The organism is Caballeronia catudaia, assembly GCF_001544755.2.
Lineage (GTDB): Bacteria > Pseudomonadota > Gammaproteobacteria > Burkholderiales > Burkholderiaceae > Caballeronia > Caballeronia catudaia.
In genome coordinates this window covers 1-101,531 of record NZ_FCOF02000022.1, presented here as the reverse complement: position 1 = coordinate 101,531, position 101,531 = coordinate 1, and the positions used below count along the sequence as shown (strand labels likewise).

General features: G+C 60.2%; 77 protein-coding genes, 1 tRNA gene and 15 pseudogenes. 32 read left to right on the top strand and 61 right to left on the bottom strand.

Features of this window, described 5'->3' with window-relative positions; genetic code table 11:
* From AWB75_RS22480 to AWB75_RS22470, 3 genes and pseudogenes are all read right to left on the bottom strand, one after another.
* Positions 1-403, bottom strand: a pseudogene (locus tag AWB75_RS22480) (transposase); the annotation flags it as partial.
* Positions 404-576: 173 nt separating this feature from the next.
* Positions 577-1,635 carry an amidase family protein gene (locus AWB75_RS22475; RefSeq protein ID WP_235012198.1) on the bottom strand — a complete coding sequence of 353 codons (1,059 nt, stop codon included), beginning with the start codon at positions 1,633-1,635 and terminating at the stop codon, positions 577-579.
* Positions 1,636-2,498: 863 nt separating this feature from the next.
* Positions 2,499-3,158 carry an HD domain-containing protein gene (locus AWB75_RS22470; protein WP_087086745.1) on the bottom strand — a complete coding sequence of 220 codons (660 nt, stop codon included), beginning with the start codon at positions 3,156-3,158 and terminating at the stop codon, positions 2,499-2,501.
* A 180-nt stretch (positions 3,159-3,338) separates the two neighbouring features.
* Between AWB75_RS22470 and pdxR the strand changes: the two genes are divergently transcribed.
* The 3 genes from pdxR to AWB75_RS22455 all read left to right on the top strand — a co-directional run bounded on the left by pdxR (position 3,339) and on the right by AWB75_RS22455 (position 5,758).
* On the top strand, positions 3,339-4,748 hold the full coding sequence (gene pdxR / locus AWB75_RS22465) for a MocR-like pyridoxine biosynthesis transcription factor PdxR (RefSeq protein ID WP_061126244.1): 1,410 nt from the start codon (positions 3,339-3,341) through the stop codon (positions 4,746-4,748).
* A gap of 114 nt (positions 4,749-4,862) precedes the next feature.
* Positions 4,863-5,279 carry a cupin domain-containing protein gene (locus AWB75_RS22460; protein WP_061126243.1) on the top strand — a complete coding sequence of 139 codons (417 nt, stop codon included), beginning with the start codon at positions 4,863-4,865 and terminating at the stop codon, positions 5,277-5,279.
* A 23-nt stretch (positions 5,280-5,302) separates the two neighbouring features.
* On the top strand, positions 5,303-5,758 hold the full coding sequence (locus AWB75_RS22455) for a carboxymuconolactone decarboxylase family protein (protein ID WP_061126242.1): 456 nt from the start codon (positions 5,303-5,305) through the stop codon (positions 5,756-5,758).
* A gap of 490 nt (positions 5,759-6,248) precedes the next feature.
* Here the strand turns inward: AWB75_RS22455 and AWB75_RS38650 are convergent, their stop codons facing one another.
* On the bottom strand, positions 6,249-6,425 hold the full coding sequence (locus tag AWB75_RS38650) for a hypothetical protein (RefSeq protein WP_235012197.1): 177 nt from the start codon (positions 6,423-6,425) through the stop codon (positions 6,249-6,251).
* Between the two features lie 142 nt (positions 6,426-6,567).
* Here AWB75_RS38650 and AWB75_RS39490 point away from each other — a divergent pair.
* Positions 6,568-6,750, top strand: a pseudogene (locus tag AWB75_RS39490) (CHAD domain-containing protein); the annotation flags it as partial.
* Positions 6,751-6,922: 172 nt separating this feature from the next.
* Here the strand turns inward: AWB75_RS39490 and AWB75_RS22440 are convergent.
* From AWB75_RS22440 to AWB75_RS22415, 7 genes and pseudogenes are all read right to left on the bottom strand, one after another.
* Entirely contained in the window at positions 6,923-8,086 is a 1,164-nt protein-coding gene (locus AWB75_RS22440; protein ID WP_061126241.1) for a low temperature requirement protein A, read from the bottom strand.
* An 887-nt stretch (positions 8,087-8,973) separates the two neighbouring features.
* A pseudogene (locus AWB75_RS22435) lies at positions 8,974-9,537 on the bottom strand (DUF1345 domain-containing protein).
* Positions 9,538-9,720: 183 nt separating this feature from the next.
* Positions 9,721-9,810: pseudogene (locus tag AWB75_RS36705) on the bottom strand (IS6 family transposase); the annotation flags it as partial.
* A gap of 287 nt (positions 9,811-10,097) precedes the next feature.
* Positions 10,098-10,184 (bottom strand): annotated as a pseudogene (locus AWB75_RS38170) (IS6 family transposase); the annotation flags it as partial.
* 222 nt (positions 10,185-10,406) lie between these two features.
* Positions 10,407-11,378, bottom strand: a complete 972-nt coding sequence (locus AWB75_RS22425; RefSeq protein ID WP_061126240.1) for an LLM class oxidoreductase — start codon at positions 11,376-11,378, stop codon at positions 10,407-10,409.
* A gap of 614 nt (positions 11,379-11,992) precedes the next feature.
* Positions 11,993-12,673 (bottom strand): annotated as a pseudogene (locus tag AWB75_RS22420) (IS30 family transposase); the annotation flags it as partial.
* Positions 12,674-12,743: 70 nt separating this feature from the next.
* Positions 12,744-13,439 (bottom strand): annotated as a pseudogene (locus AWB75_RS22415) (transposase); the annotation flags it as partial.
* 544 nt (positions 13,440-13,983) lie between these two features.
* Here AWB75_RS22415 and AWB75_RS22410 point away from each other — a divergent pair.
* On the top strand, positions 13,984-14,439 hold the full coding sequence (locus AWB75_RS22410; RefSeq protein ID WP_061126238.1) for a hypothetical protein: 456 nt from the start codon (positions 13,984-13,986) through the stop codon (positions 14,437-14,439).
* Positions 14,440-14,572: 133 nt separating this feature from the next.
* Here AWB75_RS22410 and AWB75_RS22405 read toward each other — a convergent pair.
* From AWB75_RS22405 to AWB75_RS22390, 4 genes are all read right to left on the bottom strand, one after another.
* A tRNA-Lys gene (locus AWB75_RS22405) sits at positions 14,573-14,645 on the bottom strand.
* 49 nt (positions 14,646-14,694) lie between these two features.
* Positions 14,695-15,261, bottom strand: coding sequence for an Hsp20/alpha crystallin family protein (locus AWB75_RS22400; protein ID WP_061126253.1), 567 nt, complete (start codon positions 15,259-15,261; stop codon positions 14,695-14,697).
* Between the two features lie 221 nt (positions 15,262-15,482).
* Complete coding sequence (locus tag AWB75_RS22395; protein WP_061126237.1) at positions 15,483-15,890, bottom strand: Hsp20/alpha crystallin family protein; 408 nt, start codon at positions 15,888-15,890, stop codon at positions 15,483-15,485.
* 27 nt (positions 15,891-15,917) lie between these two features.
* A complete protein-coding gene (locus tag AWB75_RS22390) occupies positions 15,918-16,361 on the bottom strand; it encodes an Hsp20/alpha crystallin family protein (RefSeq protein WP_061126252.1) in 444 nt (147 codons plus the stop codon).
* A gap of 246 nt (positions 16,362-16,607) precedes the next feature.
* On the opposite strand from AWB75_RS22390, the gene AWB75_RS22385 reads away from it, so the two are divergent.
* The gene (locus tag AWB75_RS22385) at positions 16,608-16,991 is read left to right on the top strand and encodes a hypothetical protein (protein ID WP_061126236.1); all 384 of its coding nucleotides are present in this window, start codon (positions 16,608-16,610) and stop codon (positions 16,989-16,991) included.
* Positions 16,992-17,341: 350 nt separating this feature from the next.
* Here AWB75_RS22385 and AWB75_RS38645 read toward each other — a convergent pair whose 3' ends face one another.
* Both AWB75_RS38645 and AWB75_RS38165 read right to left on the bottom strand, forming a co-directional pair.
* Positions 17,342-17,806 (bottom strand): hypothetical protein, encoded by a 465-nt coding sequence (locus AWB75_RS38645; protein ID WP_061126234.1) that lies wholly within the window; start codon positions 17,804-17,806, stop codon positions 17,342-17,344.
* Positions 17,807-17,948: 142 nt separating this feature from the next.
* Positions 17,949-18,059 (bottom strand): hypothetical protein, encoded by a 111-nt coding sequence (locus AWB75_RS38165; RefSeq protein ID WP_200823018.1) that lies wholly within the window; start codon positions 18,057-18,059, stop codon positions 17,949-17,951.
* A gap of 581 nt (positions 18,060-18,640) precedes the next feature.
* Between AWB75_RS38165 and AWB75_RS38640 the strand changes: the two are divergent.
* The 3 genes and pseudogenes from AWB75_RS38640 to AWB75_RS22360 all read left to right on the top strand — a co-directional run.
* Positions 18,641-18,745, top strand: a pseudogene (locus AWB75_RS38640) (SGNH/GDSL hydrolase family protein); the annotation flags it as partial.
* A 151-nt stretch (positions 18,746-18,896) separates the two neighbouring features.
* Positions 18,897-19,451, top strand: coding sequence for a hypothetical protein (locus tag AWB75_RS22365; protein WP_061126233.1), 555 nt, complete (start codon positions 18,897-18,899; stop codon positions 19,449-19,451).
* Complete coding sequence (locus AWB75_RS22360; RefSeq protein ID WP_061126251.1) at positions 19,448-19,957, top strand: hypothetical protein; 510 nt, start codon at positions 19,448-19,450, stop codon at positions 19,955-19,957. Before AWB75_RS22365 ends, AWB75_RS22360 begins: the two co-directional genes overlap by 4 nt.
* Positions 19,958-20,280: 323 nt before the next feature.
* On the opposite strand, the gene AWB75_RS22355 is transcribed toward AWB75_RS22360, so the two are convergent.
* On the bottom strand, positions 20,281-20,535 hold the full coding sequence (locus tag AWB75_RS22355; RefSeq protein ID WP_061126232.1) for a hypothetical protein: 255 nt from the start codon (positions 20,533-20,535) through the stop codon (positions 20,281-20,283).
* 1,137 nt (positions 20,536-21,672) lie between these two features.
* Here AWB75_RS22355 and AWB75_RS22350 point away from each other — a divergent pair.
* A pseudogene (locus AWB75_RS22350) lies at positions 21,673-23,102 on the top strand (IS1182 family transposase).
* 814 nt (positions 23,103-23,916) lie between these two features.
* Here AWB75_RS22350 and AWB75_RS22345 read toward each other — a convergent pair.
* A pseudogene (locus AWB75_RS22345) lies at positions 23,917-24,177 on the bottom strand (IS5/IS1182 family transposase); the annotation flags it as partial.
* 127 nt (positions 24,178-24,304) lie between these two features.
* Between AWB75_RS22345 and AWB75_RS39485 the strand changes: the two are divergent.
* A pseudogene (locus tag AWB75_RS39485) lies at positions 24,305-24,564 on the top strand (trypsin-like peptidase domain-containing protein); the annotation flags it as partial.
* A 269-nt stretch (positions 24,565-24,833) separates the two neighbouring features.
* On the top strand, positions 24,834-25,970 hold the full coding sequence (locus AWB75_RS22335; protein ID WP_061126229.1) for a J domain-containing protein: 1,137 nt from the start codon (positions 24,834-24,836) through the stop codon (positions 25,968-25,970).
* Positions 25,971-27,213: 1,243 nt separating this feature from the next.
* On the opposite strand, the gene AWB75_RS22330 is transcribed toward AWB75_RS22335, so the two are convergent.
* The 4 genes from AWB75_RS22330 to AWB75_RS22310 form a co-directional block, all read right to left on the bottom strand.
* The gene (locus AWB75_RS22330; protein WP_061126228.1) at positions 27,214-27,723 is read right to left on the bottom strand and encodes a DUF421 domain-containing protein; all 510 of its coding nucleotides are present in this window, start codon (positions 27,721-27,723) and stop codon (positions 27,214-27,216) included.
* Between the two features lie 79 nt (positions 27,724-27,802).
* Positions 27,803-28,396, bottom strand: coding sequence for a ParB-like protein (locus AWB75_RS22325; RefSeq protein ID WP_061126227.1), 594 nt, complete (start codon positions 28,394-28,396; stop codon positions 27,803-27,805).
* Positions 28,397-30,017: 1,621 nt separating this feature from the next.
* Positions 30,018-30,860 (bottom strand): polysaccharide deacetylase family protein, encoded by an 843-nt coding sequence (locus tag AWB75_RS22315; RefSeq protein WP_061126225.1) that lies wholly within the window; start codon positions 30,858-30,860, stop codon positions 30,018-30,020.
* A complete protein-coding gene (locus AWB75_RS22310) occupies positions 30,857-31,954 on the bottom strand; it encodes a glycosyltransferase family 4 protein (RefSeq protein WP_061126224.1) in 1,098 nt (365 codons plus the stop codon). The genes AWB75_RS22315 and AWB75_RS22310 overlap by 4 nt, the downstream gene beginning before the upstream one ends.
* Positions 31,955-32,174: 220 nt before the next feature.
* Between AWB75_RS22310 and AWB75_RS22305 the strand changes: the two genes are divergently transcribed.
* From AWB75_RS22305 to AWB75_RS22280, 6 genes are all read left to right on the top strand, one after another.
* Positions 32,175-33,335, top strand: a complete 1,161-nt coding sequence (locus AWB75_RS22305) for an efflux RND transporter periplasmic adaptor subunit (RefSeq protein ID WP_061126223.1) — start codon at positions 32,175-32,177, stop codon at positions 33,333-33,335.
* Between the two features lie 19 nt (positions 33,336-33,354).
* A complete protein-coding gene (locus tag AWB75_RS22300; RefSeq protein ID WP_061126222.1) occupies positions 33,355-36,498 on the top strand; it encodes an efflux RND transporter permease subunit in 3,144 nt (1,047 codons plus the stop codon).
* A gap of 4 nt (positions 36,499-36,502) precedes the next feature.
* Complete coding sequence (locus AWB75_RS22295; RefSeq protein ID WP_061126221.1) at positions 36,503-37,966, top strand: efflux transporter outer membrane subunit; 1,464 nt, start codon at positions 36,503-36,505, stop codon at positions 37,964-37,966.
* Entirely contained in the window at positions 37,963-38,730 is a 768-nt protein-coding gene (locus AWB75_RS22290) for an alpha/beta hydrolase (protein ID WP_061126220.1), read from the top strand. Before AWB75_RS22295 ends, AWB75_RS22290 begins: the two co-directional genes overlap by 4 nt.
* A 110-nt stretch (positions 38,731-38,840) precedes the next feature.
* Positions 38,841-39,548: a response regulator gene (locus AWB75_RS22285; protein WP_061126250.1), complete on the top strand. Its 708-nt coding sequence runs from the start codon at positions 38,841-38,843 to the stop codon at positions 39,546-39,548.
* Positions 39,548-40,642, top strand: coding sequence for an ATP-binding protein (locus tag AWB75_RS22280; protein ID WP_061126219.1), 1,095 nt, complete (start codon positions 39,548-39,550; stop codon positions 40,640-40,642). Before AWB75_RS22285 ends, AWB75_RS22280 begins: the two co-directional genes overlap by 1 nt.
* A gap of 184 nt (positions 40,643-40,826) precedes the next feature.
* On the opposite strand, the gene AWB75_RS22275 is transcribed toward AWB75_RS22280, so the two are convergent.
* The 25 genes from AWB75_RS22275 to AWB75_RS22155 form a co-directional block, all read right to left on the bottom strand.
* Complete coding sequence (locus AWB75_RS22275) at positions 40,827-41,138, bottom strand: high-potential iron-sulfur protein (RefSeq protein WP_061126218.1); 312 nt, start codon at positions 41,136-41,138, stop codon at positions 40,827-40,829.
* 104 nt (positions 41,139-41,242) lie between these two features.
* A complete protein-coding gene (pntB, locus tag AWB75_RS22270) occupies positions 41,243-42,655 on the bottom strand; it encodes a Re/Si-specific NAD(P)(+) transhydrogenase subunit beta (RefSeq protein WP_061126217.1) in 1,413 nt (470 codons plus the stop codon).
* A gap of 13 nt (positions 42,656-42,668) precedes the next feature.
* On the bottom strand, positions 42,669-44,270 hold the full coding sequence (locus AWB75_RS22265) for a Re/Si-specific NAD(P)(+) transhydrogenase subunit alpha (protein WP_061126216.1): 1,602 nt from the start codon (positions 44,268-44,270) through the stop codon (positions 42,669-42,671).
* A gap of 174 nt (positions 44,271-44,444) precedes the next feature.
* Positions 44,445-44,741: an EthD family reductase gene (locus tag AWB75_RS22260; RefSeq protein ID WP_061126215.1), complete on the bottom strand. Its 297-nt coding sequence runs from the start codon at positions 44,739-44,741 to the stop codon at positions 44,445-44,447.
* Positions 44,738-45,523: a hypothetical protein gene (locus AWB75_RS22255; protein WP_235012196.1), complete on the bottom strand. Its 786-nt coding sequence runs from the start codon at positions 45,521-45,523 to the stop codon at positions 44,738-44,740. The genes AWB75_RS22260 and AWB75_RS22255 overlap by 4 nt, the downstream gene beginning before the upstream one ends.
* Before the next feature lie 68 nt (positions 45,524-45,591).
* Positions 45,592-46,269 carry a hypothetical protein gene (locus tag AWB75_RS22250; RefSeq protein ID WP_061126214.1) on the bottom strand — a complete coding sequence of 226 codons (678 nt, stop codon included), beginning with the start codon at positions 46,267-46,269 and terminating at the stop codon, positions 45,592-45,594.
* 33 nt (positions 46,270-46,302) lie between these two features.
* Complete coding sequence (locus AWB75_RS22245) at positions 46,303-46,962, bottom strand: c-type cytochrome (protein ID WP_061126213.1); 660 nt, start codon at positions 46,960-46,962, stop codon at positions 46,303-46,305.
* 7 nt (positions 46,963-46,969) lie between these two features.
* A complete protein-coding gene (locus AWB75_RS22240) occupies positions 46,970-48,454 on the bottom strand; it encodes a flavin monoamine oxidase family protein (RefSeq protein WP_061126212.1) in 1,485 nt (494 codons plus the stop codon).
* Positions 48,455-48,827: 373 nt separating this feature from the next.
* Entirely contained in the window at positions 48,828-49,760 is a 933-nt protein-coding gene (locus AWB75_RS22235) for an electron transfer flavoprotein subunit alpha/FixB family protein (RefSeq protein ID WP_061126211.1), read from the bottom strand.
* Between the two features lie 19 nt (positions 49,761-49,779).
* Positions 49,780-50,529 carry an electron transfer flavoprotein subunit beta/FixA family protein gene (locus tag AWB75_RS22230; RefSeq protein ID WP_061126210.1) on the bottom strand — a complete coding sequence of 250 codons (750 nt, stop codon included), beginning with the start codon at positions 50,527-50,529 and terminating at the stop codon, positions 49,780-49,782.
* 178 nt (positions 50,530-50,707) lie between these two features.
* Positions 50,708-51,997, bottom strand: coding sequence for an acyl-CoA dehydrogenase family protein (locus AWB75_RS22225; RefSeq protein WP_061126209.1), 1,290 nt, complete (start codon positions 51,995-51,997; stop codon positions 50,708-50,710).
* Between the two features lie 214 nt (positions 51,998-52,211).
* Positions 52,212-52,820 carry a TetR/AcrR family transcriptional regulator gene (locus AWB75_RS22220; protein WP_235012195.1) on the bottom strand — a complete coding sequence of 203 codons (609 nt, stop codon included), beginning with the start codon at positions 52,818-52,820 and terminating at the stop codon, positions 52,212-52,214.
* A 320-nt stretch (positions 52,821-53,140) separates the two neighbouring features.
* Complete coding sequence (locus tag AWB75_RS22215; RefSeq protein ID WP_061126207.1) at positions 53,141-54,484, bottom strand: NAD(P)/FAD-dependent oxidoreductase; 1,344 nt, start codon at positions 54,482-54,484, stop codon at positions 53,141-53,143.
* 178 nt (positions 54,485-54,662) lie between these two features.
* Positions 54,663-55,904 carry a thiolase family protein gene (locus AWB75_RS22210; RefSeq protein WP_061126206.1) on the bottom strand — a complete coding sequence of 414 codons (1,242 nt, stop codon included), beginning with the start codon at positions 55,902-55,904 and terminating at the stop codon, positions 54,663-54,665.
* A gap of 25 nt (positions 55,905-55,929) precedes the next feature.
* Positions 55,930-57,483 (bottom strand): class I adenylate-forming enzyme family protein, encoded by a 1,554-nt coding sequence (locus AWB75_RS22205; RefSeq protein ID WP_061126205.1) that lies wholly within the window; start codon positions 57,481-57,483, stop codon positions 55,930-55,932.
* Between the two features lie 47 nt (positions 57,484-57,530).
* Entirely contained in the window at positions 57,531-58,664 is a 1,134-nt protein-coding gene (locus tag AWB75_RS22200) for a saccharopine dehydrogenase family protein (RefSeq protein WP_061126204.1), read from the bottom strand.
* A gap of 216 nt (positions 58,665-58,880) precedes the next feature.
* A complete protein-coding gene (locus AWB75_RS22195) occupies positions 58,881-59,567 on the bottom strand; it encodes a c-type cytochrome (RefSeq protein WP_061126203.1) in 687 nt (228 codons plus the stop codon).
* Complete coding sequence (locus tag AWB75_RS22190; protein ID WP_407642159.1) at positions 59,568-61,067, bottom strand: flavin monoamine oxidase family protein; 1,500 nt, start codon at positions 61,065-61,067, stop codon at positions 59,568-59,570.
* A 67-nt stretch (positions 61,068-61,134) separates the two neighbouring features.
* Positions 61,135-62,100 (bottom strand): WD40/YVTN/BNR-like repeat-containing protein, encoded by a 966-nt coding sequence (locus AWB75_RS22185; protein ID WP_061126202.1) that lies wholly within the window; start codon positions 62,098-62,100, stop codon positions 61,135-61,137.
* A gap of 13 nt (positions 62,101-62,113) precedes the next feature.
* Positions 62,114-64,474 carry an efflux RND transporter permease subunit gene (locus AWB75_RS22180; protein WP_061126201.1) on the bottom strand — a complete coding sequence of 787 codons (2,361 nt, stop codon included), beginning with the start codon at positions 64,472-64,474 and terminating at the stop codon, positions 62,114-62,116.
* Positions 64,475-64,519: 45 nt separating this feature from the next.
* A complete protein-coding gene (locus AWB75_RS22175) occupies positions 64,520-66,349 on the bottom strand; it encodes a DUF1302 domain-containing protein (RefSeq protein WP_061126200.1) in 1,830 nt (609 codons plus the stop codon).
* 76 nt (positions 66,350-66,425) lie between these two features.
* Entirely contained in the window at positions 66,426-67,841 is a 1,416-nt protein-coding gene (locus AWB75_RS22170) for a DUF1329 domain-containing protein (protein WP_061126199.1), read from the bottom strand.
* A 27-nt stretch (positions 67,842-67,868) separates the two neighbouring features.
* Positions 67,869-68,282 (bottom strand): RidA family protein, encoded by a 414-nt coding sequence (locus tag AWB75_RS22165; RefSeq protein ID WP_029672592.1) that lies wholly within the window; start codon positions 68,280-68,282, stop codon positions 67,869-67,871.
* 20 nt (positions 68,283-68,302) lie between these two features.
* Entirely contained in the window at positions 68,303-69,136 is an 834-nt protein-coding gene (locus AWB75_RS22160; RefSeq protein ID WP_061126198.1) for a phytanoyl-CoA dioxygenase family protein, read from the bottom strand.
* Positions 69,137-69,354: 218 nt separating this feature from the next.
* The gene (locus AWB75_RS22155) at positions 69,355-69,546 is read right to left on the bottom strand and encodes a hypothetical protein (protein ID WP_061126197.1); all 192 of its coding nucleotides are present in this window, start codon (positions 69,544-69,546) and stop codon (positions 69,355-69,357) included.
* Positions 69,547-70,193: 647 nt separating this feature from the next.
* On the opposite strand from AWB75_RS22155, the gene AWB75_RS22145 reads away from it, so the two are divergent.
* Positions 70,194-71,612: a TetR/AcrR family transcriptional regulator gene (locus tag AWB75_RS22145; RefSeq protein ID WP_235012194.1), complete on the top strand. Its 1,419-nt coding sequence runs from the start codon at positions 70,194-70,196 to the stop codon at positions 71,610-71,612.
* A 420-nt stretch (positions 71,613-72,032) separates the two neighbouring features.
* On the opposite strand, the gene AWB75_RS22140 is transcribed toward AWB75_RS22145, so the two are convergent.
* The 5 genes from AWB75_RS22140 to AWB75_RS22120 all read right to left on the bottom strand — a co-directional run bounded on the left by AWB75_RS22140 (position 72,033) and on the right by AWB75_RS22120 (position 78,868).
* Positions 72,033-72,887: a 3-hydroxybutyryl-CoA dehydrogenase gene (locus AWB75_RS22140; protein ID WP_061126195.1), complete on the bottom strand. Its 855-nt coding sequence runs from the start codon at positions 72,885-72,887 to the stop codon at positions 72,033-72,035.
* Positions 72,888-72,906: 19 nt separating this feature from the next.
* Positions 72,907-74,103 carry a beta-ketothiolase BktB gene (gene bktB / locus AWB75_RS22135; protein ID WP_061126194.1) on the bottom strand — a complete coding sequence of 399 codons (1,197 nt, stop codon included), beginning with the start codon at positions 74,101-74,103 and terminating at the stop codon, positions 72,907-72,909.
* 41 nt (positions 74,104-74,144) lie between these two features.
* On the bottom strand, positions 74,145-75,851 hold the full coding sequence (locus tag AWB75_RS22130; RefSeq protein ID WP_061126193.1) for an electron transfer flavoprotein-ubiquinone oxidoreductase: 1,707 nt from the start codon (positions 75,849-75,851) through the stop codon (positions 74,145-74,147).
* Between the two features lie 38 nt (positions 75,852-75,889).
* Positions 75,890-77,692 (bottom strand): acyl-CoA dehydrogenase, encoded by a 1,803-nt coding sequence (locus AWB75_RS22125; protein ID WP_061126248.1) that lies wholly within the window; start codon positions 77,690-77,692, stop codon positions 75,890-75,892.
* Between the two features lie 171 nt (positions 77,693-77,863).
* Positions 77,864-78,868, bottom strand: coding sequence for an AraC family transcriptional regulator (locus AWB75_RS22120; protein WP_200823017.1), 1,005 nt, complete (start codon positions 78,866-78,868; stop codon positions 77,864-77,866).
* A gap of 470 nt (positions 78,869-79,338) precedes the next feature.
* Here AWB75_RS22120 and AWB75_RS22115 point away from each other — a divergent pair, with 470 nt between their 5' ends.
* From AWB75_RS22115 to AWB75_RS22095, 5 genes are all read left to right on the top strand, one after another.
* Positions 79,339-80,013 (top strand): histidine phosphatase family protein, encoded by a 675-nt coding sequence (locus AWB75_RS22115; protein WP_061126192.1) that lies wholly within the window; start codon positions 79,339-79,341, stop codon positions 80,011-80,013.
* Between the two features lie 24 nt (positions 80,014-80,037).
* A complete protein-coding gene (locus AWB75_RS22110) occupies positions 80,038-81,066 on the top strand; it encodes a phosphotransferase family protein (RefSeq protein ID WP_061126191.1) in 1,029 nt (342 codons plus the stop codon).
* 36 nt (positions 81,067-81,102) lie between these two features.
* Positions 81,103-81,867: an SDR family oxidoreductase gene (locus tag AWB75_RS22105; RefSeq protein ID WP_061126190.1), complete on the top strand. Its 765-nt coding sequence runs from the start codon at positions 81,103-81,105 to the stop codon at positions 81,865-81,867.
* A 24-nt stretch (positions 81,868-81,891) separates the two neighbouring features.
* The gene (locus tag AWB75_RS22100) at positions 81,892-83,142 is read left to right on the top strand and encodes an acyl-CoA dehydrogenase family protein (RefSeq protein ID WP_061126189.1); all 1,251 of its coding nucleotides are present in this window, start codon (positions 81,892-81,894) and stop codon (positions 83,140-83,142) included.
* 75 nt (positions 83,143-83,217) lie between these two features.
* Positions 83,218-84,117, top strand: coding sequence for a LysR family transcriptional regulator (locus AWB75_RS22095; RefSeq protein ID WP_061126188.1), 900 nt, complete (start codon positions 83,218-83,220; stop codon positions 84,115-84,117).
* A gap of 44 nt (positions 84,118-84,161) precedes the next feature.
* On the opposite strand, the gene AWB75_RS39190 is transcribed toward AWB75_RS22095, so the two are convergent.
* Together AWB75_RS39190 and AWB75_RS22080 are read right to left on the bottom strand one after the other, a co-directional pair.
* Positions 84,162-84,830, bottom strand: a complete 669-nt coding sequence (locus tag AWB75_RS39190) for a TetR/AcrR family transcriptional regulator (RefSeq protein WP_061126187.1) — start codon at positions 84,828-84,830, stop codon at positions 84,162-84,164.
* 561 nt (positions 84,831-85,391) lie between these two features.
* A complete protein-coding gene (locus AWB75_RS22080) occupies positions 85,392-86,078 on the bottom strand; it encodes a TetR/AcrR family transcriptional regulator (RefSeq protein ID WP_061126185.1) in 687 nt (228 codons plus the stop codon).
* Positions 86,079-86,799: 721 nt separating this feature from the next.
* On the opposite strand from AWB75_RS22080, the pseudogene AWB75_RS38630 reads away from it, so the two are divergent.
* Both AWB75_RS38630 and AWB75_RS22070 read left to right on the top strand, forming a co-directional pair.
* Positions 86,800-86,975, top strand: a pseudogene (locus AWB75_RS38630) (glyoxalase); the annotation flags it as partial.
* 252 nt (positions 86,976-87,227) lie between these two features.
* The gene (locus AWB75_RS22070) at positions 87,228-87,641 is read left to right on the top strand and encodes a DoxX family protein (RefSeq protein WP_061126184.1); all 414 of its coding nucleotides are present in this window, start codon (positions 87,228-87,230) and stop codon (positions 87,639-87,641) included.
* A 687-nt stretch (positions 87,642-88,328) separates the two neighbouring features.
* Here AWB75_RS22070 and era read toward each other — a convergent pair.
* Positions 88,329-89,240 (bottom strand): GTPase Era, encoded by a 912-nt coding sequence (gene era / locus AWB75_RS22065; RefSeq protein ID WP_061126183.1) that lies wholly within the window; start codon positions 89,238-89,240, stop codon positions 88,329-88,331.
* A 624-nt stretch (positions 89,241-89,864) separates the two neighbouring features.
* On the opposite strand from era, the gene AWB75_RS37150 reads away from it, so the two are divergent.
* Positions 89,865-90,464: a hypothetical protein gene (locus AWB75_RS37150; RefSeq protein WP_143746476.1), complete on the top strand. Its 600-nt coding sequence runs from the start codon at positions 89,865-89,867 to the stop codon at positions 90,462-90,464.
* An 869-nt stretch (positions 90,465-91,333) separates the two neighbouring features.
* Here the strand turns inward: AWB75_RS37150 and AWB75_RS22060 are convergent.
* Positions 91,334-92,326 carry an IS5 family transposase gene (locus AWB75_RS22060; protein WP_061126182.1) on the bottom strand — a complete coding sequence of 331 codons (993 nt, stop codon included), beginning with the start codon at positions 92,324-92,326 and terminating at the stop codon, positions 91,334-91,336.
* 341 nt (positions 92,327-92,667) lie between these two features.
* On the opposite strand from AWB75_RS22060, the gene AWB75_RS22055 reads away from it, so the two are divergent.
* From AWB75_RS22055 to AWB75_RS22040, 4 genes are all read left to right on the top strand, one after another.
* Positions 92,668-94,944, top strand: coding sequence for an FdhF/YdeP family oxidoreductase (locus tag AWB75_RS22055; RefSeq protein ID WP_061126246.1), 2,277 nt, complete (start codon positions 92,668-92,670; stop codon positions 94,942-94,944).
* Positions 94,945-95,199: 255 nt separating this feature from the next.
* On the top strand, positions 95,200-96,588 hold the full coding sequence (locus tag AWB75_RS22050; RefSeq protein ID WP_061126181.1) for a cytochrome ubiquinol oxidase subunit I: 1,389 nt from the start codon (positions 95,200-95,202) through the stop codon (positions 96,586-96,588).
* Positions 96,589-96,592: 4 nt separating this feature from the next.
* Positions 96,593-97,600 carry a cytochrome d ubiquinol oxidase subunit II gene (gene cydB / locus AWB75_RS22045; RefSeq protein ID WP_061126180.1) on the top strand — a complete coding sequence of 336 codons (1,008 nt, stop codon included), beginning with the start codon at positions 96,593-96,595 and terminating at the stop codon, positions 97,598-97,600.
* 128 nt (positions 97,601-97,728) lie between these two features.
* Positions 97,729-98,640: a bestrophin family protein gene (locus AWB75_RS22040; protein WP_061126179.1), complete on the top strand. Its 912-nt coding sequence runs from the start codon at positions 97,729-97,731 to the stop codon at positions 98,638-98,640.
* Positions 98,641-98,746: 106 nt separating this feature from the next.
* On the opposite strand, the pseudogene AWB75_RS22035 reads toward AWB75_RS22040, so the two are convergent.
* Positions 98,747-99,345: pseudogene (locus tag AWB75_RS22035) on the bottom strand (uracil-DNA glycosylase family protein).
* Positions 99,346-99,636: 291 nt separating this feature from the next.
* Here AWB75_RS22035 and AWB75_RS22030 point away from each other — a divergent pair.
* The gene (locus AWB75_RS22030) at positions 99,637-99,975 is read left to right on the top strand and encodes a DUF488 domain-containing protein (protein WP_235012193.1); all 339 of its coding nucleotides are present in this window, start codon (positions 99,637-99,639) and stop codon (positions 99,973-99,975) included.
* Here the strand turns inward: AWB75_RS22030 and AWB75_RS22025 are convergent.
* The 3 genes and pseudogenes from AWB75_RS22025 to AWB75_RS22015 all read right to left on the bottom strand — a co-directional run.
* A pseudogene (locus tag AWB75_RS22025) lies at positions 99,956-100,885 on the bottom strand (IS30 family transposase); the annotation flags it as partial. The gene AWB75_RS22030 and the pseudogene AWB75_RS22025 sit on opposite strands and share 20 nt — an antisense overlap.
* Positions 100,886-100,961: 76 nt before the next feature.
* Positions 100,962-101,153 (bottom strand): hypothetical protein, encoded by a 192-nt coding sequence (locus AWB75_RS22020; RefSeq protein ID WP_061126177.1) that lies wholly within the window; start codon positions 101,151-101,153, stop codon positions 100,962-100,964.
* A 42-nt stretch (positions 101,154-101,195) separates the two neighbouring features.
* A pseudogene (locus AWB75_RS22015) lies at positions 101,196-101,531 on the bottom strand (AAA family ATPase); the annotation flags it as partial.

Genomic DNA, 101,531 nt, shown 5'->3' with positions numbered 1-101,531 from the left:
TCCGTATCGACATCCCGGGCCTTGCGCGCGTGGTAACCACTGGGGCTGACGCCCAGCGTCTGACAGAGCAGCGAAACTGGCCATTGTCGGCTGTGACGCTCAATCCAGACGTACCTCATGCCGACCCCTTCGCGAAGTACGCCGCTGCTTTTTCCAATATGTCGCGCTCCATCTTCACACGCGATAACTCCGCGCGCAGTCGGGCAATCTCCATCTGCTCTGCAGATGTCTGCTTGCCTGCACCGTTCAGCTTGCCAGCAGCATCGGCCTTCACCCAGTTGTGCAGCGTCTTCGGGCTGATCGCCAGTATCTTTGCCACCGCCGCCATGCTCTGGCCGCCTCGCACCATGCGCACGGCCTCTATCATGAATTCCTGCGTGTATCGTGCTCCGGGATTACCCATGTTTCTTTCCTCCTTGCGTGAGTTTTACATACTCAGCAAGGGATCCATTTTGCGGGGGCAAGCTCAGTCCGACGACATGATTCATCTCCTGATTGCGCAATTCGACCGCTCTTATTGCTTGGTACTGCGATATATCTGCGATATACGCGTGGGTCGTTACACTGCTGGGTTATTCAGACCGACCCATAGTCGCGTGCCGACATCCCGCCTTGATGACGCTCGACGACGGACGCGGCTGTCAGCAGGCGCAACTCCCGGAAGCCATCGGCCACCAGTTGCACACCTACCGGTAGGCCACCACTGAAACCCATCGGAACGCTGATGCCCGGGAGGCCGAGTGCTGCACTGGCGATCAAAGGACTCTGGGCGGCTATGAGCGTACGCGTCTCTTCGGTCGTTCCGAGGTCCGCGCCCCACGGTAAAGGCAGGCGGCATGAAACCGGCAAAAGTGCGATTGGATAACGGCCGAGAAATTCGTTCCACTTGCGACGCAATTCGTCCCGCCGTGCGATTGCCTGGACGTAACCGCCAAGATCGACGGTTGGAGCGCAATCGGCCATGCTGCGGATGAATCGTTTGACATCCGGATCTCCCGTCGAATCCGCCGCGGAAATCATGCCGAAACGAGCCTCTGTCATTACGATCGATTGCCACACGTTGACGCACTGCTCGATCTCGGGAGGGTGCGCCCGCTCGATAATATAGCCGGCAGCCGCGAGGGCATTCGCTGCTTCGAGCAATGCCGCCTTGATCTCGGGACAAACCGTGGATCCCGGAATCTCATCGATCAGGGCGACCTTCACTGCCGAAGAATCGTCGGCGTGTTCCAGACGCGCATCGACCCACGTTGCATCGCGCGTGTCGGCAGCGGTCATCGCACGTAGTCCGAGTAACACGTCGGCGACCGATCGCGCCAACGGACCCTGTGCAGACATGGATTGCAGGCCAAAGAAGCGCTGGCTGACAGTCGGATGATGGGCGGGCACACGCCCGGGAGTAGTACGAAGCCCCACTACACCGTTGACGTACGCGGGATATCGAATCGACCCGGCGATGTCGGTGCCATGCGCGAGCGCACACATGCCCGTTGCCACCGATACCGCGGCGCCGCCGCTCGATCCGCCTGAGGTAATATCGGCCCGCCAGGGGTTCAGCGTCCGGCCGTATAACGGGTTTGCGCTATGAGAGACCTCACCGAACTGGCTATTGCATAGAGGCCTGTGCGTGAGCACGTCGTCTCGCGCCGCGAACTCAATCGCTGCCTTCGTTCCTTCCTGACGCCGTGCTTAGCCGCGCCTACAAGCCGCCGGACGGCACGCCAACGCGCTTGGCGCGCGTGTGTTGTTGACGATCGAGCAGTGCTCGCGTCTTCCGGATTCACCGACATCACGCGATCCTAACTCTCATGCGTGGCAAACGCGCAGGCTCGCGGCGCGATCTCGCACTCCAGCTCCGTCTAGCGCCACGTCGAGCGTGCCAAAGCGCTCGACCGTCGAACGCACCTCGCATAAACAGCCTTGGTCCGTCTCGCATCGACATCGTTGAACATCTCTTGCTCCTTCCCACTGCGCCGCGATGAGCCTAGCCGCTTTGCGCCGGCTGCGACATCGGCGTCCGTCACCGTTCCGAGCAAATTCGAGCGCCGCGTGCCGGTCGACGCCCAACGCCCCACTGGTCGCCAGCGCGAACCCTGCCGACTCTTTCCAGATTTCTGCGGCCAACGCGTCCGGACACGACGCATGCGAGCTCGAGCCGTGTGCGACGAGCTCGATTACATCGGGCAGAACGCGCCGCGGGTTCGGCGCAACGAACGTCGTTCGTGAGAACGGTTGCCAACTCCTTGCCACGAACGGGTTTCGCATCCAGGGGCAATGCTAGTACTCTCCTGAGTAATCAGTTGGCCATGCCACGGTACACGAATGTGCAGATCGTTCAGGATCGCGGCGACGCCGGCCAGCGACGCCCGGATGGACGGTGGCGACTGGCCGCGGTTGCAATTCGGCGGAAAGACCGGTCTTTGCATGGACGTGCCAATGAGCGTGAAAGACGCCTTTACCTGTCCGCGTTGAATCTAAGAGCGCATACACGGAGGAAGTCAGCCCCACCGAGAGTTCAGGATGATGCTGCACAAATTCACGCGCTCGAAGCCCGGATCCTTGTACGCCAGGAAGTCGTCGTTGAACGTGCCGAAGGTGGTGCCTGGCCGATGTTTCATGCCGTCGCAGAAGGCGTCGATCATCTTGCCGGCGAAATCAGCGCCGCGCGGGAAACGTGCGACCACCGCCGCGCGCTGTTCCTCGGTGAAGTCGTCAAATCCCCGTCCCGCCACGTCCATGCCAGCGCCGGCTTGCACCAGCGCGATCTCGCCGAGCATGTGCTCGGGAATGCCCGGCGTCGTATGGAGTGCCACAGCAGTCCACACCTTGGTTACGTCCGCCTCGTCGACATGATGGCTGCGTAGAAAATCGCGCGCAGCGTTGGCGCCGTCGACTTCAAAACGCAGTTCGCTTTCGCGATATGCCGGCGTCAAACCGATGTCGTGGAACATCGCCGCAACGTAGAGTAGCTCTGGGTCGAAGGTGACGCCCTTTCTTTTTCCCAAAAGCGCGCCCCATAGGTAGACCCGTGTCGAGTGGTTGAAGAGCAGTTCGCTTTCGGTGTCGCGAACGAGCTGGTTTACCTCCCGCACTAGTTGACTGTCGGGCATTACGATGTCGAGCATTTGGTTCGCCGGCGTTGCTTTATCTTGGTTCATCGAGATACTCGATTTGTGAAGAGGTGCGATTCATGCCTCACGGTTGACTGCAGAACCGCCCCACGTCGGCAGCTAGTTCCGCTCCGAAAGCGGGTGAAGAAGTTACAGCGATGAAGTTACGCTTCCCACGCGTTATGGAAAAGGCTCAAGATTGAGAAATTCCAATGTACTATCGCCCCCATGGCAATGCTCTCTGTTAGCGTCGATCGCGCCGGACGCGTCCCGCTGTCCGCGCAAATTTACGGCTCGATTCGAGGTGCGATCGAGTCGGGCCAGCTTGCCGCCGGCGCGAGGCTGCCTTCCTGGTCAGATTTGGCTACCCAACTCGGCGTGTCCCGGGGCACCGTGCGTGCCGCCTATGAGCGTTTGATCGACGAGCAGTTCGCGGTCGGCTTGGGTGCTGCGGGCACTCGGGTAGCGGCGCGTCCCTTGCCGGCGACAACAAAATGGTCACCGGACGCAGCACCGCTTCCGGATCTCTTTTACGACTTCAGCACGGCGCCTTTGGCGTTTCAGATGGGCGTGCCCTCCCAGGACGCCTTTCCGTTCAAGCTGTGGTCACGCATTCAGTCACGAGCGGCGCGCCGCGCCGCAGCCGCCCCTGTCGGATATCCCGATCCGAGGGGCGACCCGGAGTTGCGACAGGAGATCGCGTCATATCTTGGCGTCTCACGCGGGCTTCAATGCAGTCCCTCCCAAGTATTCGTCACGGCAGGATTCGCCGGCGCGCTCAACCTGGCGATTCGCGGGTTGCAACTGGAAGGCAGACAGGCCTGGATGGAAGATCCCGGCTTCCCGCTCACGCGTACCGCGCTCGGGCTTGCCAGCATAACCGTGGCAGCGGTGCCGGTGGACGCGGACGGGATCGATATTGATGCAGGCATTCGAAGTGCGCCTGAAGCCGCCCTCGCAGTGGTGACCCCTGGCCAGCAAGCGCCACTCGGAGTGACGATGTCACTCCCGAGACGAATTTCACTGCTTGGCTGGGCAAAACAAAACGACGCATGGATCATCGAAGACGATTATCTCGGCGAGTTGCAGCTGAAAGGACGGGCCGCACCGGCACTGGCCTCGCTGGATCAGGACGGTCGGGTACTGCACATCGGCTCCTTCAGCAAGACGATTAGCCCGGCACTGCGCCTGGGATTTCTTGTTGTTCCGCTCGCCATGGCGCGCCGGTTCGGCGACGTTGCGGCAAGCCTCGCGCCCGCCCCGACTTCATCCGTGCAGCATGCCGTAACGGAGTTCATGCACGATGGACACTATCTTCGCCATCTTCGGCGTATGAAGCGTCTCTATGCTGCCCGACAGGCCGCCCTGGTTCGTTGTCTTAATGAACTGGCTTCGGAATCAATCAAAGTCCACGCCGCGGCAGGCATGACTGTGGTAGCCGCGCTGCCTCAATCCGTATCGGATACGGATATCGCTTCCCGGGCGCGACTATTTGGGTTGGCCCCAGTTCCTCTCTCGCCTTGGTACACACGCAAGCCCGCGCAACAGGGCCTGCTGCTCGGCGTCACGAATCTCGATGAAAGAACAGTGGCGGCCAACTGTTCTCGCCTCCTGGAAATCGTTCGCGGGCGCCACTGACCCAGCGAATCCGGCCCGCGCTCGCTTCTTGGTGCAGCCAAATTGTTCATTCCTGGTGCTTTCGCGTGCCCCAACGTCACATGACAATGGAGCAACACAAAGGAGCTAGACATCATGAACATCCAATCTATCGCGAGAGCCGCCGGCGCAGCCATGGCCTTCGCCATCGCCGTGCCGGCGTCGGCGCATGGCGCGACTGAAACAGTCACACTGAACTTTCAGCACGCCATTCCCAACGTTCCGGGGAAGTCGTTGACCGCTGTCGTCGTCGATTATCCACCGGGTGCAGCGTCGCCCGCTCACAGGCACGCTGGCTCGGCTTTCATCTATGCCTATGTCGTGTCGGGCGAGGTCGAGTCGCAGGTAAGCGATGGTCCGAAGCGCGTCTACCGCGCTGGCGAGAGCTTCTTCGAAGAGCCTGGCGCCGTTCACCGCATAAGCCGCAATGCGAGCAAAGCGAAGCCTGCAAAGTTGCTCGCCGTCTTCATTGCGGACACCGATGACCACGCCCTAACTACCCCAGTCAAGTAACCACCTCATCAAGGAGTCACATCATGAGCAAGCGTCTTGACTATACAAAGATTGCGCCTGCCGGCGTGAAAGCCCTCGGCGGCGTGTACGGCTACGTCATGCAGAGCGACCTGTCGCCGATTCTCGTGGACCTCGTCTACCTGCGCGTTTCGCAGATCAACAACTGCGCTTATTGCCTCGACATGCATACCCGCGACCTCCTGCAAAAAGGCGTGAAAGTCGAGAAGCTGGCGCTTGTGCAGGCGTGGAGGGAAGCGGGCCAGCTGTTCGATGATCGCGAGCGCGCAGCCCTCGCATGGGCGGAATCGGTCACGCTGGTGGCAGAGACCGGCGTGCCAGACGCGTCGTATGAGGCTGCCAGAACCGTTTTCAACGAGCGCGAGCTGGTTGACCTGACCATCGCGATCAGCCTGATGAACACCTATAACCGTATGGCAATCAGCTTCCGGAACACGCCTCAGGCTGTGCTGGAACAGTAACGTCACGGGGTGTGCGCACCATGGAAGCACCTCGAATTCGGCAGATACCGCGCCCATAGCCGGCTGGCCTCGAGATGGTCGATGTCATGCGGGCCGTACTCTGCAGCAGCTACTCTATCCGCTGCTTATAGAATGGCTGGAGTTGGCCAAGCCCCGTCGGATGTCTGGCGGGCGAGCTTCGGCCATAGCCGACCTTCGCCGGTCACGGACTATGTGGCGGCTGCACCTCCGTTGCTCTCGTTCGCCGGCGGCGCTGGTCCACGGCAGCTCGGCAACCGCGAATGAGTCTTGACGACCCACTACGGTCGGTCGCACTGTCAGGGCGTTGACGGCGGCTAACCGAATGTTTCGGTCATCCAGGCTGCCGTCTCGGCAGCAAATCGCCTGGCGGAGGTTAGCGCGATACCCTCAACGACCCAACGCGTCGCTTTAGGTTCGCACCCCCGGAATCCTAGCCGACTCGGAAGTGCTCTTCGCCGCCACACCCTAGCTATCGCCCGCTCGCGACGCCCAATTCCCAGTGCATGCGGGTCACCGCGCCGAGCAACGCGTCCCTTCCGAAGTCAGACTCCCACTGCGCGGGCAGCGACGTGGTGAATGACAGCGCGACGATATGGACCTCCTGCGCCGCCACCGCGTCGGCAATATCGTGCAGCGGCGTCTGCAAGCCCCGTGAAATACATTCGCATGGAGAGCGTGAACATCGCTTCAGCCATCAGAATGCCGAGACCTCGCCCTTCGCCGGAGAGCGTCGTGAGCAGCACGCGCGGGCGGAAGCCGCGCCCGTGCACGGCGTCCGAGAGCGGCACATCAGGTTGCGCATCGTCAACTGGAGCGTCTCGCTGAACAAGGGTTTCCATCAGCTCCGCGTGGCCTTGAGAAAGCTTCGAGCCTTGTACTGAACATCCTCCCCCTACCTCGGAGAAGAAGCGACCGCGCAAGCCACCGAGGAATTCAAGCGCCTTGAGGCGGTGGCAGGCGAAACGCGTGATTGCGCGAGCGATCCCTAACCGCTGTTCATGTGCGCCGGGAACATCGCACGTTTGGCCGGGGTACCACTCAAGCAGCACCCTCCTGTCCACGGGCGGATTGCAAAATGTTAGTTCAGTCCGAACCTCTAAGAGGTCGCTTCGGAGCGCGCGCCATGCGTTTGCGTGACGTTGGCTAGCGGTTTCGATCTCCTGTGGCAGCGCTGTCGCGCGGACGGTCGTGACGCTGGGGCGGGACGTTCAGGTATCTGAGGCTGAGGAAAGCATAACAAATCACCGCAGCGGTAAGACCGAGCAAGATGTAACCGGTTCTGGACAATAGCAAGGCAAACCCGGTCAACACGAAGACGACCACGGTGTTGACGACCAGTTGGCGCCGCAACTCGGGCCGCTCCAAGAAGTAGCCGTACTGCTTTCCGAGGAAAAAGCAGAACGCGCCGATGACCGACAGGACCCGGAAATCGGATACCACCATGTCGTCCAGGGTCGCGTGCCGGATCAGGCTCGCTAAAATCGACAGGCCGATGAAGACGAAAAAGTGCGAGTACAGGACCGAATGGCCGGTCGTGAGCTTCTGTTTGGTCAGCAGGTGAAAACTGTCAAAGTAGACCCACCAGATGCCGGATATCATCACGAAGCCGCTGCCGGCCATGAACAGCCTCTCCACAGTCCAGCTGATGTTGGCCAGTCCCGTGGACAGGCTGCTAACGGACTCTCCCAGCATGATGATCGTGAGCAGGCCCACACGCTCGATCAGGTGCTCGGTATGCACTGGGATGACCTGGAGACGACGCGGCAAAAAAAAGATGAACACAACCAGATCAAACAGTATTCCAAGGTAAAACACGACATATCGCTGTGGCGCCGGGAACAGTATCGAAGCGAGGCTGATGGTGGTGCCAGCGACGATTACCCAGCCAACTACCGTTGTGAGTGCCTCGCTTCCCGTATGCCGGTATTTGGACATGAAATACATTACGGCGACGATGTATTTTGAACCGGCGTAGCAGACGATGATAGCCTCAAAGCTAGTCAGGAATCGTCGGTCGATCAGGCCGGAGATGATGATCAGCAAGAACATGATGAACAGGGTTGCCAGCCGATGCTTCCGGTCATCGGCATCGAAGCGGTTTGCATACATCGTGTGGCTTGCCCAAATCCACCACAAAGGTATGAAAACCAGGACGAATTTCCAGAACTGGAGTGCGTCAAGATGACCCTCGCGCGTGTGGCTCAAGATATGCGTCACGTCACCGATCGTCACCGCAAAAATCAGGTCGAAGAACGCCTCGAGCCAAGTGGTATGGCGATTAGACTCGAAATACTTTATGTTATGCATACCGCCTCTTTTTCGTGCTTGCGCCGGGGGCACGTCCGCGGGTTGTCGCGATGAGAATGGGAGGGCAAGGGGCTGAAGTGCTCGGCAACTGTTCGCTGAACCCTGCGCCTGCCCTTTCCTGACCATTTCCATAATTTCGATGCGTGACAGGGCGTGGCAGTTGAGGCATGGCAACCTGTGCAGAACGGTGAGCTCCATTGCGCGCGTCCCCGGCGGGGGCAGGCCTCACGGTCGTTAAGCAATGAATGATAGTGTTCAGTTTCCGTCGATGTAAGCCAGTTTTGTTCTAGGCATGCCTCCCGTACACTCCAAATGTAGCTCTAGCTCGATGCTTCGCGCCGGCATGCACATCCAAGAGGTAGGTGACTCCGATCGCACGCTCGCGCCTGGCAGTTGGACGCATTCGCTCACGCCAGCCACCAGGTGACGATCGCACAGGCGCGCAGTCAGATCGTGGACCAGCCGACCGCTGGCTCGCGGTGATGAGCTGAGTTCAGGGGCCACGCCGAGCAGCGTACGAATCTTCTTTAGATTTGCACAGCGCACCGGGTTAGCGAGCAGCCTATGTAGCACGCAATTAGGCGAGCAGATATGAACGATTTCGGCTTCCACCTCGCGCCACAATTGATCGATATCCTCGCTATATCGGTGGTTGCCCATGCCACGTCGTCATGCGAGGTATGGAAATTCACTTGGCGAGGATTTGTATGGAGGCGTCGACTATTGACGCGATGGAATGGCGGCTGCCGTCAGGCGGTCCGCGCGGTGACGAGGCTCGAGGCCGCCTGAGGTGGACACACGCAGCGTGGGCGGCACCCGCGTCGCAACGCTCAGGTACGCGCGTGGCGTTCGCGTGAAAATCGTCCTGACACCGCGCAAGGGCAGTGTCATGAACCCAGCAGCCCCGCCACGATGTTCACGCACAAGCCGAGCACGCAACGTTGAAATAGAACGACAGGATCGATTGAGCGAGCGTCGCGCAGCGAATTTCGCGTGAACGTAGCACGACGTCCGAGGTCTGCGACGCAACCGCGATCGTGAACGAGTAGTAGAGGAGGTCCCAGTAGTTCGGCAGCAAATGGTGGTCAGGGAACTTCAACGCGGTTTCGTGTGCGTCGGTGTCGTAGTAGAGCCGCGCGTAGTGGAGCGTGAAGATTGTCGGAATCAGAAACCAAGCGCCCATCAACGTCAGACCGGTCAGCAGGTAGTGCGATAAGATCGACGGGCCTCGCGCGCCCTTCGCCGAGGCGAGCTCTAGTACGATCGCGGCGATGCTCGCGACCGTCGCGATACAGATTACGAACAGCACGACACCCGCGTTTTCGCCGTCGCGTATCGCGTATTCGCGTACGTATGGCCGGGGACGACGAGCGCGACCATGACGCCGATCGCGAGACCGATCACCGTGCGGGGACGATTGCGAGAAGCTGCGTATAGTAATTGATGGACATGGGACTCGATGAACGATCTTTCGCAGCGGCCTGACCCTGCACTTTCAGTGGACAGTCGATTGCGCTGCCGCGGCGCAACCCGGGTCGTCATATCGCCGTCATTGCAATGATGCATCAGAGGTTTTGTCGCGATAAGGATGACAGAGAAAACTGGACCGGCACGATGAGGAGTGCCTATATCGCCAACAGCTCGATACCGCCCAGTAAAATGCGGGCACGCCGAAAGGTCTTGAAGCCGAGTATCGGCCGGGTACGGCGCTTGATAGCCCGGTTTCGACTCGCAAGCGGGACTGCTCCATCCTGTTCCGGTGTCACAGCCTTTGTCCCGGCGCCGTTCAGCTTGCCTACCTCTGCAGTCTCACCAAGTTGCGCAGTGTCTGCGGTGACAGCTTCCATTCACGAGACGCGGCACGGACGCTTTGTCTATCCTGGCCAGTTACACGGCGGCCGCCCTGAACTCCGCTGTATATTCCTGGTACCTTGAACATTATTTTTTCCATTCCTTCCGATCGAGCTTACACACGACCCGCTGGAAGTCGAAATTGTGGGAGAAGCTCAACATACCAGCGCACACACATCAGGCTCACATCAAGCGGGTAATGCAGGAGTTTGAGGCCGCGCGCTACAACTGGGTTCATGGCCGACATCATTGACCACGCCGTTCGTTTTGTCGCCCGCAGCATAGCAGGCCATCTTATTGCGACAAAGCTCGGGCTGCGCCCGTGCGTTGCTTGACGCCCCCCGCGTATTACCAGGCGATCATCCGCTCCTCCTCGGTGCCGACGACGGCTGTCGGCAGTCGTGATGCGCCGGGCGTGGCGGTGAGCGGATAGAAAGCGCCGGTCGTCGCTTCCCAGCACCATCCCGGCTCATGTTGACAAGACGAAGTCGGGTAGAACGAACTCGCCGAGCTCCTCGATGACCTCACCTGCGGGGCGTTGGCCGTATTTCAAATTGATGATCACATGGTTAGCGCCGACCTCCTCCTGCAAGCTGTGCAGCAGCGCGATCAGGTGATTTCGCCCCAGTTGATAGCCTAGGTGGATCGACCGCGGCGGTGTCTGCGGGTTATCCGTCAGATCGATGTATAGCGACTGGGTGAAGGGTTTGAACACTTCGCCACATTCGGCACGAACCGCCGTGCGCCAGCGCTCGACAATCAGTTGCTGAGCCTTCGGTGCACGCGGATAGGTAATCCAGCCATGACTGCAGCGGGCGATCCACTCGAGCGTCTGGCGGCTATGGCCGGTGACGAAAAAAGGAATCTCCGCCGTGGTCGGCTTGGGAATCAGATCTGCCCCTTCAAGCCTGCCGCCTGACCAGCTCAAAGGCACGAAACTGGTGAGCTGAACCTCGCGAAATACCTTGAGATATTCGCGGAACAGGCTGCCGCGTTGCTCCGGGTCGACACCGAATGCTGGAAACTCCACTGGACGGTCACCGGAAGCCACGCCGAGCAGCAGGCGACCACCACTGAGCTGATCGACACTGGTTGCGGCCTTGGCGGTGTGTAGGGGATTGCGGATCGGCAGGATGACCGACGCGGTACCCAGCGCAATCGAGCGAGTGTGTGCCGCCATGAAACCCAGGTAGACCCAAGGATCAAAGACCTGGCCCGAATCACCGAAGCTGGGGTCGCGTAACGGCACGTCGCGAAACCAGAGGGCAGAGAAACCCAGCTTTTCGGCACGTTGGGCCAGGCTCACTTGGTCGAGCATACTCGGCGTATCGCCGGTGAAGGCTTCGAGGGGAAAGAAAAGACCTAGACTCAGGCGGCCTTGGCGGTAGGTGCGTTGAAAGCCAGGTTGTTGCTGATAGGGAATGGAATTCGGAGTGAACATGCTCTACCCTACAGCCCTTCGGGCGACGGGATTAAGTCTACGATGAGAGGGCCGGCGCTTCTTTCTAGTTTCTCTCAAAACGTTTCGAAATCTTGCTTCATGGCGAGTTATTCTGAATTACTGAATCGTGAGCGGGGCGGTCTTCGCGCGAGCACTGCACGATGCTGCTCACGACGCTGTCCAGCCGACGCCTCGCGTGCGGTCGCGAGTGAGCAGCATTTCGAAATAACTGCGCACGCACCGGGCAGAAATGACGGCTAGCACACTGTACTGTCGACGGGTGCGTGAACACGGCGTGGCTCGCGTAGAGACGTTGGTCACTTTTTGATTAGTAGCAGTGCTGAGACCGACGAGTGCGGCGCTGGTGAGAGAAACGGGGATGCTAAACAGACGTTGCACGCGGCGCCGAGCGGCGAAAGGAAAAGGACTGGCCGTGCAAGGCGATGGCAAAAGTCCCGGTTTTATCGCGATAAGGGTGAGAGAAGCCGGGCCGGCATGATGACGAATGCTTATATCGCAAACAAATTGAACTGCTAGGCGCGAGTTTGGTCGCTACCGCTGTCTTTCATCCTTCGCAATCAAGTGGCGGTTTCAAACCGAAGTGCAACGGGGTGTTAATGTTTAGCGCTTTGAGATTGGCTCGCTGAGGCAAGTGTCGCAGCGAAGACCTCGAATGGCGAATGGAACGCGTGGGTTGCGCGCGGCCGGCTGTTCAGGCTGTCGGCGATGGCATGGAGCTCGTCCTGAGTGTAGACCGAGAGGTCGGTGCCCTTAGGCAAATATTGACGGAGCAATCCGTTGGTGTTTTCGCAGGTCCCGCGCTGCCAGGGGCTATGGGGGTCGCAGAAGTACACGCGCACGCCAGTGGCTGCAGTGAGTTCTTGATGCCGCGACATTTCTTTTCCCTGGTCGTAGGTAAAGGTTTGTCGCAGCGGTGCTGCAATCGAGTTGAGTTTGGCAGAGAAGCCCGCCAGCGCTGAAGCGGCGGTGGCGTCTTCCATCTTGGCGAGCAGCACTAGACGGCTGGTCCGTTCGACCAGGACGCCGACAGACGATTGATTTGCGGCGCCCTTGATAAAGTCGCCTTCCCAATGACCAGGCAGCAGGCGGTCCTCGATTTCGGGCGGGCGCACGTGAATACTCACCATGTCGGGAATCTGCCCGCGCCGGTCGGTGCCGCGCGTACGGGACATACGGGTGTTGTGGCCGTGGCGCAGGCAGGCAATCAACTGGCGGCGCAATTCGCCACGCGGCTGAGCGTAGATAGCCGTGTAGATGGTTTCGTGCGATACGTGCTGGGTCGGGTCGGTCGGATACATGCGCTTCAGATCCTCTCAAGAAACCTAGCGGAATAGAGATCGGTTTTCAGGGAGTCGGCGCGTTTGGCTGGAGTTCGAATCCGAGGGCGGATGCACGTCGCCTGAGGGCGGCGATGCTGCGCTGGCGCTGCTGTTCCTCATATCGCTGCTGCCCCTGGTCGACGAACGCTTCACCGCGAGTGAGCATGAAGTACACCATCCGGGCGAGCTTATGGGCCACTGCGGTGTTGGCGCGTGGTTTGTCCATACGCGTGCACAGTCGCCGATAGAAGGCGCCGAGGGCCGAGTCGCTTCGCGACAGGCTCATCGCCGCCATTTTCAGCGCCTGCCGGGCGCGGTTGGCCGAAGGGCGGGTGCCCGAAGTCAGGGTCTTGCCGCCGCTGATTTTCGTGGCTGGGCACAGGCGCAACCATGAGCAGAAGTGTTTGACGTTGGTAAAGCGGCTCAGGTCCGGGCCGATCTCGGACAGGAGCGTCATCACGGTTGCCACTGACAGGCCGTTGATGCGCTTGAGGTCCACGCCCGCCCAGCGCGCGAGCGCTGCACGCGCGTCGAACCGTGGGGTGTTCTTGTGGCGCTTCTTGTCCGGGCCGGCCAGTTCGACGTCATGACGCCCGAGTGGCACCGGTAGCGCGTCGATCCTGGCGTCGCACTCGAGGATGCGCTGGGCGAGACTGTCGAACATCGCCAGTGCCTGCCCGAGCACGAACAGGTGCTCCTCGCGCCAGTTGCCCGTCAGCGCGCTGATGACACTGATCTCGAGCTACAACCGCCGTTCGTGCATCCTGATTTGCATAAGGCCGTGATGGGTTGCGCTGGGACGTTTCTGCGATTGGTGTTGGCATACTACTTTTTCGGGCCACCTGAGTCCCGCGAAGAAATTCTGGTGACGCCGACCGAGCGACTCAACAAAGGGAAGCCGCGTAACGGGCAAAGCTTATTCGCTATGACCCGATTGCGATCGTTTGCAAAGGTCGGTAGGCCACAGCATACGATTCCTTCGTCATGGTCTTTATTAGAACGTCAGGAGGTTGACGGACATTTCAAGCTTCAGGCCTACGGTTCCCAATGGTCGCAACGGCGATTGATCTGGGTCTCGGGTTATGAACGAGGGACTATCGACGCACCCATCCGACCGAAGGGCATCCAGATTTAGTGAGCGGATTTGTTGGGCGATTCGCGACTATGCCCCCAGACCGAGCTGCTCTACCTCTCGCCGGAACAAGGGTTGCTCGGCAAACCGGTCCGAGGGACAATGGTTTCCTCCGAGAGAGAGGTGAAACCCTGTGACACAAGGCGAAGATGAGTTTGAAGATCGCGATGTTTCACGGCTCACGTCACAGCTCGACAAAGCGATAACGCTGAAGCGCCGCACGGCGGCTGAGTGGCGGACTGTCCAGAGCAACGCTTTACCTGCTTTGCCGATCAGACCGTCGAGCGTTGAATTGGCAGTGCTCACCACGCTTGCGCGGACCTACGGGTCGGCGCTGTTCGACGAGCCTCATTTCGCAGCAGCGCTTGACTGCATCGCAGAGCGCGGCGCCGCGGTCCTGGTCCAGCGAGCCCTGTGGGGCGAGCAACGCGAGGATATGCGGTTGGCGCTGCAGCTTGAGGAAGCGCGCATCCAGTTTGAGCGTCTCTGCAGTGCATGGCCTCATGTGTTTTTTGCACAGGCCAGGGCCGTTCTCGCGCGAACCTCGTGGCGCCCGCCCCTTCCCTTAGAAGACGAAGGCGACAACTGACGATTCACTTTGAGCGGGCGGGCCTCGACGCGCATAAGTTCCCGGATGGTCGAAACGTTTCCTCGCCAAACTGATATTGGGTCTCGTTGTCGAATTTCGACTGTTATCAAATCCTGCTCAATCGGGGACAGCGTGGGCCGTACTGGATTCGGACGATTGATCAACGGATTAAAAGTCCGCTGCTCCAACCAGCTGAGCCGACGGCCTGGCTGATCCGACATATCCACTTGCCATCAGGGCACTTGCCCGCTTGCCCTAGCCGATGTCGATCGTGCGGCTCGCGGATCGCGCCAGCTCCAATTTCGGCACCGTCAACGTGAGCACACCGTTGTCAAACTTTGCCAGGGCGTGGTCGGGATCGGCGTTCTCCGGCATCGGGATCGTGCGCATAAAGCGTCCATGGGCGCGTTCCAGCCGGTAGCAGCCATTCTCTTCGCTATGCACATCCTGCTTTTTCTCGCCGCGCAGCACGATCGCCCCGTCCTCGACGCTCACATTCACGTCTTCGCGCTCCATCCCCGGCAGTTCGGCGGTGACACGCAGCACGAGACCTTCGTCGACCACGTCGATGCGCGGCTGAAAGCGCGACGAACTGAAGTCCCCGAACCATCGTTCGACCACACCACGACCGGCAAACGGGTCATGAAAGAACTCTTCCACTGCGCGCCACGGTTCGCGCGAGAACAGTCGCGGCATGTCAGGCCGAAAGGCACGCCACTGTTCGTCTGCCGGCCGAGTTTCCCCGTTCTCGTCCGCATCGGACTTGCGGGCTGCGCCGCGAAGGAACTTAAAGGGATTCCACTTCTTCGGATCAGTGCTCATCGTATCCTCCGCTGTGATTTGCCCGACGACCATCCTGACCAGCGCGACACGGTCATCAAGAACGGAAAACAGCTCACGCGCCGACGCCGCCCCTTCGCTGACCGAATATCCATGTCAGTGCTCCTGTATGACGTCCCGCATCCGGGTCTCCGCCGTCGAAAGGTGGCAGCCAAACGGCTGCCACCCTGTTCTCTCTCTGCCGTTGCCGCCGGCCTGCTTCCCTACTCCGTCCGCACTTCGATCCGGCGCGGACGGGCTTCGTCGCGCCGGGGTATCGTCAGCTTCAGCACGCCGTCCTTCAGGTTCGCATCGATTTTCGATGCGTCGAGATCGGCCCCAAGAGTGAACGCTCGCGCGAAGTGGGGCTGGCGGATCTCCGCGTGCTGTAGGCGCAGCCCGGCAGGCGTGGGCACCAACGCCTCGGCCTCGATGTACAGGTTGCCGTCGTGTACCTTGACGTCGAGCCGGTCCTTTGTCACGCCGGGCAAGTCTGCCCACAGCGTGACACCCTGGCTATCCTCGAAGATGTCCACGGGCGGCGTTAGGGTGATCCGGCGTTGCGACTGCTCGCCGTCGCGCCGGGATACCGCCGTTTCATCTTTCTTGGCAAGCTCTGTCGTGTCGTTCATGATGTTCTCCTCAATTCGCGAAGGGTTTCATTGAACGGTGACGGCCCGCGGTTTCGACGCCTCCCGCTTGCCGATACTCACGGTCAGGCAGCCATTGGTGTACTGCGCCGTGACCTTGTCGGGGTCGGCGTGCTGCGGCAGTTCAATGACGCGCCGGAAAGTGCCGATGAACCGCTCCTGCGCGTAGGTGCGCATGTCGTCGCCGGTCGATTCCGGCTGCGCACTCCCGCGCTCGCCGCTGATGCTCAGCAGCCCCTTGTCAATCGATACGTCGAGCTTCTGCGGGTCGACACCCGGCGCGAACGCGACAATCTCGATCGAGTCGTCGGTCGAGCCGATGTTGATCTGCGGGAAGGCGCCAAAGGGCCCGGAACGGATGCTGGATGGGAAGCCGCCGAAAACGCTGGCCATCTGCCGTTGCAGACGGTCGAACTCGCTGAACAGGTCGGCCCCAAAGTTGAGATCGCTCATGGTCATTTCCTCCTTCAAACCAGCAGGAAGACGAACCGGCCTACGCGCTCCAGTTCGTCTGCCGTGCCGCGGGCAAACAAATCGAAACACGCAGCGCGCCGGACGGCTGGCGCGACTGCCTGAGCGGAATTTAAGATAGGATTTCAAGCGGAAATTTCAAGGGCGAGCCGCGATTTTTTGTTCTTGAATTCAGACGGCCGCACCCCTATTTTCACGGCGCTCTTGGACAGACCATGCGAGGACACCATGGAATTTGAATACGAGTGGTTCACCTTAGGCCGGCACCGCATCCGGTTGCGTTCCACCAAGGGTTTCCCGACCGAGACGATGCGCACGGCGGTTGAAGTCGTCCGGCTGGCGATCGACAACAACATGAGCGCCCGTGCGCGGCTCGTTGAAGTGATATTCCAGCGGGAATCCGCTTACGAGATCGCGGTTGGCACCACGTTCGCCGACGACCGGCTATGCGCGCCGCAGTTGGAAGCGGCAATTGCGACGATTCTCGGCCTGGAGGCCGAGCAAATCAATATTTTCGTGACTGCGGTCACACAGGAAGAAGTCGATCTGCATTTCGGCGTCTACGAGAGAATGCTGGCTGAAAAGCTCGGCGTGGTGCCGCCGATCCAGTGACACGCGCGGAAACAAATTGTTGGGCGGGACAGCTCGCATGGCCCCGTTCGCTGTCGAGGAGACAAGAACAGTGGCTCCAGTGTACTGGGCGGGTTTCTCGTATGCGGCGCAATCGCTCGATCAGTTGCTCGTGTTCAAGGAAGTTTTCAAAGACGCGCAAGGCGAGACATATGATCGTCTGCTTCGCTCATTTCCCTCTCCTATCGGACATCACCTCATGGCGCATGGATCTATTGCAGCACAGGCAGTGCTAGGTCGGCCCCTGCATGCTTTGTACCGTCTGGAAATATTGCTTACCGAGAACCGGTAAGCAACGATGGGTAAGACGCGCGGCGCTGGCCGCATTCCGGTCACGATCGAGCACGGCCGCCCTGCGTGGCGCTGACGGCATCGAGCGCGGCGGCCAGTAGGCCGTCTCGCGCGTCCGGCCGCTTCGCGCTCAGCTCGGCCGCTTTCAGGCTGCGTGCAGCGGCCGCATTCCTCGGCAGTCGCGCTCGAGCGCTTCTTTGCCATGACTCAACCCTCCGCGCGAATAGAACCCAGCCCGCGAGGGCCAGCGAGGCGTGCGGCAAACTAGGCGCGTGCGACCTTGCACGGCATTGCGCACGTACGCCGACGTGCCGACTGGCGAGCGGCGGGCTGAACGCGAAGGCATTGCGCTTCATCAGGCCGCGCACTTCCTTCGCGGGCTTGGCGTCGAACAGGAACACGGCGCGATTGTCTTGGGTGTCCTCGCGGTACGTGTAGCCGTGGCCTGCTTCCTCGAGGTCGGTGCGCTCGGCGACCTTGTTCAGTGCCTCGATGCGCTCCCGCACGCGGCGGATATCGGGCGCCCTCGAGAAACGGATTTTTTCGTACTAACGCGCTAAAGCGTCGTGCTGGTCGATTTCAGCGCGCGCAACGGCCGGAATCGGCCTTTCGCAACGCCCTTATTGGCATGCCAAACGTCGTCGCCAGTCAGAGCGGCGCGACGTGCGAGATCAGGCCGTCGTCGATCTCGCGCTGCGGCCGCAAGGCGGCGATTGAAGGTTCCAGATATACCGTGTTCCACAGCGTGATCGCAGCCACCACCAGATTCAGGCCACGGGCCCGGAGCGCTGGTTTTCGTAGGAACGACTCCGTCTCTTACCCAGACGGTAGAAGAACACCGCCTGCGCCAGAGAATTTCGGAAGAAAGGTGAGGTACCCCCTCCTCCGCCGCCACGTCGACGGCGGCGGGGAGCTCATGTGGAGTGGTGTCAAACATGTGCCATCGGATGCGAGCGTTTGCCGCTGCGCTGCTGATATTTCTTACCGGGACGGGTGCGTTGTTGGCACCCATCTGTGTGCGCGCAGCCGATTGCCAGGCTGGCACGCTCGTCACCGTCGTGTTCGACTCTGCCTTTATCCCCGTTTCTGGTGGCTCCATTACGCCGCCCATCCCCGGCTCATTACGCCGCCCTGTGACAACGAGTAAGCGACCATATCGGCAACGGATTGTACGATGTTTGCCTTAAGATCACGACTTGTCGTCGGCCGAACTCGTCGCATCGGCCGTTGCATCCGCGCGAGCGACGAAGATGCGATCCGATGTGCCTATAACAGAGCGGTGCGAGTGCTTCACGCCGTAACGCCGGGGTGGCGGTGAGTCGATGGAGGAGTGAGATGCAACCTATACTGTTTCCGACGCTGACCTGACCTACACGTTCGGGGACACCGTTCATCCCACGACGCGCCTGCATGCGTTGTTCGCGCAGCTCGTCGAACAGGCGGTCACGGCCGCAAAGCAGTCGTGTTTCGAACCGCCATGCATCAACCTGGCGAGTAGCAGTCGTGTGACCGGCTGTTCAAGCCGACTTCGGCTCTTCTGCAATGATCGGCAACTGCATAGATCGAGCTAACCCATCCGGAGCGAGGAAAAGGACTATGCGGAGAGCGATTCGGCGGCATTGCCTGAACGTTACCGCGCTGGCGACCTATCTCGCGTCGGCAGCCGTCGGTACGAGTTTGACTGGCTGCAGTTCACTTTATAGTGAAGGCGCCACCGCGGGTGCCGGTATTGCCGGGGCGGCCGTCGCCGGCACGGTGACCAACAACGCGGCCGTTGCCACTGGTATCGGCCTCGGCGCAGTGGCCGCTGCCCGAGCCGGCGTGCAGTACTCGGAACGCGTGATGCACACGTATACGCAGGAGCAGATTGCGACCGCGGCCGGACCGCTCGTGGTCGGCGCGGTGGCACCCTGGTTCACGAAGCACAGCGTACCGATCGAGCCAGACGAAAAAGGTCGCGTGACGGTGAGCCGGGTGATTAGCACCGGTACGCTCGACTGCAAGGAAATTGTCTTTTCCGTCGATACCGATGCTAAGAAGGATCAGCCCGCGAGCAGTTCGTTCTACATCGCTGCGGTGTGCCGTGATGGCGATGTCTGGAAATGGGCGTCGGCGGAGCCGGCCACGGCACGCTGGGGTGCGCTGCAATGAAGCACCGCCTTGAGGCGATGCTTACGGCCGGCGTCGTGGCGAGTTTGACGGTGATGATGAGCGGCTGCGCGTCGATCGGCGCGGTGGCCGGTGCGGTCGCCGCCGTATCGACGGGCGCCGTCACCAGCAATCCAGCCATCGGCATCGGCGTGGGCATCGCGGTGCAGGCCGCCGCCGACGAAGCCGTCAAGCGCGTGATGAAGTCACTGCATGGCGACCAGCAGATGGCGATCGCGGCTACGGCGGGTGAATTGCCGGTCGGCGAAACGAAGCCTTGGCGAGTCAAACATGTGCTGCCGGTCGAAAATGGTCACGGCGAGGTCCGCGTGCTGCGCGAGTTCGATAATGCGCTGGCGACCTGTCGCGAGTTTGCATTTTCGGTCATTGCCGGCGAGAAGCCTGGCGCGGCCGCTGACTGGTTCGTCGCGTCGATCTGTAAGGATCAGGACGGTTGGAAGTGGGCTACGGCCGAGCCGGCAGTCGAGCGATGGGGCACCTTGCAGTAAAGCCCAGTCGGAACGCGCGCGCAATCGCTTGCTACCGCGTGCTCGGCAACAGATGGACGGTCAGGAGGGTAATGTCCGAGCGAAGATGCGCCAAGATGGGCGTCGATCGCGCGCCTGGCGAGGTCTATCGCGTCGCTGACCTCGGCCGCTCCACTGACCAACGAGCGTTAGTGCTCGGCTCAAGTATGCGGCCGCTCTTGCGGTCAATGCCGCCACTCCGCGACATCCGCTCCGCCAGTACCGTGACGGCCGACCTGCCGTCACAGTCATCTCGCACGCTGACAGTTATAACGAAGCCTCGGTGCAGTTGTTGCTCTTCCATGTTATTCAGCGATCCCGGTGAGCTCCTCGATGTCGTTTTCATCACGCCCTCTCGCTTCAACCGCCGCTTCCTCCGTCGTTTTTGCGATCAGCGGGAAAACCAGCCCATTCCCTTTGAATGCGCCCGCGAAATGGACCCAAGCCACGTAGGAAGATACGCCCGATTCCAGCTGGCGAATATTCAGAACTACATCGTAGGTACGCTGCAGGCCCTGTCGACGTGTGTATTGAAATTTGTACACCTCGGTATCAGGCATCACGACCTCACATGCACGGACCCGTGCAACGCACGTTCCCGCACGCGCGTGTGCAGAAGGTTGACTCCGTGCGCGACGCCAGGGGCACCGCCTTGGCCGAACGTCGCCAACCTGCTCGGCAATGTATATTGGGGGCCACTTGATCTGGTTCGTTCACCGGCCATCAGGAGACATTCAACCAGCGCCATCGAATGGCCACAGTTCGGCGCCGAGCCAACGTCGAATATACGTCTACGTTCCTCGGGCACAAGACCCACACGCTGAAGCGGGCGCGTCGACCGGTGGGAAACTGCATACGGCGTGCTTCTGCCTCGCGTCCAGTGCCTATGCGCGACGGACCTTACTCCTCGTAGGCTGCCATCACCGGCCACATATCGCGCTGATCGTCCCGGATTCCCGCCGCCAGGCGTAAGGATCCCGGGGATCGCGGGTCTGCTCCAGTATGTTCCGCGCCGCTTCTCCCGTCGGTGAACGGCCCGGCAGACAGTCGACGGACTTTCTGTCTGCCTTCTACCAATTTGATACCCGCTCACTTGCAGGCACCGTGTACGGGCTACCGTGTTTTCCGTTATTTGGCGCCCGATGCTGCCGCCGGGCCGCTTGCGCCCATCGCTCCGGTCGCTGCGGGATTAGCCATCGTGCCGTTACTGCCCGCCGCTGCTCCGCTTGTTTCGCTACCGTTGTCCGCCCGCTTGCATCCAGATGCACCCATCGTCAGCAGCACGACCGACGCCGCAATTACAAGATGTCTCGCAGTTAGTTTCATCGCAGATTCCTCCAGGCCTGGCTACAACCCCGGCTTTCGGTGAACGGAATTTACGCCATCCATCTGCGCGCCTGTTGCACCTCGACCGGTCATTGCAATTGTCGCAAATCGCGTTCCCGTTCACTCGAGCGTCTTCATAAGCGGACCGTAACGGGTCGTCCCCGGTCTTTCGCCATCGCCGGTAACGGTTGTCGGTGTAGAGAACAACAATTGGGAGGACCAAGGACAGCGAAACGCGAAGACCTTGATGCAGATCCTCGGCGGCAACGCGATCCAGCCTTGAACGCCATCAGGCAGCAACCGGCCCCAGACCGTGTCAAAACACCTTTTTGAATTGCTAAAATAGCTCACCCGATGGCGGAGGGAGCGAGATGAAGCGGTTCGTTCAAGGCGACAATCGTACGCAAAGCTTTCTTCTTCCCGAAGCGCTCGACGACTACGTGACGGATACGAACCCCGTGCGCGTAGTCGATGTCTTTGTAGATGAGCTTGATCTTCGGAAGCTCGGGTTTGACGGCGTCGAGCCAGCACTTACCGGACGGCCTTCATATCACCCTGAGGTGATGCTTAAGATTTACATCTACGGTTACCTGAACCGTATTCAATCCAGTCGTCGCCTTGAGCGCGAGGCCCAGCGTAACATCGAATTGATGTGGCTAACCGGCCGCCTGGCACCGGACTTCAAGACCATTGCGCGATTCCGCAAAGACAACGGCAAAGCGATCCGCAGCGTCTGCCGTCAGTTCGTCATGCTATGCCAACGCCTGGACCTGTTCTCCGAAGCGCTCGTTGCGATAGATGGGAGCAAGTTTAAGGCAGTGAACCATCGCGACCGCAATTTCACCAGCGCAAAACTAGAACGGCGAATGCGGGACATCGAGCAAGCATCAGCCGTTATCTTCTGCAAATGGACACCGCCGATCGCCAAGAGCCGACGATCGCGAAAGCAAAGACAGAACGGCTGCAAGATAAGATTGCGGCTCTCAAGGAGCAGATGCAAGTCCTTAAGCAAGTCGAAGTTCAGCTCGACGCAGCGCCGGACAACCAAGTGTCGCTCACGGACCCGGACGCACGCTCGATGAAGACGCGGGGGACAGGCTTCGTCGGCTACAACGTTCAAGTAGCGGTCGATGCGAAGCACCATCTGATTGTCGCGCACGAGGTCACCAACAACGGCATTGATCGTGACCAACTCACGTCGATGGCCAAGTTGGCACGTACGGAAATGGGCGTCGATAAACTCACGGCGGTTGCAGACAAAGGCTATTACAAGAGCGAGGAAATACTCGCCTGCCACGAGGCCGGCATCACGGCGTTTGTTCCCAAGCCGAAGACCTCGGGCGCAACGTTCGACGGCCGCTTCGGCAAAGAAGATTTTATCTACGACGCTGAGAAGAACGAGTATCGATGTCCAGCGGGCGAGCGTCTCATATGGCGCGACAGGACAACTGAGCGTGGCCTGAAGTTGGATCGCTACTGGAGCTCGCAGTGCCAACAGTGCTCATTGAAAGATAAATGCACCCCAAGCACCGAACGCCGGGTAACGCGCTGGGAGCACGAAGGGTTGCTCGAAGCGATGCAGGTCCGGCTTGATCTCGCCCCGGACATGATGCGTATCCGACGACAGACCGTCGAGCATCCCTTCGGCACGATCAAGGCCTGGATGGGAGCGACTCATTTCCTGACGCGCACTATCGAGCGTGTGAGCACGGAGATGAGCTTGCACGTGCTTGCCTACAACATGAAGCGGGTTATCAAGGTGCTAGGTTCAGACACGGTTATGAAGGCGATGCGGGCGTGAAAGACCGCGCGGCGGACGAGCCCTAGAATACGTTCGGCGCTGACTTACGTTTGTGGTGCCGCAATCAATTAGTCGCGATCTGTCGTTGCGGCAGCCTGTCGTCAAAATCCCGGCGCCTACGCGTTTTGACACGCTCTGGGCCACAAGCGGCCGTTGCGTTGAAGGTCCGGCGAGACGATCGGAGGTCTCAAATACTCATATACGAGTCAGTCGTGCGCCGGAAGAAAGTGCTCGCCGTCCGTACAGAAGAGCCGACGACCGCGTACTGATCCACGAGCCGCCAGCGAAACCCGCGTAGAGGTTGAGTGGTAGCCGGCCGAACCCGACCCGCAGTGTCGCATGCGCTAACGAAAGAGTGCCTCGCCATGAAGTTCGAGGATCATCGTCGTCGCCAGTTCAGATAGATGGTCGAAACGATAAAGGCAGTCACGAAGTACGCCATCACGAGCACCAATGTCCTTACCCCGACGAACTCTGCTGCGACTACCAACGCGACGCCGACGTGCCGCATTGCGCAGGTAATTGCCAGCGCCGTTCGGTCATTCGTGTTGGGTCCGCCAAGAATCTGACCGACGAACAATGCGACGACCATCAGCGCCGCGAGCGAGAGCACGCCTTGCCAACTGAGCCCCACGAGGTGCTCTCTATGGACGACCAGCAGGAGGATGGCGGAGACTGCCAGAACAATCCACGCGATCGTCATGACCCGGTTCGACGCAGGTTCCGCGGAGAACGGGAAAATGGAGCGAAGCCCCATGCCGATCAGAATCGGCAGGAGAATGGTCTTGGCAATGTCCGTCACGACAGTGCGTATGCGCTTTTGTTGAGAAATGGCGTAGCCCACGCTCGTGGCAATCGAGTCAGCTACCGCCGAACGCCGTCCCGAGGTATTTTGCGCGACGTGCGGTGTGACCTTCATCTCGTGGCAGGCCTCGATGAATTCCTGTGCGTCGTAACCCTTGTCCGCACCTAGCGTGATCTCTGCGCTCGCATCCTGTACTGCTTGCCGCGCGTCGTTGATCACGATCTTGGCCGCTTCACGCTCGGCATGCCCGTCAGCGTGCGGGTGGACGGCGCAGCGAGAAAGAAAGAGGAGGTATCGACGGTTAGTTGCGCGAGTAATTGGCTAAAAGGGATACGTCCAGTCCATTACTTTCTCGGCAATTTCTCTGAACCTTCCAGAGGTTGCGTGCGACTCGGAGGTGCCGCCCGGCGAGCAGGTGCTGACGATCGGCTCGCCGGCGCGCTCTCAGACGACCCTCACCGCAGGCATCATTGTCAGCGGCACCGCGCGATGGGCCGGACGGCAAGCGCCTTGCCTGCTTCCAGACCGAATGGCAAGCAATCTAGGCAACTTCGGCGCCGGGTCTTCAACCGCGCGGTGAAGGTGATCGGCATCGAGGTGCAGGTTTATGGCAGCTCGGAACTCGTGCCGAACCTGACCTTCGCCATTCCGATCGACCCGGACCGAGCGCGATGCAGCCCAAAGAAGCACGCAAGACAGCGAAAGGCCAGCTCGGCATTCAGTTGCAGGAGCCGATGCGGCGACGTCCAGTCAATGGGCTGGCGGAAGGCTGTTGATGTGATCACGCTCATATCGAAATCCGTTATCGATATAGATGCGTCTAGATTAGTCGGTGTGCCAACCGTCGGCTCGATTCACACATCGCCCATCGAGGTAAAATGCGGGCAGCCGTTGCGTCCCTCACACCTTCAGCAGGAACTTGCCCCATGACCAGGACAAACTTGCGCTCCGTCAGCATCGCACTCGATCACGACAAACCCGCCTTGTCGAGAGGGCAAAAGGGGTTCAATTCGCTGATCAAGCAGATCGACAAGCGCCGCAAGCAGCTTCGCGCCTGGGAAACGGTCACGCCCACATTCCAGCAGCGGTACGTCAGCGAATTTCTGCCCCTCGAATGCACTTCGACCACACTGCAGATCCGGATGGTGCATTTCCTCGATCAGGCCTATGTGCAAAAAGAACTGACCAAGGCAGAACGTCGGAAGATGGGTATTGTGATCACCCATCTGGCGGGCAATCTGATAGACGAAGACGAGGATGAAGGCAAGGAACTGAAAGCCATCTACGACAAGTACAGCCCCACTGACTACGACAGCCAAATGGCTGCGGAAGTCGACGGGATGAAATCCATGCTCGAGACGGTACTCGGTGTCGAACTCGGAGACGATCTCGATCTGAGTTCTCCGGAAGAACTGCTGCAGCGCGCACAGGCGCACATCCAGCAAGGTCAGGTGGAAGCGGCGGAAAAACAAGCCGAGCGGGATGTTCAGCGCGCGAAACGGAAAAAATCGCCCAGGCAACAGGCCGCCGAGGCCCGCGCGCAAGAACAGCAGGCGCAGATGAGCCTTTCCATGCGCGAAGTCTACCGCCGCAAACTCGCCAGCACATTACACCCTGATCGCGAAACCGATCCGCAGGAGCGCCACCGCAAAACCAGGTTGATGCAACGCGTCAACGAGGCCTACCAGAAAAACAACCTACTGCAGCTCTTAGAGCTGCAACTTGAGCTCGAGCATATCGATCAGCATGCCCTCAGCAGCATGAGCGACGAGCGTCTGAAACACTACAACACGATCCTGAAGGAGCAGGTACGCGAACTCGATCAGGAAATCCTCCACGTCGAGTGCGCCTTTCGGTACACGTACGGAATCGATCCTATCGAGCCGGTCTCGCCGGATACCGTTCTGCGAAATCTCGCCGTTGATCTCAAGGAACTCCGGCTCAATGTCCGAACCCTTGAACACGACCTCGCCGCGTTCGAAGACATCAAGAATCTGAAGCGCTGGCTGAAAGACATCCAAGTGATGCGTGCTGCCTCAACCTTCGACGCCATGCGGTTCTGACATCGAAAGGAACCGACCGGGTTTGCCTATCGATTGCTGAAAAGTCACGCCGGCCTTCTGTTGATCGGATCGGAGACGGTGCTTCCACGACGTCAATGAGCGGCCCTGCGAGCTGGAACAATGGCGTGAAATCCGTAACGTAATCACGCCGGCCGAACTGATTGCGCTGTTCCGCGCGCTGGCGCCGAGCTTCCCGGAGAGGACCACGGCAGTTCTTCCAGCCTCGGATGAACCAGCGCGGCGGCTCGGGGCCGCGCAGTTCAGGCGGAAGCCGAGTGGTTCGCCAATCTCGACAATCTGCGCACCCGAGCGTGTCTCAGCGACCGGCACGATTCGATGGGCTTTGCCTCGGTGCGCGACCGGAGGAATTCCGTCGCGTCACGCGGGCGCACGTGCTCGCCTGCCTCGCGGCGTTCGAGCGGACGCTGTCCGACGCGAACATCCGAACGTCCGCGCAAGCTGGCGGCGCTGTCGTTCCTGTTCAAGATAGCTCTGCGAGAAAAACGCCGTCGAAACCCAACCCAGTCGCAAGCGACCGCATGTCGAAGGCGGGCAAGGGAACACGCCGGCGCCTGGCGATCATCCGGTGCGGGCGCTGCTCTCGATGCTGATATCACGGCCAGCGCCGCGAAGAACTTTGTTGCTGAAGGTCCGCGATATCACGATCGCGTGGCGTGCCGCACAGAGCCGGCCGGAGGATGCCGGCGAACTCCCAGCATATCTCGCTGGGGCTTTCATCAGCTGATTACAATGTATCTGCATGGTCTTATTGCATTGCACAATTTATGCTAATTTGCTCTCGCCGCGCGCGGGCTTGCTTGCGTGGAACCGATTAGGGAGCAACACATGAATGACGCGAAGTCGCGGCCACACTACTGAACAGATGGGAACGAAATAATCGGGCGCAGGACGCAGCCGGCGCGGTCCGCCCCTCACGCGAGGGCGATCTTTCGTTCAGCCACTACGTTGGCGTCAGTCACGATACGTCGGATGTGTTCGTCAACGGAGTGAAGATTGCATGCCTCACGTTCGGCGATGGCTCTCGAGCTTTCCGCCTGACACCGCGGGGCGAGCCTCGTGCTTCGATGAGATGGACCGCTGCCGCCTCTGTCTCTCACGATCTCGATGAAGCGCATAGCGAGACTGACGCACAGACCTCGTTGGCTTGAATCTCGGCTGACTTGCGAGACAGTTGGCGGTGCTGGTCGCCGCCCTTCACGGCATCACGGCGTCTCGGACGGGCTCATGACTCATCCTCGCCATTTGACTTCTTTCGTATCAGGCTCACTTGTCCGTTGCGCTCAAGAACTGCCGCGCTGACGTCTTCAAGTCCGGTCGTATGCAGTTCCTGTCTCGCGGTCTCGAAGACATCTGTCTTTGTGATGAGCGCAGCCGACATCTGCTTATCGTCGAACTTGCCGTCACTGAAGACCTGCCTTTCTGCGCCGACAACAATTCTTTCCAGCTTAGGCGAATGAACGCACAACCAAGCGAGGACGCGGTGTATGAGAACGAGCACAAGGGACGCGACCACCGTGGGTATGGCGGGCGAAACGCCGACGATAACGCGGCTCAGCGTTGCGCCCAATAGTATCGCGACGACATAATCGAAAGGCGACCGCTGACCGAATGAGCGTCGGCCCGCGATGCGTATCAACACCAGTGCACCGAAAAACACCGCCGCTGCCCGTGCCGCCATCTGCACGGCGTCGAGGTCGCGTCCCTCGCCGAATATCGCAAGCATCAGGTCCATTTGCGCCTCCTATCCCAACCGCGCGGTCTCGAGCGAGTTCAGTCTGCGACCAGAAGAATCCGGGTCGACGAGACCACAGTCAATCGGCTGGTCCCAGATAGCCTGGTAGGCCTATCGCGGCTTCGCTCTTTGCCAACTTGATTGCCTCTTTGACGAGCGACTCGAACTCTTCATCGCTGTGGGGCACTGCCAGATTGCACCGAAAGAAGTCCGCCCATCTGAATTCCTCGAGAGGAACGGAAGTCTTCTCGTACCCTCCGGCGTCGCGAACCGACGCGGACAGACCGCGGAACTCGTCGTCTTCAAGGTCCCAGATATGTTCCCGCATGTCAGTGAAATGGACCCGTTGGCCTCTAGCGTTATACGGATAGGTCCAACGGTTATTTTCTAGCGTGAGCCAGAAGTCGGCGATGGAAAGGGCCGAGAGGTCTTTGATGAGAACCACCGGAACGCTCTTTACCTTTGCCCGCCAGAGCGCGGTGGCGACGTGGTGGTGGTCGATAGCGTAGGGCGTCTCTCCGGGGCCGTACACGATGGGAACCGGCTTTTCTGCTATTACCATCTCCAGGTCGTGGCTGCTGAGCTTTTCGTACGCTCGCGTCTTCTGACGAATCTCGCGCAGGCCATGGGTAATTTGTGTGGGACGAAGTTGGTCGATTTTTAGCGTCTTCATGGTGTCCTCCGCGGTACGCTGGGACGACGGTGCTTCGCGAACTCACTCGACGAAGGGCTCGCCTCCATCGACGGGTAAAGCAAGGTCCACGCCAATGACCGCCAAAGCGGGACCAAATTCACAGGGTCGTGAGTCATTGTTGACGACGGGTCACATCTCCTGAGGGAAATTCGAACGGAGGCTTCTATCGGGCTCACCCCTGTGCTGCGATCCCACGCGACCGTCGGTGCATCGGCGAGAAGACGTTCACGCGCGGGTTGCGCTAGGCGGGGGCACTGGGGACAGAGGTGCAGGCGCTTGTCTCGAATTGTCGCCCGGCGCGGAAGGACATTCGGCTTGCCGCCGCCAATCGCAAAGTCGCCGCACGGCGGCGGCTTTTTCGAACACGCAGAACTTCGACAGCGTGCCAATTAGGGAGTGCTCGGCTCTTTGAGGCGCTGGATACGCAAATATCGCCTCGCAGGCTTGAGAAGCGTGGCTGGCGAAATGTGTTCGCAGATTCGGAACCCTTCCGGACGAATTTCTTCCGGCGGCTTTTTAACGGGCTTGTTCAACTCGCTCTCACAGCTTCCGGGGCAGGACTGACGCACCTCCGGGCGGAAGTCGAAGCAAGATTCCGCAGATATCGTCCGAATTCACGGCTGGGCTCCTGATGACGCGACTGAACCTACTTACGACGAAGCCTCATCGGCATGTTGCCGGACGCCGTCCGCAAAGCGCGGGCAGCCCGTAGACTTCCGCGCTTTCCCGGCCATCCAATCGATTCCGTGCTTCCGAGTCAAATTAACGCGCGCTAGTTGAACGAATTCCGTTCCGTGACAAGGTCACGCCTCCTTCCTAAAGACCGTCGTGAACGGCTACACTGATCGAATCCTCAGTTCCGGTACCCACAATCGTTTGTTTGCAGATGTCTACGCCACGCGAACCGAAAATCCGGCCGCTCTCTGGCCTGAAAATCTCACGCCCCCCAGCAAAGCGCTCCTTCTGCCGCTGTCGGAGAGCGTGGTACGCGAGGCTTCCCTGGCTCGTCGTCTGACCTGAGTGGCCTGCAAACAAGAACTCGGTATCGCTTATCAGCATGCCGCCGAGCCGACCGTGCTCAACGCTCCAGCGTTGCATGTCGTCTGTATTTCGTAGCACTAACGAATATGCGGTAAGTTTCATTATGTAAAATCACTTCGGCAGTTGGGCCGGAATCGAACCTCGGGTCGATCATCCTTCATTTCAACTCGGTCAGAGTGTTGATCGGCGCGGTGCGCGAGCACCTCCATGAGCAGCCAGGATGGCGCCAACGCGTGAACGGAATCGACAGCGCAACCGCTACCGTCGATCAGATCGTCTTTCTAACGGCCGCTGTAGTGGTCCGCGAAGTTGCGCGTTCAGCGAACTAACCGTCGCCGCCCTCCCGATCGAAACGGAGGCCACGAGCGACTAGGTATTGAGGTCGATCGTAGGCCAATGGTTCGGCGACCGGAGCCGTGCCTCTCCCACATCCGGCAGCGGTCCCTGGTGCGTCTAAGCTATCTATCCGTTGTCTGTCGCATTAGCTCAGCGCTTCCATTTGAATCAAAATGCTGCTTGACCTGTCGGCCTTCATGCGATTACGACCCGCCTCGCTTAATTACAACCTTAAACTCAAGTACGCCCGGCTCAACAACGGTCGACCATGTATCCAGAGTCGGGTTGCCAGCCATGATGCGGGGCGGTCGCGCACGGCCAACCGCGCGATAGTCCGCTCGGCATCCTTGTTATCCCGGTTCGATTGCGGATTAGTACCCCGATTACATGTATAAAGCAAATTGAAGCCCTCATTCAGCGCGATCTCCCGATAATCGCCATCGTAAAAGCCTTCAGGCCAGCAAAGATGACGTGACTCAGTTCCCAGCCGCGCCAAGAGTTCATTTCGTCCCGCTCGCAAATCTTCTGTCAGACAAGCCCGCTTCGCCCTGCGCGAAGTCGTTAGATGATCCCAACGCCTGTGCGTGTGCGTATGGCTATGAAATTCGAAGGTTCCTGCACGTCTCATCGCTTCGATTTCGGACCAGCGCATGATGGCGTCATCGGCCTTTCCATTCTGGATGGCAATCTGCGAGTCCTCGTGGGAGAGTACGCGGGGCGATTCGGCCGATGCGTCGACTGAAGTCGGACGAACGGGTCCATCGCCGGGCCAACTCGTGACTAGGAAGCATAGTGCCTTGAATCCCCAACGCTGCAGGATCGGATGCGCGAAAACCCAGTTGTCCAGATAGCCATCGTCAAACGTGATGACCACCGACCTGGCAGGAACCCGCTCGCCGCAAAGGAATGCCGCCAGCCCGTCGCCACCGAGCGTCTGGTAGCCCGCACGACGAAGGTAGGCGATCTGTTGTGTGAAGTGCTCGACGGTGACAGTCAGCATTCCCGGTGAATTGCTGACGTGGTGATACATCAGCACAGGTACCGCTCGCGCATGGTGCGGCTTCATGCTTGATAGCCTCTCTGCTGGAGCGAGCGTCGATAGAAGCACATTGTGTCGTACACCATGTTCGTCACGCTAAACCCTTTCGACAAAATAAATCGACCTGCATGACTCAGTTCGTGTCGAAGCGATGCGTTGTCGATGAGCCGTACGAGCGCTTCTGCCAAAACGACGGGATCGCGCGGAGGAACCAGCAGACCGTTCACTTCGTCGCTGATCAGCTCGGGCACCCCTCCCACGTCCGTTCCGATGACCGGAAGGCCCAGCGACATCGCCTCGATGAAGGCTTGGCCGAGCGCCTCCTGATGCGTCGGAAGCACGAAGAAATCGCATCCGGCCATGATGTTTGGAACGTCGCTGCGGAACCCCAACAGGTGAATTCGGTGCTCGAGGCCGCGGTTCAAGACCATGCGCTCTATTTCGGCGAACATCGGGCCGTCTCCAGCCAGCACAACATGGAATTTCTCACGCGACTCCAGTAGCGGGACGACGGCTGCAATGAGGTCGTCGTGGCCCTTCCCTTCCCGCATGATGGCGACCATGCAGGCGACGACATCATCGTCCCGGAGTCCCAGCTCTGTGCGCAGTGTTGACTTCCCGCCGGCTGCGAGATTCTCAATGCCGTCATAGATGGTTTCGACCCGGTCCGCACCGACTCCGGCACCGATCAAATACTTCCGAACGTGGTGACTCACCGCGATCACGCGGTGAGGAAGCCAGTTGTAGGTCGCAAGCGAAGTGATGGGCAACGCAAGGTGACGCGTCCGTACAACCAGCGGCGTACCGGCCAGGCGGGCGGCAAAGCCTGCGACCAGGCTGTCGTGGCCGCTGTGCGTGTTGAGCACGTCGCAAGCTCGACGCCGCAACATGCATGCAATATCGATAGCGGAGGCGACATCGCCTCCCGTCCTCATCTCCGAATGATGCACGGCGAATCCGGCGGCAGCACCGTGCATTCCGATCAACGCGTCACGCGGGCAAATCAGTTCGACACGGTGGCCGGCGTCGCGCATGCCGATCATTTCCCTGACGGTGCGCATTTCCTGCCCTCCCCACCCCTTCGACGATTCGCTGTGGATGATGCTTAAACTGCGGTTCATGCGACCGATCCCTCGAAGAATTTGCTCCAAAGGGCAATGTTGAAGATGGATCGATAAGCAACGTTGGAGAACTGATGGAGAAACTGTGAAGCCGGACGAGCACTTTGAAGATGACTGCGTCTTCATCGTTTCTCCATCAAATCGCGAAGGAAACCCCATCGTTCGAACGCAGACTTCTTGCCGTTCAAGCGGGCGACTGCCTGCGTCTGATGGAGTTCATATGAAACTTGAAAGATGGTCTCTGGGTGGCAGTTTGTGCGTGCTGCTGCTGGAGGCAATGCTTGCGGGCTGCGGGCAAGCCGAACAGCTGGGCGCCTCCCCCGCGATTCCCGTGGCGTCGGCGACCGTGGTGCACGCTTCGCTCAGACTCACGGAAGATTTGCCGGGTCGGGTCGCAGCAATGCGCATCGCTGAGATACGGCCGCAGGTCAGCGGTATCGTCATGCGCCGGCTGTTCGAGCAAGGCACCGAGGTGCGTGCCGGCCAGCCGCTGTTTCAGATCAACCCTGCGCCGTTCAAGGCTGACAGGGACACGGCCGCGGCGGCGCTGCAACGCGCCGAGGCAGCGCTTGCGCGCGCGAAAGTGCAAACGGCGCGCCTGCAGCCGCTTGTCGAAGCTGACGCGATCAGCCGCCAGGTCTACGACGACGCCGTCTCGCAGCGAGACCAGGGCGTCGCAGACGTGGCGCAGGCAAGCGCCACGCTCGCGCGTCGGCAGCTCGATCTGAAGTTCGCGACGGTCGAGGCGCCGATCTCCGGCCGCATCGATCAGGCGCTGATGACCGAGGGAGCGCTGGTCGCCAGTAGCGACAGCCAACCCATGGCGCGCATCCAGCAGATCGATCAGGTCTATGTGGATGTGCGCCAGCCGGCGGCATCGCTCGAATCGCTGCGCAACATACTGTCGACGCAACAACAAGGCGGCGGCGGTGGCCTTCCGGTGGAAGTTCTGCGCGACGACGACACACCGTACGGCGTGAAAGGCCGCGTGCTCTTTTCGGGCGTCAACGTCGATTCCGGGACCGGCGATGTGTTGTTGCGCGTGCTGGTCGACAACCCGAAGCGGCAGCTTCTTCCGGGAATGTATGTACGGGCACGGATTCCGCGCGCGAACTACGCGAGCACGCTGCTTGTTCCGCAGCAGGCGGTCGTACGCGTCGCGGGCAAGCCGCAGGTCTGGGTGATCGACGCGACGAGCCACGCGCGGCCAAGGCCCGTCGAGCTCGGCGAGCTGAGCGGACGTCATTACCGCATTCAATCGGGTCTCACGTCCGGGCAGAAGATCGTGGTCGAAGGCATGGAGCGCCTGAACGACGGCGCGCTGGTCGCCGCGAACGACGGGAAATCGCCCGGTGCGCCGCTGGCTGCACCCACGCACTGAGTCACGGGAGCGTCCAGCCATGTCCGAATTCTTCATCCGGCGACCCGTCTTCGCGTGGGTGATCGCCCTCTTCATCATCCTGCTGGGCCTGATCGCGATACCGCAACTGCCGATCGAACGTTACCCTTCGGTCGCACCGCCCGCCGTCACCATTACCGCGACGTATCCCGGCGCCACGCCGCAAACTATGAGCGACTCCGTGCTGAGCCTGATCGAGCGCGAGCTGTCGGGCGTCAAAAATCTGCTCTACTTCGAGTCGTCGGCCGATACGTCGGGCACCGCGCAGATCACGGTGACGTTCAAGCCCGGCACGAATCCCGCGCTCGCCCAGGTCGACGTTCAGAACCAGCTCAAGACCGTCGAGCCGCGCCTGCCCCCGGTCGTGCGCCAGTCCGGCGTGACCGTGGAGTCGGCTTCCTCGGGCTTCCTGATGCTTATCGGTCTCAAGTCCGACAGCGGTCTCTACGACGCGAGCATGCTCAGCGACTACATGGCGCGCAACGTCGTCGAGGAGCTGCGACGCGTCGATGGCGTCGGCCGCGTACAGTTGTTCGGTTCCGAACGGGCGATGCGCATCTGGGTCGATCCGAACAAGCTGATCGGCTATGGCTTGTCGATGAACGACCTGACGACTGCGATCAGCCAGCAGAACGTGCAGATCGCGCCGGGCAGCGTCGGTGCGTCGCCGGCTCTGACCGGTCAGCGGGTGACCGTGCCGCTTACCGCACAAGGGCAACTGACGACCCCGGAACAGTTTGCCGCGATCGTGCTGCGCGCCAACGCCGATGGCTCCCGGGTCGTGCTGCGCGACGTCGCGCGGGTCGAGCTCGGGTCGCAGTCGTACAGCTTCGTCAGCAGCGAGAACGGCAAGCCCGCCGCCTTCGCTGGCGTGCAGCTCGCGCCCGGCGCCAATGCGGTCAAGACCGCGGCGGCCGTGCGCGAGCGTCTGAAGGAAGCGGGCAAGGCGATGCCGGCCGGTATCAGCTATTCGATCCCGTTCGATACTTCTCCGTTCGTTCAGATTTCGATCGAGAAGGTTCTCCATACGCTCGTCGAAGCGATGGTGCTCGTGTTCCTCGTAATGTACCTGTTCCTGCAGAACGTGCGCTACACGCTGATCCCGGCCATCGTCGCGCCCGTGGCGATGCTCGGCACATTCACGATCATGTTGGCGACAGGCTTCTCCATCAACGTGCTAACAATGTTCGGCATGGTGCTCTCGATCGGCATCATCGTCGACGATGCGATCGTCGTGGTAGAGAACGTCGAGCGCCTGATGACCGAAGAAGGTCTCTCGCCGAAGCTCGCAACGTCGAAGGCCATGAAGGAGATCTCCGGCGCGATCGTCGGCATCACACTGGTGCTGACCGCGGTGTTCATCCCGATGGCATTGGCAAGCGGCTCGGTTGGCGTGATCTACCAGCAGTTCACGCTGTCGATGGCAGTCTCCATTCTGTTCTCGGCGCTCCTCGCGCTGACGCTGACGCCCGCTCTGTGCGCGACGATGCTCAAGCCGGTCGCGCCCGGCAATCACGAGAAACGCGGCTTCTTCGGCTGGTTCAACCGTCGTTTCGAGCGGATGACGCGGTCGTACGAATCGCGCGTCGGCCGGCTCGTCGGCCGGACCGGGCGTGTGATGCTGCTGTTCGCGGCGATTTCCGGCGCACTCGTCATCGGCTTTCGCATGCTGCCGTCGTCGTTTCTGCCAGACGAGGATCAGGGCTACTTCATGACAAGCTTCCTGCTGCCCGCCGACGCGACCGCCGAGCGCACGCAGGATGTGGTCGGGACGCTGCAGCGCCATCTCGCGTCGCGCCCGGCGATCCAGTCGAGCATTTCGATCGTCGGCTATGGCTTCTCAGGCTCCGGACCGAATGCCGCGCTGAACTTTGCGGTGCTCAAGGACTGGGACAGGCGCGGCGACGCGACGACGCCCAATGAGAACGCGCGTGCACAGCAAGCCATGGCTACGGTGACCGAGGGATCCGTGATGAGCCTGCTGCCGCCCGCGATCGACGAGCTCGGCACCAGCTCGGGCTTCACGCTGCGTCTGCAGGATCGCGCCAATCACGGCGACGAAGCGCTGAAGGCGGCCCAAGCTAAGCTGCTGGAACTCGCGGCGAAGAGTGACATCGTAACGGGCGTCTACCCCGATAACCTGCCAGCGGGTGCCAGCATCCACCTGGAGATTGACCGGCCCAAGGCCGAGGCGCTTGGTGTGTCCTTCACCAGCATCAGCGAAACGCTGTCGGCAGCGATCGGCTCGACCTACGTCAACGACTTCCCGAATGCCAGACGTATGCAGCAGGTCATCATCCAGGCCGACGCGTCCGCGCGCATGCAGATCAACGACGTACTGAAGCTGTACGTGCGCAATGCCGGCGGCGGCATGGTGCCGCTATCGGAAGTGATCCGTCCCGTCTGGTCCGAGTCGCCACTGCAACTGACGCGCTTCGAGGGCTATCCGGCCGCGCGCATATCGGGCAGCGCCGCGCCGGGTCATTCCAGCGGCGCGGCGATGGCCGAGATGGAACGTCTCGCCGCGCAGTTGCCCTCGGGCTTCACGGTCGAGTGGACCGGGCAGTCACTGCAGGAGCGTCAGTCGGCGTCGCAGGCTCCGATGCTAATGGCGCTGTCGATGGTGGTCGTGTTCCTCGTGCTGGCCGCGCTCTACGAGAGTTGGTCGATTCCGCTGTCGGTGATGCTAGTGATACCGCTCGGGCTGATCGGCGCGCTCAGCGCGGTGCTGCTGCGCGGATTGCCGAACGACGTGTTCTTCAAGGTCGGGATGATCACCGTGATCGGCCTGTCCGCGAAGAACGCGATCCTCATCATCGAGTTCGCGAAGCAATTGCGCGAACAGGGCAAGGGGCTGGCGGACGCCGCCGTGGAAGCTGCCCGGCTGCGCCTGCGTCCAATCCTGATGACATCGCTGGCGTTCGGCCTCGGCGTGGTGCCGCTGATGATCGCGACCGGCGTGAGCGCGGAAACACAGCACGCGATCGGTACCGGCGTGTTCGGCGGCATGGTCACTGCGACGATCCTCGCTGTCTTCTTCGTGCCCGTCTTCTTTGTTTTCGTGATGAGCTTCCAGGAACGCATCGCGGCATGGCGGGCAACCCGCCGTCAATGCGCGGCCGTGCGTCAAGAACAAGAGAGTTGATGTCATGCGAGCCCTCATTCTTCCCGTCGTGCTGGCCGTGTCGGCCTGCTCTTTGACCCCGGCGTTCGTCAGGCCGGCTGCGCCCGTCCCCATGACATACACGACAGGCGCCGCGCCCGATGTGCGCACGAACGCAGCCGATCTGGGCTGGCGCACGATGTTCGGTGACCGGCGTTTGCAGCGTCTCATTGAACTCGCGCTCGAAAGCAATCGCGATCTGCGGCTCGCCGCGCTGAACGTCGAAGCTGCCGCGGCCCAGTATGGCATCCAGCGCGCTGCACAATTGCCTTCTGCCGACGCCGCAGGCGGTTTCACACGCCAGCGCATCGCCCCCAATGCCGAGACCGATCCGCCCATCGCCGCGATGACGCAGAAGCAATACGGCGTCAACGTCGGGATCAGCGCGTTCGAGATCGATCTGTTCGGCCGCGTTCGCTCCCTGTCGGATGCCGCGTTCGCCCGTTACCTCGAAAGCGATGACGGACGCCGTGCCGCGCAGATCGCGCTCGTTGGTGCGGTGGCCGACGCGTACTTCGCCGAGCGCCTCGCACAGGAGCAGCGCGAGTTGGCCGAACACACCCTTGCGGACTGGCGGGAGTCACTCGACCTCGCGCGCCGGCTCAGGAACGCCCATCAGGCGAGCAGCGTCGACGTGGCCGGCGCCGAAGGTCAAGTCGCCAGCGCCGAAGCAGATCTGGAGGCGCGCGCACGCATGGTCGAGCAGGCCGGCAATGCACTGTGGCTCCTGATCGGCGCCGACTTCCCGAAGGATCTGCCGGAGCCGACCCCGCTGGCGCAGCAACCGGTCATGACGCGACTGCCAGCAGGCCTGCCGTCCGACCTTCTGTTCCGGCGGCCCGATATTTTGCAGGCGGAACAGAACCTGATCGCCGCCAATGCCGATATCGGTGCGGCGCGCGCCGCATTCTTTCCACGGCTCTCATTGACAAGTTCTTTGGGTTTCATCAGTCCGGCCATGAGCGGCCTTTTCGACGGCGACCATCGGGCATGGACCTTCGCGCCGCAGGTCACAGTCCCGCTGTTTCAGGGCGGCCGCCTGCGCGCCGAGTTCCGACTCGCTGAAGTGCGCAAGACAAGCGCGGTTGCCGGATACGAACGGGCTGTGCAGATCGCGTTCCGCGAAGTCGCCGACGGCCTGGCGGGCCGCGACACCTTCCATCGGCAGATCGAGGCTCAGGCCCGGGTGGTGGCGAGCGCCGAGCGTCGCACTGATCTGTCCAGCCTGCGCTATCGCGCCGGCGTCGACGGACGGCTCGAACTGCTGGATTCCCAGAGGCAGCTTTATGCATCGAGGCAGGTTCTGCTGGACTTGCGCCGCGCAGAGTTCGGCAATGCCGTCGCCCTTTACAAGGCGCTCGGCGGTGGCCTGACCGAGACCGACGTGAGGCCTCCAGGCACCGCGCCTGAGCTGAGCCTTGTTGCGCCCGACCAATTGGCACGATCATGAAACAACCCGAAAAACGTCGCACTGTCGCTCTTCTGATTCATGGCCTCGGCGGCACGGTGCACGATCTTGGTATCTTGCGGAAGTCTTTGAACCAGATTGGGATCGATACGCACGCGCTTTCGTTGCCGGGACACGGATCGAGCCCGGAGGACCTGATCATGGCTCGCGCGGAGCAATGGATAAGCGTAGCGACGCGGGAATATGACATGCTCGCCCGTACCTATGAAACGGTGCATCTCATCGGTATGTGCATGGGAGCGCTGCTCGCATTGATCGTCGCGGAGCGTCGACCGCGCGACGGCAAGCTCGTCCTGCTCGCAGCACCGGTCTTTCTCGACGGGTGGTCGATGCCGTTTTATCGGCGACTCCGGTATTTCCTCTACCTCATTCCTTGTCTGGCCCGAAGAATGAGAGTCACCGAGCAAGATCCTTATGGAATCAAGAACGCGTTGACTCGATCCTTGATCAAGGCCCGGTTCCAACGGGGCGACGCGTTTCACTATCGCTGGGTTCCGCTGGCGTGTATTCGCCAGGTCGATCGACTGCGCTACAAGGTGTGGAGGGTCGCGAGACACATCAGACATCCGACGCTCGTGATCAATTCTCGCGAAGACGAAGTGACCTCGGTCAAGTCCGCTTCATTTCTGGTCGACGCCATACCCACGTCAAGATGCCTGATCGTAGAGAACAGCTATCACATGTTATGCATCGACAACGATCGGAAGCAGATAGCGGAAACGATGACGGCGTTCCTTGGGAACTGACAGGAAAGGGATGTTCGCTGTGTTGAGATATCATCGAGATTTCATGGAGCTGATTGCGTATTCGGCGGTGCTGTCCCACGATGTCGCTTCTGCCGGAAGCCTGTAACGACATGAACGCGCTGATTCTCATCGCCGAAGACGAACCCGAAATCGCGGAAATTCTCGACGCTTATCTCGTGCGCGAGGGGTATCGCACATATCGGGTCGGCAATGGACAGACTGCGCTCGACGTTCATTCGACACTGAAGCCGGATCTCGTGCTTCTCGACATTCGAATGCCCGGCAAGGACGGCTGGGAAGTGCTCGCTGAACTGCGCCGTCGCGGCGACACTCCGGTCGTTGTTGTCACGGCGCTCGACCAGGATATCGACAGGCTGCAGGGCTTGCGCATCGGAGCGGATGACTACGTCGCGAAGCCGTTCAACCCGGTCGAAGTCGTGGCGAGGGTCGGTGCGGTGCTGCGGCGCACGGCTGCGTCACGGACTGAAACAGTCATTCGCGTGGGCCGGCTCGAGATCGACACGGAAAGCTACGTCGCTAGCATCCGGGAAGCGGGGACGAGTGCAGCTCCAGCCGGAAACGCGGTCCAACTTGCCCTCACGCTCACCGAATTCCGGGTGCTTACCCATATGGCGAGATCGCCGCAGCGGGTATTCACTCGCAGCGAACTGATCGATGCCTGCATGCCCGGCAGTGGCGCGCTCGAACGCACGGTCGACAGCCACGTCAGCAACTTGCGCAAAAAGCTCGAAAAGGCTGGCGCGGCGGAAATCATCACGGTAGTACGGGGCGTCGGTTACCGACTCGCGAGCACGTGATGGAAAAGGCGCAGCGCAATGAAGCTCAACATCGCGGACGCCTCAGTCGTCAGATCGTGCTTTCGATGGGCCTGGTATCGATTATCACGATGCTCATCGCCTTTGTCGGATCGGTCGTGATCTACGGCTGGCTGTACGCGCTCTCGCCTCCTGAGCTTCCCAAGACGCCCGTCGACTGGCTCATTCCCGATTCGATCGATTTCCTGATTTTCGCCACGTTGCTGTTGATCGGCCTCGTAGTGGCGGTCGTCATGGCGTCTCGCCTGGCCCGCCGTATTCTCGCGCCACTGAACTCGCTTGCTGAAGGCGCGCGCCGCATCGCAGCAGGCGACCTCGAAGCACGCGCGCTTCCCGGTGACCGTTCGCTCGGCGACACCGCGCTCCTTGTCGATGATTTCAATGCGATGGCCATCAGGCTGCAGCAAATGGCGGCTGACATGACAGCCTGGAACGCGGCGATCGCGCACGAGTTGCGCACACCACTGACGATTTTGCGCGGCCGCCTTCAAGGAATGCGCGATGGCGTGTTCGAGCCCGATGATGCGCAGATTCGCGGACTGCTGTATCAGGTAGAAGGCCTTGCGCGGATCGTCGACGACCTCCACATCATCACGCTTCAGGACATTGGCCGGCTCGAAATGCATTTCGAACCGACACGCATCGACATTGAGATACGTCGAGCGGTCGATTCCATCAGCGACGCACTGTATGAGGCAGGTTTTACGATAGAACTCGACGTCAGTGACGCAATGGTCGTATGCGATGGTGCGCGCATCCGGCAAGCTCTTCTTGCGCTGCTCGACAACGCACGGCGATATGCGATTCCAGGTCGATTGCGAGTGGCGCTTGGGCTCGCGCCGGCCGCCTTGGTGCTGAGTGTCGAGGATGGCGGCCCCGGCCTTGCGCCCGAATTTGCGAAGCTGGTATTCGAGCCTTTCACGCGCGCCGACGCGTCACGCTCCAGACAGTTCGGCGGATCGGGACTGGGTCTGTCGGTGGTACGCGCAATTGCGCTCGCCCATCGGGGCCGCGCGACCTTCCGCCCGTCGGCCGCCGGAGGCTCGATTTTCGAGCTCACGCTACCTCGCATCTGACGCGCTATCTACTTTCTCCCGGATATAGATTCATCGTCATTGCACCGGCGATCGTGTGACCGCCGACCGCTTCAACTTCATTTAGAGTGAATCCGGCTCGTCTTTGCGCCAATCGGTTTTGCGCAAGGGACGTAATGATGGGCTGCATCCGCGCGTCTATCGTGTAGATACAGCCTCTGGGCAATCAGGCCTTTTTGCTATAGGCATTACACCAACCCTTGCCTGCGACCTGCTTACCGCCGAACATCGGACACGGAGCGGACACGTCATTCGGCCTGCCCTGATAAAACGTACAGTTACGGCAAGCCTGATCCGCTGTGTACTTCGCATACTTAACCTTGTCGACCGTGGCCGCATCGGCCTTATAACCGAGCGCGAGCGATGTTGGATCGGTTTCCGACGCATTGGCTGGACCAGCAAAGGCAATGCGAGACAGCGCTAGTCCCGAAGCAACGCCCGCGGTGGTGATCATAAAAGTGCGACGGGACTTCCTCATGCAAACTCTCCTTTTTGTGAAGTTGGTGTGCGACCAAGGCCCGCAAAAACCTATAGTCGGTAAGCCAACGTTGATTGGCAATGGGCAGGACCCAGGCGTTGCGTTCAGACTTTCAGCGCGCCGAAAATCTCGCTCAACATGGTCTTCGCGTCGCCGAACAGCATGCGGTTGTTGTCCTTGTAGAAGAGCGGGTTATCCACGCCGGCATAGCCGGAAGCCATGCTTCGCTTCATTACAATCGACGTCTTTGCCTTCCACACTTCGAGCACAGGCATGCCGGCGATCGGGCTAGCGGGGTCCTCCTGCGCGGCCGGATTCACGATGTCGTTCGCGCCAATGACCATCGAAACGTCTGCCTCCGGGAAATTGGCGTTGATTTCATCCATCTCCATCACGATGTTGTAGGGCACCTTCGCTTCGGCCAATAACACATTCATGTGGCCCGGCATGCGGCCGGCGACCGGGTGGATCGCGAACCGCACGTCGACGCCCTTTTCGCGCAGCAGCCTGGTAAGTTCGTACACCGTGTGCTGGGCCTGCGCCACGGCCATGCCATAGCCGGGCACGATGATCACGCTTTTCGCATCGCGCAGAAGGTCGGCGGTTTCGGCGGAGCTCACTGCCACCACCTCGCCGGCCGGCTGCGTGCCGCCGCCCGTTGGTGCCGAAACGCCGCTGCCGGTACCGAAGCCGCCGGCAATCACGCTGATGAAGTTGCGATTCATCGCACGGCACATGATGTACGACAGGATTGCGCCCGACGAGCCGACCAGCGCGCCGATCACGATCAGCAGGTCGTTGCTGAGCATGAAGCCGGTGGCCGCTGCCGCCCAGCCCGAGTAGCTGTTGAGCATCGACACCACCACGGGCATGTCAGCGCCGCCGATCGCCATCACCATGTGCACGCCGAACAACAGCGAAATCGCCGTCATCACGAAGAGCGGCGTCATGCCGTCGTGAATCGTCCCCGCATGCAGAAACGCACGGCCGAACACGATCACCACCAGCAGCGCGGCGAGGTTCAGCCAGTGCCGTGCCGGCAGCAGCAGCGGTTTGCCGCCGATCTTGCCCGACAGCTTGCCGAATGCAATGACCGAGCCCGCGAAAGTCACCGCACCGATCAAGATGCCCACGTAAATTTCGACTTCGTGGATCGCCTTCTCAGCGCCGGTGAATTGCACGGAGGTGTCGATATAGCTGGCGAAGCCCACCAGGCAGGCCGCCAGGCCCACCAGGCTGTGCATCAGCGCGACCAGTTCGGGCATCTGCGTCATCTGCACCTTCTTCGCGGCGAACAGGCCGACCGCGCCACCGACGACCAGCGCAGCGACAACGTACGGAATGCCTTCGGCCGACACGCGCGGACCGAGCACGGTGGCCAGCACCGCGATAAGCATGCCGATCATGCCGAGCAAGTTGCCGCGGCGCGCGGTTTCGGGATTGGCCAGTCCGCCAAGGCTCAGGATGAAGAGAATCGCCGCGCCAATATAGGAGACGGTAGTCAGGTTGGAAGTCATTGTTGTCGTCCCCTTATTTGCGGAACATCGCCAGCATGCGCCGCGTCACCGCGAAGCCGCCGAACATGTTGACGGCCGTGAGTGCCAATGCGCCCACGGCCAGGCTCAGGATCAGCCCCGACGGCCGGTCGCCTGCGCCTGCGGCCAGTTCGCCCAGCGGCGGTGCGACCTGCACCAGCGCACCGATGGCGATGATCGACGAGATCGCATTGGTTACGCTCATCAGCGGCGTGTGCAGCGACGGCGTGACATTCCAGATCACCATGTAGCCGATGAAGCAGGCCAGTACGAACACCGTGAAGTGCGACAGGAACGTGGCCGGCGCAAACAGCCCCACCAGCAGGAACGCCAGTGCACCGATGCCGAACACGACGGCGAGCGACCTCGCCGACATCGGCTCGCTCTGGCCGTGGCCGTTGCTAATTTTTTGCGCGGCCGCCGCGGGCGCGGCCGACTGAGCCTGGGGGGCGACGGCCGGCTGCTTGATCGGCGGCGGCGGCCAAGTGATGTTGCCTTCCTTGATGACCGTAAGGCCGCGGATGGCATCGTCGTCGAAATCGACGTTGATCGTGCCGTCCTTGGTCTTGCACAGTTCCTCGACAACACGCAGCAGGTTGTTGCCATACAGAGTGGACGACTGCCGCGCCAGACGCGATGCGAGATCCGTATAGCCAACGATGGTCACGCCGTGACGCACCGCTGCCTCGCCGGGCACGGTGAGCTCGCAGTTGCCGCCTTGCTCCGCTGCCATGTCCACGATCACGCTGCCCGGCTTCATCGACTGCACCATCTCGGCCGTGATGAGCTTCGGAGCCGGCCTGCCGGGAATCAGCGCGGTGGTGATGATGATGTCCGCGTCCCTGGCCTGCTGCGCGTACATCGCGCGCTGCGCCTGCTGGAAGCCCTCGCTCATGACCTTCGCGTAGCCGCCGCCGCCCGAGCCTTCCTCGTCGTAGTCCACCTTGACGAATTCGCCACCCAGGGACTTGACCTGGTCGGCCACCTCGGCGCGCGTGTCGTTGGCGCGCACGATCGCACCAAGACTGGCTGCGGTGCCGATTGCAGCCAGGCCTGCTACGCCAGCGCCAGCGATGAAGACCTTGGCAGGCGGGACCTTACCGGCGGCGGTGACCTGACCGTTCAGGAAGCGGCCGAAAGCATGTGCTGCCTCGATCACTGCACGGTAGCCGCTGATGCCGGCCATCGAGGTGAGCGCGTCCATCTTCTGTGCGCGTGACAGCGTGCGCGGCAGCGAGTCGATGGCTAGTACGGTAGCCCGTTTCGCGGCCAGTTGTTGCATCAATTCGGGGTTCTGAGCCGGCCAGACAAAGCCGATCAACATGCCGCCCTCGCGCATCAGCGCCACTTCCTCGCTGCTCGGGGCGCGCACCTTGAAAACGATATCGCTGCGAGCCCACAATTCGGCGGCCGAAGCCACGACCTCGGCACCGGCCGCACGGTAGGCGTCATCGTCAAAATTTGCGGCGGCGCCGGCACCGCTTTGCACAGCCACCCGAAACCCCAGCTTGAGCAATTTCTCGACTACCTCCGGTACGGTCGCGACGCGCCGTTCTCCAGTGGTTACTTCCGAAGGAATGCCAATCAGTAATGTCATAGGGAAAGTTGATTGTTCACATTGGTATCGATCATCGCAAGGAGCTTGAACCTCTGTCTCACTGAGACTTCTCCTTGCTGGATGGGGTTGCACGCGTGGATCTCCAACGAAGTAAGCGAGGTGGTGCGATGCAGGCGCGGCGGTAATGGCGGAGTCAGGCCAGCGGCGCGATGATCAATCGTCCGCGCAGAAAATCGACGGCGCGATATTGGTGAAGTTCTTCACGTCGCCAATCACCTCGGCGGCTTTGGCGGAGGAAAGAGCCATATTGATGCCGGCCTGATCGCTGAAGCGCAGTATTGCCAAGCATGCGAAGGGTTGTGGATCGGACGACGGAAACAGGACCTCGGCCGATTGAAGACCGAACTCACTCCACGCCGAGCGGACAAGCGGAGCATGGGTCGAAAGGTAATACTCGCGGTCGAACGTCGCACCTTCTGCGTTCAGGTAGGTCACGATCAGGGTAGTCATATTTGATCCTTTGTTGAGAGACGACGTGAGAGAGTCGCCTTATTAGTTGCGCCAGCGCCTTGAAAGCGATTCGGCAACGTTCGTGCGCGGCGCAGCAGCTGACCGCCAAACAACAACATCCACAGCGGCAGAACGAGCACGACCACCATCTCGCTGTAGTTCGACAGCGCCTCGAGGTCTGGAAAAAAGCCGAACAGGAAGAAGACCGCGAAGGCCCAGCCGACGATCTTTAGCAGAAACGACCCTTTCCAACCTGCCTTTTTGAGCACGTCGGCGGCGATCAGCGTCCAGAAGAATACGAGCGGACCCTCAATCCACCAGAGGCCGTTTTGTGTCCCATTGGCGACCGCAGTCCATACTGCCGCCGCGGCATTTCTCGTAGCGTCGTCGCCGCCCGCGTAGAGATGCGCCAGAGGGTGAAGGGTTGCAAACTGCATGACAGCACCGGTCAAGCCCACCATGACATACAACGCGACAGCCATCGCAACCATACTGGCCAGCGCGCCCAGTTCTTCTTGAAATGCGTGCACAAAGTAGCCGCCAATGACGACGAAGGGCAGATAGAACCCGAGTGTGTCGGCAACCATGCACCAGCGAAACAGCTCGCGAGTATCCGGTGGCAAGGCGAGCATCGATGCGCCGTGCAGCACCATATCCGCATCTGGACCTGTTACTGCAAAAGACAATCCGGCATTCGCGTACGCCAGAACGCCACCGATGATCGCGCTCCAAGCCGTGAAGCGCATTACCTTGCGCGAGGGTTGATTCATCATAATCTCCATGAAGAACGCTCAGCACTCCAAAAATAGACTTCCAGTCGCGCGGAACGTAACAATAGCGTCGTCTTCGCTTAGTTGCGGTAAGGAGCGAGACTCTTCGCCATCAGGCTCCCGCTTTGAGCACGCTCCAGGGCGCAATAGCCGTAGTAGATGGCCGGCATGAAATAGGCCCATGTACACAGCGCCAACGTGAAAAAATTGAGCACGAGGTTGGTTTCCTCGCCGGGGATTTTGTAGAAATCGTAGATACCTGCAATCGCGAGCGAGGCCACTAGCGACACAACGACGCCCAGCGCCTCAAGCATGGCGCCCACGTTTAGCAATCGTTTGACGAAATAAGCGAGATAGATCGACAGGCCGATCCACATCGCAAGATAGTAGTAAGGCAAAAACCCGGAAATAAAATCTACTCCCACTAAAACGAATGTGAGCACAAACGAAGCGGCAAACGCCGCGACGTCCTGCCGAATTGACGGCTTGTAGCCGTGCGTAATCGCCAATAAGCCGGCGACGGCGATGATGGGCATGCCGAACCCTCGAGAGAACGCGTCGAAGAAGTGCGCTATCTCATAGGAAACTGCATTGCCCGTGGCAAAGAATACGATAGCGTTCGTCGCCGAGGTGCCGACGATCCACATCTCCAGCCCAAGAAGATAGTTTTTTTTCTTGACGAACTTCCAGCCATAAAAGAATGAGCTCACCGCCAGCAAAGCACTAGAAAGCATAAGAACTAAAGATCTGAGGTCCATCGCTTACTCCCAATTCCGGTTGTATCTGATTGGTCAATCTTTCTTCGGGTCAAGGCTTGCCAGATAGGTGGCAACGGCTTTGCGATCTTCGGGCGAAAAACCCATCGCAAGGTTTTTCATCACGCCTGTGGGTTCGCTGCGGGTGCCCGAAGCAAAGTCATCGAACTGCGCAAGCAGATAGTCGTACCCCTGGCCAGCCAGACGCGGAAACTGATCGTGGCCCATCAATTGAGCACCATGACATGCGGCACAGTTGGCAGCGGCTACCAGATGCAGCCCTTTCTCGCGCAGTTGCGCATCCGGCTTGAAGTAACGATTCGCGACAGGGGGCACACCCGCGAAATATGCCGCCAGCGACTTGATCTGCGCATCGCTCATCGTCATCGCGAGAGGCGTCATATTCGGATTTCGCCGCGCCTGACTTGAGAAGTCGTGGAGTTGAGCCTCTAGGTAAGGTGCTGGTTGCCCCGCCAGGCTCGGATACCCTTGGTGGAGTGAATTGCCCTTGACGCCGTGGCACCCCATGCAGACATCGGTTACATGTGGCCAAGCGCCACCGTCGGCCAGGTAAGCGGTTGTCGAGTTCGCGATATAGCTCTGAAGCCGATAAAGACCCAGCAGATCGGAACCGAAAATGGCCAGCAACAGTACCACGGCCAAAGGAACGCAAATCAATAGGATTTTTTTCATCATCGCCCTCTTACGCCCGACGCAGGGCGTTCAGGGCCTGAAGCGCGCCCTGATGTCCTGAGCGCACGGCGCCATCCATGTAGCCGGCCCAAATATTCGCAGTCTCCGTCCCCGACCAGATCAGCCTGCCGCACGACGGGCGCAGAGCCTCGCCGTGTGCACTCCAAAATCCCGGAGGAATGGCGGAAACGCAGGTTAAGGTCCAGCGATCCGCCTGGCCCCAGTCTTGATCGTGGTAGGCGACGGGAGACAGTGCTTCGTTGCCCCATGCCTGGGCGTAGAACTGCTTATGCATAGCGATCGCCGCGTCCCGATCCGATGGCACCTTGGCGTTCTCGACGAATGCATTGATAACGCCGATCTCTGCTGCGGGCGGGGAGTTGTCATAGGCCCAGAGGATCGGACCATTGAACTGGAAGATGCTTCCGTTCATTCCCTTGTCGCGCCAGAACGGGCGGCGATACACCATGGCCGTCTTCCGTGCGGGAGAATTTGCGGGCCAGGCGCGCTGAAGGGCCGCGCGCTTTTCTGGCAACGGAGGATCGAACTGGACCTGATGACACAATGCCGGATGGATGGCCATGACGACGGTTCGTGCGCGCACTTCGCCACGGTCGGTATGCAGAGTCACGACGTCGCCGTCCCATCCGGCAATTCGGCGCACTGGAGTGGAAAGGCGCACCTTGTCGCCCAGTTGCTGGGCCATCTTGATGCTGAGGATTTGCGAGCCACCAATGAAGCGCGTTTCCTGGGCGCTATGCTTGATGCTGTCAAGCTGCGAGTAATCGCAATTCGCTGAATTGACCATCGAAAGGAAATGCAGTAATCCCATCTTTGCGGGCGCCGTGCCGCCCGAAAGGGTGATGCTGCCATTCCATGCCACCTGGTCCTCCGGCTTGATATTCTGTTTTTGCAGCCAGTCACCAACCGAGAGCCGGTCAAGTTCGCCGGCCTTCGAGGACGTCCACGGTGTGCCGCAAGGCACGTCGCGCGAGAGTCTGCTGAGCTTTGCCCCAATCGCCTCGTCGGTGCCGAACGTGCCCTTCAGATTGACAGTCACGCGACCGTCGCCGCCCAGAATGACCGTATTGCCGTCGTAGTAGGTCGGGAAGGTACCAACACCCAGTTCGCGGGCAAGATCTGCGACGGCTGTCTGGCCCGGCCCGATCCATTGGCCGCCAACTTCCGAAACGTACCCGCCGGGAATGTTGTAGTTGAGCGTTCGCCCCCCCACACGATCACGGGCTTCCAGCACCAGAAACGACTCGCAGCCTGCTTGACGCAGATCTCGCGCGGCAGTTAGTCCAGCCAGCCCCGCTCCTATGATGGCGACGTCGAGAACGTCGTCCGCGCTTGCAGCGTTCTTGGCAACCGCTGCAAACGACTGCCGAGCACCCACGGTGAGCGTGCCAACGGCAGCCGAGGCACCGGCATATTTAAGCCATTGCCTACGCTCTGGGCTTGCCGCGCCGTCAGGGGAAAATTTTTTTGCCATAGTGCCTCTGTCTGCGTGATGAGGTCCTGCTCGTCTGCTTCCCCGAAACTGCCCCTTTCAGCCTCCAGGTACCATATCCAGGCCGATATAACGTCCTGCGCATATCCTTGAAGGTCCATTCAGAACAACTGATAAGTTTTATGCGAGACTGGGGTCTGCCGTTCCAGTGCCGCATATATAGTCCAATAAGGCAAATATAGGTCGGTATACCAATCATTAAGGCGAAGAAAAGCAAGGCGACTCGCGACGTTCCGCTGTCGCACGTCTCGCTAAGCACCAAAGTGCGGCGCCATAGAAAGATCTTGATCCGGGCTCGTGAGCAGGGCCGGCCCCGGATCCCCCCGAACATCACTACGCATGTCCGGACTAGCGCTCACATTGACGACACCAGTTCCGGCACGATCTGGAAAAGATCGCCCACGAGACCGTAGTCGGCCACGCTGAAAATTGGCGCTTCTTCATCCTTGTTGATTGCGACAATCACCTTTGAGTCCTTCATGCCAGCCAGGTGCTGGATCGCACCCGAGATGCCCACGGCAACGTACAGGTGCGGTGCGACGATCTTGCCGGTCTGGCCGACTTGGTAGTCGTTTGACACATATCCCGCATCCACTGCCGCACGCGAGGCGCCGAGTGCTGCGTTGAGCTTGTCCGCGAGCGGCTCCAGAATCGACGCAAAGCTCTCGCTGCTGCCCAGGCCGCGGCCACCCGAAACGACGATCTTCGCGCTAGTCAGCTCCGGACGGTCGAGTTTCGTGACTTCACGGCCAACGAATTGCGAGAGGCCGCTGTCTGCTGACGCGTCGAGCCTTTCCACGACGGCATTGCCACCGTGTGCGGAAACTGCATCAAATGCCGTGGGCCGCACCGTGATGACCTTGATCGGATCCACTGACTGAACAGTTACGATCGCATTGCCCGCATAGACTGGACGCTCGAACGTGTCCGGCGAGTTCACTGCCGTGATTTCCGAGATTTGCGCGACGTCAAGCTTTGCAGCAACCCGCGGCGTAACGTTTTTGCCCGCTGCCGTGGCCGGCGCTAGAATGTGCGAATAGTTCCTCGCAATCGAAAGCACCGTCGCTTCAACGTTCTCTGCGAGGCCTACTTCGAGGTGCGGGGCATCGGCTAGCAGCACCTTCGAAACGCCGGCGATCTTCGCCGCTGAATCGGCCGCGGCCTTTGCGTTGTGACCTAAAATCAGCACGTGCACGTCGCCCCCGATCTTCTGTGCAGCGGCGACCGTGTTCAGCGTTGCAGCTTTAACCGACACGTTATCGTGTTCAGCAATAACCAGGTTCCTCATCTCTCTCGCTCCCTAACCTTCAGATAACCTTGGCTTCTGTCTTCAGCTTCTCGACCAGTACCTTCACGTCGGCAACCTTCACACCAGCCGAGCGCGCGGGCGGCTCAGCGACCTTCAGGGTTCGCAGACGCGGCGTGACGTCCACACCAAAGTCGTCGGGCGTAACCGTCTCCAGCGGCTTCTTCTTCGCCTTCATGATGTTCGGCAGCGTGACGTAGCGCGGCTCGTTCAAACGAAGGTCGGTAGTCACCACTGCGGGCAGTTTGAGCGACAGCGTTTCCGCACCGCCATCGACTTCACGTACGACCGTGGCCTCGCCATCAGCGATGGTGATCTTCGAAGCGAAGGTCGCTTGCGGCAAGTTCGCGATCGCGGCGAGCATCTGGCCGGTCTGGTTCGAATCGTCGTCGATGGACTGCTTACCGAGGATCACGAGCTGCGGTTGCTCCTTGTCGACGAGTGCCTTGAGCAGCTTTGCCACGGCGAGCGGTTGCAGGATCTCATTCGACTCGATGAGGATCGCGCGATCCGCGCCTATCGCGAGTGCCGTCCGCAGAGTCTCCTGCACCTGCATCACCCCCGCCGACACCGCGATGATCTCCGTGGCCAAGCCGGCTTCCTTAAGACGCACCGCCTCTTCCACGGCAATTTCGTCGAATGGGTTTATCGACATCTTCACATTGGCGATATCGATACCTGTTCCGTCGGACTTGACGCCGACCTTCACATTGGCGTCCACGACCCACTTCACCGCCACCAACACTTTCATTGCTGTTCCTCGTTTAATCCACTTGCGCTGCCTGCGCTCGTCGCGGGCACCTGAGCTGAAGCCGCGACAGTCGTTAGCACAGCAGCGAGCGGCACTGCCCTCTCATCAGCCACGTTCTGATATCTGGACCGGGGGTGCCCTGGAGCCGACGCGAAGCCAACTTGCGCCGACGGGTTGTTCACTCTTTCGTCCAACCGTTCTGATAAAGCTTTCCTGCGAGCACGCCAAGACGCAACGTGAGGTGGTAATTCTCGCCGTCCTCGATCAGTGCGGACCGGACATCACGGAACAGCTTCTCGATCGGGAACTCGCGGGTGGTGCCATTACCGCCGAAGAGCTGGAACGCCTCAGTCGTAATCTTCATGGCTTCCTCCGTCACGCTGACCTTGGCCTGGGCAGTTGCGTACGGATGGCTCTTCGGAGACAGACGTGAGAATGCGAGGCTGCGTCGCGCGATCGCACGCGCCATTTCCAGCCGACGCAGCATCTCGCCCACGCGCAATTGCGTCATCTGGTGGTCGATCAACAGCGCTCCGCCTTGTTTGCGTTCGTGGCAATATCCCAGCGCGAGTTCGAACGCGGCGCGGGCCACGCCTACGAACACCTGGCACATGTGCGTGCCGGCGAACGACCATGTGGAGGCCAGGTTGCCGAGGTAATCGTCCTGCAGCGCAATCGCGAAGCGCTTGGGCACCTTCACGTTGTCGAAGTAGATTTCGCCCTGCGGCAGTGAGCGCTGGCCAATCTTGTCGAGCGGTTTGCCTCGGGAGACACCTGGCAAATCAAGCGGAAGAATCATGCCGATTCCGTTCGTGAACGCACTTCGTTCCCCGCTTCCATAGAAGCCATCGCCATAATCCGCCGCCATGTACGCGAGCGCCACCTGAGCGACCGAGCCGTTGGAGATCCATGCGGAACTTTGACCGTTGATGACGATTTCATCCGCGACTACCTTCGCGGTAAGGTTACCCAATGGCTGCTTGCCGATCGCGCTGATCTCGTCGCGATAGAGAATCGCGGCATCGGTGCCGCGGTCAGGCTGGGTATTCATCCAACAACCAATCTTGCCGGCGCACATATCGATCAGCTCCTGGTTGCCGACCGATTGCGCCATCATCAGCGGGGCTGGCGCCACGCCGATCGAAACAGCAAGCCCTGCATCACCCCAACCGAGCTCTTCGCCAATCAGCGATTCGATGCGCACCGCCATGTCCGGCGGAAGCTGCGCGAGCAACTGCGGATCAAGGCCAAGCTTCGCGCTCTCCATCATGGCGGCCCAGTACGGCGAGCCGTGCGCGATCACTTCCTCCGGCGTCATTCGATCGAGTTCGCGGCCGACGGGCTTCAACACATCGCGTGCGAAACGGTGAACCGTGTCCTGGATCGCACGTTCTTCCTCGCCCATCGGGGTTTCGAAGCCGGTCAATCCAGCCAGCGGCAATCCTACGGACTTGTGTAGTCGAATCATTCCGATATTCCTCCTGTCCAGGATGCAACTCGACCAGACTGCCTGGCAGTCTGGCCACCTCAATCGTAGATATAAATACCAAACATAGGTCACTATACAAATTACGGCCTGGAAAAAAAAGACGGGTATTCCCTGTCCTTTTTATCCGGCCGCGACCAAATGTTTCTTCTATGGCCTGTTCACGCTGCCAGCCGGCCCTAAACAATCTCCGCGTCTATCGCTTTTCCCCAACCAAGGTATGCGCGATCTCGAACAACTTCGCCTCGAACTTTCGCATGTACGCCCGGCTACTGCGCACGGTGCCCAGATGGAAGGTCACGCCGTCGAGCATCGAAATGAGCAGCACTGCGATGTGCGCGCTCTCGGCGGCTCCACGTGCCGGATTTGCGGCATGAATGAGATCAGCAACTTGACTTGTCAAGGTGTCGTACCAGTCGTTGCGCATTTGCGCGCACTCGGGGTCAGTAGACGCAAACGAAAAGAAATGCCACCACAGCGAGATGTACTCTGAGTCCTTGGCGTCCTGCACCGACTGATGGAGAATGGCGTCGAGCGTCGCACGCGGCGAAGCATTGCTTTGGAGCGCCCGCTTCAACGCATCGAAATATGTGTCGATCGCGGGTAGCATGACCGCCCGCAGGACGGCAGAGCGTGTTGGGAAGTAATACTGGAGGTTGCTGACACTGATTCCCGCACGCAAAGCAACGGCGCGCAGCGAGAACGCCATGGGCCCACTCTCGAGCAAAAGCTTCCTTGCCGCATGGATGATGGCATTGCGCGTACGTAAGCCTTGGGCGCGCAGGCCATCAGCGGGATGTCCCATGGAACATGCTGCGCCCGATGCGCGCCGCTTACGGGGACTGGGCTCTTTTCGCACTGTCATCGCTTTCCCTCCCGAGTGAGGTAGACGCCCCCGCCGGGGCCGTAATGCAGTCACGATTGCGCCAAAGGTACACGTGGCTTCGAGTACATCGGGACGGACCTCCGTGCGCATAGTGCGTGCGCCGCAACGTCCGATCGCACTCATCCTGACCTCGGTTCGTTTTTCCGGTCATCGCGCCGCTCACCCTATGCGTTCAACAAGACAGATTCGAAACGTGGACGATACGTATCCACTGCAAGCGTCTCGTCACGCAACGCCGGTTACGACATTCGCGCCTGCGCAGCGCGCACCTTGCTGTTCACACGCTCGTCGAGCGCGTTCACCACACCCAGCGCCCCCGTCATGACGCACCATCGCAGGGGCTCAGGCAGCATCGATGGCGTCTTGTGATCCAGCGCCGAAAGCAGCGGATTGTCGGTGCCGCGAATCCGCCCTGCAATCATGCTTCCGACCATCGATTGCGAGGCCACGCCGTGGCCGGAGCATCCGGCACTGTAGAAGATGTTCTGATGCGACCCAATGGCCCCGACAACGGGCAACGCATCATTGGCCAGGCTGATGTAGCCGCTCCAGCATGCCCGCAGCGCGACGCCCTTGAGTGAGGGGAAGCGGTCATGCAGGGCCGTGCGCAGCTCGCGATATGACTCGTAGTCGGGCACGTTCGGTGTTTTGGAGCCGTACGGATAATGGATTCGCTTCGTCGTGACCACGAGCGCGTTATTCACGGTCAAGCGATGGCTTTCCATGGTCCAGTGTGCGGTCACGATCCCTTCGCGTCGTGGCCAGCCTAAGGCCTTGCGCTGAGGCTCGGAGAGCGGCTCAGTCTCGATCGCCGAGACCCGCAACGGTACGACTTTGTCTGCAAGCAGGCCGAGTTGCGGCGTATAGGCGTTGGTGGCCAGCATCATAGCCGGTGCGCTTGCACTTCCGCGCGGTGTTTGCACCTTGATGACAGGCCCTTCCGTGTAGGACAGCAGCGGCGTATTCTCGAAAATCCTCACGCCTGCCCGAAGCGCTGCGCGCCTGAGCCCCATCACATACTTGCCGGGGTGAAGCGTGCCGCCGCGCGACACGTAGTTGCCAAACAAAAACGCGGGCGGAATGCCACGTGCACGCATCTCAGCCTGATCGAGAAACTCCGACTGAAAGCCCAGCTCGGCGCCGGTTCGCATGCCCTCGCGCACCTTCTCTTCCTGTGCGGGATCGATTCCCGCACGGATGATGCCCGTCTGGTTGTAGTCGCAGTCAATCTCGTACTCTTTAAGTTTGCTTTCCACGAAGGGGACGGCGTCCTCGTAGTAGCGGACGATCTCCTTGCCTTTTTCTTTTCCTATGCTCTTGAGAAAAAGATCGCATTCGAGCGAGAGTGCACCGGCCAGATAGCCCGCGTTGCGTCCACTTGCACCAAAGCCGGCAAATTCGCGCTCAAGCACGACCACTTTCGCTCCATGCTTGACCAGTTCCAGCGCAGCTGAAAGCCCGGCAAAACCGGCGCCGACGATGACCACATCCGCATTTACGTCGCCTACGAGTTCCGGCTGGAAGTCGTCTGGTCTTTCCACCCAGCCGCCATGCGCGCGGTATTTCTCCATGTCAGCAGCCATTCTGGCTTCCTCCACCGGACTACCTGATTCATTGCTCGAGCATTGTGTAGCCGCCACTGCCGGCACCACTACGGCTGCCACCGCCGCACCCTTGAGGAACGTGCGGCGGTTCACTCCAGAACGAGAGCCGTCTTGCTGTTCTGCCTGTGTTTCCGTCGTCTCACTCATAAATGCTCCATCAAGTCTTGCTTAGAATGTGGACCGCGAGCGAGGCTTCCTCGACACCCTGAAAGCCGCCGCCGTTTTCCTGAATCGCGTGACGCGCGCCGGGTACCTGGCGAGAACCCGCTTCTCCACGCAGCTGAGTTACCAGTTCATAGAGCTGACCGACTCCCGTCGCACCCAACGGGTGCCCTTTCGATTCGAGGCCGCCAGACGTGTTGATGGGAATGCGGCCGCCGAGCGTGAACTCGCCGCGCTCGGCAGCGGGTCCGCCTTCGCCAAATGGCACCAGCCCGAGATTCTCGGCCTGGATGATTTCGCCCATCGCTGATGCGTCGTGCACCTCCGCAATATCCACGTCCTCTGGACCAATTCCCGCCTGGTCGTATGCGTAAAGCGCCGCGAGGCGGCCGATGTTCTTCTGTGGCTCATCGATGCGCCGATGCGAGAAGCTGCGGATCACGCTCGCCGCGATCCTGACACATCGGCGACGGTCGGCGCCAATGCGCCGCAAGCCCTCCTCGGTACATACGATCGCCGCCGCCGCGCCGTCCGAAACCGGCGCACACATGGGCAGCGTGATCGGATACGTGATCGGCGGTGCTGCGAGCACCTCGTCGATTGTGAATGGCTGGCGAAACTGCGAGTATGGGTTGTGCACCGAATGCAGGTGGTTTTTCGACGAAATTGCAGCAATCTGCCGTTGCGTGGTCCCGTAAGTCTTCATGTGATACCTGCACAGCGCGGCATAGACCGACATGAAGCGGCTATACGGCCGGTCGGACTCCGACCCAGGCGGCGGTTCGATGCCTTCGCCGAGCCTCATCAGATTGGCGAAGTTCTCGTCGACGCGCGACACGTCCCAGCCCGCCTCGAACAAGGCGAATGATTTCGCCTTGTCCGGGACGTTCATCTTCTCTGCGCCGAGCGCGAGAGCTACATCGCAGGCACCCGACCGAAGCGCCTGGGCCGCGAGATGCACCGCGGTGCTCCCCGATGCGCAGGCGTTTTCGACGTTATAGACGGGGATACCCTCAATTCCGATCTTGCTGAACACGATCTGCCCCGGAATCGACAGCTGGCCCTGCAGCGGCCCGTTGGTGATTCCGGCATAGAAAGCCGCGCCGATCGCTCCCGCATCGCAACCCGCATCCTTCAATGCGCCGCGTAGCGCTTCGCCCGCGAGATCGTCGATGCTGCGCTCGAAATGCCGGCCAAACACGGTCATCGCAATGCCGGCGATGTAAATGTCGCTCATGGTGTTTTCTCTCAACGTGGCTGACTCAGATCCGGCGGGCTTGTCCTTGCCAGTATTGCTCGCGGAGGTCTTTCTTCAGCACCTTGCCGGCGGTGCTGCGCGGCAGTGCCGCAATGAAGTCCACACTCTTCGGTGATTTCACCGAGCCGAGTTTCTCCTTGCATAACGCCACGAGTTCTTCAGCACTGACGCTCTGACCAGCGTAAAGCTCCACCACCGCCTTCACCGCCTCGCCCCACTTTTCGTCGGGCACCCCGATCACCGCGCAGTCCTGTACCGCCGGGTGCGCCCAGATCACCTGCTCGACTTCGCTCGGATAGACATTGAAGCCGCCGCTGATGATCATGTCCTTCTTGCGGTCGGTGATGTGCAGATATCCTTCGTCATCCATATGACCGACGTCGCCCGTGCGCAACCAGCCGTTCACGATCGTTTCGGCGGTCTTGTCGGGCGCCTTGAAGTAGCCCTTCATCACGAGGTCGCCACGAACGCAGATTTCGCCGGTTTCGCCCCGGGGCAGGGTCTCGCCACGATCGCTCATGATTTCGACACGAATCAGCGGATTGGGTCTGCCCACCGACGAAAGCCGGCTTTCCGGAGCAAGCGCACCATCCACGAAGTGCTCGGCCGGCGTGAGATAGGAGATCGACGCCGGGGCTTCAGTCTGGCCGTATCCGCCCGCCATCACCGGACCGAACACCTCGATCGCGCGTTTGAGCTTTTCCACCGACATGGGTGCCGCTCCATACAAAAAGCATCTGAGCGAGGAGAAGTCCTGGTTCTCGATACCGGGAATATCGAGCAGTCGGTAGATCACCGTCGGCGGCAGGAAGAACTCCGTCACCCGATGGTTCGCGATCGCCGCGAGCAGCAGCGCCGGCTCCGGCTTGGGCAGCACGACCACCGTGCCGCCGCGGGCGGTACACGGCAGCGAGAGCATTCCGGCGGTATGGGTCATAGGCGCCGCCGCAAGATTCACCGGACGCTCCACGCCGTACGGAAACGCCATCATGAACTGCGCGAAGTAGGTCTGAAACGCGCGATGCGTGTTCATCACGCCCTTCGGCAAACCCGTCGTCCCGCCCGTGGCAGAAAGCGTCACGATGTCGTCCATGTCGTAATCGACGCTCGGCTCGGTCGCAGGTTGCGCCGCGCTCCATTTCTCGAGCGACGGCGCCCACGGCAGATCAGCATCGATACAGATCCAGAGCCTCACTTTGGGCAGGCTGGGACGCAGCGCCTCGATCGTCGGTGCGAATGCCTGGTGAAAAAACAGCGCTTCGCAATCGAAGGCCTCGAGGAGGTACTGGTTCTCCTGCGGCGCGTTGCGCCCGTTGACCGGGATCCACACCACGCCTGCGCGCCACAGCCCGAGCGTGCAGGTCCATGCCGTGACGTCGTTATCGGCCCAGACCGCCGCCTTCGCTTCCTTTTCGAAGCCTGCCGCGAGCAGTCCGTTGGCGATACGGCACGACAGCGCGTGAACTTCACTGAACGAATAGCTTCGCTCGTCCTGAATGTAAGCGATGCCGTTGGGATTAATACGCCAACCGCGATCGAAAAAGTCAATGATTGCCATGTCCGATATTTCCCTGAATCTGTTCGGAGATTCCGTGCTCGCGCCCGTTACAGCTGCGCGACGGTCGCGCGCGCGAGTCCGCGCTGCTCGAGGAACCCGAGCAGATAGCGATGGCCGAATGCCTTCGAGCCGGATGCGAAGCCAACCTTCGCGGTGTCGCCGTCGAGAAGCTTCGCGATGCCGGAAGCATGGATGGCTCCCGTAGCGATATACGGCGTGATGCCGTGCACGGTCGCCCGAACCGCCGCAAGCTGACCGCGGCCGATCGCGAAGTCGACCGTGCGATGAAGCGACGTGCGCTCGCGCGGCGGCATCGACGGTGTCACGGAATCGACAAGCTGCTTGAGCACCGCATCCTGCTGCTCGCGCGGCAGGTGCGCGTATTCCGCATCCCACTTCTGACTGAGACCATGCACCATCTGCATCGCGTTGTTGTCGTAGAAGCCCACGCACGAGATACAGCTACGCACACGGGGATCCTGCTCGAAATACACCGGCAGCGACGTGCCGCCCCACGGCAACGCGAACACCGGCTGCAGAAAATCGGGGGAGGCAACATTGAACGAAGCGTGCTTGTCGTGCGGCACCAGCTTCTTTTCCCACAGATAGCACGACTCCTGGCGATAGCCTCCGAAGATGGTCGCCGTGGAGCCCACGCTCACACCGGCGCCGGCGCCGCGCGGGCCGCGCGTTAAGGTCGCCGTCTCCAGCGCATCGACACCCGGCGTCTCGAGCGCCAGCTCCGCCGCGATTTCCGCGAAGGTGTACATGTACGCGTTCGACGGCGACAACAGCAGCCCGGCCTGACGGTAGAGCTCGCCAAACTGCTCGCGCGCCTGGCGGATGAAATGTTGCTCGCCGGTGGTGTCCAGGTAGTGACAACCGGCCTTGAGTGCCGCCTCCACCGTAGCCAGGCCGAAGTCGAAGAACGGCCCGACGGTGGTGCACACGACCTTCGCGCCGCGAAAAGCATTCACGAGCGAATCGACGGTGTGTTCGACCTCGATGATTTCGTAGTTCGCAGATTCGAGGCGCACGACCCGCTGCGCCATCATTTCCTGCGTGCGCTTTGCGTTGCGCGCCACGGCGGTAAAGGGAATGTCCTGGTCGATCAGCCAGTCCATGATCAACATGCCGGTATAACCACTTGCGCCATATACAACCACGGGATGCTTTGCCATGCTCGTCTCCTAAAAGATGATTGGGTCCAACGGTGCGTCTTTCAAACGCGGCGGATGCCGGCGGCGGTGACGAACTCCGCTATCAGGTAATGCAGCAATGATGCATGTTCATTTTATAGAACATTGTGACCAACATAGGCATCATGTACAAACATTATGAGTTAAAAAAAGACAGGTATTTCCCGTCCCTCAAACCTCTCTTCGGTACGCGGGCCGCTATTTTGTGCCCGTGCCTGCGGTGCTGCCGACCAGCGTCAGACTGGCAAGATAGTTGGCCACCGCCTTTACGTCTTCGTCCGACAGCGTGGCCGCCAGCCCATTCATTGCGCCGCTCGGGTCGTGACGCTCGCCTGTTTTGAATGCCGCAAGCTGTCTCGCGAGATAGGTTTCGCCCTGTCCCGCCAGACGCGGAACCTGGTTTTTACCCATGAACGCCGCTCCGTGGCACGCTTGGCAACTTTTTTCCGCCACGAGTGCCATGCCGCGCTTTTCTAGCCCCGCCTGTTTGCGCGCCGGTGCGCTTTGGACCGGCGTCTGCCTCGCAAAGAAGGCACCCAAGGATGCGATCTGCTCGTCGGTAAGGTCCCTCGAAATCGGCCCCATATAAGCATTGGGCCGTTGCCCGTCGGCGAACGCGCGCAATTGGGCGATGAGATAGTCCTGTGGCTGTCCCGCCAGCGACGGGTACCAGGCGTTGACGGACTGTCCCTGCGCACCGTGGCAGAAATAGCACGTCTCCTGTGGTTGCGGCCAGGAGCCACCGTTGGCCACTTGCAACCTGTCGATCTCGCTCATCGCTTTTTCAAAATGCAGACCGTCCAGGTACTCGCGCCCGTAAAGCACTCCGACGCCCAGCACAGCGGCCAGCCCGACGACTCCGCTTACGATCCATGCCCGTTTCATTCAGGCCACCCCGGCGCGTCGAGTGAAAGCGGCCAGCGCCTGCAAGGCAGCGCGGTGGCCCGAACGCACGGCACCGTCCATCGCACCCGCCCAGAGGTCGGCAGTTTCGGTCCCCGACCAGATCAGGCGCCCCACTTCGGGGTGCAGATATTTGCCCCACTTCGTCCAGAAGCCCGGTGGCATGGGATTGATGCAATGCAGGGTCCACGGATCGACCCGGCCCCAGTCGTAGTCATGGAACTGTGTCGGATGCAGCGCGCGCGCTCCGAATGCCTTGGCATATGTCGCCGACAGCGTCTGCTCGGCCATTTCGGGGTTTTCAGGCAGCATCCCCGGCGCGACGAATGCGGCGATCACGCCGAGCGATGCGTCGGGAGGCGAGTTGTCGTACGTCATGAAAACGGGGCCGCCGACCTGGAAGATCGTTCCGCAGTAGCCGGCGTCGCGCCAGAACGGCTTGTCGTAGACGTGGACAGTTTTGCGCATAGGGGCGTTTGTGGGCCAATGCTCCTGGAGTTGAGCCCGCCCGCTGGGCAACGGCGGATCGAACACGACCTGATTGCACAGCGCCGGATTCATCGCAACGATGACGCGACTCGCCTTAATCGAGCCTTGATCGGTGAGCAGCTCGACGACTTCGCGATCCCAGCCAGTGATCTTGCGCACCGGCGAGGAAAGCCTGACCTTGTCGCCGAGCTGCTCAGCCATCTTGATGCTCAGACGCTGTGAGCCGCCGACGATGCGCGTTTCCTGCGCCCCGCCCTTGAATGCTTCGAGTTGCGTATAGTTGCAGCTAGCGCTGTTGATCATCGACAAGTAGTGCAGCAGACCCAGCTGCGCCGGCGCACCGCCCGTCGTCAGCTTCGCGGCTAGCGCGAGAAAGTAGCCGTCCTCGTATTTCACGCCCTGCTGCGAAAGCCACTCGCCGTAAGAGAGCCTATCCAATTCCGCCAGATTGGGTGCCTTCCATGGCGCGCGGGATGGCACGCCCCGCGACAGTTCGGCAAGCCGGTTGCCGATCGTGTCGTCACCCCCGGTGCCGCCATGAAAATCTTGGGCCACAATAGTGTCCTGCGCCATCACGACGGTCCTGCCTGCGTACCAGCTCGGAAATGTGTCGATCTCGAGCTGACGCGCCAGATCGAAGATCGCGGTCTGACCGGGACCGATCCACTGCCCTCCGGCTTCGGAAACGACGCCGTGGCCGAGGTCATGGTTATAGGTTCGTCCACCGACGCGATCGCGTGCCTCAAGCACGGCAAACGAATCGCATCCAGCCAGCTGGAGGTCACGGCCCGCGGTCAATCCTGCGAGACCCGCGCCGATGATCGCGACGTCCAATACCTCACGGTCTCTCGCGGGCTTCGTAACCGCACTTTGCGCGAGTGACACTCCATCGGCAGCCAGCGTCGCAGCACCTGCTGCGGCAAGGTGGAGGAACCGGCGCCGGCTCCGCGCGGGCGGCCTGCGAATCATTTTCGGTTCCGTCTCGACTTCCATCGCGCCACTCCTGTTTCAATTATATGCAGTACTGCGATATACACATGCGGCAGGAAATGCAGCATGCTCAAGGCCCCACCAGCACACCGTCCTGCGAAAACAGCAACGGCTTGCCGGTGCGATCGATCACCGCGGCCGTGAGGGACGCACGATCCGCGCGCTGTTGAACCTCGAACGAAGTACTGCCCTCGCGTTGCCGGAAAACAAGGCCATCGAGCCCGACGCCCATCAGTCCATTCCCGGTCGTCAAAAGATCGGTGATCGAACTCTTCGTGCCCGCGTTCAGCGCCGTCCATGTCGCCCCATCGTCGCTGCTCTGGTACAGGCCGCCCAGCAAACCGCCTACGATGATCCGGCCGTCGGGCAGCGCCACGCCCGTCCACAGCGTCCCTTTGCCGCCCGTCGCCTGATAATTCCAGTTCGCCCCGCCATCCGTGGACTTCAGCACCATTCCCTGCTCAGAGTCGATGTAAAGCACACCGTGACGATCAGAAAAGACGTGGTAAAGGTTGCGGTCGGCACGACCACTACCCGGTGGTTTCGGCACACTCACTTTCGTCCACGACTTGCCACCATCATGGGTGACGAGCATGAGTGACCATAGGCCCACCGCGATTCCGTCCCGAGCAGTAGTAAAGAGCACGGAGAACAACGGCTGGTCAACTGAGAGGTCTATCCGCTGCTTTTGCCATGTCTCGCCGCCGTCGCTCGTCGCGAGAATCACGCCCCACTGTCCGACCGTCCAGCCGTGCTGCGCGTCGGCAAAAGTGACCGCGGAAAGGGTTGCAGAAACCGGAACATGGTTAGACTGACGCCACGTTTTCCCCTCGTCATCTGACATCACGACTACGCCGTGCTCCCCTACGGCAACGATGCGCGATCCGGCGCGCGCCGCGTCCATCAACATCATGTGCCTCGGCGCTGTCCAGGCATGCGCGGGTTTGGCCGCCCAGTCCGCGACCGCTCCCTGTGCTTGAGCGAAGGCCGCGACGCTCGCACACAAGGCCGCGCCGGCAACAAACATCTTGATCATGATTGGTCTCCAGTCAGTGGCTGAAAAGCCCCGGCGCGCGCGCCGGCTTGCGGCGCGGAAACCAGCGCTCCAGGACCGACGCCAACGCCGGCAGCGCGGTCATCGCCATCAGCAGGTTCACAAGGAACATGAACGCCAGCAGCTTGCCCATGTCCGCCTGAAATTTCAGTGCTGAGAAGCTCCACGTCGCCACACCGATGGCCAATGTGATCGCCGTGAAGATCGTCGCTACGCCGACCTCGAGCATCGCGTGCTGCACCGCCTTCACAATGTTCTGGCCACCCGCTAGATGCACCTGCAAGCGGTTGTAGATATAGAACGCATAGTCCACGCCAATACCCACGGCCAGTACCATGACCGGAAGCGTCGCCACCGTCAGCCCGATTTGCAACTCCTTCATGAACCAATAACCAATGAAAGTTGCGACCGTGAGCGGCAAACAGCACGCGAGCATTGCACGCCAGTCACGGTAGGCGAGGAACACCAAAATCAGGATGGCAGCGTAGACATAGAGCATCATCGGCAACTCGCTCTTCTCCACCTCTTCGTTGATGGCCGCTAGCACGCCCGCGTTTCCCGCCGCAAGCCGTACATTGATACCCGGAAATACGTGCGATGCGCGGTATTGCTTCACGTCGTCGAGAATTCGGCTAATCGTCGTGGCCTTGTGATCGGTGAGAAAAAGATGGACCGCTGTCATGCCACAATTGGCCTTCATGAAGCCCTTCACTCGGCCGGCATCCACCGAAACCGCGCCGTAGTTTTCGGGGTCGATCGGCACAACGTTCATCTTCGGATAGTCTTCGTTATAGCCCTGGTTGTAGCGGCGCAGCATCCCGGCGTATGACTGCACTGACACCACGCCGGGCTCGTCACGCAGCGTGCTCGTCAGATCGTCTTCGTAGAGTCCGACAACAGGGTTGTCGCATGCCTTGCCTCCCGACTCGATTGCGAGCGTGAGCCAGTCGAGACCAATGTCGTAGTTCGCCGCGATCGACGTCGCATCTTGGTTGAAGCGCGCATCCGCACGCAGTTCGGGCGCACCCGGCTGAAGCGTACCGATCACGCGGTCGCGGCTTTGCCAGGCAGCGAGAGCGAAAACCACGAGCGTCAGCGCCACGGTCACGCCTGCATAGCGCGGCTGGGCGATGCGCGCGAGTCCACGCAACCATGACGAGCGCCGCTCGCTGCGTTTGAGTGCGCTGTCCGCATAGCTCTTTGTGAAGTGAAAGCACGAAGCGGCGACGGGCAGCAACACGAGGTTCGTCACGATTTTGTAGCCGACGCCGAGCGACGCAGTAATAGCCAGCTCGCGCACCATGGGAATCGGAATCAACAGCAGCGTGATGAAAGACACGAATGCGGTGACGAGGGCCAGCACACCCGGAATCAGCAAACCGCTGAAGCTATGGCGCGCCGCATCAAACGAATTGTTGCCATGCGCGATCTCACGCACGATGAAGTTGACCTGCTGCACGCCGTGCGACACGCCAATCGCGAAAACCAGGAAAGGCACCAGCACGGCGAGCGGATCGAGGCCGAATCCCAGCAGCTTAAGCGTGCCGAACTGCCAGACCAGTGACGTGAGGGAACAGGCGATCAGCAGCACCGTGAAGCGAATCGAATGGCAGTACCAGTAGACCGCGAGCGCAGTCAACAGTAGTGCGATGCCGCAGAAACCGAGCACGGCCGTGGCGCCATCGGCGATATCGCCAATTTGTTTCGCGAATCCGATGATCTGGATCTCATAGCCTGCGTCCTCGAACGGCTTGCGGATCTGCGCCTCGAGCAGGTGATTGAACTTGACATAGTCGAGCACCTTGCCGTTACGGTCGCGCTCGTTAAGCTCGGCCGTGATCATGGCGCTGTCTTCGTTATGCGAAACAAGCGTTCCGACGTAGCCGCCCTGGGTGGTCGCATGCCGAATCGCGGTGACAAGCTCGGGCGTCAGTTGCTCAGGCGTGACGGTGCCTGAGATGATCGGCTCGGCGCGAAAACCTTCATCAGTGATCTCGTTCACGTATGCGTTCGGCGTCCAGAGCGACTGCACGCCGATCCGATCCACGTTCGGTAGATACGTCACCGCCTGAGTCACTCTATACAGACGGGTGAGCCCCTCCTTCGTCCAGATGGAGCCGTGGCGAGCTCGTACGACGAAGGTTATCCGGTTCGCACCGAGCAGGTCGGAGCGATATTTCTGGAACGTCCGGATGTACTCGTGACCGATCGGCATCTGCTTCTCGAACCCCGCGTCCATGCGCAGTTGCACGGCGAACACGGCCATGGCGACCGTAAACACCCCGACCGTCACAAGCACCGCTGCTCGGTGTCCGAAGCACACTCTTTCCAACGTTTTAACCAGGCGATTTAGCACAGCTTTGATCCCTAAGTTGAATCAACGACCCACGGCATCGAGCCATCAGAAGTTCCGTGTCACGAACATCCCTACAAAGTTGCGGTCTGCATACGGCTGACCCCCGGTGTTGTGTCCGCCCCAGAACAACGTGTAGTTGATGCCCGCCTGCCACGTGGCCGGGTTTTGGTTGAAAAGCACATAAAGGTTCAGCGACTTCGCGCCCTGCAGGTAGTTCGCGCTGAGCGTCGGCGTATAGCCGTAGAGTCCGGTGGCGAACGTGACGCCTGGCGTCACCTGCCAGCCGCGGATCAGCGTGCCGTCGTAGGTCCAGTTGAAATCGATGGTCGCGCCTACTGAGCTCGATGTGCCCTGCGCCATCCCGATCGGATAGCCAAAATTCGAGGTGTTGTTCAGCCAGGGAAAATAGCCCGCCTGCGGCACCTGCGTAACCACTTGTCCGTCGACCGTACGGGTGACGCCCTGCGAGCTAAGACCCGGGTAGTAGACCCAGGTCAGCTCTGCAGTCAACGTCGCGGAATCCGCACCGATCAACTTGAGAAACGGATACTCGCTGCGCGTCAGGGCCAGGATGCCGTTGATGTCGAACTGGAACCGCTTCATGTCGGCCCACTGCTGACAATTGACGCCCGCCACGCCGTTCGTGTTCAGGTCGGGCGGGCCGCCCGCGCCATAGCAGCTCGACAGCGCCACGGCATCATGTGGCCGATATGACAGCTCGGTGCCAATAGCCCAGTCGCCCAGCCCGAAATTCGCGCTCAAGCCGAAGAGCTGGCGGTTCTGAAGATACGACCACTGCTCGGTCCCATTGGCCAACGATGAAAGCACCGGCGACTTGTCCGTGTAGTTGACGTAGTAAAACGCGAAGTTCGCACCGAAGGAGCGCGGTGAAAAGTTAAGCTTGAAACCGAACTGTGGTTTGTACTTCGATGGCGACTGCCATGAAACGGGGAGCCCGATATCGTTGAAAGGGGGGCCAGCATACGTGCCGTTCACGAGGCCCGTGTTGATTCCGTCGAGGACATTCTGGTTGCCACTGTTCGGTCCGGCGATCGTGCCCGCACTTGGACCGGCTACATTCAAGTTGTTCGTGCTGATGGTGAGCGGCTGCGTGCCACGCCCGAGGCTGTTCGTTGTCGACCAGTACGATCCGACTGGCGGATAGCGGTTTCCGTTCCACTGAAACTGGTAGTATTCCTCGGTGCTGAAACCATGCGAAAGATCGGCGGCGAAGCTCACCATCGGTGCAGGAAGGAGCGCCTGCTTGAGCTGCGAACCCGGCACGAGCAGCTTCTGGATGTCGAGCGAATTCGTCGCGTTGATCCCGCCCATTGCGTACATGCTCTCGCCCCAGTTAATCACCTGGTTGCCGAGTCGCACGTGCGCAGAATTCCCGGCAATCGTGAAATCCTTTTGGGCCCATAGATCAAGCAGTTGCGCATCGTAGACGACCTGCGCCGACGCGGTGCTCGACAATGGCGTTCTTGCCGTATCTTTCGCAAGGAAGTCGTACATGCCGGTGCCGCGGATCATGAACTTAAGCCCTTCGCTTGGCATCTTCAACAAGAGCTCGCTCGTCGCGCTGGCGTAGGCGCTGTATGCCTGCCCTTTGCGATAATTCAGGTCGCCGTTATCGCCGAAACCCCATTGATTTGTGTTCGCCGCCGCCCCGCAACCTGCGGAATTAGGGTCGCCAGTCAGCGAGCAACTTGGGTTCTTGGTCCGGATCCCCGCTCCCGCCGTCAGATTGGTCACCCAAGAGCCGGTGAGATCGTTTATCCCGGTCGTGAAATCGTAACCGTACGCACTTGATGCTGCCGTGCCGAATATGGCCAGCGATATCGCAACATACCTGCCGATTATCTTCGTTGTCATGGTCTGCCCCACCGTCCTCCTCCCTGCCGGCGCACGCGTGTGACGTGCGCCGGGCCCTTTGTGCCGACGTCGGGTTTCAGCGCTCGCTCGCCGAGCGCAACGATTCCGCTGTATAGAAGTCAGCCTTGAATCGCGGATTGTCGACGTGCTCATACCAGTGAATGTCCTTTCCCTGCCCGATGGACGAAGCATCCAGCACGTAGCGACCGTTGATCAGGTCGTATTGCACGAAGGGCTCGTTGTCGCAGGCCCCGCCCAACTCCCACACTGGGATGGGGTAGCTTTCGCGTACCTTCCAGAGCTTGCCCTGCGCGTCGTAGTCTTCGCCGACCAGCGCGAGCCAGCTGTCTTCATCCAGATAGAAGACTTTCTTCGATGCGACGTGGCGTGCCGTAGGCTTGAGCGTGGCCTCGACGACCCAGACACGGTGGACCTCATAGCGACGGTGATCAGCTGCGATCCCTTCGGGAGTCGCAACGTCGTGCAGCTTCGTCTTGAAGCTGTACATACCGAAGTTGTTGTACGGGACGATCATTTCGCGCTTGCCCACCAGCTTCCAGTTGAAACGGTCGATAGACCCGTTGAACATGTTCGATTCATCGATTAGGTACTGGTTTTCGAAGCCGATCAACGGCGCATCGTGCGTATAAGCGGGCATGCGTCTCACACGGCGCTGACCCGGAAAATAGTAGTACGTCTCGGAATCCTTATCGAAGAACTGGCGCTGTACGAAGGCCTGTCCAGCTAGTGCCGCGGGTGAGTTGACGGAGAAATAGGCACCCAGATTGAACTGATCGACGTCCTGCGGAGACGTCTTGCCTTCCTTGCCCGCTGGAAAATAAAAGGTTTGGGGACCCACTGCGTCGATCCAGTCACTGCTGCCGGGACGCGGCGAAATCGCCGTGACAACCGGGGACCACTCGACCCCCTCGCCGCGGTACCGTGTCTCATAGTTGAGGATCGCTTCGGCGCCACTCTTTGGCTGCGGAAATGCCACTCCGGGGAGGGTCGCCGCTTGTACTGTCTCGCCATTCGAAGCCAGTTTCGCGGTGGTGAGATTGGCCGTGGAATTTTGCTCGGCGAATTCCGGCAACTGACATTCGCGGTGGGACGGATAGACGTCCATCCGATAACCCTTCTGCTGTTTGATCAACTGGATCTCGCCCGGGGAGAGCTTGTCCGCGTACTTGTCGACGTTTGCCGCGTCGATCGAATAGAGCGGCTTCTCGTCCCGATGTTTCCAGAAGTCGCCGCGCATCTTGCCCCACTCCCAACCTGCCGGCGTGGCTTGCCTCCCGGCAAACGCCGGCACCAACCCGTCCTTGCTGGCCGCGCGTTCGGCGCCTACCGGCGTAAGTTCCTCAGCAACGGCCGCTCCGCCCGCAAGCAAGAGCGCCGCGGCGATGGCCGACAACGTTCCAATAGTGTGCTTTCTCACCGCGATTCTCCTTCTGATCTCACTATGATTGGTAGTACATATCGTAAAAAACATCAGAGCTGGCGCTGCAGAGCAAAGCACTCAACTCTCGCCGCAGCTTGCCACTGCTACCGCTCTGATCTCGATGCACAACTCCGGTAGCGCCAGTTGGGTCACGCCAACGGCCGTCCACGAGGGATAGCGTGTCGGGAAGTACGCGTCCTTGACCGTCGAAAAGGCCTCCATTTCCCCTCGCAGGTCCGTGTGAAAGGTGGTCAACTCCACGACGTCGGCCAGACTCGCCCCCGCCGTTTCAAGCACGACCTTCAGGGACTCGAAGGCGATGCGTGCCTGCGCCTGCATGCCCTCGCCGGCTTGCATATCCGGGCCGATGCCGACCTGACCAGAAACCCAGATGGTGTCGCCGACTCGGGTTGCGGGTGAAAAATGAAAAGTGTCGTAGAACGCCTGAAACGGCGGCGGGATAATCGATTGCCGCGAAGTGGACTTTGTCATGATGGTGATGGTCGGTTTGGTCAGACGAGTTGACGGAAACAGGGTGCGCGAAACGGATCGCCGTCTTTCAACGCGGCAAGTTCTTCGAGGAATAGAACTCCGGCCGACGTGAACCCCGACACGCTCGGTTGCGGCAGCGGACTGAAAACCGCGTCGTCGCCGAAGAAGCGCAGCACAAGTGTGTGGCGAGTCGGAAATGCCGCGTCCACCGCTCCGCCGCCATGGAGCACGCCCGGATGCAGGAGCAGAACATCGCCGGGCTCCGTCTCCCACGAAATGATGTCGTACGCAGCCGGGTTGCTGCGGCGCTCCGCTTCGATATTTGGCAGGCGCGGCCAGACATCCCCGCCATGCAAAGGGTCAGTGGGATCGTCCGCATTCTGAAAAGTGGTGCCGTCATGACGCGTGCCGCGATGCGAGCCCTTCACGATCTCGAGCGCATTCTGCCGGGGAACAGCCTCGAAGCTGATCCAGGCATTGCCAAAGTGCTTGCCCTCCCATGGCAGGTAGGAAGTGTCCTGATGCCAAGGCGAGCGTCCGCTCGTGCCACCAGCCTTGAGAAACAACTCTTCGGCGAAATACCACACGTGCTTCGATCCCCAGAGATCGGCGAACAGTTCGCCAAGCGGTAGCCTGCCGACCAAATCATCCAGGCGCGCCTTCGCGTAGGGATTGGCGTTGTCGTTGTGCGATTTCTGCGCGGTGCCATCGAACAGTGTCGTGGCCATTGGTCCCGGATTCTCGATACCCCAATCGAAGACGTGCCGGCAGAGGGCCAGTTGCTCTCTGTCGAGGAGGCCTTTTATCAGGATCGCGCCATCTTCGGCGAAAGCCCTATGCCCGAATTCATCCATCAATGTTCTCCCGGCTCTTCAGTCGACGGTCCAAGCGCGAGCGTGCGCCGGACGATGTCTGTACTAGAAAACTGTGGTAATGATAGGTCATCATGACAAAGAAAAATTGGAATAAAAAGACAGGGTATTCCCTGTCGTGCATCTGATTTGCTCTCGAAAATGTCGAGAATTGGGCCGTACGACGACGACCACGACGGACCCGCGTTTAACGCTGACCGTCAATAATCACGATGAAGCGGACGATCAGCGCGGTCGTCGGAAGTTTCGCTCGAGATCGACTGGAGCAAGTTGTCGGCAAAGCGCTGAAGGGCCTGGAAAGACCCGTACACGCTCTTGTACTCCACGCGGCCGATCCGGCCATCGAGCACGACCAGCATGCCCGAATCATTCGCAAGCCTTTCGATATCCATCACGTTTCCCCTTCGAAACGAAGAAAAACCCGCAGTCCCTAGTCTGCCGACAGCGAAACACTCAACGTAGGTCGATGGGGACCCGGAGGGAACACTCGCCACGATCCATCACCGTGCTGGAAGAAAAGAATCGCGAGAGGGCCTGACGACAGAAATGACTCCGCGCGCACGCACCGAATGGGCCTGCGTGAAGCGCACGAAAGCCGGGTCAACCGGATCGGTGAGGCTGTGGTCGGGGCCAGCCACTTCTCGATCATGTCGCGCAAGGAAACCACGTCGTTGCTCATTGCCTGCTCCTTCTCGTCAGCCCCCAAACAACTGCCGAATAAATGTTAATACGGTTTAACGACCTATGATTTACGTATTTGTGACCTAAGAGTAGCTGTTGATTGACCTACAATCAAGTCTGGCGATGGCGAGGGAAAACACTGATTCGGAGTGGGTTCATCTCTCGGGAGCCGCATCGGCAGGCAGAACCTAAGTGTCATTTGAAACGAAGCCTTCGCTTTCTCACGTTTATCGGTATGCCGACCAGGCGGGGACCGTTCATCCGGAAGAGGTTCTGCCACGACCTTACGATTATGTTATCTTGCCTTGATCTGACCTATAATCGGGAACGACCGAGGCAGTTTTTAGGGAGCCGCAGCGTGCAAGAGAAGGCAAAAAAAACTTTCGTTGATCCCGGAGGGCCGAGCAATGGGTCGGGACCGGCCACAGGACGAAACCGTGAACTACGCATCGCGCAAATCATCCTCGCCGCGCAGCAGACGTTTCGGGAGGATGGGTACGCCGGGTTTGCGACACGCGGGGTGGCGGGCCGCGTGGGAATCACCCTGGGAAATCTTCAGTACTACTTTCCGGCGAAAGAGGAGCTGTTACGTACAGCGCTGCAAGCTTATGTACGGCGGAAACTTGACGACTACATGAAGATCGCGCACCGGCAAGGTATCGACGCGGCGCAGCGTTGTTCCGCGTTGGTCGAGCGGATGATTCTGGATATCCACGAGACCGACCTCCCTCAGTTCCTGTTTGAAATGTTCGCATTCTCCCAGCACGCGATCTATGCTGCAGAGCTCGCCGATGAATTTCATGCGCAGTGCCGGGACGTCTTCGCGAGGTTGTTTTCGGAGATCCAGCCTGCGCTCGCTAAAGAAGATTGCCTGGTTCGTGCAACAGTCCTCCTGGCACAGACGACCGGCATGATGATCTTCAATCGCTATGTGGGCGATGGGGAGAAGGACTACGCGGAATTCGTACGCTTGACAAAGCGCTCCGTCAAATCGCTTGTCGAGTTGCCCCCAGAGGCCTTGAAGGGCGATGTTCCTGATGACGGTGTTCGCGGCCGCCAACGGGGGATCAAGCAAAGTGCCGAACTCGGTGCGCAGGTTCAAGGGAGACTATTCGATCTGAGCGTTGGACAAGCACGACCAGACAGTCTCTATTACCGGCCGACGGTCCAAGGAAAGCGTCGAGAGTTGAAGATTAACGAGATCATATCTTGCGCGGCCAACCTACTGGCGACGGAAGGATACGCACAGTTTACGCAGGCGCGAGTGGCGAGGGAACTTGGCATCCTGCCCTCCGCGCTTCAAAATTACTTCCCCACGCATGACGAACTGCTCAGCTCGACAATCGACGCGTTACTGAGGGTTTATCTGGAACGCTATACGGAAATGGGGAAGCCGAGCGGCAAACCTGCGCTCGAACGTCTGTGTGAAATTGTAGAAGATGCATTTGAGGAAGCCGTTGACCCAAGGGTGGCCCGGTTCTCGTTCGAAATATTTGCTCTGGCTCAGCACTCGGACGGTACGCGTGAACTCGTGAGAGATCTTTACACTGCCTATCGGGCGATCTATGTCGGACTAGTACGCGAGATGGACTCCTCCGCAACCGCGCGCGACTGCCTGGCCCGCGCGACGCTGATCGCCGCTCAGATGGAAGGCGCGGCGATGTTAATGTTCGGAACACAGAAACAGGCGCCAGATATCAATCGCGTTTTTGAACTGATGAGCGCCATGACAATTCGTGTGGCGTATGGGAATGTCGGCAAAAAGGGAGTGACGTGAGGCGAGAACCTTGCGCGGCCAGAACGCGACATGCGGCGATCAACTTTGAAGTGCGACGCCGGGATATGCTAAATGTGGGCACTTGACTGCGAGAAATCAGTAGCAGTTGCGGCCTAACGAACGCGTCACTTTCGCGACCGCGAAGCAGCACGATTTGAGCGAGCGGGCCATGGCCTGCTCGCTCGGTCGCTCATCTGCCTGCACGAGGCCCGCAGCATGCGCCTTCCGCTCAGTTGTTTACGAGTGGGACCTACTTAGCCTGAATGCCGAGCCATGTCGCGCTTTTCGGCGAAATTTAATCCACGGCGGTATGCCCAACCAACTGCCGGACGCCGATCGTGTTTTATGGCCGAAGCGAACTATGGCAGATCGCATCGCCGAAGGAGCCTCCCCGACAGGGGCCACGGCGCAGGTGCGCCATTACACGGTGTAGTCATACACCCCACGTCCTGACTTGCGCCCGAGGCGTCCGGCCGCGACGAGTTCGCGCAACAAGCTGCACGCGCGGTACTTCGGATCGCCGAAGTCCTTCACGAAGACGTCCATCACGGACAGGCACACATCGAGCCCGATGAGATCGGCGAGCGCGAGCGGACCGATCGGATGATTCGCGCCGAGCTTCATGCCCTCGTCGATTTCCGGCGCGGTCGCCACACCCTCGTGCAGCACGAAGAACGCCTCGTTGATCATCGGTACGAGAATGCGGTTGACGACGAAGCCCGGCGAATTGCGCACGCCGATCGGCGACTTGTCGATGCGCTCGGTGAGCGTGCGCACGGCCGCCGCCGTCCGGTCGTTCGTCTGCAGGCCGCGAATGATCTCGACGAGCGGCATCATCGGCACGGGATTGAAGAAGTGCATGCCGACGAAGCGCGACGGGTCGGCGAGCGGCGCCGCAAGCGCGGTGATCGAGATAGACGATGTATTCGTCGCGATGATCGCATCCGTCCGCGCCGCCGCTTCGATCTGCCCGAGAATGCGCCCCTTCAGTTCGACGTTCTCGGTCGCCGCTTCGATGACAATATCGGCCGAAGCAAGGCGCGCATAGTCGGTCGACGTCGCGATGCGCCCGAGCGCGGCCTCCTGCGCCGCCGCGTCGAGCTTGCCCTTGGAGACGAGCCGGGCGAGGCTCGCCCGGACTGCCGCACTGCCCTTGCCGAGCGCCGCTTCGCTGACGTCGATCATCACGACGTTGAGCCCCGCGACGGCCGCCGCCTGCGCGATGCCGCTGCCCATCGTACCCGCGCCCACAACGCCGATCGTTTCGATATTCATGGAATGTCCCTCGATTCGATCACTGAAGATTTTCGAAGATCGCCGCGATCCCCTGACCGCCGCCGATGCACATCGTGACGAGCGCGTACCGGCCACCGGTGCGCTTCAGTTCATACAGCGCCTTGACGGTGATGAGCGCGCCCGTCGCGCCGACCGGGTGGCCTAGCGAAATGCCCGAGCCGTTCGGATTGACCTTGCTCGGATCCAGTCCCAGCTCCTGCGTGACCGCGCAGGCCTGTGCGGCGAAGGCCTCGTTGGCTTCGATCACATCGAGCTGAGCCACTTCGAGGCCCGCGCGTTCGAGCGCCTTGCGCGTCGCCGGCACGGGGCCGATGCCCATATAGGCCGGATCGACACCCGCATGTGCGTAGGACACGAGCCGTGCGAGCGGCTTCGCGCCGCGCCGCTCGGCTTCGCCGCGCTCCATCAGGAGCACGGCCGCCGCCGCATCGTTGATGCCGGACGCGTTGCCGGCCGTCACCGTGCCGTTCTCCTTGACGAACACCGGCTTCAGGGTTTCGAAGTCCCTGGCGCTCGCATCGAGACGCACGTGCTCGTCGGTGTCGAAGACCGCTTCGCCCTTTTTCGTGCGCAGCGTGACCGGCAGGATCTGGTCGCGGAACCGTCCTTCCGCGATCGCACGCTCGGCACGGCGATGCGATTCGAGCGCGAGCGCATCCTGCGCATCGCGGGCAATGCCGTATTTGCGCGCGACGTTCTCCGCCGTCACGCCCATATGAATCGTCTGGAACGGGTCGTGCAGCGCGCCGAGCATCATGTCGACGAGCTTCCCGTCGCCCATGCGCTGGCCGAAGCGCGCGCCCGGCAACGCGTACAGCGCGCGGCTCATGGATTCGGCGCCGCCGCCGATGGCGATGTCCGCATCGCCCAGCAGAATGGTCTGCGCGGCCGAGACGATCGCCTGCAGGCCTGAGCCGCACAGCCGGTTCACCGTCAGCGCCGGCACGTGCTGCGCGACGCCGCCGTTGATCGCCGCGACGCGCGCGAGATACATGTCCTTCGGCTCCGTATGCACCACGTGGCCGAACACGACGTGGCCCACTTCATCGCCCGTGACGTTCCCGCGCCCGAGCACTTCGCGCACGGTCATCGCGCCCAGTTCGGTCGGCGCGAAATCCTTCAGACTGCCGCCGAAATCTCCGATCGCGGTCCGTACGCCGCTCAACACGACTACTTCACGTTTTGCTTCGCTCATTGATTCACTCCGGTTCGTTCGCGCGTGCAGGCGCACTCGCGTTACATGTTCGGATAGTTCGGCCCGCCGCCACCTTCCGGCGTCACCCATACGATGTTCTGCGTCGGGTCCTTGATGTCGCAGGTCTTGCAGTGCACGCAATTCTGCGCATTGATTTGCAAGCGGTGTTCGTCCTTGCCGTCCGTCTCGTCCTTGACGAACTCGTACACGCCCGCCGGACAGAAGCGCGCTTCCGGGCCCGCGTAGGTGCGCAGATTGACGTCGATGGGCACGTTCCTGTCCTTCAGCGTCAGATGCGCGGGCTGGTTCTCTTCGTGATTGGTGTTCGAAATGAACACGGACGACAGCCGGTCGAACGTCAGCTTGCCGTCCGGCTTCGGATAGACGATCGGCGTGCACTGCGCGGCAGGCTTGAGCGTCTCGTGATCCGCGTGCCGGTGATGCAGCGTCCACGGCACCTTGCCACCCAGCACCTTCTGCTCGATGCCCACCATCAGCGTGCCGAGGTAGAGGCCCTTGCCCATCCATTGCTTGAAGTTGCGCGCGCGGTGCAGCTCCGTGTGCAACCAGGAGCGCCGGAACCACTCCGGATAGGCCTCCAGCTCGTCCGATTCCCGCCCGGCCTGCAAGGCGTCGAATGCGGCATCGGCGGCGAGCATGCCGGTCTTGAGCGCCGCGTGCGAGCCCTTGATGCGCGACGCGTTGAGAAAGCCCGCATCGTCGCCGACGAGCGCGCCGCCCGGAAACACCAGCTTCGGCAAGGACATCAACCCGCCCGCCGCGATCGCGCGCGCGCCGTACGACACGCGCTTGCCGCCTTCGAGGAACGTGCGGATCGCCGAGTGCGTCTTGTAGCGCTGAAATTCCTCGAATGGCGAGAGGTACGGGTTCGTATATCCGAGTCCGACGACGAAGCCGACCATCACCTGATGATTGTCGAGGTGATAGAGGAACGAGCCGCCGTAAGTGTCGGTCTGGAGCGGCCAGCCTGCCGTGTGAATGACGAGCCCGGGCTTGTGCTGCGCCGGATCGATCTCCCACAGCTCCTTGATGCCGATGCCGTACACCTGCGGATCGACGCCGTCGCGCAGGCCGAAGCGCGCCGACAGCTGCCGCGCGAGATGACCGCGCGCACCTTCGCAGAACAGCGTGTACTTCGCGTGAAGCTCCATGCCGAGCTGGAAGGCCTCGGTCGGCTGTCCGTCGCGGCCGACGCCCATGTTGCCCGTCGCCACGCCTTTGACCGAGCCGTCATCGTGATAGAGCACTTCGGCGGCGGCGAAGCCCGCGAAGATCTCGACGCCCAGCGCTTCGGCCTGCTGACCCAGCCAGCGCGTCAGACTCGCGAGGCTGATCACGTAGTTGCCGTGATTCCTGAAGTTGTCCGGCAGCGCCCAGTTCGGCACGGCCCGCGCACCTCTTTCCGACAGGAACAGAAAGCGGTCCTCGGTCACCGCGACATCGAGCGGCGCGCCTTGCGCTTTCCAGTCGGGAATGAGCTCGTCGAGCGCACGCGGGTCCATGACCGCGCCCGACAGAATATGCGCGCCGATTTCCGAGCCCTTTTCGAGCACGCACACGCTGATCTCGGCGCCCTGCTCCGCCGCGCGCTGCTTCAGGCGAATCGCGGCGGACAGTCCGGCGGGCCCGCCGCCGACGATCACCACGTCGTACTCCATCGATTCACGCGGACCGTATTGCTCGATCCAGTTCGTCGACGCCTCCGTGCGGGCGTTGTCCAACGTCATACCGCCTCCTTCTCTCAGGCTCAGGACACGCGTACGCGTCAGAATTGCGCTTCGTTCAATGCGAACAGCGGATCGTCGCCGTGCGCGCAGACGATGGCGGTTTCGAGTCCGCGGGCCTGCGTCAGCACGTATTCGGAGAAGCAGTGCGCGGTCGTGATCTTCGCGCCGTAGAACTGCGGGTCTTCGGCCCGCTTGCGTTGTGCCGCGAGCAGCGCACGCGCCATCTGCCAGCCCGACAGCACGATGCCCGCGAGCTTCAGATACGGCACGCCGCCGGCGAACACCGCGTTCGGGTCGCGCTTGCCCGATTCGAGCACGTAGGCGACGACGTTCGCGAGCGCCTCGCGTCCATCGGCGAGACGCCGGTGCATCGCCTCGAAAACGCGCGCGGCATCGCCGGCATCGGTCGATCGCAACGCTTCGAGCGTCGCGTCGATTTCCTCGAGCAGCGCATGCGCCGCCGCGCCTCCGTCGCGCAGCGTCTTGCGGCCGACGAGATCGTTGGCCTGAATCGCCGTCGTGCCTTCATAGATCGACAGGATCCGCGCATCGCGATAGAACTGGGCCGCGCCCGTCTCTTCGATGAAGCCCATCCCGCCATGCACCTGAACGCCGAGGCTCGTGACGTCGATGGCCATTTCGGTGCCCCAGCCTTTCACGATCGGCACGAGATATTCGTGGATCGCCTGATGCCGTGCGCGGCTCGCCGCGTCCTCGTCGTGATGCGCGAAATCCGCGTGCGCGGCCGTGACATAGGCAAGCGCACGCGCGCCTTCGGTCAGCGCGCGCATGGTGCCGAGCATGCGCCGCACGTCGGGGTGGCGGATGATCGCGACGGAGCCCGCGTCCGAACCGTCGACGGGGCGGCTCTGAATCCGCTCCTTCGCATACGCGGCGGCCTTCTGATAGGCCGCATCGGACAGCGCGATGCCCTGCAGACCGACGCCAAAGCGCGCCGCGTTCATCATGATGAACATGTACTCGAGACCGCGGTTCTCCTCGCCCACGAGATAGCCAATCGCGCCGCCCTTGTCGCCGTACTGGAGCACGGCCGTCGGACTCGCCTTGATCCCGAGCTTGTGCTCGATGGACACGCAGTGGACGACATTGCGCGCGCCGAGGCTGCCGTCGTCGTTCAGCAGGAATTTGGGCACGAGGAACAGCGAAATGCCCTTCACGCCCTCCGCCGCATCCGGCGTGCGAGCCAATACGAGATGGACGATGTTCTCGGCCATGTCGTGCTCGCCCCACGTGATGAAGATCTTGGTGCCGGACACCTTGTAGGTGCCATCGCCCTGCGGTTCGGCGCGCGAACGCACGAGCGACAGATCGGAGCCCGCCTGCGGCTCGGTCAGATTCATCGTGCCGGTCCACGCGCCCTCGACCAGCTTCGGCAGAAAGCGCGCCTTCAACTCCGCCGAGCCCGCGGTCAGCAATGCCTCGATGGCGCCGTCGGTGAGCAGCGGGCACAGCGCGAAGGAAAGGTTGGACGCGTTGAGCATCTCGATGCACGGCGACGCGACCAGCTTAGCGAGCCCCTGACCGCCGAATTCCACCGGATGGCTGATGCCTTGCCAGCCGCCCTCGGTGTATTGGCGGTAGGCATCGCCGAAACCGGCCGTCGCCGCGACCTCGCCGTCGTGCCACGTGCTCGGGCGCTGGTCGCCCTGCGCGTTCAGCGGCGCGATGACTTCTGCGGCAAGCTTCGCCCCTTCGTCGAGAACGGCTTGCGCGGTGTCGGCATTCGAATCGCCGAGACCGCTGAACTGACTGACGCTTGCAATATCTGCCAGCTCTTCGAGTACGAACATCATGTCCTTGACGGGGGCTGCATAAGTCATCGTCGACTCCAGGTGCATGGCCCGTCAACTGGCAGGCCATATGGCGACAAATACGAATGTGTTGCCGCGCATGGTATCAACGGGTCTGCATTTCCCCGTTATCTGAAACTGCCCTTTTATTGACAAAATCTGCCAAACAGAAAATCGACGCCAGCCGATCCACGGCCGCGCTCAGCCGGCTTTCTTTTGTCTGTAGGCGGCCGGCGTGCTGCCGGTCCAGTGACGGAAAGCGCGATGGAACGCGGTCGGATTGTCGAACCCGACATCGAAGGCGATCGCCGCGATCGCATCGTCCGAACGGGTGAGACGCTGAATGGCGATGTCGCGGCGCACTTCGTCCTTGATCGCCTGGAAGGACGTTCCCTCCGCGTCGAGACGCCTGCACAGCGTCCGCACCGAGTAGTGCAGCTGCTGCGCGACGGCGTCGACGGTCGGTGGCTTCGGCAGGCCGGCGGCGATGCATTGGCGCACCTGATGACACACCATCTCGTCGGTGAACGACACGAAAATCCAGTCCTCCGGCGCGCGCTGAAGGAATGCGTCGAGATCCGACTTTCGCTGCCGGATGGGACGATCGAGATAGGCGGCATCAAACGCGATCAGCGTGCGATCGCACCCGAAACGCACCGGTCCCGGAAACAGATACAGCAGGTCGCCGGACTGCGCCGGCCGCAGAAAATCGAACGCCGCTTCGGCGAGCGGAATCTTCTGGCGTATGAGCCAGGACGCGACGCCATGCACGAGCTTCAGCACGAGCTCCCGCGCAAGCGCGCTTGCCTTCGGGCCCTGCGGATTCGCGACGAATTCGACGATCGCGTAGGCGCCCTCCCGCCGCGACACGAGCTGGAATTCATCGAGGACCAGATGAAAGAACTGGCCGAAACGATGCAGCGCCACTTCGAGACGCGGCGCATCGAGAAGGCTCAGGCACAGGAACTTGAGCGTGCCGTTGCGCAGCGGACGCGCGAAGATCCCCGGCATCTCGTCATCGAGTTCCATGGCGAGCAGGCGGTAGAGCGTCGAAAACTGCTCCTGCGTGACGCGCGCGGCGGGCATGCCGAGCAGGTCGTGCGGAATGCCGGAACGCTCGGCGAGCCGCGCAACCGCGGCACGGTTGGCACCAGAGAGGAAACCTTTGACGACAGATATCGGAACCGTGGCAGAAAATCGCTTCATGACTTGGTCGTGGCATACACTGAATCGAGCGCGTAACTCGCAAGGCGTCCGGTAAGCCGGGAGGGCAGATCGAGACGCGAAGTCGTGGTTCAACGCTGTCGAGCCATGCGCGAGCGCAGGCTGCAGCAGCGTGTCACGTATCTCAATCAGCCGTCTTCGAGCACGTTTAAAGGGCAGTATGGCATCGCGCAACAATAACCGGCCTGCTGCCAGGTATCTTCGTGCCGATAAATCCCCCTCGACAGACCACTCGTCTCAAGTCGTGTGCCACACCGGCTCGGGACGCCCTCAGAGACGCCCCTTCATTTACGCTTCATTGAAGCGATTCCCCGCTTCGCCTCGAGGGAGGTTGTCCTGGTATTCGCAATCGCCATCACCGCTACGAATACGCCCTCATTCAAGAAATAAAGTTCATCAATACCTGTGTCGCCCCTAAGCTTGCTTGAAAGACTCGGATCGCGGAAGAAGCAATGGCAGAACTCTTTTTGGTACGGCACGGACAGGCGTCACTGGGCACCCAAAACTACGATTGTCTTTCGGACACCGGCAAGCGGCAGAGCATCTGGCTCGGCGAGCACTTCGCGCTCAATGGTCTCAAATTCGACCGGGTGGTCACAGGCTCGCTGCTGCGTCACGCTCAGACGCTCGATGCGATTCGCCTGGCCACACCGGGTATAAACGTCGAATGCGAGATTCATCCCGGACTCGATGAATACGATTTTCACGCGCTCTTTCGCGCTCTGCGCGATGAAGATCTCAGGCTCGTCGAATCCGCGAAACGCAGTCCGCGCGACTTCTTCAAAGCATTGCGGGCGGTCCTGCGCCTCTGGTGCGAAGGTGCACTGGATGATCGTGTGCCCGAGACGTGGCGAGCGTTTCAGAAGCGCGTAGCGGTTGCGCGCACTGCCATTCAGCAGAGCGACGCACGACGCGTTCTGGTGGTCACTTCCGGTGGCGTAATCGGCGCGTTCATGCAGCAGATCCTGCAAGCGCCTACTGCGATGGCAATCGAGCTCAACATGCAGATCCGCAACAGCAGCGTCACGCATTGCTTCTTCAACCACGAAACGATTCAGCTATCGAGCTTCAACGGCATCGCCCATCTCGACGATCCACATCGTCACGCGTTTCAAACCTACGCTTAATCTACCCGTCAAGCATCGAACGATATGACCAGCGAACGATCTAGCCAGTCTCTCGACATTGACCGGCTCACGCCTTATCTGGAGCAGCATCTCCCGGGCTTTCGCGGGCCGGTGCACGCGACGAAGTTCGCGGGCGGCCAGTCCAACCCGACCTGGCTGCTCGACGCACAAGGCAGCCGCTATGTCCTGCGCCGCCAGCCGCCCGGGACATTGCTCAAATCCGCTCACGCAGTCGATCGCGAATTCCGCGTGTTGAGTGCGCTTGCACAAACCCCGGTTCCCGTCGCGCGCGCCTGGCATCTGTGTCAAGACCGCGAGATCATCGGTAGCCTGTTCTATGTCATGAGCTACGAGCCGGGACGCATCTTCTGGAACCCCGCGCTGCTCGAAGTCGATCGCGATGCGCGGCGCGACTATTACGCATCAATCGTCTCGACGCTCGCGGCACTCCATGAAGTCGATCCGGAAAGCGTCGGCCTTGGCGACTATGGCCGAGCGGGCAACTACTTTCAGCGACAGGTCGAACTCTGGACGAAGCAGTACCGCGCCGCCGAAACCGAGCGGATAGCGCCGATGGAGGCACTCATTGACTGGCTGCCGGCCCATTGCCCGACCCATTCCCCACGCCCGGCGCTCGTGCACGGCGATTTCCGCATCGACAACCTCATCTTCGCGGACGATGCACCACGCGTGCGTGCCGTACTCGACTGGGAACTCTCGACCCTCGGCAATCCACTCGCCGACCTCGCCTACTTCTGCATGTGCCTGCGCCTGCCATCGAAAGGGCATATCACCGGGCTGCGCGGCCAGGATCGCAATGCGCTCGGCATCCCCGAGGAGGAGGACATCCTCGCGCAGTACTGCGCGTTGCGTGGGCTCAGCGACATTGGCAACTGGAACTTCTGCCTCGCGTTCAGCTTCTTCCGTCTTGCATCGATCGCGCAGGGCGTCAAAGCGCGCGCGTTGCAAGGCAACGCGTCAAGCGCAGATGCACACGAGGTGGGCCGCATGGTCGAACCGCTAGCACGGCTCGCCGAAGAACTGCTCGCGTAGACGGCACACTTTCTCAACCTGTCAAAAGGAACGACATTGACTACGAAACTCTTTGACCTCTCGGGACGCATCGCTCTCGTGACAGGCGCGAGCCGCGGCATCGGCGAGGCCATCGCCGTGCTGCTGGCTGAACAAGGCGCACACGTCATCGTATCGAGCCGCAAGCTGGAAGATTGCGAATCAGTCGCCGCGCGCATTCGCGCGTCGGGTGCGAGTGCTGAAGCATTCGCGTGCCACGTCGGGCGCTTGGAAGACATCGCGGTCATGTTCAACCACATTCGCGAGACGCACGGCCGGCTCGACATCCTCATCAACAATGCCGCAGCGAATCCATACTTCGGCCATATCCTCGATACCGACCTTGCCGCCTACAACAAGACCGTCGACGTGAACCTGCGCGGATACTTCTTCATGTCGGTAGAAGCCGGCAAGATGATGAAGGAACAGGGCCGCGGCGCGATCGTCAACACGGCTTCGGTCAACGCGCTCCAGCCGGGCGATCAACAGGGTATCTACTCGATCACCAAGGCGGGTGTCGTCAACATGACTAAGGCGTTCGCGAAAGAGTGCGGTCCGCTCGGCATCCGCGTGAATGCGCTTCTGCCAGGCCTCACCAAAACGAAGTTCGCCGGCGCGCTGTTCGAGGACAAGACTATCTACGAGCGCTGGATCAACTCGATCCCGCTGCGCCGTCACGGCGAACCCGACGAAATGGCCGGCACCGTGCTCTACCTCGTATCCGATGCGGCGAGCTATACGAACGGCGAATGCATCGTCGTCGATGGCGGCCTGACGATCTAGCGAACCGCGCAAAAGGAACCCATCATGTTTTTCGCTCATAGCCCGAAAGTTGAAGACCTCATGCGCCGCGTGCGGATGTTCATGGACGAGCATATCGTGCCGCGGCAACGTCAATGGCACGACGAGGTCCACGCGGGGCACTTTCCCGTCTCGTTCATGGAAGATCTCAAAGCCATGGGCAAGGCAGAGGGTCTGTGGAATCTCTTCCTGCCGCACCTGAAGGAGGGCGAGCCGGGCACGCGTCTCACGAACCTCGAATATGCGCCGCTCGCGGAGATCATGGGCCGCGTTTCGTGGGCATCCGAGGTCTTCAACTGCAATGCGCCCGATACCGGCAACATGGAACTGCTGCACATGTTCGCGACGCCCGCGCAGCGCGAAACATGGCTCGTGCCGCTGCTCGATGGCCAAATCCGTTCCGCGTTCGCGATGACCGAGCCGGACGTGCCCTCCTCCGACGCGACCAACATCACGACCTCCATTCGCCGCGATGGCGACGACTACGTGATCAACGGCCGCAAATGGTTCATCACGAACGCGGCGCATCCGAACTGCAAGCTGTTCATCGTGATGGGCAAGACCGATTCGGATGCAGAAAGCCATCGCCAGCAAAGCATGATCCTCGTGCCGGCGGGCACACCCGGTGTGACGATCGTGCGCAATATTCCGGTCATGAATCACGTCTCGCCGGAAGGACATTGCGAGATCACGTTCACGAATGTGCGCGTGCCCGCGTCGAACCTGCTCGGCGAAGAAGGCAGCGGCTTCGCGCTCGCGCAGGCGCGGCTCGGACCGGGGCGCATTCACCACTGCATGCGCTCGATCGGCGCGGCCGAGCTCGCGCTCGAACTAATGATCGAGCGCGCTCAGGAGCGCAAGACGTTCGGCAAGTATCTGCATCAGCATGGCACGATCGGCGAATGGATCGCCAAGTCGCGCATCGAGATCGATCAGGCACGCCTGCTTGTACTGAAGACGGCGTGGCTTCTCGATGAGGTCGGCGCGAAAGCGGCGCGCAAGGAGATCTCGATGATCAAGGCGCTGATTCCGCAGGTGCATACGGCGGTGTGCGATCGCGCGATGCAGGTATTCGGCGCGATGGGCGTGAGCCCCGATACACCACTCGCCGATCACTGGACGTGGGGACGCGCATTGCGTTACGCCGACGGTCCCGACGAAGTGCATCTCCAGGCGATCGCGAAAATGGAACTGGCGCAAGGCAAGGAACGGATCGGCGCAACGGCGGCCTATCTGAACACGCCACCGCGTGACTGAGTCTGGCGAAATCGAAGCAAACGTACGCATCTCCACAGCTCCCGTTTATCATGATGGGCAAACGGAGACTGTGAGATGCGTTCGCCGAAGCTGGATCTGAATCTGTTCGTCGTGCTGGAGTCGATCTACGAGAAGCGCAACCTGACCCGCGCGGCCGAGGCGCTCTTCATCACTCAGCCCGCGGTCAGCAATGCCCTCGCACGCATGCGCAAGGCGTTCGATGATCCACTGTTTATCAGCACATCGTCTGGAATGGTGCCTACGCCGTTCACGGAGAACATCATCGGGCGCGTGCGTGAAGGATTGCAACTGCTGGAGGCGAGCGCGACGGAAGGCGACGTGTTTGTCCCGGCAACGTCTGAGCGTACCTTCCGTCTCAGCATGCCGGATCTAACCGAAGCGATCCTCTTGCCCGCGCTCGGCGAAGTGTTGCAGCAGCAAGCGCCGGGGATGCGCATCGAATCCTATTTCACGCCGCGCAGTGAACTCAGCAACGCGCTTGCGACTGGCAAGATCGACTTTGCGATCGACGCGCCCTTGATCGACGATCCGCAGTTGCATCAGACGCGCCTCGGCTGCGACCGGTACGCCTGCATGCTGCGCCACGATCACCCGTTTGCCGGCGAGGCGCTCACGATGGACGACTACCTTGAGCTCGACCATATCCAGGTGTCGAGTCGCCGCCAGGGAAGCGGCATCGTCGACGCCGAACTGAAACGGCTCGGCAAGCAACGGCGGATACAAATACGTGTGCAGCATTACATGGTCGCGCCGCTCGTTGCCTTGCGAACCGATCTCGCGCTGACCGCGCCCACGCAATTGCTCAAGCGTCACGATGCGCGGATGGTTGAACTGCCGTTTCCCATACCTAGCCTCGAATGGCACTTGTATTGGCATCGAAGCAGCGAGCAGGATCAGGCGAGCCTGTGGTTTCGAAGCAAAATGGTCGAAGTGATGAGCGGCAAAGTCAACTGATTCGTTGGCGTCACGGGGGCGTGGCTCCGTGCCATGAGCCCTTCTTATCGGCTGCGTGGCGGCACAGCGGCCTCAAAAAAAACGCTGCTCGTGTGTCGATCGGCCGCGCCAGATCCTATGAAGGCTAGAAAACCGCACACCAATTCATCGAGTTGCTCACCAGGCACTTCGTAAGGGTCAGCAACGCGCCATGACTGCAAGCCTTCGCCCAGAGCCAGCAGCGCAAGCGCGAGTGTGTCAGCCGACAGCGAAAACTGTGTGCCGTTGCGTGCAATGATTGACGAGATGCAAGTCGCCGTATGCGCTCGCTTCTTGCGTAGCAATGTGCAGAGCTGCGCACGGAAACGCGCGTCGCGGGCGGCGTACATCTTCGCTTCGATCCACAGGAAGAACGACGCGGGCCGATTGCCCAGCAGTCGAGCACAGTCAGAGGACTCCACCATCCCGCCTTCGCGGGCGGTAAGCAGGTCGAAGTTGCGCTGCGATTCCGCTTGGACCTCCTCGTGATCCCGCTGAAGCAATTCGAGCAGCAGGTCCGATTTGCCTTCGAAGTTTGAATAGAACGCACCGCGCGTATATCCAGCCGCGGCTGCGATATCCTCGACACTCGCCGCAGTGAAACCCTTCGTTGAAAAGATATCGCGCGCTGCAAACAGCAGACTATCGCGCGTCTGATTCCTTCTTTGCTCTCGTGTTAGGCGCTTCGGTTTCATGGGCAGAACCTCTAGTGCGAGTGCGAGGCGTGCTCATGCTGTGCCGCGTTCTTCGTGTGTCGGACGATTTTGTTCCCGTTCCCGTTCCCGTTCCCGAACAACATCATCGTCTTATCCATATTGAACAGTTCGTTGTCGAAACGGCGTAGTCGACCGCCGTCGACCGCTTGTCATGATAATCATGCGCGCCTTCACGCCTGGCATGCGCCCCGCAACCGGGATGAATTGCATATCGCACATCGATGCCTTTTCGACGGGCTGTCCGGTCAACTCTTTAGCGCGCGCTGCGCCGTCTTGATCGGAAGTCCATAACACGGTGCGATCACCACCCCTTGGGGATTGCCAGGCATGCACGCGGCATCACGAAGGATGCTGGATTTGACGGGACGCCGCTCCGCGAAGCCGCCCACTGTTGCGCTAGCCGACCAGTCCGCCTCAGCGAAAAACCGCTCGATGTTGTAGATAACAGTACAATACATAGGCAACTGTACCAACTAACTTCAAAAGAAAAAACAGGGAATTTCCCTGTCTTCATCGTCATGACAGCACGTCGCCAGGCCGCTAGGCAGCCTCAACGTCCAAGGACTCTCCCCAGACGAGACTACGAGCGACCGAAAGGAAAGTTGATTCGAATCCTCGCATATAGGCGCGCTTGTTGCGCGCGGTTCCGAGGTGAAGCGTCATGCCGTCGACCATCGAAATGAGCAATACGGCGATGTGCGCGCTCTCGGCGGCGCCGCGCTTTGGATTCACGGCGCGAATGAGCTCGGCGAACTCTTTCGTCATAGTGTCGTACCACTCGTCGCGCATTTGGGCGCACTCGGGATCCGTGGCGGCGAGCGAAAAGAAATGCCACCATAACGGGATGTTCTTCGAATCCTTCGCGTCCTCAAGGGACATCTCCAGGATGGCCTCGATCGTCCCGCGAGGCGATTCATTGTCCTTAAGCGCACGTTTCAGTGCATCGAAATAGCCTTCGATGACCGGAGCCATAACCGCGCGCAGGATCGCTGGCCTCGTGGGGAAGTAGTACTGGAGATTGCTGACACTGATTCCCGCGCTGAGAGCGACGGCGCGCTGCGAGAATTCCATCGGGCCATTTTCGAGCAGGAGCTTCCGTGCAACTCGGACGATGGCGTTGCGCGTCCGTATGCCCTGGGCTCGCAGGCCGTCGGGCGGCGTTGCCGAAGAAACTGCACTCGATGTGCGCCCCTTACGGGTGCTGCGCTGCTGGTTTGGCACGGTCATCGTTCCGCCTCGGTTGCAGCGAGTCTCATCTTGAACGGATGAGATCATGCTGACGGTTCGTTTGGTAAACGTGACTATACCTTACAATCGCGTCAATTCGCGAGTGGGCACTCTCGTGGCACGCACTTCGACACTGAACGAATCGTCGACCATCTGTTCGCGACGCCCAACGCGCCATTTTCGACGCACCCCACTCGTCGATCATGTGCCCCACTAGGGGCTGCCTAGCGATTCCTCATTTTGAAACTCTGCGCGTGCCAGCGTCCCAATAGCCAGTGAGCGGTTTAGTTACGGCGACCGCGTCCCCGCCCCACAATCATTTTCGGTTCGCGTACTACGCCATCGGTAGCGGGTCGGAGAAAGTAGCAGACAGGAAGTCGTTGATTTTACCAGGTTTAATATTGGGGACATGACACGAACTCTTATTCCGCTTGAGTGCTTCTAACCGGAGATTTGCATCAAAATCAAGGCTACCCCGGAGAAGCCGACGCCTGAGCGTCTGACAGCCCACTTGGGCGAACGGCGCTTGTTGGCCGAACTCGATCAGGTAGGGTCCGCCGGATGGCTTCGATTTCATCGGCGAGCCACCGCGCATCATCAGCGACTCGCTTCTCGCGATTTCTAAAAACGCGGCATGTAGGTAGCAGTACTATGTAATGGTGCTAAATTCCTTTATGTTAAGTGCGACCGAATGTGCGCGTTGACATGTTGCTTCACTAGGATCGAGTTCGATGTCGACAACGTCGAGGCGGCTACGGCAAAGCTTGCATCGCAAGGGCATCGGATACTGGTCCGGAACCGCAATGAACTGTGGGGCCAGGCCGTCAGCCGCTTCATCGGACAGAGGGGTTGCTGGTAGGGATCACCTTCACGCCACCGATGCGGGAAGATAAATGAGGGCATCCACAGTGCAGTCGTGTGTGTGGTGGCTGATCTGGTCGGCGAACAGCACATGCTTCCTCACGAGAACGGCTGATGAAGTACCGAGAACGGTCCTCGCAGTTCTTGGGACCGGTGGCTGCAATAGGTAGGCGGCAGAGAACGGCCGTCAGCGAACTTGCAATCGCTTAGTATCAGGGGATGCGCATCGCCGAACTTACTGGCAGACTATCAAGCTAACGCCTTATCACACGCGAGGTCGAACGTATAATGCGCTACTTCTCTTTCGAGCAAGGCAAGGACGCACTTCTTCTGGTCGCTCGCGTGCTCCTGATGGTACTTTTCGTGATCTTTGGCTGGCAGAAGCTTGTGGGCTTCTCAGGCACTGTCGGCTACATGACTTCGGTCGGCGCACCCGCGCCGATGCTTTCTGCGGTTGTCGCCGTCGTAATGGAATTTGTGGTGGGCATCGCGATCGTCGTCGGCTTCTACACCCGCCCGCTCGCTTTGCTGCTGGCCCTGTATACGCTTGGCACCGCGTTCATCGGCCACCACTACTGGACCATGACGGGCGCGGCGCAGTCCGCGAACATGATCAACTTCTACAAGAACCTTAGCATCATGGGTGGCCTATTGCTGCTCGTCGCGACAGGCCCCGGCCGATATTCGCTAGATAGGAAGTGAGGTAGAACAAACCACAACGGACGACACCGGCAAAGCAGTTAGCCACCTCAGGTGTCGACCTACTTAGAGTCCGGTCGAACGGCGCCAGCGAATCGCGTGCCGACGATCATGGGGCAAGACGCAAAACTGGACATGGAACCAGCGGAGCTGCTTGCCGGCGTTGGCCTGTTTAGCAGTCGATGCAAAAGGGCAATCGTTGATCAATCCGCCGTCCGTATGAAGGAACGTCGACACTCAATCGTTCAGGCGCCGGATGACGCCAGAATCGCTCCTCCAGTGCCGACCCAAGAAAGAGCGGACAACTTTTCGCTTGCACTGAGGCATGCTCAAATACTCGCGTACGTTCAGATATCGCAATTAAACGCATCTTGACGATAGATCGACCCGACGAGCTGTAGCCCATCACGGATCGATACTTTTGACCGCGATAAGCTTGAATCGCATGAAGAAGTCGTCGCCTGGCAGTCCATTATCTGCCGTTCCACTATCGCGTCGAAGCACTCGCGCGTGAGAAACCTCCGAGCGGAACGCATGCACCGGTCGGCTGCGGCGATCGAGGGCAATCATCTCCTCCGTTTCCTCCCCGATCACACGCTGCGAGCACACCTCCTGCCCTACGAGTGGATCAAACGCTCGCCGTGCCGGTTTCCTGTACCGCACGGTGGCCAGTTATTCATAGGTCGGGCGTCATTCGTATCCGTAGGCGCGAAGTCCTGCTTCATTGTCTGCCCAGCCGCTCTTTACCTTGACGAACGTCTCGAGATACACGGGGCCATCAAACAGCTTTTCCATGTCAAGCCGAGCGTCGGTGTTGATCTGTTTGAGCTTCGATCCTTCCTTGCCGATCACGATTGCCTTCTGTGATTCACGTACCACGAGGATCGTCGCGAAGATGCGCTTGAGACGTCCTCCCTCCTCGAACCTGTCAATCAATACCGTGCTCGTGTATGGCAGTTCATCGCCGGTCCAGCGGAACACCTTTTCACGCAGGATCTCGGCGGCGAGGAATCGCGAACTCCGATCGGTCAGGTCATCTTCGCCATAGATTGGCGTTCCTTCCGGCAGGTATGGCTTGATCGTCGTCAACAGATGCTCAATGTCTTTCGGGTGGGTGGCCGACAGCGGAACGAGTTCGACAAACTCTCGCAGTTTGCTCATCTGCTGCATGAACGGAAACAGCGTCTCCTTGTCCTTGACGCAGTCGAGTTTGTTCGCGATCAATAGCGTGGGCATGCCGGGCGGAATCAGGTCCAGCACCTTCTGATCATCTGGCCCGAACTTGCCCGCCTCGATCACGAACAGGATCACATCAACCGAACTCAGCGTCGACGTAACTGCGCGATTCAGTGATCGGTTCAGCGCGGCGTCGTGACGAGTTTGGAAGCCAGGCGTGTCGACGAAGATTAACTGCGCGTCCTGAGTCGTGTTGATACCGGTGATGTGATGACGCGTGGTCTGTGCCTTGCGCGACGTAATACTGATCTTCTGTCCGATGAGGGCGTTCATCAGCGTCGATTTACCGACGTTCGCCTGCCCGACGATAGCGACCACTCCGCAATGGAATCCAGGACGAAAGGAGTCAACAGCAGGATCGGTCATAGTCCATGCCTCGGGAAAGGCGACGAGTTTGGAAGGTGAGCCCCGGCGTGAGTGCTTGACCGTTTGATTATGGCGAGGCGGATTTGGAATCCGATTGGCAAATATATCGAAGCGGGCGTCGCGTTTCGCGATAGTTATTATCGGTTCCGCAACTTTTGATATGAACGATCGGGGAAATGCAAGGGGCTGAACATTGGGTTTTGTCGCATAACCGTGCCCCGTTGACGCGCGGAACGGCTGAACCACCTCATCCAGGCACAGCGCCCTTTCTCGCAATGGGTGAAGGCAGTCGTGTCAATCTTGACGAGCGCCATCCCGTCTCAGCGGACATTCGCAAAAACTGGGGAAAACGGGATGTAAAGCGGACGACCATCGCGGCGACACCCCATACTTTGTATCGGCCCGTGAACCTGTCGCCGCTTCAGTCAGCGCTACGCTCCAGTCTGTCAGGATGTGAAGACCTCGCCGTGCAACAGCAGCGGTTCACCCCGCAAGCCGCCCCGAATTGCGGCAGCGGCCTTCTCGTATATTAGCTCCGGTGCTGCTCGAACTCACGCAGCAGTTCGGATTTATGACTGCCCGGCTGAGACATCTCGTGGAGCACATTCTCGCTACGCAAAGGTAGTGGACGCTGTCCACTTTTATGCCGAATTTAACGGCATCGTGTCCGTCCATATGCATGATCCTGATACCTTCTATGGTATCGGCCATCGTCGTCCCCTTGCTTGCTGTCCAAAAAGACTAGCACGAAAAGCCTATTTGACTCCGCTTTTTTCAGGCAGTCGCGCCCTGCCCCTCTTGCGTCGCAACAAGCGCGAAACCCCAACATACGGAGCAGACGAGCCAACGCTCGTTCCTTTTCCTGAGCCCGACATCGCTCAATTTGCGATCACCACCGATCCTGATCTTTCAATTTCCGCCTATGCTTATACGCAACCGAAACCGATCGACCAGCATTCGCGCGTTGTCTGTTCAAAATTGCATCGCCGAGGCGATCCGTGGGTCATCAGAAAGGTCCCGAATGTCGAGGTTGGGATCGGCCCCTCGAAGACGCGAAAATCGTTTCAACCCTGGCGAACGAAAACGTCGACTTCTCGTCTCGCCGTCGGAAAGGCCGCGACCGCGATCTTCACCGCGTCGAGCCTGATTGTTGGAGTCGAACAAGCATCGGATGGTCGGGCATCCAATGCTCGGGAAGGGCGAACAGGCGGAGGTGGGTCATGAAGGAATCGCCAAGTCGGCGCACGGGTTTTCTAACCGACCTGAAGTGGATGTTGATTCTCTGGCTTTTGGGAATAGGCGCTGTCACCCTTCTCGTATTGCCGGTTCGTCTGCTGATAGCAGCGATAATGCGGAAATAGTAGCGCTGTTCCCCATTTTCCGGGTGCGCGGGACCACGCGACTCGCCCGCACCCACTGCTCTTCCGCTTCAGTCAACGACTTGTCCCGGCCTGTTGATTAGCGACGCTACTTTCCGAGCGCAAATCCGATACATAGTATCGGATTGAAAGATGTTAACAGGAGTCCGACTTATCAATAGGATTTGATCAGTGGCGCCGCGCGGTGCGTTCGTGTTAGTTTTGCATCCAATCATTGCTAGTTGCAGAGCGACATCGTGGCGTTCTTTCCCGCTAGTGCGTCTCAGCCGATCGGTTGTCACTTTCGGCGTGCAGAGCTAGCGCGAAAGACAAGCCTGCGAAAAGAGGCTTCGAACGCTCACACGCGGATACCTGGGGTCGAAGTGCAATTTTTGCCAAGCGAAGCGATCGACTAACGGAGTGAGCAGACCATACACATAGTGTGTGTTATCCGCTGAGCCAAGCCTGCTGTCGGTGCTCTGTCAATGACACACTCCACCTGGCGGATGCGAGACGGCGATGTTCCGAGCTACCGCCTTGACGTCATGAGAGTGGCATGAAGGGCAAACCGTTAAATGCTCGATATAGTTTTATAACGATATTTAGGGAAACGCTGAATAATGGGTCAGCGCGCGAGGTTATCGGCAGCGCTGGTTCACAATTTTCGGATGACGAAGCGAAACCAAGGTAATTCTTGGGAGTTCCGCCGAAAACGGGCTTCACTTCTCGCATTTTTCAAACACAAGACGGATTGCTTCCATGAACGGAGCGCAACAGATTTCGCGCGATCACCAGGTTCGCCAAGCCCAACAGGCTGAACAGTTGCGCCGTGTTCTTGGCCAGTCCCTTGTAGCGCACTTTGCGATGACGGAACAGGTTCTTGATGATATGAAACGGATGCTCGACCCGAGCGCGGATTTGCGCCTTGGTTTTCTCGAGCGCGATCACCAGATCCTTCAGCGGACCATCCTGCATCGCCTTGATCTTTCCGCGCTTGGCCGCTACGCGCCATTTCACCGACTTGCCCTTCATTTCGTCGCGTTTGTCCACGCCGATGTAGCCCGCGTCGCCGAACGCTTCCTGCTCATGGCCGTGCAACAGGGCATGGGCCTGCGACACATCCGACTCATTGGCCGCCGTGCCCACCACGCTATGCACGAGGCCAGATTCGGCATCGACGCCGACGTGGGCCTTCATACCGAAGTGCCACGCGTTTCCTTTCTTGGTCTGATGCATCTCCGGGTCGCGACTCTTCCCGGCGTTCTTGGTCGAAGCCGGCGCCTCAATGATCGTCGCGTCGACCAGCGTCCCTTCTTTCATCATCAACCCGCGCTCACACAGCGAGATGCCGATTTCGTCAAACAACTTGCGCGTCAGATCGTGCTCGAGCAACAGACGCCGGAACTTCAACAGCGTGGTCGCATCCGGCGCGTTCTCAACTGCCAGATCAATGCCGGCGAAGCCGCGCATCGCGATGCTGTCATAGAGCGCGTCTTCGAGCGCTTCATCCGACAACCCGTACCACTGCTGAAGGAAGTAAATACGCAGCATACGTTCCAAGCCAATCGGCGGTCGGCCTCGCTCGCCCTTCGGGTAGTATGGTTCGATCGCCGCCAGCAAACGCGGCCACGGCACGACCGTCTCCATCTCAGCCAGGAAGCGCTGACGCTTGGTCACGCGCTTCTTGCCCGCACTTTCCGCCTCTGCAAAGCTGATCTGCCGCTTCATCACTATGGTTCCGTTCCGTGAGCTTGCTTCTACAACGTCCTCGGCCACATCTGCGATGACGGCCGAGTCGAATTGATCAGCGTTTCCTTAGCGCAATTTTTATAGCAATAAGTCGGCGTTTTAATAATACACAGTACCGGCATTTGAAAACCGATATATACGGAGAAACCTAGCGCTGCTTTGATTAATCTTAGCGCATGTCAATTTTCCTCTTGTGCAAGAATTTAGATTAACTAGACTTAACCGCAGTAGCCGCCTCGTCAGCCGCGAGACGGCGAAGCCTTGAAATCAACAGGCTATCCCGTCCCTAGCAGGACTACGCTCGTTTATTGGAGGTTCATGTGGCCAAGCTACGCGACGTGCCAGGTATCAGGCCGTACGAAGGTCCCGCTGGCGGTTGGGGTGCACTCAAAGCGACCGCTCAGGCGATCCACGATCAGATGGACAGCATCGAGGCGCCGATCACGCTTCTCAGAACGAATCAGCCTACCGGCTTCGATTGCCCGGGTTGCGCCTGGCCCGACAAGGAACACCGATCCACCTTCCAGTTTTGCGAGAACGGTGCGAAGGCTGTTACATGGGAAGCGACCACCAAGCGTGTGCTGCCGGAATTTTTCGCAAGCCATACGGTCAGCTCGCTGCTTAAGATGACCGACTATGAATTGGAGGACATGGGACGGCTCACGCACCCGCTCGTGTACGACCGTGCAACTGATACCTATCGCACCGTCGAATGGGAAGATGCGTTCGCGCGGATCGGCGAGATCCTCCGCACGCTAAAACCGGATCAGGTCGAGTTCTATACGTCGGGCCGTGCTTCGAACGAAGCTGCATATCTGTATCAGTTGTTCGCGCGCGAATACGGCACGAACAACTTTCCCGATTGTTCGAACATGTGCCACGAGCCGACCAGCGTGGGATTGCCGCAGTCAATCGGCATCGGCAAAGGTACGGTATCGCTCGACGATTTCGATTCGGCGGAACTCATCATTGCGATGGGCCACAATCCCGGCACGAATCACCCGCGCATGATGGGTACGCTGCATGAAGCTGCGCGGCGAAACGTGCCGATCATCGTCTTCAACCCATTGCGCGAGCGCGCGCTGGAGCGCTTTGCCGATCCGCAGAGCATGTTGGAAATGGCGACCTTTGGGTCCACCCGAATTGCGTCGACCTATTTCCAGGTCGATGCCGGCGGCGACGCGGCGGCGCTGAAAGGGGTGATAAAGGCCTTGCTCCAGATGGAAGCCGAGCAAGGAAACGTCCTCGACCGGGAATTCATTGCGGCACACACGGAAGGGTTCGACGCCTGCGCCGCGGACGTTGAGGCGACCTCGTGGGACGACATCGAAAAGGCAAGCGGCCTCACGCGCGCAGACCTTGAGCACGTGGCCATCGCCTACGCAAAATCCAACGCAACGATTGTGACCTATGGCATGGGCATTACGCAGCATAACAAGGGAACAGCGAACGTTCGGCTGATCGCCGACCTGCTGCTCATGCGTGGGAACTTCGGAAAGCCCGGCGCTGGAATCTGCCCGCTGCGCGGGCACTCCAATGTACAGGGTGACCGCACCGTCGGCATTACCGAAAAGCCCTCCCAGGAGTTCCTCAAGCTCATACAAACGGCGTGCGGCTTCACCCCGCCTTCCGAGCACGGACACGACGCTGTCCAGGCCATGCAGGCCATGATCGATGGCACGTCGAAGGCGCTCTTTTGCCTCGGTGGAAATTTTGCTGTTGCACTGCCCGACCCCGAGCAGTCTTTCCCTGCCATGTCCAGACTCGACCTGGCCGTGCATATTGGCACGAAGCTCAACCGCACGCACCTCCTCGTCGCGAAAGAAACGTATCTGTTCCCTTGCCTTGGACGAACAGAGCTTGACGTGCAGACTGGAGGACCGCAGTCGGTCACGGTTGAGGACTCCATGTCGATGGTCCATGCGTCGTCGGGCAAGCTTACACCCGCGTCGGAGTTCCTGCGCTCGGAGCCCGCAATCGTCGCCGGCATCGCACGCGCCACGTTGCCGAATACCAAAGTGCCGTGGATGGACCTGATCGCCGACTACGACAAGATCCGTGACCTGATTGAACAGACCGTTCCTGGCTTCGAGGATTTCAACGCGCGTATCAGAGTTCCCGGCGGATTCAGGCTGCCGCTTCCGCCGACCGAGCGACAGTGGCATACGCCGACGGGCAAGGCAATGTTCTCCGTGTACAGCGGGGTGAAGGAAGATGCCGACGTCCTCGGCGCTGAGAACGTGCTGCGACTCATCACGATCCGTAGCCACGATCAGTACAACACCACCATCTACGCGATGGACGACCGCTATCGAGGCGTGTTTGGCAGGCGGGATGTCCTTTTCATGAACCAGGACGACATGGCCGAACACGGCATCGAACACGGCGATCTGGTGGACATTGAAACGATCACTTCCGGTAGGCCGCTCAAACTGAAGAACATCACTGCCATCATCTACAACATCGCAAAGGGCTCGGTCGCGGCGTACTACCCGGAGGCCAATGTTCTGGTGCCACTCGACTATATCGACAAGGAGAGCGGTACACCTTCTTACAAGTCAGTGCCCGTACGGGTGGAGCGCGTAGCGACGAACTGACCTTGCATTGGCTGCTTGCCTGATATGCCGCGCTTTGCCGTCGTGTCGGTCGGCATTCAGGCGGCTGGGGCGCGGCGTCGCGCGGTGAAGAGAAAGACCGCGCGATAAAAGCGGGGCCGCGCCCACCCCGCCATTTGCTTCGCAAACCGGTGAAATCTGTTCCAACGGGCGTCAGATTTATCGCCTAGTCGAGCACCTCCGCATGACGTTTGTCGTCACACGCTTGATGTCATCACCTGGAGCTATTGACCGATTATGGAAATCTTCGACGCCTTTCATCTCGCCAGGTTGCAGTTTGCGTTCACGGTTTCATTTCATATCGTCTTTCCGGCGATCAGTATCGGCATGGCCAGCTTCCTCGCCGTGCTCGAGTGGCGCTTTCTGCTGACTGGCGACAAAGCGTACAAGGACATGTACGTGTTCTGGTCGAGGATCTTTGCTGTCGGCTTCGGGATGGGCGTTGTCTCCGGCGTCGTGATGGCCTATGAGTTCGGCACAAACTGGAGCGGCTTCTCCATGATTGCCGGCAACATCACCGGACCGCTATTGACCTATGAGGTCCTCACGGCGTTCTTTCTGGAAGCGGGGTTTCTCGGGATCATGCTATTTGGCTGGCACCGGGTGAGTCCTCGTGCACACTTTTTCGCGACGCTCATGGTCGCGGTTGGAACGCTGATTTCGACGTTCTGGATTCTAGCGTCAAACAGCTTCATGCAGACACCGCAGGGCTTTGCCATGGAGAATGGTCGTATTGTCCCAGTCGACTGGTTCAAGGTGATTTTCAATCCGTCGTTTCCCTATCGACTGGTGCACATGACGATCGCCGCGTTTATCGTAGCGGCCTTCATTGTTGCCGCTTGCGGTGCATGGCACCTCCTCCATGGCCGGCGCGACGTACCGGTCAAGCGCAGCCTGTCAATGGCGCTATGGATGCTGCTCGTGCTAACGCCGATACAGATCCTGGTCGGCGACGCACACGGGCTGAACACGCGCGAGTATCAGCCAGTGAAGATTGCAGCCATCGAAGGTCTTTGGGAAACCGAGCATGGCGGCACCGCGCTGAACCTGTTCGGTCTGCCCGACATGGACGCGGAGACTACACGATACGCGATTCAAGTGCCTCACCTCGGCAGCTTGATTCTGACCCATAGCTGGACCGGCGAGATCCGCGGCATGAAGGAGTTTCCGCCGCAAGATCGCCCTTATTCGCCAATCGTGTTCTGGACGTTCCGCATCATGGCCGGTCTTGGCATGCTGATGTTATTGACATCGATCGTTGGACTGCTGCTGCGGCGCAACGGCCGGCTTTACGAGGCCCGCTGGTATCAATGGTTTGTATTCTGCATGGGTCCGTCGGGCATCGTGGCGCTGCTAGCCGGGTGGATCACGACGGAGGTAGGCCGCCAGCCCTGGACAGTTTACGGCGTGGTACGGACGATAGACTCGGTCTCGCCCATCGGCAGCCAGCAAGCGGGCGTCACTTTGTTGATATTGATCATCGTGTATTTCCTCGTATTCGGCGTCGGCGTCTATTACATGCTGAAGATGATGAACGCAGGGCCTGCGGAAGGTCTCGAAACCCGCGAGTCGTTGAAGTACCCTGAACTGCACAACCGTGCCCTAGACGTGCTGGAAGGAGAATAATGTCATGTCCATCGATCTTCCCATCATCTGGGCGTTTATTATCGGCCTCGGTGTCTTTATCTATGTCACGCTTGACGGCTTCGATCTGGGCATCGGCTTGCTGTTTCCGTTCTTTGAAGAAAAGGGCGATCGTCACGTGATGCTCAATACCGTCGCCCCAGTTTGGGACGGCAACGAGACGTTTCTGGTGCTCGGCGGTGCTGGTCTCTACGGGGCTTTTCCCGTTGTCTACTCCACCCTCCTGCCGGCCAACTATATGCCGCTTATCCTGATGGTCGTTGGGTTGATTTTTCGGGGGGCGGCGTTCGAATTGCGCGCAAAGGCCAAACGCACGCAGCATGCCTGGGATCTCGCATTCATTGGTGGCTCGGCGCTGGCGGCGTTCTGCCAGGGCGTCACGCTGGGCTCCCTGCTACAGGGCATCAAGATTGTCGACGCGCGCTTCGTCGGCGAGCCGTTCGATTGGCTCTCCCCGTTCAGTGTGTTCTGCGGCTTCGGCGTGCTGATGACCTATGCAACGTTAGGGTGTGGCTGGCTCATTCTCAAAACGGATGGGGAGCTGCAGCGCAAGATGCGACAATTGATGCGCCCCCTCGCGATTGCCCTGCTCGCAACGATTGCGATCGTCAGCCTCTGGACCGTGATCGGCTTGCCAGCCGTAGAGAAACGCTGGTTTGGAAGCGGCCAGCTCGGATGGTTCATTCCCGTACCGATACTCGTCATTCTCTGCGTGTGGGGCATTCTCCGCTCGATCCGGCTGCAGCACGAGGCAATGCCGTTCCTTCTGACACTCGGCATCTGCTTTCTCGGCTATACCGGCCTCGTCATCAGTATCTGGCCGTATATCCTCCCTCCGTCGCTGACGATCTGGGATGCTTCGTCGAGTCACTCAAGCCAGCTCTTTGCGCTTGTTGGCACCGTGATCGTGCTACCGATCATTCTCGTCTATAACGCCATGCAATATCGCGTATTTCGGGGCAAAGTACGGGAAGGAGACCCTGGCTACCATTGACTCGGACCGGCTAACGGACGGACGATCGTCGTGTTCGAAGCTGCGCGAGCCCTGACTCCGTTCGCGCGCGAACCTGCGCAGCGCGCCTGCCGGAGGACGCGTGATTCAGTACATGAAAAGAGCACACCATGATCGTGAGGCCGACTGAAAACTGGTTCCGCTTGTTGTTTGTGTGGAACGGTTCCGTTCTTCAATCGATCATTCCGCAGTTGGCTTTCATGGCGGTCGTCAGCATCACCGCCGCATTCACGCACGGACGGATCTTTGGAGAGAAGATTCCCCTCAACACCGCACCTTTCACCTTGTTCGGCCTCGCCCTTGCCATCTTTCTCGCGTTCCGCAATAACGCAAGCTATGGGCGGTTCAATGAAGCGCGTCATTTGTGGGGCAATCTGCTAATCTCTACGCGGGCGTTGACGTCACAAATATTATGTTACGTCCCGGAGCATGCGAACAGGCTTCAAATGACGCAGATGATGATTGCCTTCGTCTACGCACTCAAGCATGAACTGCGAGGCACAGATCCGACCTCGGATTTCGTGCGCCTGCTGGGGCTCGATCAGGTCGAGGCACTACGCCTGAAGCACTACAAACCCACAGCGCTGCTCGATGAAATCCGTCGCGAACTTGCACAGACGGAACTCCACGGACGAGCAGGTGCGGAGACGCTCTGGCTGCTCGATGCGCAGATCAACGAATTAGGCGCAGCCGTCGGTGGATGCGAACGCATCGCCTCCACCCCAATCCCATTCTCCTATAGCGTATTGTTGCACCGAACCGTCTATGCTTACTGCATCATGTTGCCGTTCGGACTGGTTGATTCGACGGAGTTCTTCACGCCCCTGCTGTGTGTGTTCATCTCCTATACGCTGATCGCGCTCGAAGCGATTGCGAGCGAAGTGGCCGAACCGTTTACAGTCGCGCCGAACGCGCTCGCGCTCGACGCCATGGCGTGCAATATCGAACGCTCTATTCTCGAACTATGCGGACGCCCCCTGCCGGAACCAATCGCTCCAATTCGTCTTTATCACTTGACCTGAGAAAAGCGCGCGTGCGTCCCCCTTCTCTCTTTTATGGCGTTGATGTAATTCGCTTTCGATGCGTGTCATGGAGTAAGGAAGAGCGAGGGACCGGGTCGCCGGAACATCAAGCGGCGAGTTGCCGGGAAACCCGACGCCGCAACTCGGGCAGCACGTCGGTCTCGAACCAAGGATGGTGCTTGAACCACCCTTGGTTGCGCGGCGATGGATGCGGCAGCGGCACCACGTCCGGGCCGAATTCACGCCATGCCTGCACAGTGTCGGTCAGCGTCGCTTTTCGTGCACCGCCGAGAAATTGCCGCTGCGCGTACTGGCCGACCAGCAGCGTGAGGCGGATCGCGGGGAGTTCGGCGAGTAGCCGGTCGAGCCACAGCTCCGCGCATTCGGGGCGCGGCGCCGTATCTCCGCTCGCGCCGCGCCCGGGATAGCAGAAAGCCATGGGCACGATCGCGAAGCGCGAGGCATCATAGAAAATGTCGGTGTCAACGTCGAGCCATTCCCGCAGCCGCTTGCCACTGGCGTCGTTCCATGGGATACCGCTCGCATGCACGCGTGCGCCCGGCGCCTGGCCGACGATCAGTATACGGGCATCGCGATGTGCCGCAGCACGGGCCGCGGGCCGAGTGGCAATTCGGCTTCGCATGCGCGGCAAGCGCGGATTTCAGTAAGCAGCGCGTCGAGTGGGGTGCGTCGTCGTTCAGGCATCTAAAGTCATCGGTATCGGAACCTGCCATTTTGTGGTCGTGGCCGGCACCGAATGCATCGTGCGCCTGCGGCTGTAAAAATCATACAATGTCGAAATGGACCGGTCGCACAGTATGATGTGCGTCGGAAGAGGTGCGCAAGCGCGCGGCTTGCGAATATGACCCCACGGTGCAGCGCAAACATGACTACGACGTCGTTCCTCAGTGACCATCTGCGGATCAAGCGTGCGTACGAAGCCGCCAACCGGATGGCGGTACGCGGATCCTCATCGATCGGCTTTGGCTGCGCGGCGTGAGCAAGGAAGAAGCCGCGCTCGACGATTGGATGAAAGATATCGCACCCAGTACAGAGTTGCGAGAATGGTTCGACGATGATCCGCAGCGCTGGCCTGAATTTCAGCGCCGCTATCGCGCCGAGTTGCTGGTGCAACAGCACCAGGATGAGCTCGATCGCCTTCGCGCGCTGACAAAGCGGCATACGGTCACGCTCGTCTACTGCGCGCGTGACGAGACGCATGATGATGCCGTGGTCTTAAAGAGACGTGCTGTTCGACAAGGCGCACCAATAGCGTCATTTGCTCGACGCCACGATCTCGGGAGGAATGGCGGATTCAACCGGTCGATGCAATAGCTTGATGGAATCTTTCAGCTGGTGTCTCGTAATCCAGCATTTTCCGGGGCCGCTCGTTTAGCCTTCTCGCCACAGCATTGAGTTTGGCTTGCGAATAAGCCGATAGATCGATCCCTTTTGGGAAGTACTGTCTCAACAGCCCGTTCGTATTCTCGTTAGAGCCGCGTCGCCACGGATGCTTGGGGTCACAGAAATACACGGCAATGTCAGTGGCAATGGTGAACCGTTTGTGCCCCGCCATCTCGGTGCCGCGATCCCAGGTAAGCGATTTGTAGAGCTCTTGCGGAAGCTTGCCGGCGTGTTTGATGAGCGCCTTAGCCACAGTTTCACTGTCCTTGCTGTCAATCTTGACTAGCATCACATAGCGTGTGTGTCGCTCGACAAGCGTAGCAATTTGGCTGTTACCGCTGCCACACAGGAGGTCGCCTTCCCAGTGCCCCGGAACGGCGCGGTCCGCAACCGTGGCGGGACGTTCACTGATCGAAACAGCATCGCGGATACGACCGTGATCTTCGGTCTTCTGCGTGTGATGACGTGAGCGACGCATGGCACGGGTGCGCCGCAGGTGCTCCAGCAGCTCTTTTTTCAGCGCGCCGCGTGCTTGAATAAAGAGCGTCCGATAGATCGTTTCGTGAGACACGTGAAAACCCTCGTTGCCCGGCCATGTTCGCTTTAGCCATCCGGCGACCTGCTGCGGCGACCATTCCAGTTGCAGCTTTGCTGCCACAAGTTTTGCCAGCGCCGGTGTCGCGACAAGTTTGCATGTCTTTGGGCGCAGCGCCCGCTGCCAGGTGTTATGGCGCGCGCTGGAATAGGTCCGGCGTCGCGTGCTATTCGAGGTGAGATGATGAAGTTCGTCGCGCGCCCGACGAGAAGTATGTTGTCTTGAGCAGTGCGCGACGGAACGGGCAGCCAGACGGGGAAGCGTCGCGCGTACGGACGCCCATGTGAAACGGCCCCGGCGCGATGAACGCCGGGGCCGAAGGTCAGAATGGATCGTCCAGGGGATCCTCGTCGAGCGGCGGAACGCCGTCGGGCGGACGATAGCGGCGTGCCTGCTTTCCGTATTCCCAGTCGAACCAGTGGTAGAGGTCGGCGAGCATGATCCGGATCAGGTAGGCCGCTTCATCGGTGAGCTCGGGACGGCGGGGCGTCGTGTTTCGGGTAAAGATGAACATGGTGTACCTCGCGGTTGAAGAATGACGGTTTAGAGATCGCGTTTAACGCATTTCCTCGATGGCTTGCTGCAACAGCTCGTCGGGGAGATGGTTGAGTCCGCGGGGGACTGCGAGCTGCATGGCAGTACGCAAGATGCGCCCGGCCTGCCGGGGTAACCCGCGCGAAGCCTGACGCAGCAGTTCGAGCCCGGAATCGGCCAACAGCGTATGGGTACAGCCGGCGGTCTTGAGCGCGTGCGTGATGAGCTGCGCAAAGCGTTCGCGCTCGATCACAGGCTGCAACTGCACGCGCGTCTGGATCCGGCTGTAGAGCGCGGCGTAAGGTGTGCGTTCGAGCATGCTGGCCAGCGGCGGATGACCGACCAGCCACACGGTGAT

Bases quoted from the DNA above. Each gene is read 5' to 3' on its own strand.
- AWB75_RS22385 (WP_061126236.1), top strand. From the start codon at position 16,608: ATGGAATTTGAATACGAGTGGTTCACCTTAGGCCGGCACCGCATCCGG.
- AWB75_RS22305 (WP_061126223.1), top strand. From the start codon at position 32,175: ATGAAACTTGAAAGATGGTCTCTGGGTGGCAGTTTGTGCGTGCTGCTG.
- AWB75_RS22390 (WP_061126252.1), bottom strand. From the start codon at position 16,361: ATGAGCGATCTCAACTTTGGGGCCGACCTGTTCAGCGAGTTCGACCGT.
- AWB75_RS22020 (WP_061126177.1), bottom strand. From the start codon at position 101,153: ATGTTCATCTTTACCCGAAACACGACGCCCCGCCGTCCCGAGCTCACC.
- AWB75_RS22250 (WP_061126214.1), bottom strand. From the start codon at position 46,269: ATGGACCTCAGATCTTTAGTTCTTATGCTTTCTAGTGCTTTGCTGGCG.
- AWB75_RS22325 (WP_061126227.1), bottom strand. From the start codon at position 28,396: ATGAAGACGCTAAAAATCGACCAACTTCGTCCCACACAAATTACCCAT.
- AWB75_RS22120 (WP_200823017.1), bottom strand. From the start codon at position 78,868: ATGAAGCGATTTTCTGCCACGGTTCCGATATCTGTCGTCAAAGGTTTC.
- AWB75_RS22265 (WP_061126216.1), bottom strand. From the start codon at position 44,270: ATGACATTACTGATTGGCATTCCTTCGGAAGTAACCACTGGAGAACGG.
- AWB75_RS22110 (WP_061126191.1), top strand. From the start codon at position 80,038: ATGACCAGCGAACGATCTAGCCAGTCTCTCGACATTGACCGGCTCACG.
- AWB75_RS22300 (WP_061126222.1), top strand. From the start codon at position 33,355: ATGTCCGAATTCTTCATCCGGCGACCCGTCTTCGCGTGGGTGATCGCC.
- AWB75_RS22100 (WP_061126189.1), top strand. From the start codon at position 81,892: ATGTTTTTCGCTCATAGCCCGAAAGTTGAAGACCTCATGCGCCGCGTG.
- AWB75_RS22040 (WP_061126179.1), top strand. From the start codon at position 97,729: ATGATCGTGAGGCCGACTGAAAACTGGTTCCGCTTGTTGTTTGTGTGG.
- AWB75_RS22240 (WP_061126212.1), bottom strand. From the start codon at position 48,454: ATGGCAAAAAAATTTTCCCCTGACGGCGCGGCAAGCCCAGAGCGTAGG.
- AWB75_RS22115 (WP_061126192.1), top strand. From the start codon at position 79,339: ATGGCAGAACTCTTTTTGGTACGGCACGGACAGGCGTCACTGGGCACC.
- AWB75_RS22155 (WP_061126197.1), bottom strand. From the start codon at position 69,546: ATGGATATCGAAAGGCTTGCGAATGATTCGGGCATGCTGGTCGTGCTC.
- AWB75_RS22205 (WP_061126205.1), bottom strand. From the start codon at position 57,483: ATGGCAATCATTGACTTTTTCGATCGCGGTTGGCGTATTAATCCCAAC.
- AWB75_RS22400 (WP_061126253.1), bottom strand. From the start codon at position 15,261: ATGAGCACTGATCCGAAGAAGTGGAATCCCTTTAAGTTCCTTCGCGGC.
- AWB75_RS22070 (WP_061126184.1), top strand. From the start codon at position 87,228: ATGCGCTACTTCTCTTTCGAGCAAGGCAAGGACGCACTTCTTCTGGTC.
- AWB75_RS22225 (WP_061126209.1), bottom strand. From the start codon at position 51,997: ATGATTCGACTACACAAGTCCGTAGGATTGCCGCTGGCTGGATTGACC.
- AWB75_RS22245 (WP_061126213.1), bottom strand. From the start codon at position 46,962: ATGATGAAAAAAATCCTATTGATTTGCGTTCCTTTGGCCGTGGTACTG.
- AWB75_RS22125 (WP_061126248.1), bottom strand. From the start codon at position 77,692: ATGACTTATGCAGCCCCCGTCAAGGACATGATGTTCGTACTCGAAGAG.
- AWB75_RS22095 (WP_061126188.1), top strand. From the start codon at position 83,218: ATGCGTTCGCCGAAGCTGGATCTGAATCTGTTCGTCGTGCTGGAGTCG.
- AWB75_RS22210 (WP_061126206.1), bottom strand. From the start codon at position 55,904: ATGAGCGACATTTACATCGCCGGCATTGCGATGACCGTGTTTGGCCGG.
- AWB75_RS22170 (WP_061126199.1), bottom strand. From the start codon at position 67,841: ATGTTTTTTACGATATGTACTACCAATCATAGTGAGATCAGAAGGAGA.
- AWB75_RS22360 (WP_061126251.1), top strand. From the start codon at position 19,448: ATGAAGCACCGCCTTGAGGCGATGCTTACGGCCGGCGTCGTGGCGAGT.
- AWB75_RS22310 (WP_061126224.1), bottom strand. From the start codon at position 31,954: ATGAACCGCAGTTTAAGCATCATCCACAGCGAATCGTCGAAGGGGTGG.
- AWB75_RS22060 (WP_061126182.1), bottom strand. From the start codon at position 92,326: ATGAAGCGGCAGATCAGCTTTGCAGAGGCGGAAAGTGCGGGCAAGAAG.
- AWB75_RS22165 (WP_029672592.1), bottom strand. From the start codon at position 68,282: ATGACAAAGTCCACTTCGCGGCAATCGATTATCCCGCCGCCGTTTCAG.
- AWB75_RS22175 (WP_061126200.1), bottom strand. From the start codon at position 66,349: ATGACAACGAAGATAATCGGCAGGTATGTTGCGATATCGCTGGCCATA.
- AWB75_RS22440 (WP_061126241.1), bottom strand. From the start codon at position 8,086: ATGCATAACATAAAGTATTTCGAGTCTAATCGCCATACCACTTGGCTC.
- AWB75_RS22315 (WP_061126225.1), bottom strand. From the start codon at position 30,860: ATGAAGCCGCACCATGCGCGAGCGGTACCTGTGCTGATGTATCACCAC.
- AWB75_RS22140 (WP_061126195.1), bottom strand. From the start codon at position 72,887: ATGAATATCGAAACGATCGGCGTTGTGGGCGCGGGTACGATGGGCAGC.
- AWB75_RS39190 (WP_061126187.1), bottom strand. From the start codon at position 84,830: ATGAAACCGAAGCGCCTAACACGAGAGCAAAGAAGGAATCAGACGCGC.
- AWB75_RS22160 (WP_061126198.1), bottom strand. From the start codon at position 69,136: ATGGATGAATTCGGGCATAGGGCTTTCGCCGAAGATGGCGCGATCCTG.
- cydB (WP_061126180.1), top strand. From the start codon at position 96,593: ATGTCCATCGATCTTCCCATCATCTGGGCGTTTATTATCGGCCTCGGT.
- pdxR (WP_061126244.1), top strand. From the start codon at position 3,339: ATGGCAATGCTCTCTGTTAGCGTCGATCGCGCCGGACGCGTCCCGCTG.
- AWB75_RS22470 (WP_087086745.1), bottom strand. From the start codon at position 3,158: ATGAACCAAGATAAAGCAACGCCGGCGAACCAAATGCTCGACATCGTA.
- AWB75_RS22050 (WP_061126181.1), top strand. From the start codon at position 95,200: ATGGAAATCTTCGACGCCTTTCATCTCGCCAGGTTGCAGTTTGCGTTC.
- AWB75_RS22460 (WP_061126243.1), top strand. From the start codon at position 4,863: ATGAACATCCAATCTATCGCGAGAGCCGCCGGCGCAGCCATGGCCTTC.
- AWB75_RS22285 (WP_061126250.1), top strand. From the start codon at position 38,841: ATGAACGCGCTGATTCTCATCGCCGAAGACGAACCCGAAATCGCGGAA.
- AWB75_RS22200 (WP_061126204.1), bottom strand. From the start codon at position 58,664: ATGGCAAAGCATCCCGTGGTTGTATATGGCGCAAGTGGTTATACCGGC.
- AWB75_RS22330 (WP_061126228.1), bottom strand. From the start codon at position 27,723: ATGGACCTGATGCTTGCGATATTCGGCGAGGGACGCGACCTCGACGCC.
- AWB75_RS22230 (WP_061126210.1), bottom strand. From the start codon at position 50,529: ATGAAAGTGTTGGTGGCGGTGAAGTGGGTCGTGGACGCCAATGTGAAG.
- AWB75_RS22260 (WP_061126215.1), bottom strand. From the start codon at position 44,741: ATGACTACCCTGATCGTGACCTACCTGAACGCAGAAGGTGCGACGTTC.
- AWB75_RS22195 (WP_061126203.1), bottom strand. From the start codon at position 59,567: ATGAAACGGGCATGGATCGTAAGCGGAGTCGTCGGGCTGGCCGCTGTG.
- AWB75_RS22255 (WP_235012196.1), bottom strand. From the start codon at position 45,523: ATGGAGATTATGATGAATCAACCCTCGCGCAAGGTAATGCGCTTCACG.
- AWB75_RS22215 (WP_061126207.1), bottom strand. From the start codon at position 54,484: ATGGCTGCTGACATGGAGAAATACCGCGCGCATGGCGGCTGGGTGGAA.
- AWB75_RS22280 (WP_061126219.1), top strand. From the start codon at position 39,548: ATGGAAAAGGCGCAGCGCAATGAAGCTCAACATCGCGGACGCCTCAGT.
- AWB75_RS22275 (WP_061126218.1), bottom strand. From the start codon at position 41,138: ATGAGGAAGTCCCGTCGCACTTTTATGATCACCACCGCGGGCGTTGCT.
- pntB (WP_061126217.1), bottom strand. From the start codon at position 42,655: ATGACTTCCAACCTGACTACCGTCTCCTATATTGGCGCGGCGATTCTC.
- AWB75_RS22220 (WP_235012195.1), bottom strand. From the start codon at position 52,820: ATGGGACATCCCGCTGATGGCCTGCGCGCCCAAGGCTTACGTACGCGC.
- AWB75_RS22395 (WP_061126237.1), bottom strand. From the start codon at position 15,890: ATGAACGACACGACAGAGCTTGCCAAGAAAGATGAAACGGCGGTATCC.
- AWB75_RS22235 (WP_061126211.1), bottom strand. From the start codon at position 49,760: ATGAGGAACCTGGTTATTGCTGAACACGATAACGTGTCGGTTAAAGCT.
- AWB75_RS22290 (WP_061126220.1), top strand. From the start codon at position 37,963: ATGAAACAACCCGAAAAACGTCGCACTGTCGCTCTTCTGATTCATGGC.
- AWB75_RS22295 (WP_061126221.1), top strand. From the start codon at position 36,503: ATGCGAGCCCTCATTCTTCCCGTCGTGCTGGCCGTGTCGGCCTGCTCT.
- AWB75_RS22130 (WP_061126193.1), bottom strand. From the start codon at position 75,851: ATGACGTTGGACAACGCCCGCACGGAGGCGTCGACGAACTGGATCGAG.
- bktB (WP_061126194.1), bottom strand. From the start codon at position 74,103: ATGAGCGAAGCAAAACGTGAAGTAGTCGTGTTGAGCGGCGTACGGACC.
- AWB75_RS22080 (WP_061126185.1), bottom strand. From the start codon at position 86,078: ATGACCGTGCCAAACCAGCAGCGCAGCACCCGTAAGGGGCGCACATCG.
- AWB75_RS22455 (WP_061126242.1), top strand. From the start codon at position 5,303: ATGAGCAAGCGTCTTGACTATACAAAGATTGCGCCTGCCGGCGTGAAA.
- AWB75_RS22355 (WP_061126232.1), bottom strand. From the start codon at position 20,535: ATGCCTGATACCGAGGTGTACAAATTTCAATACACACGTCGACAGGGC.
- era (WP_061126183.1), bottom strand. From the start codon at position 89,240: ATGACCGATCCTGCTGTTGACTCCTTTCGTCCTGGATTCCATTGCGGA.
- AWB75_RS22365 (WP_061126233.1), top strand. From the start codon at position 18,897: ATGCGGAGAGCGATTCGGCGGCATTGCCTGAACGTTACCGCGCTGGCG.
- AWB75_RS22425 (WP_061126240.1), bottom strand. From the start codon at position 11,378: ATGTTCACTCCGAATTCCATTCCCTATCAGCAACAACCTGGCTTTCAA.
- AWB75_RS22335 (WP_061126229.1), top strand. From the start codon at position 24,834: ATGACCAGGACAAACTTGCGCTCCGTCAGCATCGCACTCGATCACGAC.
- AWB75_RS22185 (WP_061126202.1), bottom strand. From the start codon at position 62,100: ATGATCAAGATGTTTGTTGCCGGCGCGGCCTTGTGTGCGAGCGTCGCG.
- AWB75_RS22190 (WP_407642159.1), bottom strand. From the start codon at position 61,067: ATGGAAGTCGAGACGGAACCGAAAATGATTCGCAGGCCGCCCGCGCGG.